General features: G+C 60.9%; 91 protein-coding genes, 1 tRNA gene and 2 rRNA genes (1 of these 94 running past the window's edge). 35 read left to right on the top strand and 59 right to left on the bottom strand.

Annotation, left to right across the window (positions count from 1 at the left end):
• Positions 1–96 precede the first annotated feature (96 nt).
• Positions 97–1,446, bottom strand: a complete 1,350-nt coding sequence (locus ACQY1P_RS05395; RefSeq protein WP_430253325.1) for an LLM class flavin-dependent oxidoreductase — start codon at positions 1,444–1,446, stop codon at positions 97–99.
• A 211-nt stretch (positions 1,447–1,657) separates the two neighbouring features.
• Positions 1,658–2,761, bottom strand: a complete 1,104-nt coding sequence (locus tag ACQY1P_RS05390; protein ID WP_430253323.1) for an aldo/keto reductase — start codon at positions 2,759–2,761, stop codon at positions 1,658–1,660.
• A gap of 98 nt (positions 2,762–2,859) precedes the next feature.
• Between ACQY1P_RS05390 and ACQY1P_RS05385 the strand changes: the two genes are divergently transcribed.
• Both ACQY1P_RS05385 and ACQY1P_RS05380 read left to right on the top strand, forming a co-directional pair.
• On the top strand, positions 2,860–3,750 hold the full coding sequence (locus ACQY1P_RS05385; RefSeq protein WP_430253321.1) for a LysR family transcriptional regulator: 891 nt from the start codon (positions 2,860–2,862) through the stop codon (positions 3,748–3,750).
• A 181-nt stretch (positions 3,751–3,931) separates the two neighbouring features.
• Positions 3,932–4,630 carry a potassium channel family protein gene (locus ACQY1P_RS05380; protein WP_430249318.1) on the top strand — a complete coding sequence of 233 codons (699 nt, stop codon included), beginning with the start codon at positions 3,932–3,934 and terminating at the stop codon, positions 4,628–4,630.
• Positions 4,631–5,450: 820 nt separating this feature from the next.
• On the opposite strand, the gene ACQY1P_RS05375 is transcribed toward ACQY1P_RS05380, so the two are convergent.
• The 6 genes from ACQY1P_RS05375 to ACQY1P_RS05350 form a co-directional block, all read right to left on the bottom strand.
• Positions 5,451–6,554, bottom strand: coding sequence for an FAD-dependent oxidoreductase (locus ACQY1P_RS05375; RefSeq protein WP_430253319.1), 1,104 nt, complete (start codon positions 6,552–6,554; stop codon positions 5,451–5,453).
• Entirely contained in the window at positions 6,547–7,221 is a 675-nt protein-coding gene (locus ACQY1P_RS05370) for an ATP-binding cassette domain-containing protein (RefSeq protein WP_430253317.1), read from the bottom strand. The genes ACQY1P_RS05375 and ACQY1P_RS05370 overlap by 8 nt, the downstream gene beginning before the upstream one ends.
• Complete coding sequence (locus ACQY1P_RS05365; RefSeq protein WP_430253933.1) at positions 7,221–8,909, bottom strand: ABC transporter permease; 1,689 nt, start codon at positions 8,907–8,909, stop codon at positions 7,221–7,223. Before ACQY1P_RS05365 ends, ACQY1P_RS05370 begins: the two co-directional genes overlap by 1 nt.
• A gap of 42 nt (positions 8,910–8,951) precedes the next feature.
• The gene (locus tag ACQY1P_RS05360; protein WP_092662806.1) at positions 8,952–10,181 is read right to left on the bottom strand and encodes an ABC transporter substrate-binding protein; all 1,230 of its coding nucleotides are present in this window, start codon (positions 10,179–10,181) and stop codon (positions 8,952–8,954) included.
• An 87-nt stretch (positions 10,182–10,268) separates the two neighbouring features.
• On the bottom strand, positions 10,269–10,514 hold the full coding sequence (locus tag ACQY1P_RS05355; RefSeq protein ID WP_430253315.1) for a zf-HC2 domain-containing protein: 246 nt from the start codon (positions 10,512–10,514) through the stop codon (positions 10,269–10,271).
• A 35-nt stretch (positions 10,515–10,549) separates the two neighbouring features.
• Positions 10,550–11,341: a TVP38/TMEM64 family protein gene (locus ACQY1P_RS05350; protein ID WP_430253313.1), complete on the bottom strand. Its 792-nt coding sequence runs from the start codon at positions 11,339–11,341 to the stop codon at positions 10,550–10,552.
• Positions 11,342–11,495: 154 nt separating this feature from the next.
• Between ACQY1P_RS05350 and ACQY1P_RS05345 the strand changes: the two genes are divergently transcribed.
• The gene (locus tag ACQY1P_RS05345; RefSeq protein WP_113110456.1) at positions 11,496–12,104 is read left to right on the top strand and encodes a sigma-70 family RNA polymerase sigma factor; all 609 of its coding nucleotides are present in this window, start codon (positions 11,496–11,498) and stop codon (positions 12,102–12,104) included.
• Positions 12,105–12,121: 17 nt separating this feature from the next.
• Here the strand turns inward: ACQY1P_RS05345 and ACQY1P_RS05340 are convergent, their stop codons facing one another.
• The 14 genes from ACQY1P_RS05340 to ACQY1P_RS05275 all read right to left on the bottom strand — a co-directional run bounded on the left by ACQY1P_RS05340 (position 12,122) and on the right by ACQY1P_RS05275 (position 31,169).
• The gene (locus ACQY1P_RS05340; RefSeq protein WP_430253311.1) at positions 12,122–12,739 is read right to left on the bottom strand and encodes a CDP-alcohol phosphatidyltransferase family protein; all 618 of its coding nucleotides are present in this window, start codon (positions 12,737–12,739) and stop codon (positions 12,122–12,124) included.
• A complete protein-coding gene (locus ACQY1P_RS05335) occupies positions 12,736–14,238 on the bottom strand; it encodes a dihydrolipoyl dehydrogenase family protein (RefSeq protein WP_430253309.1) in 1,503 nt (500 codons plus the stop codon). The genes ACQY1P_RS05340 and ACQY1P_RS05335 overlap by 4 nt, the downstream gene beginning before the upstream one ends.
• A gap of 164 nt (positions 14,239–14,402) precedes the next feature.
• Entirely contained in the window at positions 14,403–15,662 is a 1,260-nt protein-coding gene (locus ACQY1P_RS05330) for a DUF2254 domain-containing protein (RefSeq protein ID WP_062577753.1), read from the bottom strand.
• Between the two features lie 254 nt (positions 15,663–15,916).
• Complete coding sequence (locus ACQY1P_RS05325; RefSeq protein WP_430253307.1) at positions 15,917–17,905, bottom strand: BCCT family transporter; 1,989 nt, start codon at positions 17,903–17,905, stop codon at positions 15,917–15,919.
• 549 nt (positions 17,906–18,454) lie between these two features.
• Complete coding sequence (gene cysG, locus ACQY1P_RS05320; protein WP_325265774.1) at positions 18,455–19,915, bottom strand: siroheme synthase CysG; 1,461 nt, start codon at positions 19,913–19,915, stop codon at positions 18,455–18,457.
• The gene (locus tag ACQY1P_RS05315) at positions 19,887–22,544 is read right to left on the bottom strand and encodes a molybdopterin-dependent oxidoreductase (protein ID WP_325265773.1); all 2,658 of its coding nucleotides are present in this window, start codon (positions 22,542–22,544) and stop codon (positions 19,887–19,889) included. The genes cysG and ACQY1P_RS05315 overlap by 29 nt, the downstream gene beginning before the upstream one ends.
• A gap of 16 nt (positions 22,545–22,560) precedes the next feature.
• Positions 22,561–23,043 (bottom strand): cyanase, encoded by a 483-nt coding sequence (gene cynS / locus ACQY1P_RS05310; protein WP_348635233.1) that lies wholly within the window; start codon positions 23,041–23,043, stop codon positions 22,561–22,563.
• Complete coding sequence (nirD, locus tag ACQY1P_RS05305; protein ID WP_062463257.1) at positions 23,040–23,375, bottom strand: nitrite reductase small subunit NirD; 336 nt, start codon at positions 23,373–23,375, stop codon at positions 23,040–23,042. Before nirD ends, cynS begins: the two co-directional genes overlap by 4 nt.
• Before the next feature lie 4 nt (positions 23,376–23,379).
• On the bottom strand, positions 23,380–25,827 hold the full coding sequence (gene nirB / locus ACQY1P_RS05300; RefSeq protein ID WP_430253305.1) for a nitrite reductase large subunit NirB: 2,448 nt from the start codon (positions 25,825–25,827) through the stop codon (positions 23,380–23,382).
• Positions 25,828–25,832: 5 nt separating this feature from the next.
• Positions 25,833–26,630: an ABC transporter ATP-binding protein gene (locus ACQY1P_RS05295; RefSeq protein WP_325265771.1), complete on the bottom strand. Its 798-nt coding sequence runs from the start codon at positions 26,628–26,630 to the stop codon at positions 25,833–25,835.
• A gap of 10 nt (positions 26,631–26,640) precedes the next feature.
• Positions 26,641–27,546 carry a nitrate ABC transporter permease gene (gene ntrB / locus ACQY1P_RS05290; RefSeq protein WP_062463249.1) on the bottom strand — a complete coding sequence of 302 codons (906 nt, stop codon included), beginning with the start codon at positions 27,544–27,546 and terminating at the stop codon, positions 26,641–26,643.
• A gap of 74 nt (positions 27,547–27,620) precedes the next feature.
• Entirely contained in the window at positions 27,621–28,919 is a 1,299-nt protein-coding gene (locus ACQY1P_RS05285) for a CmpA/NrtA family ABC transporter substrate-binding protein (protein WP_062578323.1), read from the bottom strand.
• Between the two features lie 347 nt (positions 28,920–29,266).
• Positions 29,267–30,550, bottom strand: a complete 1,284-nt coding sequence (locus ACQY1P_RS05280) for a CmpA/NrtA family ABC transporter substrate-binding protein (RefSeq protein ID WP_430253303.1) — start codon at positions 30,548–30,550, stop codon at positions 29,267–29,269.
• Between the two features lie 19 nt (positions 30,551–30,569).
• Positions 30,570–31,169, bottom strand: coding sequence for an ANTAR domain-containing response regulator (locus ACQY1P_RS05275; protein WP_062463239.1), 600 nt, complete (start codon positions 31,167–31,169; stop codon positions 30,570–30,572).
• Positions 31,170–31,972: 803 nt separating this feature from the next.
• Here ACQY1P_RS05275 and ACQY1P_RS05270 point away from each other — a divergent pair.
• Positions 31,973–32,320, top strand: a complete 348-nt coding sequence (locus ACQY1P_RS05270; protein ID WP_325265770.1) for a hypothetical protein — start codon at positions 31,973–31,975, stop codon at positions 32,318–32,320.
• A gap of 78 nt (positions 32,321–32,398) precedes the next feature.
• Here ACQY1P_RS05270 and ACQY1P_RS05265 read toward each other — a convergent pair whose 3' ends face one another.
• Both ACQY1P_RS05265 and ACQY1P_RS05260 read right to left on the bottom strand, forming a co-directional pair.
• On the bottom strand, positions 32,399–33,727 hold the full coding sequence (locus ACQY1P_RS05265) for an FAD-binding oxidoreductase (RefSeq protein WP_325265769.1): 1,329 nt from the start codon (positions 33,725–33,727) through the stop codon (positions 32,399–32,401).
• A gap of 111 nt (positions 33,728–33,838) precedes the next feature.
• The gene (locus ACQY1P_RS05260; RefSeq protein WP_430253301.1) at positions 33,839–35,215 is read right to left on the bottom strand and encodes an aspartate aminotransferase family protein; all 1,377 of its coding nucleotides are present in this window, start codon (positions 35,213–35,215) and stop codon (positions 33,839–33,841) included.
• A gap of 360 nt (positions 35,216–35,575) precedes the next feature.
• On the opposite strand from ACQY1P_RS05260, the gene ACQY1P_RS05255 reads away from it, so the two are divergent.
• From ACQY1P_RS05255 to ACQY1P_RS05245, 3 genes are read left to right on the top strand one after another with little or no spacing between them, the layout of a single operon-like run.
• Complete coding sequence (locus ACQY1P_RS05255) at positions 35,576–36,241, top strand: haloacid dehalogenase type II (protein ID WP_325265767.1); 666 nt, start codon at positions 35,576–35,578, stop codon at positions 36,239–36,241.
• 9 nt (positions 36,242–36,250) lie between these two features.
• Complete coding sequence (locus ACQY1P_RS05250; protein WP_430253299.1) at positions 36,251–37,528, top strand: NAD(P)/FAD-dependent oxidoreductase; 1,278 nt, start codon at positions 36,251–36,253, stop codon at positions 37,526–37,528.
• A gap of 16 nt (positions 37,529–37,544) precedes the next feature.
• Entirely contained in the window at positions 37,545–37,898 is a 354-nt protein-coding gene (locus ACQY1P_RS05245; protein WP_092662688.1) for a cupin domain-containing protein, read from the top strand.
• 91 nt (positions 37,899–37,989) lie between these two features.
• Here the strand turns inward: ACQY1P_RS05245 and ACQY1P_RS05240 are convergent, their stop codons facing one another.
• The 6 genes from ACQY1P_RS05240 to ACQY1P_RS05215 form a co-directional block, all read right to left on the bottom strand.
• The gene (locus ACQY1P_RS05240) at positions 37,990–38,838 is read right to left on the bottom strand and encodes a GNAT family N-acetyltransferase (RefSeq protein ID WP_325265765.1); all 849 of its coding nucleotides are present in this window, start codon (positions 38,836–38,838) and stop codon (positions 37,990–37,992) included.
• Positions 38,839–38,988: 150 nt separating this feature from the next.
• Positions 38,989–39,915, bottom strand: coding sequence for a 2-hydroxyacid dehydrogenase (locus ACQY1P_RS05235; protein ID WP_092662684.1), 927 nt, complete (start codon positions 39,913–39,915; stop codon positions 38,989–38,991).
• 67 nt (positions 39,916–39,982) lie between these two features.
• On the bottom strand, positions 39,983–41,032 hold the full coding sequence (locus ACQY1P_RS05230) for a M20/M25/M40 family metallo-hydrolase (protein WP_430253297.1): 1,050 nt from the start codon (positions 41,030–41,032) through the stop codon (positions 39,983–39,985).
• Complete coding sequence (locus tag ACQY1P_RS05225; protein ID WP_430253295.1) at positions 41,029–41,196, bottom strand: hypothetical protein; 168 nt, start codon at positions 41,194–41,196, stop codon at positions 41,029–41,031. The genes ACQY1P_RS05230 and ACQY1P_RS05225 overlap by 4 nt, the downstream gene beginning before the upstream one ends.
• A 26-nt stretch (positions 41,197–41,222) precedes the next feature.
• Entirely contained in the window at positions 41,223–42,374 is a 1,152-nt protein-coding gene (gene argE / locus ACQY1P_RS05220; RefSeq protein WP_430253293.1) for an acetylornithine deacetylase, read from the bottom strand.
• A gap of 21 nt (positions 42,375–42,395) precedes the next feature.
• On the bottom strand, positions 42,396–43,850 hold the full coding sequence (locus tag ACQY1P_RS05215; RefSeq protein ID WP_430253291.1) for an NAD-dependent succinate-semialdehyde dehydrogenase: 1,455 nt from the start codon (positions 43,848–43,850) through the stop codon (positions 42,396–42,398).
• Between the two features lie 162 nt (positions 43,851–44,012).
• On the opposite strand from ACQY1P_RS05215, the gene ACQY1P_RS05210 reads away from it, so the two are divergent.
• Positions 44,013–45,056 (top strand): tartrate dehydrogenase, encoded by a 1,044-nt coding sequence (locus tag ACQY1P_RS05210; RefSeq protein ID WP_430253289.1) that lies wholly within the window; start codon positions 44,013–44,015, stop codon positions 45,054–45,056.
• A 53-nt stretch (positions 45,057–45,109) separates the two neighbouring features.
• On the opposite strand, the gene ACQY1P_RS05205 is transcribed toward ACQY1P_RS05210, so the two are convergent.
• Both ACQY1P_RS05205 and ACQY1P_RS05200 read right to left on the bottom strand, forming a co-directional pair.
• Positions 45,110–45,589, bottom strand: a complete 480-nt coding sequence (locus ACQY1P_RS05205) for an Lrp/AsnC family transcriptional regulator (protein WP_092662674.1) — start codon at positions 45,587–45,589, stop codon at positions 45,110–45,112.
• A 118-nt stretch (positions 45,590–45,707) separates the two neighbouring features.
• Entirely contained in the window at positions 45,708–46,562 is an 855-nt protein-coding gene (locus ACQY1P_RS05200; RefSeq protein ID WP_430253287.1) for a GNAT family N-acetyltransferase, read from the bottom strand.
• A 252-nt stretch (positions 46,563–46,814) separates the two neighbouring features.
• Between ACQY1P_RS05200 and ACQY1P_RS05195 the strand changes: the two genes are divergently transcribed.
• Positions 46,815–48,278 carry an aldehyde dehydrogenase family protein gene (locus ACQY1P_RS05195; protein WP_430253285.1) on the top strand — a complete coding sequence of 488 codons (1,464 nt, stop codon included), beginning with the start codon at positions 46,815–46,817 and terminating at the stop codon, positions 48,276–48,278.
• Between the two features lie 64 nt (positions 48,279–48,342).
• Here ACQY1P_RS05195 and ACQY1P_RS05190 read toward each other — a convergent pair whose 3' ends face one another.
• From ACQY1P_RS05190 to ACQY1P_RS05170, 5 genes are all read right to left on the bottom strand, one after another.
• On the bottom strand, positions 48,343–50,022 hold the full coding sequence (locus ACQY1P_RS05190) for an ABC transporter ATP-binding protein (RefSeq protein ID WP_430253283.1): 1,680 nt from the start codon (positions 50,020–50,022) through the stop codon (positions 48,343–48,345).
• A gap of 3 nt (positions 50,023–50,025) precedes the next feature.
• Positions 50,026–50,868, bottom strand: a complete 843-nt coding sequence (locus ACQY1P_RS05185) for an ABC transporter permease (RefSeq protein ID WP_092662666.1) — start codon at positions 50,866–50,868, stop codon at positions 50,026–50,028.
• Positions 50,868–51,818, bottom strand: coding sequence for an ABC transporter permease (locus ACQY1P_RS05180; RefSeq protein ID WP_113469235.1), 951 nt, complete (start codon positions 51,816–51,818; stop codon positions 50,868–50,870). Before ACQY1P_RS05180 ends, ACQY1P_RS05185 begins: the two co-directional genes overlap by 1 nt.
• Before the next feature lie 72 nt (positions 51,819–51,890).
• Positions 51,891–53,507 carry an ABC transporter substrate-binding protein gene (locus ACQY1P_RS05175; RefSeq protein WP_325265759.1) on the bottom strand — a complete coding sequence of 539 codons (1,617 nt, stop codon included), beginning with the start codon at positions 53,505–53,507 and terminating at the stop codon, positions 51,891–51,893.
• 723 nt (positions 53,508–54,230) lie between these two features.
• Complete coding sequence (locus ACQY1P_RS05170) at positions 54,231–54,617, bottom strand: hypothetical protein (protein ID WP_062463197.1); 387 nt, start codon at positions 54,615–54,617, stop codon at positions 54,231–54,233.
• A 202-nt stretch (positions 54,618–54,819) separates the two neighbouring features.
• Between ACQY1P_RS05170 and ACQY1P_RS05165 the strand changes: the two genes are divergently transcribed.
• Positions 54,820–55,134, top strand: a complete 315-nt coding sequence (locus ACQY1P_RS05165) for a hypothetical protein (protein ID WP_244473955.1) — start codon at positions 54,820–54,822, stop codon at positions 55,132–55,134.
• Positions 55,131–55,754 (top strand): exopolysaccharide biosynthesis protein, encoded by a 624-nt coding sequence (locus ACQY1P_RS05160; RefSeq protein WP_325265758.1) that lies wholly within the window; start codon positions 55,131–55,133, stop codon positions 55,752–55,754. Before ACQY1P_RS05165 ends, ACQY1P_RS05160 begins: the two co-directional genes overlap by 4 nt.
• Positions 55,755–55,784: 30 nt before the next feature.
• Here ACQY1P_RS05160 and ACQY1P_RS05155 read toward each other — a convergent pair whose 3' ends face one another.
• The 5 genes from ACQY1P_RS05155 to ACQY1P_RS05135 all read right to left on the bottom strand — a co-directional run bounded on the left by ACQY1P_RS05155 (position 55,785) and on the right by ACQY1P_RS05135 (position 60,659).
• Positions 55,785–56,969, bottom strand: coding sequence for a M20 aminoacylase family protein (locus tag ACQY1P_RS05155; RefSeq protein WP_113110429.1), 1,185 nt, complete (start codon positions 56,967–56,969; stop codon positions 55,785–55,787).
• A gap of 74 nt (positions 56,970–57,043) precedes the next feature.
• Entirely contained in the window at positions 57,044–57,823 is a 780-nt protein-coding gene (locus ACQY1P_RS05150) for an amino acid ABC transporter ATP-binding protein (protein ID WP_430253280.1), read from the bottom strand.
• Positions 57,820–58,746, bottom strand: coding sequence for an amino acid ABC transporter permease (locus ACQY1P_RS05145; protein ID WP_325265756.1), 927 nt, complete (start codon positions 58,744–58,746; stop codon positions 57,820–57,822). Before ACQY1P_RS05145 ends, ACQY1P_RS05150 begins: the two co-directional genes overlap by 4 nt.
• A complete protein-coding gene (locus ACQY1P_RS05140; RefSeq protein ID WP_113110475.1) occupies positions 58,743–59,630 on the bottom strand; it encodes an ABC transporter substrate-binding protein in 888 nt (295 codons plus the stop codon). The genes ACQY1P_RS05145 and ACQY1P_RS05140 overlap by 4 nt, the downstream gene beginning before the upstream one ends.
• Positions 59,631–59,690: 60 nt before the next feature.
• Positions 59,691–60,659, bottom strand: a complete 969-nt coding sequence (locus ACQY1P_RS05135; protein ID WP_113110428.1) for a nitrate ABC transporter substrate-binding protein — start codon at positions 60,657–60,659, stop codon at positions 59,691–59,693.
• A 101-nt stretch (positions 60,660–60,760) separates the two neighbouring features.
• On the opposite strand from ACQY1P_RS05135, the gene ACQY1P_RS05130 reads away from it, so the two are divergent.
• A complete protein-coding gene (locus tag ACQY1P_RS05130; protein WP_430253277.1) occupies positions 60,761–62,089 on the top strand; it encodes a PLP-dependent aminotransferase family protein in 1,329 nt (442 codons plus the stop codon).
• 7 nt (positions 62,090–62,096) lie between these two features.
• Here the strand turns inward: ACQY1P_RS05130 and ACQY1P_RS05125 are convergent, their stop codons facing one another.
• From ACQY1P_RS05125 to tauA, 3 genes are read right to left on the bottom strand one after another with little or no spacing between them, the layout of a single operon-like run.
• On the bottom strand, positions 62,097–62,951 hold the full coding sequence (locus tag ACQY1P_RS05125; protein WP_430253275.1) for an ABC transporter permease subunit: 855 nt from the start codon (positions 62,949–62,951) through the stop codon (positions 62,097–62,099).
• Positions 62,948–63,745: a taurine ABC transporter ATP-binding protein gene (locus tag ACQY1P_RS05120; RefSeq protein WP_430253931.1), complete on the bottom strand. Its 798-nt coding sequence runs from the start codon at positions 63,743–63,745 to the stop codon at positions 62,948–62,950. Before ACQY1P_RS05120 ends, ACQY1P_RS05125 begins: the two co-directional genes overlap by 4 nt.
• A 59-nt stretch (positions 63,746–63,804) precedes the next feature.
• Positions 63,805–64,812, bottom strand: coding sequence for a taurine ABC transporter substrate-binding protein (tauA, locus tag ACQY1P_RS05115; RefSeq protein ID WP_062463170.1), 1,008 nt, complete (start codon positions 64,810–64,812; stop codon positions 63,805–63,807).
• A 217-nt stretch (positions 64,813–65,029) separates the two neighbouring features.
• Between tauA and ACQY1P_RS05110 the strand changes: the two genes are divergently transcribed.
• Positions 65,030–65,773 (top strand): sulfite exporter TauE/SafE family protein, encoded by a 744-nt coding sequence (locus ACQY1P_RS05110; protein ID WP_062463167.1) that lies wholly within the window; start codon positions 65,030–65,032, stop codon positions 65,771–65,773.
• Between the two features lie 27 nt (positions 65,774–65,800).
• Positions 65,801–66,562, top strand: a complete 762-nt coding sequence (locus ACQY1P_RS05105) for an SDR family NAD(P)-dependent oxidoreductase (RefSeq protein WP_430253272.1) — start codon at positions 65,801–65,803, stop codon at positions 66,560–66,562.
• Between the two features lie 69 nt (positions 66,563–66,631).
• Here ACQY1P_RS05105 and ACQY1P_RS05100 read toward each other — a convergent pair whose 3' ends face one another.
• On the bottom strand, positions 66,632–68,014 hold the full coding sequence (locus tag ACQY1P_RS05100) for an aspartate aminotransferase family protein (protein WP_430253270.1): 1,383 nt from the start codon (positions 68,012–68,014) through the stop codon (positions 66,632–66,634).
• Between the two features lie 105 nt (positions 68,015–68,119).
• Positions 68,120–69,685 (bottom strand): PLP-dependent aminotransferase family protein, encoded by a 1,566-nt coding sequence (locus tag ACQY1P_RS05095; RefSeq protein ID WP_430253268.1) that lies wholly within the window; start codon positions 69,683–69,685, stop codon positions 68,120–68,122.
• Between the two features lie 421 nt (positions 69,686–70,106).
• Between ACQY1P_RS05095 and ACQY1P_RS05090 the strand changes: the two genes are divergently transcribed.
• The 5 genes from ACQY1P_RS05090 to ACQY1P_RS05070 are packed head-to-tail and all read left to right on the top strand — an operon-like array spanning position 70,107 to position 76,319.
• Positions 70,107–71,648 carry an ABC transporter substrate-binding protein gene (locus ACQY1P_RS05090; protein WP_430253266.1) on the top strand — a complete coding sequence of 514 codons (1,542 nt, stop codon included), beginning with the start codon at positions 70,107–70,109 and terminating at the stop codon, positions 71,646–71,648.
• A gap of 10 nt (positions 71,649–71,658) precedes the next feature.
• Positions 71,659–72,612, top strand: coding sequence for an ABC transporter permease (locus ACQY1P_RS05085; protein ID WP_430253264.1), 954 nt, complete (start codon positions 71,659–71,661; stop codon positions 72,610–72,612).
• Positions 72,609–74,531: a dipeptide/oligopeptide/nickel ABC transporter permease/ATP-binding protein gene (locus ACQY1P_RS05080; RefSeq protein WP_325265746.1), complete on the top strand. Its 1,923-nt coding sequence runs from the start codon at positions 72,609–72,611 to the stop codon at positions 74,529–74,531. Before ACQY1P_RS05085 ends, ACQY1P_RS05080 begins: the two co-directional genes overlap by 4 nt.
• Positions 74,528–75,496 (top strand): ABC transporter ATP-binding protein, encoded by a 969-nt coding sequence (locus ACQY1P_RS05075; protein ID WP_062463151.1) that lies wholly within the window; start codon positions 74,528–74,530, stop codon positions 75,494–75,496. Before ACQY1P_RS05080 ends, ACQY1P_RS05075 begins: the two co-directional genes overlap by 4 nt.
• A gap of 10 nt (positions 75,497–75,506) precedes the next feature.
• A complete protein-coding gene (locus ACQY1P_RS05070) occupies positions 75,507–76,319 on the top strand; it encodes a creatininase family protein (RefSeq protein WP_430253262.1) in 813 nt (270 codons plus the stop codon).
• A gap of 92 nt (positions 76,320–76,411) precedes the next feature.
• On the opposite strand, the gene ACQY1P_RS05065 is transcribed toward ACQY1P_RS05070, so the two are convergent.
• Positions 76,412–77,329 (bottom strand): LysR family transcriptional regulator, encoded by a 918-nt coding sequence (locus tag ACQY1P_RS05065; RefSeq protein WP_062463145.1) that lies wholly within the window; start codon positions 77,327–77,329, stop codon positions 76,412–76,414.
• A gap of 129 nt (positions 77,330–77,458) precedes the next feature.
• On the opposite strand from ACQY1P_RS05065, the gene ACQY1P_RS05060 reads away from it, so the two are divergent.
• Entirely contained in the window at positions 77,459–78,391 is a 933-nt protein-coding gene (locus ACQY1P_RS05060) for a 2-hydroxyacid dehydrogenase (protein ID WP_113110416.1), read from the top strand.
• A gap of 113 nt (positions 78,392–78,504) precedes the next feature.
• On the opposite strand, the gene ACQY1P_RS05055 is transcribed toward ACQY1P_RS05060, so the two are convergent.
• Positions 78,505–78,699, bottom strand: coding sequence for a hypothetical protein (locus tag ACQY1P_RS05055; protein ID WP_162728302.1), 195 nt, complete (start codon positions 78,697–78,699; stop codon positions 78,505–78,507).
• Positions 78,700–78,753: 54 nt separating this feature from the next.
• Between ACQY1P_RS05055 and ACQY1P_RS05050 the strand changes: the two genes are divergently transcribed.
• The 7 genes from ACQY1P_RS05050 (at position 78,754) to ACQY1P_RS05020 (ending at position 85,865) form a co-directional block, all read left to right on the top strand.
• Positions 78,754–79,803, top strand: a complete 1,050-nt coding sequence (locus ACQY1P_RS05050; protein ID WP_062463139.1) for an ABC transporter substrate-binding protein — start codon at positions 78,754–78,756, stop codon at positions 79,801–79,803.
• Between the two features lie 17 nt (positions 79,804–79,820).
• Positions 79,821–80,915, top strand: coding sequence for an ABC transporter ATP-binding protein (locus ACQY1P_RS05045; protein WP_082476518.1), 1,095 nt, complete (start codon positions 79,821–79,823; stop codon positions 80,913–80,915).
• On the top strand, positions 80,912–81,781 hold the full coding sequence (locus ACQY1P_RS05040) for an ABC transporter permease (RefSeq protein ID WP_174196962.1): 870 nt from the start codon (positions 80,912–80,914) through the stop codon (positions 81,779–81,781). Before ACQY1P_RS05045 ends, ACQY1P_RS05040 begins: the two co-directional genes overlap by 4 nt.
• Positions 81,782–81,783: 2 nt before the next feature.
• Complete coding sequence (locus ACQY1P_RS05035; protein ID WP_062463133.1) at positions 81,784–82,575, top strand: ABC transporter permease; 792 nt, start codon at positions 81,784–81,786, stop codon at positions 82,573–82,575.
• Between the two features lie 27 nt (positions 82,576–82,602).
• Positions 82,603–83,271, top strand: a complete 669-nt coding sequence (locus ACQY1P_RS05030) for an RraA family protein (protein ID WP_430253259.1) — start codon at positions 82,603–82,605, stop codon at positions 83,269–83,271.
• A 75-nt stretch (positions 83,272–83,346) separates the two neighbouring features.
• Positions 83,347–85,035, top strand: a complete 1,689-nt coding sequence (ggt, locus tag ACQY1P_RS05025) for a gamma-glutamyltransferase (protein WP_430253257.1) — start codon at positions 83,347–83,349, stop codon at positions 85,033–85,035.
• Positions 85,036–85,130: 95 nt separating this feature from the next.
• Entirely contained in the window at positions 85,131–85,865 is a 735-nt protein-coding gene (locus tag ACQY1P_RS05020) for an SDR family NAD(P)-dependent oxidoreductase (protein WP_430253255.1), read from the top strand.
• A gap of 96 nt (positions 85,866–85,961) precedes the next feature.
• Here the strand turns inward: ACQY1P_RS05020 and ACQY1P_RS05015 are convergent, their stop codons facing one another.
• Genes ACQY1P_RS05015 through ACQY1P_RS05000 form a run of 4 tightly spaced genes read right to left on the bottom strand, consistent with a single transcriptional unit; the run spans position 85,962 to position 90,008 of the window.
• A complete protein-coding gene (locus ACQY1P_RS05015; RefSeq protein ID WP_430253929.1) occupies positions 85,962–86,501 on the bottom strand; it encodes an FGGY-family carbohydrate kinase in 540 nt (179 codons plus the stop codon).
• A complete protein-coding gene (locus ACQY1P_RS05010) occupies positions 86,480–87,376 on the bottom strand; it encodes an FGGY family carbohydrate kinase (protein ID WP_430253253.1) in 897 nt (298 codons plus the stop codon). Before ACQY1P_RS05010 ends, ACQY1P_RS05015 begins: the two co-directional genes overlap by 22 nt.
• Entirely contained in the window at positions 87,373–88,617 is a 1,245-nt protein-coding gene (locus tag ACQY1P_RS05005) for an FAD-dependent oxidoreductase (protein ID WP_325265739.1), read from the bottom strand. The genes ACQY1P_RS05010 and ACQY1P_RS05005 overlap by 4 nt, the downstream gene beginning before the upstream one ends.
• Positions 88,614–90,008 carry an NAD(P)/FAD-dependent oxidoreductase gene (locus ACQY1P_RS05000; RefSeq protein WP_430253252.1) on the bottom strand — a complete coding sequence of 465 codons (1,395 nt, stop codon included), beginning with the start codon at positions 90,006–90,008 and terminating at the stop codon, positions 88,614–88,616. The genes ACQY1P_RS05005 and ACQY1P_RS05000 overlap by 4 nt, the downstream gene beginning before the upstream one ends.
• A gap of 252 nt (positions 90,009–90,260) precedes the next feature.
• On the opposite strand from ACQY1P_RS05000, the gene ACQY1P_RS04995 reads away from it, so the two are divergent.
• Positions 90,261–93,122, top strand: a complete 2,862-nt coding sequence (locus ACQY1P_RS04995) for an FAD-binding and (Fe-S)-binding domain-containing protein (protein ID WP_430253250.1) — start codon at positions 90,261–90,263, stop codon at positions 93,120–93,122.
• Positions 93,123–93,125: 3 nt separating this feature from the next.
• Positions 93,126–93,911 carry a DeoR/GlpR family DNA-binding transcription regulator gene (locus ACQY1P_RS04990; RefSeq protein WP_430253248.1) on the top strand — a complete coding sequence of 262 codons (786 nt, stop codon included), beginning with the start codon at positions 93,126–93,128 and terminating at the stop codon, positions 93,909–93,911.
• Positions 93,912–94,888: 977 nt separating this feature from the next.
• On the opposite strand, the gene ACQY1P_RS04985 is transcribed toward ACQY1P_RS04990, so the two are convergent.
• A complete protein-coding gene (locus ACQY1P_RS04985; protein WP_062463101.1) occupies positions 94,889–95,686 on the bottom strand; it encodes a hypothetical protein in 798 nt (265 codons plus the stop codon).
• Between the two features lie 155 nt (positions 95,687–95,841).
• On the opposite strand from ACQY1P_RS04985, the gene ACQY1P_RS04980 reads away from it, so the two are divergent.
• Positions 95,842–97,311 (top strand): metal-dependent hydrolase family protein, encoded by a 1,470-nt coding sequence (locus ACQY1P_RS04980; RefSeq protein ID WP_209899970.1) that lies wholly within the window; start codon positions 95,842–95,844, stop codon positions 97,309–97,311.
• 59 nt (positions 97,312–97,370) lie between these two features.
• Here the strand turns inward: ACQY1P_RS04980 and ACQY1P_RS04975 are convergent, their stop codons facing one another.
• Both ACQY1P_RS04975 and ACQY1P_RS04970 read right to left on the bottom strand, forming a co-directional pair.
• A complete protein-coding gene (locus ACQY1P_RS04975; protein ID WP_430253246.1) occupies positions 97,371–99,008 on the bottom strand; it encodes an alpha/beta hydrolase in 1,638 nt (545 codons plus the stop codon).
• 563 nt (positions 99,009–99,571) lie between these two features.
• Positions 99,572–100,582, bottom strand: coding sequence for a zinc-dependent alcohol dehydrogenase family protein (locus ACQY1P_RS04970; RefSeq protein WP_430253244.1), 1,011 nt, complete (start codon positions 100,580–100,582; stop codon positions 99,572–99,574).
• A 47-nt stretch (positions 100,583–100,629) separates the two neighbouring features.
• Here ACQY1P_RS04970 and ACQY1P_RS04965 point away from each other — a divergent pair, with 47 nt between their 5' ends.
• The 5 genes from ACQY1P_RS04965 (at position 100,630) to ACQY1P_RS04945 (ending at position 103,176) form a co-directional block, all read left to right on the top strand.
• Complete coding sequence (locus ACQY1P_RS04965; protein WP_430253927.1) at positions 100,630–101,484, top strand: LysR substrate-binding domain-containing protein; 855 nt, start codon at positions 100,630–100,632, stop codon at positions 101,482–101,484.
• Between the two features lie 282 nt (positions 101,485–101,766).
• The gene (locus ACQY1P_RS04960) at positions 101,767–102,003 is read left to right on the top strand and encodes a hypothetical protein (RefSeq protein WP_430253242.1); all 237 of its coding nucleotides are present in this window, start codon (positions 101,767–101,769) and stop codon (positions 102,001–102,003) included.
• A 90-nt stretch (positions 102,004–102,093) separates the two neighbouring features.
• The gene (locus ACQY1P_RS04955; protein ID WP_430253240.1) at positions 102,094–102,237 is read left to right on the top strand and encodes a hypothetical protein; all 144 of its coding nucleotides are present in this window, start codon (positions 102,094–102,096) and stop codon (positions 102,235–102,237) included.
• Between the two features lie 141 nt (positions 102,238–102,378).
• On the top strand, positions 102,379–102,690 hold the full coding sequence (locus ACQY1P_RS04950; RefSeq protein WP_430253239.1) for a hypothetical protein: 312 nt from the start codon (positions 102,379–102,381) through the stop codon (positions 102,688–102,690).
• A 177-nt stretch (positions 102,691–102,867) separates the two neighbouring features.
• Complete coding sequence (locus ACQY1P_RS04945; RefSeq protein WP_430253237.1) at positions 102,868–103,176, top strand: hypothetical protein; 309 nt, start codon at positions 102,868–102,870, stop codon at positions 103,174–103,176.
• Positions 103,177–103,574: 398 nt separating this feature from the next.
• Here ACQY1P_RS04945 and ACQY1P_RS04940 read toward each other — a convergent pair.
• From ACQY1P_RS04940 to ACQY1P_RS04930, 3 genes are all read right to left on the bottom strand, one after another.
• Positions 103,575–103,651 (bottom strand) — tRNA-Met (locus ACQY1P_RS04940).
• A 257-nt stretch (positions 103,652–103,908) separates the two neighbouring features.
• Positions 103,909–104,023: ribosomal RNA gene (gene rrf, locus ACQY1P_RS04935) — 5S ribosomal RNA — on the bottom strand.
• A gap of 256 nt (positions 104,024–104,279) precedes the next feature.
• A 23S ribosomal RNA gene (locus tag ACQY1P_RS04930) occupies positions 104,280–105,443 on the bottom strand (it continues 1,801 nt past the right edge of the window).

The following is a 105,443-nucleotide window of genomic DNA, read 5'->3' as shown; positions in this document are numbered from 1 at the left end:
CCTAGTCGCAAAAACTTCAAGAAAAATGCAAGTCGTTGGATTAACATGATAATTCGCAGTTTTACGCGCAAGGATGCTGTCGTGACCCTTTCACGCTCATGATTCACGCGCGGCGGTGAATCGATTGACCGGCATGGAGAGACCAAGGTTCTCGCGCAGCGTCCTTCCTTCGTACTCGTCACGGAAGAGACCGCGGCGGCGCAGTTCCGGGAGCACCAGTCTGACGAAATCATCGAGGCTGGACGGCAGGGTCGGGAACATCAGGATAAAGCCGTCGGCTGCCCGGGTCTCGAACCATTCCTCCATGAAGTCGGCAATCTGGGTGGGCGTCCCGGTGATACCATTGCCGGTGTGCTTTTCCGCATAGTGACGGATCAGCTCGCCGACCGTCCGGCCGCTTTTGACGAAATCCACAAGCTCGTCGAACAGCGCCCGCGAACCGCGTGGCGTCTCGGGCAGACGGTCCATGGGGAACGGCTGGTCGAGAGGAACGCCTGCGAGATCCGCCTCAAGAAATTCCGACAGCATCAGCCGACCGACATCGGGATGCAGCTTGTCGATCATGAAATCGACCTTGGCCTGCGCTTCGGCTTCGGTCTCTCCGACGTTGATGACAATGCCCGGCATGATCTTGAGATCGTCAGGATCCCGACCGTAGGCGGGCATGCGATCCTTGACGTTCTTATAGAAGGCCTGGTTGCGATCGATGTTGGAGGCGAGACTGAAGACGATCTCCGAGGTGCGCGCGGCAAGATCCATGCCGGGCTCCGACCCGCCGGCCTGAGCAATCACCGGGCGGCCCTGGGGCGACCGGGCGATATTGAGGGGACCCCGGACCTGAAAATGCTTGCCCACATGGTTGAGCGTATGCAGCTTATCCTTGTCGTAATAGATCCCGGTCTCGCGATCGAGCTTGAGTGCGTCCGCCTCGAAACTGTCCCACAGACCGAAAACGACATCGACGAATTCCGCACCCCGCTCGTAGCGCAGGGCGTGGGGATCGAGTCCGTCGCGGTTGAAGTTATAGCCCGTCTCGTTGTGATCTGATGTCACGACATTCCAGCAGGCGCGGCCGCCGCTCAAATGATCGATCGAGGCGAAGATGCGCGCGACGTTGTAGGGTTCGTAATAACTGGTCGAAACGGTCGCGACCAGACCGAGCTTTTCGGTGGAAACCGCGAGCGCCGAGAGAAGCGAAAGCGGCTCGAAACGGTTCATCTTGGTCGGCTGTCGCGCCAGGGCTGCCGGATCGCCGACAGCGGCCGCGGGAGAGTCCGCCATGAACATGAAATCGAACTTGGCCGCCTCGGACTGTTTCGCGACGTTGAGGAGATGGGCGAAATCATTGGCGCCGTTCACATCGCTATCAGGATGCAGCCATGAAGCGGGATGAAAGCCGAAGGTATAGACGAATGTGCCAAGCTTGAGTTTGTCGCGACGCGCCATGCTGTTATTTCGAACTCCCGATTGATGCCGATCGGTGCGCGGTATCGATCCGCTCTGCGCACACTTGCCCGAAGCTTAGCAGCAGCCTCCCGGTCGGCAAGAACCGACCGGTTGTTTTCGCGCAAATACCGCACGCAATCTGGGGGCAAGGGGATCAGCCCGCTCGATATCCCGGCCGACAACGCTAAAACATCGGCAAGGGTCCTGCCCGTCAGGACGGTGCGAAGGGTTGAACCGCCTGACCGCCGAACAATGTTTCCCGTGGGATTTGGAAGATGAAATACGGATTGAGGAGCGGCAGCATCGTTGCCTGTTCCAGCCGTTGCAAACGATCATCACTCAGTGTGATTGAGAGCGACGCGACGTTCTCCGTGAGTTGGGCGACTCGGCTCGCACCGATCAGAACCGAGGACACGCCGGGTCGGTTGACAACCCAGGCAAGCGCAACTTCCGCCGGGGAACGGCCGATCTCGTCTGCGACCGTCTTCACCACATCGACCACGTCGAAGTTGCGCTCGGTAAACAACATGCCCCCAAACGGATTGTCCCCGTTTAACCGGCCGTCGCTGTCTCCCTCGCTCGTCGGTGCACCGCTATCGGGCATCGCTGTGGCGCGCCCCGCATCGGCAATCTTGTCGCGACCATACTTGCCGGACAGCAAGCCGGCAGCGAGCGGGCTCCAGGGAACGAGCCCCAAGCCGAACTCGGCACCTGCCGGGATAACATCGAGCTCGACGCCTCTGTCGATGAGCGAATAACTGTACTGCAGGCCGATCGGCTTCGGAAGGCCGTGCGCTTCCGCAAGTGTTGCGATCTTGGCGACATACCAGGCCGGCGTGTTGGAAAAGCCGTAATGCAGGATCTTTCGGGCGTGCACCGCGTCCGCCAGGGTCTGCAGCACCTCCTCGGCGGGCGTCGTACGATCCCAGACATGGATCCAGTACATGTCGATATAATCGGTTTTCATCCGCCGCAGCGAACCCTCCATCCCGAGCCGGATGTTTTTCGCGCCATTCCCACCCCAGAGCGGCGTGCCCCGCGCGCGGGAAAAACCGGACTTGGTGGCGATCACCAGACGATCCCGGTTGCCGTTGTCCTTCATGAACGTGCCGAGCATGGTTTCGCTTTCGCCGCCCGAATAGATGTCGGCGGTATCGACGAAGTTGCCGCCAGCGTCGGTATAGGTATCGAACAAATCACGCGACGTCTTTTCACCGGCGCCCCACCGACCGGCGCCGAACGTCATCGTTCCGAGCGCGAGCGGGCTGACGATCAGTCCGGATTTGCCGAGTGTGCGGTAATGCGTGAGATCCATGCGTCTTCTCCATGCTGGTGATGACGAAGAACCTAGCAACACCTGCTCCTGCCGATTAGAGGTTGCGGGCGGCATGAACTTGTGAGCAGCTTGCAGCAATGGAGCGCAACCACCTCAATGATCTCGTGGCGTTCGCGACGGTCGCACGAGAGTGCAGCTTTACCCGTGCGGCCGCGATCCTCGCCATGTCGCCATCGGCACTCAGCCATGCGATGCGCGGGTTGGAAGAGAGGCTGGGCGTTCGGCTTCTGGCGCGCACGACACGCAGCGTGTCTCCGACGGAAGCGGGCGAGCGGCTGCTTCGATCACTGAACCCGGCGCTGGCGGAGATAGAAGACGGCCTGCAGGCAATGGCTGAATGGCGCGACAACCCGTCTGGCACAGTGCGGATCACCACCTTTGCCTATGCGGCCAGGATCGTGCTTCTCCCGAAACTGCCGGGTTTCCTGCTTGCAAACCCGGATGTGCGCGTGGAGGTCAACATTGACGACGGTTTGACCGACATCGTCGCGGCTGGTTTCGATGCGGGCATCCGGCTGGGAGAAACGGTCGACAAGGACATGATCGCAGTCAAGATCGGCCCGGACCTGAGGACGGTGGTCGTCGGCACGCCCTCCTATTTCGAGAGATACCCGCCTCCCCTGACACCCTATGATCTCGACCGTCATGCCTGCATCGGTTATCGGCTGAAGACATCGGGCGGACTTCTTCCCTGGGAATTCCAGAGGGGTGACAAGGAAATCAAGATCCGCACCCGCGGGCCTCTGGTCGCCAACGACGGCGATCTTCCGGCTGCAGCCGTACGAGCGGGCGCCGGACTCGGTTACATTATGGAGCATGACGTGGCGGAGGATATTGCGTCGGGCAAGCTCATCCAGGTCCTCGCCGACTGGTGCCCAAGATTCCCAGGTTTTCATCTTTATCACCCGAGCCGGCGACAATCCCCGCCGGCGTTGCGGGCGCTGATCGCTGCCTTGAAAACCAGTTGAGCAAGGGCTCCGCAATTTGCTACTGGCGCGGTCAGCAACGTGTTTTTGTGCGTACGCTTGATGACATCTCCTTTCGATCTATCTGGACCTCATGAAAATTGTCGAAAAAAGAAGCGACCGGATCAAGTTCAGGGACTGCGTGCGGTTGCTTGAGCGGCCTACGGGTCGGAACGCCATCGCCATGCAGGCAGCATTTGCGGTCGTCGATCTGGCGATCTTGGCATTCTTCCTGCTCGGCCCGTATCTTCGGTCCAGCCCGTCCTATCTGATCGTCGATTACATCATCGCAGCCTGGATCGGCTTGGAGCTCATGGTCCGCGCCGTCGCAGCGCCGTCACTGCGACACTGGCTCGCAAGGCCGTTGACCTGGATCGATCTCGTCCTCCTGGTGACGCTGCTTTTCCCCGACGCGCTGTTCAACTTTGCCTTTCTTCGCGTCATGCGCCTTTGGGCCATCGGACAAAGCCCCTTGCTGAAGGAGGTTCTGCGGCGTGCAGGCTGCGTGTCCTATCTGGACGTCGTGCGCGCCGTGCTGAACTTCCTGGTGTTCCTGTTTCTGATGACCGGGTTCGTTTACACCACGTTCTTCTACAATCGTGACGGAAGCGAAGGTTTCATCGACGCGCTCTACTTCACGGTGGCAACGGTCACCACGACCGGTTTCGGAGATATCACGCTTCCGGGGACGGTCGGCAAGCTGACATCCGTCTTCACCATGATCATCGGCATCTCGCTGTTTGTCCGGCTGGCGCAGGCGATCGTCAGGCCGCACAAGGTCACGTTTCCCTGCCCGCGCTGCGCTCTGCAACGCCATGACGCAGACGCGGTGCATTGCAAGGCCTGTGGAGAGGTGTTGAACATTCCGGATGAGGGCAGTTGAGATAGTGCACTAAATCTTCACTATTTTTCACCCTGTGACACCGCCGAAGATCCGCTCGCGGACTCTAGAATGTTCGTAGGCGGGTTTAATAATTTTGTCCGCGCCCTTGTCGAATGCATGCCATCCGAGGACTTGTTCGGTGATTTGCCCCCTCCCCGGTGCCTATCTCGTTGTTCGACAAAGGCGCGGCAGCCCACGGTTCTAATGGGACTTGCTCGCAGTCAAACATGCGTCAATGCCGCAATTGTCCGCAATGCGCACCCTGTTGTTTGTAATCAATGCATCCTCCTTCGATCCTTCCCCAGGACAACAGTCATATATAAAGAAGATGATTGATGCCCAACTGTTAGAGAAGAACTGGATCAGGGAAACGGCGCTAGCGCAGCGACTTCCGCAGTCCGAAAAACGAGAAAGACACTCGTAATTGTGCGGGGGAAATGTGGAAATCGCCTGGAATCAAACACACCTAAGAACGCTTCACTGGCGGACTGGACAGTAAGGCCTCATGCTTTGACTGCAACGCCAACCGTCAGCTAAAGGTTACTTAATTTCGAAGAGGCGTCGATCCGTTCGCTTAACCTTTCACAGTTAGCTGCGATGTTGAGTTGCTTATCTCATAGCCGAAATTGCCTGGAAATCCGTCGTCAATCGCTGAGCACGTGAACGAGTGCGTTCAGTAGTACGCAGTCGGGCTTCCTTAACCTGAAGATCTAGTTACCACACTCCAGGTATGCTTCCACATCGAAAGGCTGCAGGAAGTAAACAGAACGGGGAAGCCTCGGGCTGGGGTGAGGAAGTCGAAAGCGGCCCGCTCGCCGCTTCACTCCCGATATTTCCGCATGAAGCGGCTGTCGATGCGATGCTTCCACTTGGCCACCCAGCGGCCGGCCACGGCTATGTTCCACTTGTCGGCAATGGCCCGCCCGTCGGCGAGAGAGATCAGTGCCAGCCACTGCCGTTGCGGTTGATAAGAAAGCGGGGCTTCTCCGCAGAGGCTGCGGAGGATGTTCTCGGCCAGGACCGGTCCTTGGCGCACGGCAAACACGCCGGCCTTTGGACGGGGGCTCGGCAGGGATGCGACGTCGCCGGCGGCGAAGACATCCGGATGCGACAGGGATCGCAACGTTTCGTCCACGCAAATGAAACCGCTTCGGTCGAGGAGAAGGCCGGTCTCGCGCAAGAAGGCTGGGGCGCCGCTCGACGTCGTCCAGATGACCTCGTTCACCGCAAGTCGCCGCCCATCGCGGGCGATGAGTTCAGCGTCGTGGAAAGCGACGACATCGAACGCGGGGTGATGGGCGATGGCCGCCCTTCGCAATTCCCGCTCCAACACATGCCGCGCCCGCCGACTGCGCTCCGGAACCAGCTCCGCTGCCCGTCCGACGAGGGTTATGCGGATGTCTCGTCCGGCAAACCGGCGTCTGAGCGCGAAGGCGACCTCGACGCCTGCCAACCCCTGCCCCACGACTGCCAGCGCTGAGAGGCGCCCCTCCACAGCCATCGCATCGAGCCGGGCAAGGCGATCGGCAAAGCTTGCGATCGGCTTTACGGAGATGCCGGCCGATATGCCTTCGGGCAGTATAGGGGTGGAGCCTATATCGATCGAGAGCAGACCGTAGCCGAGGCTTTGGCCGCTCGCAGTAAAGACGACGCGGCGTTCCGGGTCGATAGCGGTCGCCGCGGTTTCAGCAAAGGTGACGCCAGATCGCGCGCACAAGGTCGCCAGATCGATGTGGAAATCGTCGAAACCATATTTCCCCGAGATATGGCCCGGAAGCATGCCGGAATAAGGCGCATAGCGAGACGGCGAAACCAGCGTGATCTGCGCACCGAGACCCATCTGCCCAAGAAGGCGCACCACCTCGACATGGGCGTGGCCACCACCGAGAAGCACGACCGGGATTTTCCCGCTCGCGTCAGTCATGAGCCGCTCCCTTTACTCCGATACGATGAACGGCACCGCGAGCGGCCTCGGCATCTGCCTCGTCATGGGTGACGAGAATGACCGGAAGGCCGGCGGTCCTTGCGCGCTCGAACACGAGGGTTCGCATCTGGGCGCGCAACTCCATGTCGAGCTTGGAGAAGGGTTCGTCGAGCAGCAGCAATCTGGGCCGGGAGACGAGAACGCGGGCAAGCGCCACCCGGCCTTTTTGTCCGCCGGAGAGCGTGGCCGGGTCCCGGTCGGCAAAATCTGCAAGGTTCATGTCGGCGAGAATGTCTGCCGCGATCTGCCGGCGTTGGCGGCGATCTCGCACATCTGCCGGAATGGCGAAGGCGACATTGGCGCCAACAGACATATGCGGGAAGAGCAGCGGGTCCTGGAACAGGATCCCGGCGCGACGGGCTTGCGGCTCCAGCGACAGGAGATCGACACCATCGACAAAGACGGTCCCTTTGGCGTCGAATACAGGATCGAGAAACCCGCCGATGAAGGACAGCAAGGTGGATTTGCCCGATCCCGAAGGTCCCATGACGGTGACGACTGAACCGGGAGGAACGTCCGCGGTCAGCGCGATCAGGCTGACACCACCCAGACGGATCAACACATTCGAGAGGGAGAGGCCATTGGTCGGCTGTCGCTGGACGATCATCAGACCCTCATATCCCGGCGGTTGCGGTGGAGCGCTGCGGGGATCAGCGCGAAGAGCACGAAGGCGAGGAAAGGCAGGATGGTCTGCAGCAGGGCATAGACTCCGATGACACGGCGGTTGTTGCCGGAGGCTAGAGCGACGGCCTCCGTGGTGATGGTCGAGAGCCGCCCCTCCCCGATCAGGAGGGTTGGCAGATACTGCCCAACCGAGACGGCAAAGCCAAGGGCAAGTGCTGTCAGGATCGGACGGACCAGCATGGGCAGGCGGATCGACACGAGCACCGACAGCCGTGACCGGCCGAGTGCTGTCGCAATGATCTCGTAGCGACGATCGAGCGCGCGCCAGGGATCGGCGAGCGAGAGAAAGACATAAGGCAGCACAAAGACCAGGTGCACGAGCACGAGGGCTGTCAGCCTGTAATCGCCGCCACCACTACCGATGAAAAGCAGCTGCAGGCCGAAAACGAAGGTGATCTGCGGCACGATCAGCGGCAGGTAGAGCATCAACAGCGCCTTCTGGCTCACGCGGCGTCCCGTCTGAATCTCCCGCTCCAGGCAGCCGACGGTCAGCAGGATGGCCAGCAGCGTCGAGGCGAGACCTGTCACCAGTGTCGTTACGAGCGGATCGCCAATGCGCGGCAAGGCACTCATCCAGCTCCTCGGCGTAAAACTCTGCGGCAGGATATCGGGAAACTGCCACAGACCGGCGACAGACCAGATGGCCAGAATGGCGAGGCCTGCGAAGACGGCTCCGCCGATCAGGCCGACGACCAGGATCGACGCGCGGCGCAGCAACTGGTCGCGAACGAACCGCCATCCCCTGTCCCGCGATGCGCGGAGCAGGACCGCAGCGACCCGCTCCAGCATCAACCACAAGAGCAATCCTGCCAGGGTGACGCCCAGTTGCAGGACGGCACCGGCCGAGGCGAGGAAACGCACGGACAGATCCGGATCGTTCATCCACTGGACGAGCCGGGTCGCGAGCGTGCCGGGCAGGTTGGGACCAAGGATCAGCGCCACATCCACGACCGAGGACGAGTAGGCGATGACGGCATAGACGGCAAAACGGATCTGCTGGTAAAGCGACGGCCAGAGCAGGTAGACGAAGCCCGCAATACGCCCATAACCGAAGGAGGCTGCAAGCCTTCGCGCAGCGGAAAGCTCCACCTGCGGCAGGGCCGCCAACGTGACCAGAAACAGGAACGGTGTTTCCTTGATCACGAGGCCCGCGATCATCGTCAGCCCCATCGGGTCATGGGGGATAAGAATGTCCGGCGGCCGATCAATGCCAAAGAGAGGCGCGACGAGGCGAATAAGGAAACCCGATGGCGCGATCAGGAAGGCGAGCCCGAAAGCGGCCGCCGCATGGGGCACGGCCAGGAGAGGCGACAGCAGATGCTGCAGGCGTGACAGCGTCGGTGTGCCGGCGTAACTCGCAACGAAGATCAGCGTGATGCCGAGAGAAATCAGGGTGGCGGCGAGGCCGGTTGCTACACTCAAGACTGCCGCTGTTGGCAGACCCGGTGTCGCCGCAAGATCTCGAAAGGGTTGCAGGCTGAGGTCATGTCCGCCGAGTGCGGGCAGATAGCCGAAGGCCGGCAGCAACGTGCCGAGGAGCCCGAAAGTGATCGGCAGGACCAGAAGGCTAAGCGTGACGGCAACCGCACTCCTCGGAAGAAGTGCGGTCATTCCGTTCAAAAAGGAGCGATCGGTCGCCTGGGCTGTCACAGCTCAGTTTCCGCTGGCGTAGCGCCGGCGCCATTCGACCTCGATGCGCTCCATCCAGCTCGCATGCGGCTCGGCAATCACGGGGCCGAGCTTGTCCGGCGCAAGGGTGGCTGCGCCGAGGTCGAGCGCTTTGAAGGCGGCACGATCCGGCTCCGGCAGTTTTGACATGGCGAGAACGGTCGGATCACCCCAATAAGTCGGGTCCTGCTTGCGAAGCTGCGCTTCAGGCGAGATGAGGAAGTTCGCCGTCACCAGCGCCCCCTCCTTCGCATTGGCATTGTAGGGGATGGCGACGAAATGGGTGTTGCCGAGCGTGCCTTTGGAGAAGGTGAAGGAGCGCACGGTCTGGGGCAGTTCGCCGGCCTTGATCCCGGCAGAGGCTTCCGACGGATTGAAGGCGAAGATGATGTCCAGTTCGCCGTCGGCCAGCTTCTGTTTCATATCCGAATAGTTCTGCGGGAATGTCTTGCCCGAACGCCAGGCTGCCGGATGCAACTGGTCGAGATAGGCAAAGAGCGGCTCGACATCAGCGTTAAAAGTCTCTTCGCTGACCGGCTTCGCCAGTTTGGAGGGGTCGGCGATCACCTCGCTCAAAACCTGTTTCAGAAAGGACGAGCCGCTGAAGTCCGGTGGGGCCGGATAGGAAAACCGGCCTGGGTTCTTCTTCGCCCAATCGAGAAGCGCAGTCGCGTTGTCCGGCATGGCGAAGGCTTCGGTGCGCGCGCTGTCATGGAAGAAAACCATCTTCGCGCCACCCCAGGGGCTTTCAAGGCCCTCTGTCGGCTCGGTGAAATCTGTGAGGATGGTCGGCTGGTTTTCGACATCGACATAGGCCCAGTTGGGCAGCGAGCTTGCCCAGCCGGGGGTGAGGAGCAGCCCTTGCTGCTTCATCGAGACGAAGTTTTCGCCGTTGATCCAGATGAGATCGACCGAGCCGCCGTCATTCTTGCCGGCGGCTTTCTCGGCGATCACCTTGGCGACCGCGCTTGCGGTATCCTCGAGCTTCACCTGCACCACGCTCACCCCGTAGCGTGACTGCATCTCGGCGCCCACCCATTCGAGATAGGCGTTGATGTTTTCCGAGCCGCCCCAGGCGTTGAAATAGACCGTCTGGCCGGTTGCTGCCTTCTCGACGGCTGCCCAGTCGGAAAGCTCGGGGCCGGCGGCTTTCGCCGGAAAGCTACTTGTGGCTGCCATCAAAGCGGCGGCGAAAATCCCTGTCATCAATCGCATTCTGTGCCCTACTCCCTGAAAGTCGACCGCCTGACGCTGACGCGCTGCGGCTCCTGTTTGAATTACGTCTTCGAGATGCGCCGGGTTTCATGCTTTCTTGCCGGGACCCATTTTTCGTCGCGCGAGCGCGGCCGCAATCTCCTCGCTTGGTGCCGGATCATGTAGGGCGCCCGCCATTGCAGTCAGATCATGGGTGATGCGCATCTGTTCGACGAAGGCCCGGCATCCCCGGCAAATCGCCAGGTGGAGCTTGATGTTGAGCCGCGGCCAGAAGCCGAGATCGCCGTCGATCAGAAGGCTGGCGCGCTCGACCACTTCACTGCATCGAAACATGGCTCAGCCCTCCCCGGATGTGGTAAAGTGAACGCTCATTGCGAACTCCTGCGCTTGCGGATCTGCCGCACGAGCGTCGGGATCAGCGCCACCAGCGCCAGCGCGAAGAAGGCGAGCGTGATATCGCGCGTCACGAGATCCGAAATCTGCGCTTGCCTTCCGCTCGCCTGCGCGGCGACCAGCACACTGTCAACTCCCTGGCCGAGATAGGCATAGGCGAAAGTTCCTGGCAGGATGCCGAAGAACGTGGCGGCTATGAACCGCCCGAGGCTGATGTCGAACAGGGCAGCCGCGATATTGACGACGAAGAAGGGAAAGACCGGAGCGAGCCGGATGACGAAGAGATAGCCGAAGGCATTCTCCTGGAAACCGTCCGCCATCTTCTTGATGACCCCATCAACCCGGTGGCGCAGAAAATCGCCGAAGGCCGAGCGGGTGGCGAGGAACAGGATCGCCGCACCGACCGTCGCACCAACAGCCACCAGCGCTCCCCCGATCATCCAGCCGAAGAGGAAACCACCGAAGATGGTCAGCACGGACGCTGCCGGAAACGAGAAGGCGACGGCCGCGGTATAGACGAGCAGGAAGATGACCGCCGACCAGAGGACATTGGCGTCGACGTAACTCCTCAAGGCCTGCCGTTGTTCGGCAAGAAATTTGAGGCTGAGATAGTCCTGCAGGCCGAAGACATAGCCAAGTGCGAGGCCGGTGATGACGAGGACCACGGGCGTATAACGCCACCTGCTACCTTTGCCGACAGCGCCCTTCGAGGTGGCGGGCTCGTCATCCGGCGGCGCGCCGTGTTGTGGGGAACGGCTGTCAATCATGGCGGTTTCCGTGAAGCTGCGGCATGCCTTGTGGGATCGGATGTACCGGCGCGACAGATCCCCCATGGTCACTATGGCTTGATAGGATCGAATGCGGCTGGACTTTGAAGGCGATTGTTTTGCTAATGACGCCTGAGCTGAGGCTGGGGGCAGCATGGCGCAGGTGGAAGGTGATGATCGGGCTCTGGCGCTGCGTCTCGCCGACGGGGATGCGGCAGCGTTCGAAATGCTCTATCGCCGGCACAATGCCGCGATGATCCGTCTTTGCAACGGCATCGTCCGCTCGCGTGTCATCGCGGAAGACGTCGCGCAGGACACCTGGGTCACAGTGCTCGACCGCATCGATCTCTTCGAAGGGCGCGGATCGCTTGCAAGCTGGATCTACACTATCCTGATCAACAAGGCGCGCAGCCGCGCCAGACGCGAAGGCCGCACGGTGTCCTTCGACGATTTTGGTGTCGACGGCACCCTCAACGACGCGTTCGACGGGCGCGGCCACTGGCGCACCATGCCCGCACTTTGGGAAAATCTGACGCCGGAACGCCATGTCGAGGGTCGAAGCGTTCTGCAGCATGTGGAAGCCGTCATCGAAACGCTGCCGCAGGCGCAGCGCGCGGTGCTGATCCTGCGCGGCCAGCAGGAGCTCGATCCGGCGGAGGTCTGCACCCTTCTCGACATTTCCGAGGGCAATATGCGGGTACTTCTGCACCGAGCGCGGCTGACGGTGCGCAACGCGCTTGACCGGCTGAATGCGGATCTCTGAGAGGGACACGGCGTGGCTCATCGATCATCTCCGGAAAAGGCGACCCAGCCCTGGCGCCAGCGGATGACGGTCGTCACCCCGCAAAGCGCGGCAAATCCATAGGCAATCAGCGGGAAATGCCAAGGCAAGAGGCACATGGCGATGAAGACCGCGATCGTCTCGAAGCCTTCGGCGAGACCGCCAGCGTAGTAGATGCCCTTGGTGGGAAATTCCGGGGCCTCGCGGCCGAGTTTCGCCGCAACTGCCGAGAAAGCGAGGAAGGACGAGCCTGTGCCGACGAAGGACACGATCAGCACCGCTGCGGGCAGCGCATTGATCTCGGGCACCGCAACCGCGAAACCGAGCGGGATCAGCGCGTAGAAGACCATGTCGAGCGCGATGTCGAGATACGCGCCACGATCCGTCGGACCATGCAGGCGGGCAACCGCACCATCGAGCCCGTCCAGCGCCCGGTTCACAAGGATCAGCAGAAGCGCCACCCAAAAGTAGCCGAGGCAAAGCGCGGCAAAGGCGCCGAGCCCGCCCATGAAACCAACGAGGCTGATCTTATCTGCACGAACCCCGCGATGGGCTAGAAACGCAGCGATGGGCTGCAGAGCTGCCTTCTGCAGCGGCAGGATCTTGGCGTCAATCATCCGCGCCTCCAGGTCTGGAAGCGTTCAAGCAGCGAGAGCAGAAACCCGTTGATGTGATTGCGGCGCCACTGACCGGCCACCAGCTTGTTGGCCTCTGCGAGCGTCGGGTAAATGTGGATCGTGCCGAGGATCTTGCCGAGCCCATGGCCATGTTTCATGGCGAAGACGAATTCCGCCAGCAGGTCGCCGGCATGCTCGCCGACAATCGTTGCACCCAGGATCTTGTCCTTGCCCGGCACCGTCAGCACCTTGACGAAGCCACGGGCGGCCCCATCGGCGATCGCGCGATCGAGATCGTCCAAGCCAAAACGCGTGACCTCATGCGGTATCTTCGTCTCCTTTGCCTCGGTCTCGGACAAGCCCACCCGCGCCACTTCTGGATCGGTGAAGGTCGCCCACGGAATGACTGAGTAATCAGCCTTGAAGCGCTTGAGATCACCGAACAGCGCATTGACAGCGGCAAACCAGGCCTGATGTCCGGCGACATGGGTAAACTGGTAGGGCCCTGCCACATCGCCGGCGGCGAGAATGTTCGGATGAAGGGTCTGGAGGTATTCGTTGGTCTCCACCACACGATCGACCTTGATGCCGAGATCCTCGAGCCCGAACCCCTTCAGCCGCGGGGCGCGTCCGACCGCGACAATGATCTCGTCGAAGCCGATGCGGAACCTAGTCCCATCCTTCTCGACCTCGATCCATTTTTCACCGGCATCCACCCCACAGGCGACCGCCTTGTGGCTGGTCAGCACATTGACGCCGTCCGCCTTCATCGAGGCTTCGACGAGCGCGGCCGCATCCTCGTCCTCGCGCATCATCAGCCGTAGTGCCATCTGGATCTGCGTGACCTCGGAGCCAAGCCGAGCAAAACTCTGCGCTAGCTCGCAGCCAATCGGCCCTCCGCCGAGCACCACGAGCCTCTGCGGCACAGAAGGCCGATCGCGGAGCCGCTCCCACATGGTATCGGATGTGAGATAGCCAATTTCGGCGAGGCCCGGTATCGGGGGCACAAAGGCCTGGGCGCCGGTCGCAATGATGATCGCGCGCGTCGTCAGACGCTGCATGCCGCCTCCGTTCAGGGCAATCTCCACCGTCCAGGGATCGATCAGCTTTGCGTAGCCTTGCAGGACGTCGACGCCCAGCCCCGTATAGCGTTCGACGCTGTCATGCGGCTCGATTTCGGCGATCACCTTGTGGATCCGCTCCATCACCGCAGAGAAAGGCACCTTCGGCTCGACCGGCTCCAGGCCATAATGGTCCGCATGGCGCATCTGGTGCGCCACCTTTGCGCTCTTGATCAGGGCCTTCGAGGGGACGCAGCCATAGTTCAGGCAATCGCCGCCCATCTTGTTCGCCTCGACCAGCGTCACCTTCGCCTTGGCGGCGGCAGCGATATAGGCCGACACCAGCCCGGCGGATCCGGCGCCAATGATCACCAGGTTGCGATCGAAACGCTTCGGCCGCGTCCAGGTGGATCGGGAAAAGCCCTCGTTCTGGTCCATAGATTTCGTCTTTCCACCCGCAATAGACGTTGCTTCAGGAAGACGCGCAGGAATCCACATTGTTACAAGGCTTCATCAAGATTTCCTGTGATGAATGGATTTTCCCTTCAGAACAGCGCTATTACGCGATGCTGGCTTCGCTCGTCACGCTTGAACAACCGCAGCTACAATCCCCCAACCGCCTCTGCCGCGGCTTTTACGCGCTCGAAATCCGCCGGCAAAGTCAGTCCATGTTTGGCCCGCTCAAGGGCCTCCCTCGAGTGGCGTATGGCATTTTCGCGATAGCGATCATGTTCAAACGTCGCGAGAATTCGCAGCACTTTCTGCAATCTCAGCCCGACTTCGACAACGCCGGCGCCGTCCCGCGCGATCGGTGTGAAGAGATCATCAAACAGTTCGTCAAGGCTGATCGCCGGCACGTAGACATTTGGATACGGCACTTCATGCTCATCCTCCCCTGTCGTTTCGTTCCAGACAGCCAGAACCCGCACTGTCCGCGTGAGAACATCGATCGCGGTACCGGGATCGTTGGTGGCCGCCGAAAGGGCGCGAGACGCAATCTCCGACAGAACTGCAGCGCCAAATCGCGGGTCCTGATCATAGGACCTGGTATCGCCCACCGTGAAACAGCGGGAGATTGCCGTTGTCTCCTCGCCGTCATCGGCGCCCTCGATCCACGCAACCGGCGTCGACGGATCCACAAACTGACCCGGAATCATGTGAATGTATATCTGCGCTTTCGCGTCGGTTGCGATGCCGGAAAGGGCGCCGGTATCAAGATGCTGCACGTACCCTATCCGATCGACAAAGACCGGTCTCGCCGTGGCCGGAATGGTCTCTGCAGCGCTTAACCGGCTTCCGCCGAGATACGGTTGCTTACGCCGGGACCGCATCGCCTCTACGGTGACCTTTTCCACTCTCTCGGTCGTTTCTGTGACACGCCCGAGCCTGGAAAGGTGGTCGATCCAATGCAAGAGCGTGACGACAATCAGCACAATCACGGCAACTGTCACAACAAAGAGAACGACGCGACCGCGGTCGCCGTAGGCGCCGGTGCTCAAAGCGATGATCCCGACAAGACTGAAGAGGAAGGAGCCGATGAAGGTCGCGAGCACGTTTTGCGTCGTGCTGTCCTCCATGACCAGCGTGGTCGCGCGGGGCGTGACGTTGCTGGTTGCAGCCGAATAGGCCGACACCATCGTGCTGAGAGAGAATGTCGTGACTGTCAGCATACTTGAGGCAATGATGCCTAGTATATTATCGACAGCGTCAGCGCCAATCTTCGTGGGAAGATCACCCGGAATGAACGGACTGGCGACGATGGCGACAAGTGCGGTGATAATGGCAAGGATGGAAAACAGACTTGCCCGAAACCAGATTTTCCGGACCAGTTTCGACAAAAGCCAAACCCAGCGTGACGTCATCGGTATTCTCACTCTTCTGGCTCATCGCGGGCCGTCTCTTGTCGACGTCTCAGGTGTACGCCTTTGCCTGCCAAGTTGGGATTAATCAGGTCGCCCGTCAGTCTGCCGCGACAGTTGGTGTCCGCTTTGGAGCTCAACCCACGTAGCGGGACCTAGGATCAAGCGTCTGCGAACAGACCGCCTTCCGCTACGATGAGCGTCGGACCTGTTATGGTAACAGGCGCGCCTTGCAACGAGGCCGCCCCCCATAACAGCTATATTCCGGATGGATGTTCTGGAGCACTGTGGACCAGCTGAAACTCCGGCGAATGCACCAGGTGAAGATAGCGTTCGAACTGCGCCAGGACGTCGCTGATGAGTTGATCGCGCGACATCCCCATCACGTCATACCCGCGATTGCCGCTCGAGAAATAGGTCCGCGCCTCAAAGCGAAACTCAGGCTCTCCGGCCCGCACAGGCGTAAAACTCGCGACGCGCTGCTTTGTGGGTGTGACACCGTAGACAAAGTCACGAACATCTTGTGCGGGTGAGCGCAGGACGATCGCTCCGTCCGTGTCATCGACCACCTCAGCATGCCGTCCCCTGGAGGTCAGTTCCTGCGCGACCTGATCAAGGGCTGGACGCACATGCGTGTCGATGAAGCGACGGACATCGGCTTCGGTCGCGGTGGCCAGCATCAGGGCCAGTCTCCGCTGCCAGGTCTGCCCGGATGCCGGCTGGGCAGCCGGAAGTGTGGCGCCGTTGTGCGCATCGCGCTGTGCAAGGTCCTCTCGCATGCCCAGATACAGCGAAAGGACGAGACCGAGCATGATCACGGCAAACGGCAGCGCGCTGGCGACAGTAGCAGATTGCAGCGCCGTCAGGCCACCGGCGAGCAGCAGGCACCCCGCCACGAAACCTTCCATAACGCACCAGAAAACCCGCTGTCCTGTTGTCGTGTTCGTCTCGCCGCCGGCTGCAATGGAGTCCACGACCAGCGCACCCGAATCTGCCGAGGTGATGAAGAAGATCGACACCAGCAGAACCGCGAGCGTCGAGGTAATTGCCGGCAGCGGCAGATACTCGAAGAACCGGAACAGCCCCACTGATACGTCATTGGCGATAGCCGCGCCGAGAGCGCCGTTGGCGATGCCGGTATCGATAAACATCGCTGTATTGCCGAACACCGTCATCCAGAAGAAGGTGAACCCGGCGGGAATGAAGAGGACGGCGACGACGAATTCCCGCACGGTTCTGCCGCGGGAAATGCGGGCGATGAACATGCCGACGAATGGCGACCAGGAGATCCACCAGGCCCAGTAGAACAGGGTCCAGGCATCAACCCAGGGCGTCGGCTCATAGGCGTAGATGTTGAATGTGCGCAGGACCAGCGTGTCGAAATAGAGACCGAGGTTCTGCACGAAATCCCGAAACAACAGGCTGGTCGGACCAACCACGAGAACGAAGATCATCAACAGGATGGCGACGATAAGATTGGTTTCCGACAGGATGCGGACGCCCTTGTCGAGGCCGGTCACGACCGACACGGTCGCCATCGCGGTCACAACTGCGATCAACGGCAACTGCACAGCGATGCCGATCGGAACGCCGAGAAGGTGGTTGAGACCCGCATTGATCTGCGAGACGCCGACACCGAGCGACGTGGCGATCCCAAACATCGTGCCGACAATCGCAAAGATATCCACCGCGTGACCGATCGGACCATCGATACGGTTTTTGAGAAGCGGATAGAGGCCGGAACGGATCGTCAGCGGCAGGTTGTAGCGATAGCCGAAATAGGCGAGCGACAGGCCGACAACGGCGTAGATTGCCCAGGCGTGTATCCCCCAATGGAAGAAGGTCACGGTCATTGCTTCGCGCATGGCTGCGACCGAACGCGGCTCGGCCGTCGGCGGCGCCATGAAATGCGTCATCGGTTCACCGACGGCGTAGAACATCAGGCCGATCCCCATGCCGGCGGCAAACAGCATGGCGATCCACGACAGAAAGCGGAAATCGGGAACGGAATCATCCGGACCAAGCTTGAGCTGTCCGAAGCGGCCGAAACAGAGCAGCAGGACGGATGCGAGAAATATGCCGACGGAAAGCAGATAGAACCAGCCGAACGCGCCGAGGATCGATGCCTGCACGGCGCCAAAAAAAGCGCCCGCTTGCCCGGGTATGGCGATGCCGACCACCAGAAACAGACCGATGACGATGACTGAGCCGTAGAAAACCGGGGGGTTGATGACAAAACTTTTCATACCGCGGATTTGTCCTCCTGCGCTCCGACTTGCGGATCATTGGGACGGACGATCCCGCCCCAATCCGGCCGCTTTTCAGGGAAACTAGGCGGCGCTCCTGAAAAGTCCACAATGACGACGCAAGCAGATGCCTATCGCAAATGACCATCCTTCGACCATGACGACGAAGCATGATACGAGACCGAAGTTTGCAATCGTGCTCCAGCTTGGCCCTCGTTACTTGCGAACAGCGTATGTCGGCCTCCGGTGAGGCGTTGAAATGCGCGGCACGGATGAATATGCTCGGAGACGAACTCGCCGCGGGTCGCGTCTGTTGAGCGACGTACGCCGACGGCACTCGAAGAGCTCTGTAACAATGGCTCCTATCGCAAACTTCGGCGGCGGCATGCTTCGCGATTCAGACCTTCAAACATGTCGGAGACGGTCGATCCTTGGGACGAGGCTGATGTCTTGAAGGCGATGCTAATCGCATTGCAAGTGTGTGAAGTTTGCAAGGACGAGCCGATTAAGCGGCTAGGAAAGCGGTTGCCGTTTTCACGCAGACAGGCTTCAGCTGCGAATTCGAGATGGCAATCCTGCGTAATCCGATACTCCGGCAACCGCGCCGAACACATCTCCGACCCCGATCAGCACAGGCTCCTCGACGCCGATCGTGCGCATGGCATCGCCAAGGCTTGCGAGCGGGCCAGACCAGCGCTGTTCGTGCGGGCGGCTGACGGAGGAGACAACGACAACGGGCGTGTCAGCTGTCATCCCGTTGTCCATCAAGCGCTGCTCGATCTGGCCTGCCATGCGTCCGCCCATGTAGAATACCGAGGTCTGGTCGGGTTTGGCGAGCGAGGCCCAGTCGACGGTCTGGGGCAGTTCATGATCCCGCGAATGGGCCGTGACGAAGCGGACCTGCTGGGCGTGGTCGCGGTTGGTGAGCGATGTCTTCAGCGACGCAGCCATGGCCGACGCTGCGGTGATGCCCGGTACCACGTCCACGGCGATGCCCTCGCTTTGCAGCCGGGCGATTTCTTCGCCAGCCCGCCCGAAGATCATCGGGTCACCGGATTTAAGCCGGACAACGCGTTTGCCGTCCTTTGCGAACCGCACCATCATGTCGTTGATGTCATCCTGGCGACAGCTCTCCCGTCCGCCTCTCTTGCCGACGAGGAACCGCTTTGCCTCACGCCTCGCCAGTTCCAGCACCTCCGGCGAGACAAGATCATCGAACAGGATGACATCGGCGGCCTGCAGCGCCCGCATGGCCTTGAGCGTGAGCAGTTCGGCATCTCCCGGCCCCGCACCGACCAGGGTCACCGATCCCAAACTCGGAACCGAGGCGATCTGCTCGGCGGTGGCGAGCAACCGGTCCGCGGTATCTTGCGCTGGTGGCTCGTTGGTCGAGAGGCTTCGGGCAACGAAACGCTCCCAGAAAAGGCGTCTTGCCGGACCCGGCGAAAGCCGGCGGTTGACCGCCTCCCGCACCGACTGCGCAAGGCCTGCCCATTGCTTCAGCGCCGGCGGCAACAGTGTTTCGATCCGCTGGCGGATCGCCTGGGCCAGAATCGGTGCCGCCCCGTCCGTCGAGATCGACACGATCACCGGAGACCGGTTGACGATCGAGCCGAACTGGAACTGGCAATAGGCAGGCTTGTCGATCACATTGACGGGGATGCCGGCCGCGCGCGCCGCGCAGTAGAAGGCCTGCGCCTCGGCTTCGGTCTCGCAGTCGGCGAGCGCCAGCGACGCCCCGGCGAAGATACCGCAATGCCAGGGATGGTCATGATGCGTCAGCCCGGTCCGCGCGACCAACGCCTTCATCGTGTCGCCAAGCTCAGCGGTTTCGCAGTAGAGCTCCACCTCAGCGCCGCAGGCCTGCAGAAGCTCTGCCTTCCAGGCGGCGCCATCCGATCCGCCCGCCATGACCGCCCGCTTGCCCGAAAGGTTCCAGAAGACCGGCAGCTTGGCGAGTGCTGCGATGCGTTCGTTTCCGTCACTCTGCTGCAAGGGTTTGCGTCGCATCCAGGATCCTCCTGATTTCGGGGCGGCAGGAGCCGCAATTGGTTCCGGCATTCAAGACTAGGCCGACGGCTTCCACAGAACGGCAACCGCGATGGGCGGCGGCACTAATCTCATTGATACCGACCGAAAAACAAGAGCAGACGATCGCGCCCTTGTCCGGTCGCCCCGCTGCCGGACGGCCGGCTATGAGCATGGAACGGGTGCGGCTGTCCAGATGCCGCTCCTTCAGCTGCTCGACCGCCCATTGCCGCGATACGCTGACCGGTTCCGGTGCCACGAACAAGGCTGCCAGCAGATGCTCTCCGTCAAAGGCGAGCAGGCGGTGATCCCCGGCCTGCCGGTCGAGGTAACCGGAGAAGTCCTGGCGCTCGTCGAGTTGCAAGCTGCGCCGCAACCAGTCCTCCCAGCCATCGGCGGGCGGGTCGCCTGCAAATTCCAGTCGGTAACCGCTTTCGGTTCTCGCGATCGCCCAATAGGCAAACGGGAGATCGAGCGGACGCTTCGCCGTCACCAGGAAGCCATGCGCTTGCGCCTCGTGGCGGGAAACGGAAACGCGCGCCATCTTCAAGGCAGGCTGGCCGGACACCGGATCGACGCGGCGTGGAACCAGCGTATCGACGCGGGCACTCGGCGCCGTCTCGCCGGTCCAGTGCATGGGAATGAAGACCGACCCCCGCATCTGCCGTTCAGTCAACAGGGCGCGCACGATGATCGACCTGCCGTTTTCGCCTTCGACATGCACGAGGTCGGCATCGCCGATACCGACGTTCGCCGCGTCCGCCGGATGGATCTCGCAGAAGGGCTCCGCGATATGGGCGGAGAGCCGGGCACTCTTTCCCGTGCGCGTCATCGTATGCCAGTGATCGCGGATCCGGCCCGTATTGAGGGTTAAGGGAAAACAGGCATCCGTCTTTTCCAGCGCGGGCGTCGCGACCGGTACGAGACGAGCCCTTCGATCGGCAGTGAAGAAACCACCATCGGCGAAGAAACGGGCAAGCGTTGAACCGTCACAACGCGACGGCCACTGGAATGGCTGGAGCTCCTCATAAGCGCTGTGGCTGATTGCGGCATGGGCGCCGATGTCGAAATCGCGCTCGCCCTCGTTCTCGAACGCGGATAGGGCCGCGTGCTCGGCGAAGATCTCGCCCGGAGCGCCGTAATCGAAAGCCGGGCCGAACCCCATACGCTTAGCCACCTCAGCCATCTGCCACCAGTCGGCGCGGGCCTCGCCCGGCTCAGATAGGAACGGTCTCTGCCGGGAGATTCGACGCTCTGAATTCGTCACCGTGCCGGATTTTTCGCCCCAGCCGGTGGCCGGAAGCAGGACATGGGCGAGACGGGCCGTATCGGTATCCTGCTGGATGTCCGAGACCACCACGAAGGGGCATGCCTTGAGGGCCGCCTTGACCGCATCGGCCTCGGGCATGGAGACAACCGGGTTGGTCGACATGATCCAGATCGCCTTGATCCGTCCGTCCGCCACCGCCTCGAACATGTCGACGGCTTTCAGGCCGGGTCTGTCGGCGATGGTGGGTGAATTCCAGAAGCGCTGCACCCGATCCCTGTGCACCGGGTTCTCGATTGCCATATGGGCCGCCAGCATGTTGGCGAGGCCGCCGACTTCGCGTCCGCCCATGGCGTTGGGCTGGCCGGTCAGCGACAGAGGTCCCATGCCGGGCCGGCCGATCCGGCCTGTCGCCAGGTGGCAGTTGATGATGGCATTGACCTTGTCCGTGCCGACAGCCGACTGGTTGACGCCCTGGCTGTAGCAGGTGACGACCTTCTCGGTTTCTCCGAAGAGACGGTAGAACTGGCGGATGAGCATGCCGGACACGCCCGTCGCCTCCGAAAGGTCGGAGACAGAGCCGGGTGACGCTGCCATCAACGCTTCGGGGAAGCCGGATGTGTGCCTCGACACGTAGTTTTCATCCACCGCTCCGGTCTCGGACAGATAGTTGAGCAACCCGTTGAACAGGGCGATGTCGCCATCGGCGGCCACGGCCAGATGCAGATCGGCGATGTCGCTGGTCGCGGTTTTGCGCGGGTCGATCACCACCACCTTCATGGAAGGCCGGGCAGCCTTGGCCGCCGCCAGACGCTGGTAAAGGACAGGATGGCACCAGGCCATGTTCGAGCCGACCAAGACCACCAGATCCGCCAGCTCCAGGTCCTCATAGCAGGCCGGGACGGTATCGGCGCCGAAGGCGCGGCGATGACCGGCAACGGACGAAGCCATGCACAGGCGTGAGTTGGTGTCTATGTTGGCGGAGCCGATAAACCCCTTCATCAGCTTGTTGGCGACATAATAGTCTTCGGTCAGCATCTGCCCGGAAACATAGAAGGCGACGGCATCCGGCCCGTGCTCGGAAATTGTCCGCTGGAAGTTTGCGGCAACGAGATGGAGCGCTTCGTCCCAGCCGGCTCTTTCGCCATGCACTTGAGGGTAAAGTGCGCGACCGTCCATATCCAGCGTTTCGGCCAGCGCCGAGCCTTTCGAACAAAGCCTTCCGTAATTGGCGGGATGGTCAGGATCGCCCGCCACGCTGATCTTGCCCTCGTCGTCGACTGCGGCGATCACGCCGCAGCCGACACCGCAATAGGGGCAGGTCGTCTTGGTTACACCGGACATGGTGGCTTCCCGCATCTCACCAACTATTGTAACCGAGATATTTTCCGCTCATGCGAATCTCAATGCGGTCGCCCTTCGGATTGGCAACCTTCTCCACCACCATGTCAAAATCGATGGCGCTCATGATGCCGTTACCGCATTTCTCCTGGATGAGCTCTTTCAGGGTCTCGCCGTAAACTCCAACGATCTCGTAGAGCCGGTAGATGCAGGGATCGGTAGGGATATCGCGACCCCAGACCTTGGTCGGGAACTCCGCCAGGACGACAGCACATTCCTGGGGCAGACCGAGATCGCGCACCAGAAGATCGGCCTTCACGCGTGGCAGCGCATTCATTCCAAGGCAGGCCGAGGTAACAAATACCTCGCTCATGCCGATCCCTTCGGCAATCGAGGCCCAGCTCAGGCCGGCCTGCCGCTTCTTCTCGTAGATCATCTCGGTCACGTCTGATTTTGACAGCATCATTGCCTCCTTGGGAATATGCGGGATGGGGGTGTTCACTCGGCCGCTTCCAGCCGTCTCTCCAGGAGGATGGACAATTCGCCGTCCGTGTTGCGCAGCGGCAGTGTCGCGACGGAGCCTTCGTCGGCGCCGAGTGCGCGGCCGCTCTCAAGCGAGATCACCCAGTTGTGCAAGGGGCAGGTCACGGCCTTGCCATGGACGATGCCCTGGGAGAGCGGACCGCCCTTGTGCGGGCAACGGTCCTCGATTGCAAAGACCTCGTTTTCGGCCGTGCGAAACACGGCAACCTTACCCTGCGGCGTCTTTACGCAACGCGCCCCGCGCAGCGGAATGTCGTCTATTCGACCGATCGTCATCCAGTTGCTGTTCATCGCCTCACTCCGCTGCCTGGTTGTAGCTGATGGTCGCCATGGGCTTGAACTCGTGCTTGTCCTTGCCCGAGACACGCTCCGACCAGGGGTCGACCTGGGCGAATGTCTGGGAGAAGACGAAACGGTCGTAATAGGCACGGCGTTTTTCGGGATCGCCCATGATCTGGCGGCGGATCTCGTCGTGGCCAATGCGTTTGGCCCATTTGTAGATGCGCTCAAGGTAACGGCCCTGCTCGCGATACATCTGGGTGAGCGCCACGATATGCTCCAGCGCCTCATCCTCGGTTTTCACCAAACCCAAAACATCCGTGCCCTTGATATCGAGACCGGCGGCACCGGCGAAATGGATCTCGAAACCGCTGTCGACGCAGATCACTCCGATATCCTTGCAGGTGGCTTCGGCGCAGTTGCGCGGACAGCCGGAGACGGCAAGCTTCAGTTTGGCTGGTGTCCACGAGCCCCACATGAACTTCTCGACGCGGATGCCGAACCCGGTCGAATCCTGCGTGCCGAAGCGGCACCAGTCGGAACCGACGCAGGTTTTTACCGTGCGCAAGCCTTTGGCATAGGCCTGACCCGAGATGAATCCGGCCTTGCCGAGGTCGGCCCAGACGGCCGGCAGATCTTCCTTCTCGATGCCGAGCAAATCGATGCGCTGGCCGCCGGTCACCTTCACCATCGGTATTTCGAACTTGTCGACGACATCGGCGATGGCGCGCAGTTCCGCGGCGTTCGTCACACCGCCCCACATGCGCGGCACGACCGAATAGGTGCCATCCTTCTGGATGTTGGCGTGCACGCGTTCGTTGATGTAGCGCGACTGGTAGTCGTCGGCATATTCGTCCGGCCAGTCGCAGACGAGATAGTAGTTGAGCGCAGGCCGGCACTTGGCGCAGCCGCAGGAGGTCTTCCATTGCAGTTCCTGCATGACGGCGGGAATGGTCTTCAGACCCTTGGCCTTGATTAGGCGGCGGACGTCGTCGTGGCCAAGCTCGGTACAGGTGCACATCGGCGTGACGGCGGCCGGGTTGTAAGCATCGCCCAGCGTCAGCGCCATCAGCTGCTCGACGAGGCCAGTGCAGGAGCCGCAGGATGCGGATGCCTTTGTGTGGGCGCGGACGTCATCCAGCGAGGTCAGACCCTTGCCGGTGATGGTCGTGGTGATCTTGCCCTTGCAGACGCCGTTGCAGCCGCAGATTTCCGCATCATCCGGCAAGGCTGCAACGGCCGCCATAGGGTCCAGCGGAGACCCTCCCTGGTAGGACTGGCCGAATATCAGGGTGTCGCGCATTTGCGAGATATCGGTCCCGCGTTTCATCAGGTCGAAGAACCAAGAGCCATCCGCCGTTTCGCCGTAAAGCACGGCACCGACGATCTTGTTGTCCTTCAGCACTAGCCGCTTGTAGATACCGGCGGACGCATCGCGCAGCACGATTTCCTCGCGGTCGGGCGCTTCGGCAAAATCGCCTGCCGAAAACAGGTTGATGCCGGTGACCTTGAGCTTCGTGTTGACGACGGAGCCATGATATTCGCTGGTCCCGCCGATGAGGCGATCAGCGAGAACCCGGGCTGCTTCATAAAGGGGCGCAACGAGCCCGTAGCAGATCCCGCGGTGTTCGGCGCATTCGCCAAGCGCAAACACATGCGGGTCGGAGGTCATCATGCCGTCGTCGACGACGATGCCGCGGTTGACGGCGATGCCGGCCTCCTTGGCAAGGCTCGACGCCGGGCGGATGCCGACGGCCATGATCACCATGTTGCCGGTGATGACGCGGCCGTCATCCAGCTCGATACCCTCGACCTCGTCGGTGCCAAGGATCCGCTTGGTATTGGCCTTGGTGATGATGTCGATGCCGCGTTCGGTCAGCGCCTTTTCGAGCAGATAGGCGGCGGGCGGATCGAGCTGACGGTCCATGATGGTCGGGTTGAGGTGAATGACGGTCACCTCCATGCCCTGCCGCTTCAGCCCGTAAGCAGCCTCCAAGCCCAGCAGCCCGGCGCCGATGACGATGGCGCGGCCCTTGGCGCCCGCAATCTCGACCATCTTCTCGACATCGGCGAGATCGCGGTAGGCGAGAACGCCGGGCAATTGGTGACCCGGAACCGGGATGATGAACGGGAGAGAACCGGTGGCGATGACAAGCTTGTCATAGGCTGCGGTAATGCCGTTGGCCGAGGTGACCGTCTTCGCCTGGCGGTCGATCTCAGTGACCCTTGCACCCTTGTGCAGGGTCACGCCATGGGTGGCGTACCAGTGGTCATTGTGGATGACGATGTCGTCGTAGCACTTTTCGCCGGACAGAACCGGCGAGAGCATGATGCGGTCATAGTTGACGCGGGGTTCGGCGTTGAAAATGGTCACGTCGAAACGACCGGGGGCCTTTTCGAAGAGCTCTTCCAGCATGCGACCGGGCGCCATGCCGTTGCCGATGATAACGAGCTTTTCCGTCATGTCGGTTACTCCGCAGCTTCGACGAAGCGGTGACGTTCGTAGAGGAACTTCAGCACAGCTTCGCGGGACTTGAGGTAGGTTCGGTCGGCCGCGAGCGCGATGCGGTCGCGTACCCGCGGGATTGGCACGTCAAGCACTTCACCGATGCGGGCGGCCGGGCCGTTGGTCATCATGACAATGCGGTCGGAGAGCAGCACGGCCTCGTCGACGTCATGGGTGATCATGATCATCGTGTTGCCAAGGCGGGAATGGATCTCCATCACCGCATCCTGCAGATGGGCGCGGGTAAGCGCATCGAGCGCACCGAAAGGTTCGTCGAGCAGGAGGATCTTCGGTTCCATGGCGAGCGCGCGAGCAATCCCGACGCGCTGCTTCATACCGCCGGAAATTTCGGAAGGGCGCTTGTCCTTGGCATGCGCCATCTGGACGAGGTCCAGGTTGCGCATCACCCAGTCATGCTTTTCGGCCCGCGTCTTCCTGCCGGCAAAGACCTTGGAGACCGCAAGATTGACGTTTTCGTAGACGGTCAGCCACGGCAGCAGCGAATGGTTCTGGAAAACGACGGCGCGTTCCGGGCCAGGCGCATTGACCTCTACGTTTTCGAGCAGGACGGCACCGGCGGAAACCCGCGTCAAGCCAGCGATCAGGTTCAGCAGGGTCGACTTGCCACAACCGGAATGGCCTATGATGGAGACGAACTCGCTCTTGTCGATGGTGAGCGAGATGTCCTTCAGCACCTCTGTTGTTGTGCCGGCGCGTTCGAAGTTCTTGTCGACGTGATCGATTTTCAGGTAGGCGCTCATGGCCGTCTCCTCAATTCCTGGCGGTGCCGCGGGTGACGATCGAGCCGAGCAGGCCCACCAGCTTGTCGAGGACGAAGCCGGTCACGCCGATATAGGCGAGCGCCACGATGATGTCGGTGAGGCGCGAGGAATTCCACGCATCCCAGATGAAGAAGCCGATGCCGACGCCGCCGGTCAGCATTTCCGCCGCCACGATGGCAAGCCACGACAAGCCGATGCCGATGCGAAGGCCGGTGAAGATGTAAGGGGCTGCCGCCGGCACCATGATGCGGATGAAGAACTCGAGCTGATTGAGGCGCAGCACCCGGGCGATGTTGCGATAGTCATCCGGAATGTTGCGCACGCCGACCGCGGTGTTGATGATGACAGGCCAGATCGAGGTGATGAAGATGACGAAGATCGCGGACGGATTGGAATTCTGGAAGGCGGCGAGCGAGAGCGGCAGCCAGGCGAGTGGTGGAACAGTGCGCAGAATTTGGAAGATCGGGTCGAGGCCGCGCATGGCCCAGACCGATTGGCCGACAAGGGCGCCAAGGAAGACGCCGACCACTGCTGCAAGCCCGAAGCCGATCGCGACACGCTGAAGCGAGATCAGCACGCGCCAAGCAAGACCTATGTCCTGCGGCCCGAAATCGAAGAACGGATGGGCGATCAGGTCATAGCTGTCGATCCAGACCTGCGATGGCGGTGGCAAAGTAGCGCCAGCACCGGAGCAGGCGATCTGCCAGATGGCGAGGAGCGCGATCAGCACCACCAGCGGCGGCAGTACGTTGCGACAGACGGCAGTGGCGGCGCGCCGGATGTTGAGCTTGCGGGCTGAGGGCTGCACCATCATGACAACGGTCGCGCTTTTCTCCGACGCCGCCGGCGTTTCTGGCGTTGTCGCCTGGTCTGACTTGCGGGCTGTTGCAGTCATGGTGATCCCTTCAAGTGATGTTCGTTCTGGACAAAACAGGCCCCCCATGCGCTGCCGCGTGAGGGGCCGCTGCTTCAGGCACTTGCCTTGATCGTCAGGCTCTCGAGATAGGCCTTCGGGTTTTCCGGATCGAAGACCTTGCCGTCGAAGAAGGTCTCTTTTCCACGCGAGCTCGACGCCGGAATGTCGGCGGCAGCAATGCCCAGATCGGCTGCTGCCGCGCGCCAGATGTCCTCGCGGTTGACCTTGTCGACCAGCGCCTTGATGTCGGTATCGGGTGCGAACTTGCCCCAGCGGACGTTCTCGGTGAGGAACCAGGCGTCGTGGCTCTTGAACGGATAGGAGGCATGGTCCTTCCAGAACTTCATCTCCAGCCCGGTATTCTCGACAAGGCGCCCGTTGCCGTAGTTGATGGTGCCCTTGAGGCGGCCGGCGACATCCTTCGGCGGGACGTTGAACCACTGGCGCTTGCCAAGAATGGCGGCCATCTCTTCCTTGTTGTCCATGCTGTCGGCCCACATCTGGGCTTCCATGACGGCCATCATCAGCGCACGCGCGGCATTCGGGTTCTTCTCGATCCAGTCGGAGCGAAGCCCGAGCGCTTTTTCCGGATGACCTTTCCACATCTCGCCGGTGGTGCAGGCAGTGAAGCCGATACCCTGGTTGACGAGCTGCTCGTTCCAAGGCTCGCCGACGCAGAAGGCGTCCATGTTGCCGACCTTCATGTTCGCCACCATCTGCGGCGGCGGCACCACGATCGTCGACACGTCCTTGTCCGGATCGATGCCGCCGGCGGCAAGCCAGTAGCGGATCCAGAGATCATGGGTGCCGCCGGGAAATGTCATGGCGACCTTGATCTCGCTGCCGGCAGCCTTCTTGGCGGCAAACGCCTCCCGCAGCTTGGAAGCATCGAGCTGGACCCCGGTCCCGGCATATTCCTTGGCAACCGAAATGCCTTGGCTGTCGAGGTTGAGGCGGGCAACGATCGACATTGGCACCGGTACGTTGTTCTGGGTCACCTTGCCGGTGGACATGAGATAGGGCAACGGGGTGAGGATATGCGCACCGTCGATGCCGTTGGCGGCACCGCCGAGCACGAGATTGTCGCGCGTCGCGCCCCAGGATGCTTGTTTGAGCACTTCCACATCCGGCAGGCCATGCTTGGCAAACAGGCCCTTTTCCTGTGCAATGATCAGCGGCGCGGCGTCGGTCAGCGCGATGTAGCCGATCTTGAGGCCGCTGACTTCCGGACCTGCCGAGGCGGCGAAGGCGCCGGACGGAAATGCGGCGCGCACAGCACTTGCCAGGGCAACGGCAGAACTGATCTTCAGGATCTGCCGGCGGTTGATGTTCATTCCTGTAGTCTTCGTCATAGCGTTGTGCCCCTCTGGTGTGACGGAGATCCGGAAACAAAAAAACGCCGCGTGCCCGTCTGCCGGGTCCGGGCGATAAGCGCCGGACGGCAAGGGAGCATGCGACGTCGGTGTCGGATGGGTATTTGCGCCTGATCGGGCGCTCATCTGTCCTGCGATCGCCATTGACCGCGGACAGTTAGATACAAGCAAACATCGTGCCAGATCGAAATAAGGCCATCAACGGGAACGATTAGTTTGCATTTTCGGGCAGTTGCCGAATGCGTAGCCGATTGCAGGGCAAGCGGCGCTGCACGTTATGAAGCCTGACTTTCGATGCAGATGCCTCAGCTTTGCGCACCGCGCGATTACGCTTCGGTCACGTCGTCGCCTGATGACGTCGAGCGAACTGCAAAACGCTCCGCATAGGCCTGCACATCACGAGGGTCGAAAATCTCCCCGTCCATGAAGCCATCATATCCCGATGCACTTCGTTCGCCCGGCTCATCCGGGGTGGCCGCGTTTGCGCCCAGCGCCATCTCGTAGAGGTCGGGCCGGAAGGCGCTCCTGACCCGTGCCATGCCTTCTTCGCTGAAGTCGGTCTGGCCCCAGCGTATCATCTGGCTATAGATCCAGCTTGCCTGGTCCGGCCGCGGATAGTTTGCCGCCTTGCCGTGGTAGAGAAAGTAGTCGGGAACGACCCGCGTCGTGCCCTGCGCATCCAGACTGAATTCGCCGCTGAGGACACTGCGGATAATGCTCGTCGGCGCCGCGATATAATCGGGGGCGCTGAGGATCTCTGCGAGTTCGTTGTGATTCTGGGCGTCGTCGCACCACCGCGCTGCCCTGTCGAGCGCAACGATGAGGCGCGACACCGTATCGGCATTGGTCTCAGCCCATTCCGGCCGCATGCCCAACACTTTCTCCGGCGCCAGAGGCCATATGTCCTGCTTGACCGCGACGATCCTGCCAGTCCCGCGTTCAGAGGCGATCATGTTCCAGGGCGCACCGACGCAAAATCCATCGATCGCGCCTGCCGAAAGCGCATCGGATGTCAGCGGCGGCGGCACCACGACCAGCTTGACGTCGCGGTCCGGATTGATGCCGCCAGCTGCCAGCCAGTAGCGGAACTCGTAATTGTGCGAGGAAAACGGATAGGTCATGCCAAGCGTCGGCATGGCTTCGCCGCGGGCGCGCATGTCGGCGAGTAGAGCCGCGAGAGCCTTCGCATTGGCAAGCGCGCCCGCATCATCGGCAAGCCCCGTCAACGACTTCATCCGCTCGAAGATCCGCGCCGACAGCGTGATGGCATTGCCGCCGCGGCTAAGCGAAAAGGGTGTGATCGTCGGCGAAGGATTGGATCCCAGCCCCAGCATGGAGGCGACCGGCATCGGCGACAGCATATGGGCAATGTCGAACTGACGAAACGCCAGCCGGTCCCGCACATTGGCCCAGGTGACATCCCGTACCAGTTCGAGACGCAGTCCCTCCCTTTCCGCAAAGCCGAGCTCGGCTGCAACGATCAGGATCGCGGCATCCATCAAAGGGATGTATCCCGCGCGCAGAAGCCTCTGCTCCTTGCCGCGGACACGTGACGGCGCTTTGACGGCGCTGTCGCCAGATTGCGTGGAAACACGATCACTCACCAGCATTCTCCGATCGATGCCGCGCTCAAAGCAGCATTCCTGCAGCCGTGACGACGCTTTGCGCGATGTCTGCCAGCTTCTTCTTCTCGTTCATCGCCGTCTGGCGTAGCAGCGCGTATGCCTGTTCTTCGCTCATCCCCCGCATCCTCATCAAAATGCCCTTGGCCCGCTCGATGACCTTGCGCTCCTCAAGCGCACTGCGTGCCTCGGCGAGTTCGCGCTGCAGCCGGCTGAAGGCATTGAAGCGGCTCACCGCCATATCGAGGATCGGTTTGATCCGTTCTTTCTTGAGGCCATCGACCACATAGGCCGAAACCCCGGCATCAACAGCAGCCTCGATCGCCGCCGTATCGGATCTGTCCACGAACATGGCAATTGGCCGCGAAATCATCCGGGTGAGCTGGAACATATGCTCCATCATGTCACGATTTGGATTTTCAATATCAATGATGATGACATCCGGATCCATCGTCTCGATCAGCCGCGCCACGCCCTGCATTTCATGGATGACCCTGACATTCAGGTGCCCCGCCTCGTTCAAACCCTCTTCGATGATCGAACCCCGGATGGCGTTCTCGTCGATGACCAGGATCGTTAGGTCCGTGGTGATTTTTGATCTGCTCATGCCGGGGCACCAGAGCAATGGCATGCGAGATGCAAGCGACCCACGCTTGACGCAGCCCCCCGACCCCGGAGCAAAGACGCACTCGTGTTGCTCACGATGGTCAGGGTATGCCTCACGTGGACATCGGGTGCGGCAATGACCGGCGACGCAAGTCCTTTGATCCTATCATGGCTCGAAAATGCGCTGATCGCTCTCATTCCGATGCAGCTCAGCGCAATCACGATGCATTGGATGGGCGTGTGAACTGCCAATGACGTCTCCCGGCAAACTATCTCCCGGTCACACGCAATTCTTAGGCCATGTGTCTAGTTGGAGTGATGGGGAAGAAAACTGGCTGGGCGAAACCGTACTGGAGCGTCAATTCGAGTATGTTCTCCATGCCCGAATGCATTCTGTAGGCGCGCTTACCGCTAAAATGGCCCGGATCGTCTGGGGCGTTCTGACAAAGTTGGAGCTCTTTATGAACGCAGAGATCCTGTAGTCCCCTGACGCTCTAAACTCGATTGCAATGCTCGTGAATAGTGATGACCCACCATTGGATCGATATGCAGGAGACCCGCAAGATAGCGGGCTTTGTGCTCGAACCATCTATCGGGAACAGTCCGTGCGGATCCCCTCGTATCCCGTCTACAACTTTAGGTTACTTGCGAGAGAACGGATGAATCCAAGCGACTGGAACAGTCATCCGCGATGTCGCGAAGCCTTGCGCGGACATCGCCGAGCTGGAAGCAGCAAAGGTTGCCAAACCCAAGCTGCTGTTCCTCGCGTGCAACAATGGCGACAAGGACACCTAGCGCGATCTGATGCAGACAGTGCTGATCGACAAGATCCCGGGTTACCAACCGACAACCCTGCAGGTTCACGGTGATATCGCCGACAACATCATATCCTTGGAGATCTTGTATCTTATGGAGCTGCAGTTCATGGCGGCAGCCAGCAACGATCTGATGGCGCGTATCGCGTCTGGTGAGATCGACACAAAGGAGAAAAAGCTTCTCGACCGTTATGCCGAGGAGCTTAATCCAAATATTTGGAATGGTCTTATTTACAAGTCTTATTGGTTTCGGGGCGTGATTGCGCCGAGACCTGTAAAATCGGCCGCCTTGATGGAGTTCGCACGGTCGGCAATTCCGCATTCGCCAAATCACTGATGACACGCGTGAAATCGCTCGCCCTGCCACCGACCGGTCGTCAAGCCGCTACCTTGCACGTTGAGAAGGCAGATGCCGCTAGAATTCGGAAACCTTGCCCCACGATGCCTTGGCGAAACGTTCCAACCTATAATTGGCCGGGTCGACGAAGGTAGCCTGCCCGGTCAACATCTGCGCGACAAGGAGGCCGGCACCGGGACCGATGCCAAACCCGTGACCGGAAAACCCGGCCGCGATCATCAGGCCCGGAATCTTGTCCACCGGGCCAATCACCGGCACGCCATCGGGCGTGCTGTCGATGTAACCGGCCCACGTGGCCTGAACGGGATTGGCAGAAAGGCCGGGTAGAAGTTTTCTTGCTCGTGCAAGCGTATCCTGCGCAATAGCGCGGTTCGGCTTCGGGTCGAGAATACGGGCCCGCTCCATGGGCGTCGGCCGGTCGAGCTTCCAGATGCGGCGCGTCTCGTGTTTCCAGCCCCAGCCCTGCAGACTGCCCGCAGAAAGGTTGCCCCAGCGACGGGTGAACATCGGCAGGAAGGCTTTGGCGTATCGAATATTCTGCGGCGTCGGGTCGAGCTGCGCCCGGCCGGAAACCGCCAGCGTCCAGCCGCCATCGCCGCGCGCGGTGATCGACACATCTTTTGTATGAAGCGCTGGTGGAATGTCTCCGGCGGCACCCGGACCAACAGAGAGGATGGTCGAACGCGTCGATGCCTGTGGCATTCCGACGCCAAGCTGGTGGCAGAAGGACGATGCCCATGCCCCACCTGCAACGACGACCTGCGACGTAGCGATGGTTCCCTTTTCTGTCACCACGCCGCTGACGCGACCGGCGGAAAGCTCGACACCGCGCGCGGCACATTCCTGCAAGACTACCCCACCATACTTGATGACGCCGAGCGCCAGAACGGGCGCGGCACGAGATGGATCGGCAATGCCGTCATCCTGCGAAAACACGCCGCCCTTCCAGGCCTTGGCCGTCGCTCGACCACGCTCGGCGGCCTCCTGCGGCGTCAGCATGGCGGTGCGCACGCCTTGGGTGATGGCAAAGTCGCGCCACTTCGCCCAGCCGGCGATCTCGCTTTCGTCATCGGACAGATAGGTCAGACCACAACGGCGGAAACCAGCATCCTCGCCAATCTCGGCTGCGAGCGCATCCCAAAGTTCGAGGCTTTTGGTCGCCATCGGCAGTTCGCGGGCATCGCGGTTCTGCTGGCGGCACCAGCCCCAGTTCCGGCTCGATTGTTCCGCGCCGATCCGGCCCTTTTCTAAGAGCACGACACTGACGCCGGACCGCGCCAGATAATAGGCGATCGAGGTGCCGACGATGCCGCCTCCGATCACCACCACATCAGCGCGGGCCGGCAGATCGGTTCCGGTGGCAATCGTCATCAGGGGCGCGGGCATAAAACTCTCCAGGCAAAACAGCAATGGTCTCGGCGTGCGACCCTATATGGTCGCCGTGAAATGCGGATCACGCAGCGGCAACGGTCGCGGCGTGTTCCTGTTCAAAATGGTCTAGCCCAATTGCGCACGTACATCCGCGTCCTCGAGCGTCAGGTCAAGCACATGCCGGGTGCGCTCGATGATGGCGTCGATTTCGGCTTCGGTGCAGCACAGAGGCGGCGCATAACCAATGACACCCCAGGCAAAAGCGCGAATGACAAGGCCGGCATCCCAGGCGCGCTCAAAGATACGCGTCGAAGGCAGGGATGCAGCGGGCAGCGGTGTTTTCTTGGCCTTGTCGGTGGTCAGCTCGATCGCGGCCAGCATGCCGCGACCTCTCACATCGCCGACCAGCGGATGATCCTTCAGTGACTGGAGACCTGCCTGCAGGCGCTCGCCCATCAGGCGACCGTTGTCGAGCAGTCCGCCCTCATAGAGGTCGAGGACTGCGAGACCAACGGCAGCCGAGACCGGGTGCGCGGAATAGGTATAACCATGGCCAACGACTGCCTTGCCGGCACCGTCGGCAATCGTCTGGTAGACCTTTTCCGACAGGAACACGGCACCCATCGGCACATAGCCAGAAGTCAGGCCCTTCGCTGTGGTGATCATATCCGGCACGATGCCGTCTTCGCTCGAAGCAAACATCGGGCCGGTGCGGCCGAAAGCGGTGATGACTTCGTCGACGACGAAGAGAATGTCGTATTCGGTGCACAGATCGCGCATTGCCTTCATCCAGCCCTTGGGCGGCACGATGACGCCGCCGGACCCTTGGATCGGTTCGGCATAAAATGCCGCGACGCGTTCCGGCCCGCCCAATTCCTCGATCTTTGCCAGAAACTGTGCCTTCGAGTGTTCGATGATGGCGGCAGCATCATCACCCACCGGGTTGCGGTAGGGATAGGGCGACGGGATCTTGTGCTGCCAGTCATAAGGCACGCCGAAACCGGCATGGAAAGCGGGAATGGCGGTAAGGCCGGCGCCGGCGGTCGAGGAGCCGTGATAGCCGTATTCCAGCGTAACGAACTGGTCCTTCTGCGGCAGACCGCGCGCGTGCCAGTAATACCGGACGAACCGCACCGTGCTATCGACAGCGTCGGAGCCGCCGAGCGTGAAATAGACATGGTTGAGGTCACCGGGCGCATGATCGGCCAGACGTGCCGCCAGCCGGATTGCCGGTTCCGAACCGAGGCTGAAATAGCCGGTGGCATAGGGCAGTTCGCGCATCTGCTTCATGGCGGCCTCGACGACGCTTTCCTGCCCGTACCCGGCATTGACGCACCACAGGCCGGCAAAACTGTCGATCAGTTCCTTGCCCGAAGCATCGCGCACCGTGGCACCTTGTCCCGACGTCAGCACGCGCACGCCGGCCGCTTCATGACCACGCCAGCTGGCGACCGGATGGATGAGATGGCGGCGATCGAGTTCGACAAGAGAATTGGACAGCATGATCATTTCCGGTTGTTGCGCCCGACCTGCATCGTTCAGATGAGCAGTGGCGACCTTTGATATGGCCCGATTATCCGGCCCGGAACGCGCACTGTTCGGTTGATTGACCGGCTGCCACGAAAGATTGCGCTGTTCGTGATCGATGATGCCAAAGGATATGCCGGCGCAGCGCAAAGCAGATGGCAATGGCGGGACAGCGTTCGCGCGGCTCCCGCAAGATCCTATCGCCGCGGCCTCGACATACGGTGTTTTGTGCTTCTGCCGACCCGCAATGCGGCCGGTCCATCTTCAAACAGGCCATAGGATTTGTGTCAGGAGCCGCGAAGGCTCGCCAACGCTCGCAACACAGGAATTCCCGCCATGACTTTCCGACCGAAGTTCGTCACCTTCGATTGTTACGGCACGCTCACCAATTTCGACATGGCGGGCGCCGCACGACGCATTTACGGCGATGATCTGGCCGAACCTGACATGCTCGCCTTCATCAGGAGCTTTTCCGCTTATCGTCTCGACGAAGTTCTCGGCGCGTGGAAGCCTTATGCGGACGTGGTTCACAATGCCGTGGAGCGCACTTGCGAGAAACATGGCGTGCCGTTCAAGGCCGAAGATGCAAAGCGCATCTATGAGGAAGTTCCGACCTGGGGTCCGCATGCCGACGTACCGGCCGGGCTCGCAGCCGTTGCCAAAGAGATCCCGCTCGTCATCCTGTCCAATGCGATGAAGAGCCAGATCATGTCCAATGTCGAAAAGCTCGGCGCGCCTTTCTTCAAGGTGATCACCGCGGAAGAAACCGGCACCTACAAGCCGCAGATGAATGGCTTTGAATACATGCTCGACGTTCTGGGTTGCGGGCCGGAAGACATTACCCATGTCTCCTCGTCCTTCCGCTACGACCTGATGACGGCGCATGATCTCGGCATCAAGTCAAAAGTCTGGGTCAACCGCAAACACGAGCCGGCCAACCCGTTCTACGAGTATACCGAGATCAAGGGCATTGGCGGCCTGCCGGGCGTGTTTGGCCTTTGAGGATGTGACATGAAATACCTCTCCTACTGGCACGATACGGCGCCCGCCTTCGATGCGGCATCGAAAGATGCCGCTGGCGGCAGCTTTGACTATGCGGTCATCGGCGCGGGCTTTACCGGGCTGGGTGCTGCCCGCAAGCTGGCTCAGGAGGGGCATTCCGTCGTGGTGCTCGAAGCCGAAACTGTCGGCTTTGGGGCATCGGGCCGCAATGGCGGCCATCTCAACAACGGCATCGCTCACAGTTACGGCCATGCCCGTGAAACCTTCGGCCCAGACAAGGCACGTGCTATCTACAAGGCGTTCGACGATGGCATTGCCACGATCGAGCGGATCATTGCGGATGAGAAAATCGACTGCAATTTCCGGCGGTCCGGAAAGCTGAAGCTGGCCTCCAAACCGGCGCACTACGAGGGCCTCGCCCGCAATTTCGAGGCGCTGCACAAGGATGCCGACCCGGATACCGCAATGCTCAGCCGCGCCGACCTCATCAACGAGGTGCGTTCCGACGCCTTTCATGGCGGCATGTTGCAGACAAAGAGCGCGATGATGCATATGGGCCGGTTCGTCAGCGGGCTTGGAACAGCCGCAGCCCGTCACGGTGCCGTCATCCACGAGGAGACACCCGTGACTTCGCGCGAGCGTGACGGCAATGTCTGGCGGCTGAGGACGCCACGCGGCGAAATTTCGGCAGGCAAGGTTCTGCTGGCGACCGGCGCCTATACCACCGCTGCTTTCCCCTTCTTCCGCCGCCGCATTATTCCGGTCGGCAGTTTTCTGATCGCCACCCGTCCGCTGACGGATGCCGAGGTGGCGGCGACGGTTCCGGGCCAGCGCACCTACGTCAACACCATGAACGTCGGCAATTATTTTCGCCTGGCGCCGGACGACCGGCTGATATGGGGCGGGCGGGCGCGTTTCTCCGCCAGTTCGGACCAGCGTTCCGATGCCAAGGCCGGCGCAATCCTGCGCGACAGCATGGCAAAAATCTTTCCGCATCTGGCCGATATCGACATCGATTATTGCTGGGGTGGTCTGGTGGACATGACCAAGGACCGCTACCCGCGCGCCGGCGAGGCCGAGGGCCTCTATTACGCCATGGGTTACTCCGGCCACGGTGCGCAGCTTGCCACCCACATGGGCGAGATCATGGCCGACCTGATGACAGGTTGCATCAACCGCAATCCCTGGGATGGCCTCGCCTGGAACGCAGTTCCCGGCCATTTCGGCAAACCCTGGTTTCTTCCCCTGGTCGGCGCCTATTACAAGGCGCTCGACCGCTTCCAGTAATTTTCAGGAGCAAGACATGAGCCTTCTCATCAAATTCGACCAGTCGAAACTCGGCACGCCGGTGACACGCAAATGCGACCCGGAAAAGCTGGTGGAGGGTGATCCGACCTACAGCACATGGGCATTCGAGGATGCCCGCAACGGTGAAGTGATCACCGGTATCTGGGAAGCCACGCCGGGTTCAAACCATTCCATCAAAGGCGAGAAGTTCGAGTTCTGCCACCTGCTAGAAGGTGTCATCGAACTGACTGAACAGGGCCAGGAGCCGCGCATTTTCCGCAAGGGCGACAGTTTCATGATGAAGCCAGGTTATGTTGGCATCTGGAAGACCATCGAAACCGTGCGCAAAATCTACGTCATCGTCGGCTGAAGCCGACCCACGCAGCAGAATCCCCAACGACTTGACCCGGAAACATCGCTGTTTCCGGGTCTTTTTTGATCACTGCACTATCGAAGAAAAATCAACACAGCGCCTGGCTGGCCAGCGCATAGACACGCCCGCCGCCGTATGGGGTGGCTCCTTGTGCGCCGGGCCGGGTCATTGCGATACCGCTGCCGACATGGGCAAGGCCCGCGGCTTCGACCAGCGCGACATCCGCCGCCGCATCGGTAAGATCCACACGCAGGAACTTTCCGTCATGGCGTGCGATGGAGGCTGCAAGCAGCGTCCTGAAAGCTTCTTCGTCTCGCGCAACCAGCGGCCCGAGTATGTGGCCGCGTCCAAACGGGCGGCAGGAGGCAAAACCGCGCAGACCGTTTTGATCCCGCGACAGCAAAAAGGGCTTTTCCTCGATCAACAGCTTCATCAAGGCGCGGCGGTCGAGGCCCTGGGCTGCCGCATCGAATGCGATCAGTTCCGGTAAGTCGGCATACGTCACCTCAGCGACCTCGGCATCAATGGAGGCAGCGCTGACAATGCCCTGATACTGACGGATCTCGCCGGTCGCGACGAAACCGAGTTTCTCATAAAGCGGCAGACCTGACTGTGTGGCGATCAGTCGGCATTCGCGACCACCGGCACGTTCCAGCAGCTTTTCCACCAGCCGGCGCCCGACACCAAGGCCGCGCATTGCCGGATCGACAATGATCATGTTGCAGGTAGCCGCCGTATCACCGTAAGGCGTGAGCAGCGCCGTTCCCATCAGTTTGCCATCACACACCGCGCCAAAACCCTGGCTGATCTCGAGCAGAAACTGCCAATCTTCCAGACGATGCGGCCAGGCTTCCTGCTGGGACAGACGCTGCGCCTCGACTGCATCGGGAGGTCCGAGATCGACGATGTTGATGTCAGAAGCGGTAACGGTCTGCATGAAGCCTCCACTGCGATAACATCCGATCCTCGCATGAGGCGGCAGTTGCAGGTCGCCGGGGATGGATGCCGTTGCCGCATTTTCTGCCAAGTTTCGAACGTGCTGCGAACGTTGCTGCCACAAGGCATGTGCGACACCCGACCATCCGGATCAATATCCGTGCTTCGGATCGACCAGCCCCTTCGGCAGTTCGCCGTTCAGATGCCGGCGGATGTTGGTGATGGTCGCCTCGGCGGCGCTTTCCGGGCGGCTGTGGCCGGCGATATGCGGTGTCAGCACAACATGCGGATGCGACCACAGACGGTGGCCGACCGGCAGCGGCTCGGGATCGGTGACATCCACGAACGCACCGGCGAGATGGCCGCTGTCGAGTGCTTCAAGAAGTGCGTCCTGATTGAGATGGCCGCCACGGCCCGCATGCACGAGGCCGGCACCCTTCGGCAATTGTGCGAAAAGTGTCGCATCGAGGATATGGCGCGTTTCATCCGTCAGCGGCAGCAGGCAGACGAGGATATCGGTTCCGGCCAGCATGTCGCGCAGGCCATCGGCGCCGTGGTAGCAATCGACGCCGTCGATGGTTTTGGCGGTGCGGCTCCAGCCAGCCAGCTTGAAACCAAAGGGGCGCAGCGCATTGACGGTCGCCATGCCGAGTTCGCCCAAGCCGAGAATGCCGACCTGCCGCTCGTCAGGCCAGACGAAATCGCGGGTCTTCCAGATTTCCTGTCGTTGCTGCGCGAGAAAGGCCGGCAGGTCGCGGTGCAGGCCGAGAACGCCCATCACCACATAATCGCGCACCAGCGTGGTAACGCCCTCCTCGATCATCCGCACCAGTTTTGCGCCCGGCGGGATATCGACGGCGGTCATCTGGTCGATGCCGGCGCCGGTCGAGAAGATCAATTCGAGATTGGGGTAACGCCTTGCGAGATTGTCCGGAAATGTCCAGGCCATCAGATAACGCACATCGGCCGGATCAGCCTCTTCCACCGAGCCCGCAAAGCCGACCTCCGGCATATCGCGGCCAAAAATCTTGCGGAACGTTTCTACACGGCCGGGATAGGACAGGATCTGAAAGGTCATTGCTTCTCCAGTTAGGTGCACAGGGCTGCCCGCCTTGGGCGTACAGCAATAAACCATATGACCTGGCTCAATCTTCCAGATCGGTAACGCCGAGGATCACAGCCAAAAGCGCATGCAGTGAGCGCAGTTGCGGTTCACGATCCACGTCGATCCATTCCTCGAGCGAGTGGGCACGGCCGCCGACACCCGAGCCGGAACCGATGCAGACCGCCGGCACGCCGAGGCTGATCGGAATATTGGCATCGGTGGACGATGCCGTCAGGCGCGGTTCAAAACCGAAAGCCTTGATCGCATCGAGACTCGACGTGATGATTGGCGCATTGTCGGCAACGGCGCCTGCGGGGCGGTGGCCGATGCGCTTGGCCTCGACCGTTACCTTGCCGGTAGAGATGTCGGCACGGGCGTTTTCGGCAGCGACCGCCTTTTCCAGCAGGGCATGGAATTCGCCATCGATGCGGTCAAGCTCGGTTTGCGACACGGAGCGCAGATCGAGTTCGAACCACACGGTTTCGGGCGTCGCGTTGATCGAGGTGCCGCCGCCGAAGACGGAAGGGGTCGCGGTGGTTTTGGGTTCCGTCGGCAAATGCAGTTCCGAAAGCCCCGTCAGCACTTCGGCCATGGCATAGGCCGGATTGACCGTGCCGAACGCGCCATAGCTATGGCCACCAGGACCATTGAAGGTCACGCGGTAACGATAGGAGCCGACCGCCTGATTGACGATGCGCGCCGTTTCCGGGCCATCGACGGAAATGAAGCCGTCGATGCGGTCGCGATACTGGCCTTCCGTAAACAGATGGCGAATGCCGCGCAGGTCACCCTTGCCCTCTTCGCCGACATCACCGACGAACAGGATCGTCTTTTTCGGGCGTATGCCGGACTGCTTGATGGCGCGCATCAGCGTCAGGTTGGCGGCAAGGCCGCGCGTGTCGTCACCGACGCCCGGTGCGAAAAGTTTGGTCCCCTCACGGCGAACGGTAACATCGGTGCCTTCGGGAAAGACCGTGTCCAGATGTGCGGCAACGACGAGATAACCGTCATTGCCGGTGCCGCGGATCAGGCCGCAGACATTGCCGATCTCGTCGTGTGCGGCCTCTTCCAGCCCGGCTTCCTGCATCATGTCCAGATAGGCGGCAGCCTTGCGCTCTTCCCGGAAGGGGGAGCGGGGATCTCGGTCAGCGTGATCAGTTCGTCGACGAAGCGGTCATAGCCAGCATCGATATGGGTAAGTGCACTCTTGAAGCCGGCGTGGGCGAGCACTTTGCGGGTAATGTCATTGGTCATGAAATGGCTTTCTTGAGAATCTGGCGTCAGACGTCGCGACACAATTCTGCACCGAGCCTGCGCAGCATCGCCAGGCATTCCTGCAACTCGGACAGAAGAATGAATTCGTCAGGACCATGCGCCCGCCCGATATCGCCTGGCCCGCAGATGATCGATGGAATGCCGGCCTCATGATACAGCCCCGCCTCGGTGCCGTAGCTGACGGCCTGAACCGAAAGATTGCCACTGAGCCGCTCCATCAGCGCGACAAACCCGCGATCCTCGCAGGGCGGCAGCGCTGGATACTGGGAGGTTTCACGCCATGTGGCCGAAAGATTGCGTCCTGTCGCCTTCGCTTCGGCGTTGAGCGCGTCGATACGGTCGATAATCGAGATGCTCAGCGCACGCGGATCAATGCCCGGTATGGCGCGTGCTTCGAATTGGATTTCGGCGCTGTCGGGAATGATGTTGACGGCAGCGCCGCCGTGTATCACGCCGGCCTGGCAGGTAGAATGAGCCGGTGCAAACCGCTGGTCGAAAGGCCCATCCCTTTCCATTGATTGCGCCATCTCACGGATATGCACCAGCATGTCGGCTGCGGCATATATGGCATTTTCGCCGAGCGCCGGTTTGGAAGAGTGACCCGCCTTGCCGGTAAAGTGCAGCTCCAGCGACTGTTTGCCCTTGTGAGACAAGACCGGCCGCATGCCGCTCGGCTCGCCGATGATGGCGCCCACCGGTGGGGCGCAAAGCTCCGGGAGCTGGGCAATCATGTGGCCGACGCCGCGACAGCCAATCTCCTCGTCATAGGAAAACGCCAGATGCACCGGGCGGCGCAGAGGCATGGCGGCAAACTCCGGCACCATGGCCAGAATACAGGCAAGAAAACCCTTCATGTCGGTGGTGCCGCGTCCAGTCATTTTTTCTCCACTTACGGAGAGCCGAAACGGATCGGATGCCCAGACCTGATTGTCGACCGACACGACATCGCTGTGGCCGGACAGGATGTAACCCGGCTTGTCGCGCGGACCTATTGTTACGAACAGGTTGGCGCGGTCGCTTTCCGGTCCCGGCAGAACCGTCACGTCGATGCCGTCATGCGACAGGTGTGACCGTAGGCAATCGGTCACCACAGTATTTGGCGTGCCGGGAAGTGACGGGATGGCGACCAGATCGGAGAGTATTTCCTGCACAGACATCCGCGTCCCCATCTTTGTCAATTACAGTCCGCCGATATGAAAGGTCTTGGTCTCGAGATATTCCTCGATACCCAGTTGCGAACCTTCCCGCCCGAGGCCCGACTGCTTGATGCCGCCGAAGGGGGCCACCTCGGTCGAGATCAGCCCGGTGTTCAACCCCACCATGCCGGTCTCCAGCGCCTCACCGACACGGAAAGCTCGCGCCAGATCGCGGGTGTAGAAGTATGAGGCGAGACCGAAAGGCGTGTCGTTGGCAATGGCGATCGCCTCTTCTTCGGTTTCGAAACGGAAAAGCGGCGCCACAGGCCCGAAGGTTTCTTCTTGGGCGAGTATCATCTGCGTGGTGGCGCCGCTCAGAACCACGGGCGTCACGAACTGCGCGCCCTCTGCGCCGGAAACGGCCGAGGAAATGACCTTGGCACCCTTGGCGAGCGCATCTGCGACATGGCGGTTGATCTTTTCCACGGCGGCCGAGTTGATCATCGGGCCGATATCCATGCCATCCGTCAGGCCATCGCCGACCTTCATTGCGGACACACGTGCCGCCAGCTTTTGCGAGAAGGCGTCGTAAATGCCGGCCTGGACAAGAATGCGGTTGGCGCAGACGCAGGTCTGGCCGCCATTGCGGAATTTTGATTGCAACGCGCCTTCAATGGCGAGATCGAGATCGGCGTCATCGAACACGATAAACGGCGCGTTGCCGCCGAGTTCCAGCGACAGGCGCTTCACTGTGCCGGCGCATTGCTGCATCAACAGCGAACCGACGCGGGTCGAGCCTGTGAAGGACAGTTTGCGCACCACAGGGCTGGAGGTCAGCACGCCACCGATCGCCTCGGGCTTGCCTGTCAGCACATTTATGACACCGGCCGGGATTCCGGCCCGCTCGGCCAGAACGCCAAGCGCGAGCGCCGACAACGGTGTGAAGTCGGAGGGCTTGATGACGACGGTGCAGCCGGCAGCCAATGCCGGCGCGACCTTGCGGGTGATCATCGCGTTTGGGAAATTCCACGGTGTGATGATGGCGCAGACGCCGACGGCTTCCTTCATCACCATGATGCGGCGCCCGGCTGTCGGCGACGGGATAGTGCTGCCGCCGATCCGGCGGGCCTCTTCGGCAAACCATTTGATGAAGGCATTGCCATAGGCGATTTCGCCACGCGCTTCGGCAAGCGGCTTTCCCTGTTCGAGCGTCAGGATGCGTGCCAGATCTTCCGTGTGCTCGTTAAGCAGCGCTGACCAGCGTTCCAGAAGTTTCGCACGCTCTGCCGCCGGGCGGGCGCGCCATTCCGGTAGTGCCTTTTGAGCAGCGGCAATCGCCTGCGCCGTATCCTCTGCCGTACAGTCGGGCACCTCGGCGATCACCTGTCCATCGGCGGGGTTGACCACCGCGATACGTGCGCCGTCTGACGCATCACGCCATTCGCCGCCGATCAGGCAGCTCGTCTGGAAAAGAGAGGTATCTGAAAGCCCAAGCATGAAAACATCCTTTCGTCTTGATCCATATGTGCAACGTCGGGCGCGAACGATCATGCGGTTCTTTTCCAGCGCCGGGCAGAATATGCTGCGCTCGTCGAAAAGACCGGCAGCAAATCACGGAGAGGTCTGCGACCCTTGCGACAAAGACATGAGGAGACATCGATGGCTGCCCACAAGATTGCATTGATCCCCGGCGACGGGATTGGAACACCGGTCACTCAGGCCGCATGGAAGGTGATTTCACAGGCCTGCGCGCTCGACGGCGTGGAGCTCGACGGCACCTGGTTGGACTGGTCCTGCGACACTTTTCTCAAGACCGGACGGATGATGCCGGAAGACGGCAGCGAAACATTGCGCGCATTCGATGGCATTTTGCTCGGTGCCGTCGGCTGGCCGCAGAAAGTGCCGGACTCGGTATCGTTGCACGGATTGCTTTTGCCCATCCGCAAGAATTTCACCCAGTACGCCAACATTCGACCTCATCGCCTTCTGCCGGGCGTGGTCGGCCCGTTGCGGACTGACAATTTCGACATTCTCTGCATCCGGGAAAACACGGAGGGTGAATATTCCGGTGCTGGCGGCCGGGTGCATCAGGGCACGGCCGATGAAGTGGCGGTCGAAACCTCGATCTTTACCCGTAAGGGCGTCGAGCGAATTTTGCGTTTCGGTTTCGAGCAGGCCCGGAAACGGCGCGGCAAACTGGCATCGGTGACAAAGTCGAATGCCCAGAAATATTCGATGGTGTTCTGGGACGAGGTCACCGATCAGCTCGCCGCCGAATATCCGGATATCGAGGTGTCGCGTTATCACGTCGATGCGATTGCTGCCCGCTTCGTGATGGCGCCGGAAACACTGGATGTCGTTGTGGCTTCCAACCTGTTCGGTGATATCCTTACCGATCTCGGTGCTGCCATCCAGGGCGGGCTGGGTTTTGCGGCGTCCGCCAACATCAACCCGGACCGCTCTGCCCCGTCCATGTTCGAACCTGTCCATGGTTCGGCACCGGATATCGCTCATCTCGGCATTGCGAACCCGATCGCCGCCATCTGGTCGGCGGCGATGATGCTGGAACATCTGGGCGAAACCGCATCGGCCGCTCGGGTCATGGCGGCCATCGAGGCGACCACGGCAGCGGGCATCGGCACGACACCCGGACAGAATTCGACGGACGAAATTACCAGGGCGGTCAGCGACCGCATCGTCTGATCAGCAACGACAGGACGAGCGCCTGCCGGTCCGACTGGCGGGCGGATTCATCTTCAAGACTCGGGAAACAGGGTGCGCAGCGGCAGGTGGTGTTTCACGAAGGGTGATTTCATCACGATGAAGCTGAAATACTTGTCGATGCCGATCTCGGCCTCGAGCAGGCGCTCCATCAATTCCTGATAGTCGGAAATGCTGGCCGTCACGAATTTCAACAGATAGTCATAACCACCGGAAATAAGGTGGCATTCTATCGCCTCTTCAACCTTTTCTATCGCTTGCTGGAAGCGCGAAAAATCGTTCTGGCGATGGTTGCTGAGCGTAACTTCGGTAAACACCGTGACGGTGGGCCCGAGTTTTGCCAAATCGATATGGGCGGAATAACCGGTGATATAGCCGACCTGCTGCAGCTTCTTCACCCGCATCAGGCAGGGGCTGGGCGACAGGTGAACGAGGTCGGCAAGTTCAACATTCGTCAGGCGTCCGTTTTTCTGCAACTCGTGCAAAATCCGAATGTCGATGCGGTCAAGCTTCACGTCTGTACCCTTGCGTTATCCGGCCATCCGGCCATCGCGTGCATGATATCGGGGAGTTTGCGATCCAGCCAGAGCAGAAGTCACGTCTCTCCACCGGTGGAGGTTGGCGCGGCAGATCCTATCCCAATGCCTGATTGGCCAGTCCGTACACCGTCAGTTCCGGCGCCTTGCCGATCGGCTCCAGTTGCATCGTGGTGACGTGATCGAACAGGACAAGGCCCGCCTGTTCAAGCGCTGCCTGCAGCGGTCCGTTCGGATGGCGCGTATCCATGCGCAGGAAATTGCCTTCGTGAGCCGCAATGAGCGGGCGGATCAGGGCGATGGCATCCTCTTCACTGGCGGCCACGACCGGGCCGAGCACATGGCCACGGCCGAAGCGGCGACACAGGGCGTAACCATTGATCCTGCCATTTTCCGCCAGCACCGTCGCTTCCGACAGCCGCAGAAGATGTTCGACGACATGGCTGCGGTCGGAGCCGAAACCGCGACGGTCGGCGTCGATGATCGCGCCAATGTCGGCGTCGGTCATGGACCCCACCCGCGTATCTTCGCCTGGCAAGGCAATTGCCGTTCCCTGATGCTGAAGCACCAGCGCATATGGCTGAAAACCCATCGAAAGATAGAGATTGTAGGCGGCCTTGGTGGCGTTGAGCCGCCGTACCTTGCCTTTTGTCCGCTGCAACATTTCATCCATCAGCCACCGGGCGGCGCCATGGTTCTGCAGGCGCGGCGAGGTGATGACCATGCCGATATTGGCGACACCTTCGCCGAGTGGAAACAGCATGGCCGAACTGACCGGGCGGCCGATCTCGTCAAAAGCGACGACACCTTCGCCGAGCGCCAGTGCCACGGCCCAGTCCTCGGGGCGATGCGGCCAGTTCACGGCGATCGAAAGCTCGTGCAACCGAGGAATATGCTCCTCCGCCATCGGAACGAGCTGAAGCTCGAAATTGTCGATTTTTCTCGTTTCCATGCCGCTATCCGCTCACCGCCGCTTCTGACAGAATAACACTCTAGAGAGGTATCGCAGCATATTCCGCGCTTTACCCGTGGCTGCGCATCATTTTCTTCTGCCGAGTTTCTTGGGCAGGGCGCCAAATGCGCAGTATCTTCGGTCCCCTGAGGTCCATACGGCACAAATGCCCATCCATCCTCCGGTAACCTGTCGGCACCACGGTCGAGCACACATCCTCGGCCGATCGCTTGAAAAACAGATGGACCTTGCATGACGCTCTCCTTTGATCCCGCCACGCTTCGCCTGCCGAAGGGCCATTTTATCGACGGACGTTATGTCGAGGGCGCGGACGCGCTGGAAATCCGGCGCCCGAGCGACGGCAAACCGCTGGCCGCTATTCCGGTCGCCGACGCGGCGCTGGTGGATGAGGCGATCCGGATTTCGGCACGCGTTCAGCGCGAATCCGACTGGGCGACCTGCATGCCGCGGGATCGCGCGCGCATCCTGCGGCGCTTCGCCGACCTGATCGATGAGGAAGCCAGTTATCTGGCACAGCTGGAAGCCGTCTGCTCGACCCGACCGATCACCCAGGCGCGCCAGAGCGACGTGGTCAACTGCGCCGACCATATCCGCTTTTTCGCGGAATTTGCCGACAAGGAAGGTGGCCAGGTCGTTCCGACCGCCGGCGCGCAGATGGGCATGATCCTGCATGAACCCTATGGCGTGATCGGCGCGATCGCGCCCTGGAACGTGCCGCTGTCCATGGCCGCGTGGAAACTTGGCCCAGCGCTTGCCGCCGGCAATGGCATTGTCATCAAACCATCGGAAATGACGCCGTTCTCGACGCTGTATCTCGCCGAACTGGCAGTGCGCGCCGGCATCCCGGCCGGTCTCGTCAATGTCGTGCTCGGCGATGGCCCGGTGACCGGGACTGCCATCACCACGCATCCGCTGGTCGGCAAGGTCAGCTTTACCGGCTCCACCCACGCCGGTGCGCAGATCATGCAGGATATCGCCCGCACCGGCATCAAGCCGATGACGCTGGAGCTTGGCGGCAAGAGCCCGCAGGTGGTGTTTGCCGATGCCGATATCGACCTCGCCGCCGCCTGTATCGCCCGCTCAATCACCGGCAATGCCGGCCAGGTCTGCGTCGCCGGATCCCGCCTGATCGCCGAGAAATCAGTGGCGCAAGAACTCGCCACCAAGATCGCCGGCCATATGGCGGCGATGCGGCCTGGCAAGACATGGGATGCCGACACCACGTATTCCCCGATCATTTCCGAGACCCAGATCGCCCGCATCGAAGCCATCGTCGATGCCGCCAAATCTGCGGGTGCGGAAGTCGTGGCCGGCGGCTGCCGCATGCAATCGGAGGGTTATTTTTATGCGCCGACCATTCTGGCCGGTGTCGATGAAACCAACCCGGCCGTGACGGAAGAGATTTTCGGACCGGTCCTGAGCATCCAGACATTCGAAACCGAGGAAGAAGCAACAGCACTCGCCACCCACCCGACCTACGGTCTGGCATCGGGCCTGTTCACCCGCGACCTGTCGCGGGCAATCCGTATGTCGCGCAAGCTGGAAGCCGGCACCGTCTGGGTCAACCGCTATGGTCGTTCACGCGACATGATCCTGCCGACCGGTGGCTACAAGAGTTCCGGCCTCGGCAAGGATCTCGGCCGCGAAGCCTATATGGGGGCGATGCGCACCAAGTCGGTGCTGATCGATCTCTGATCGTTCGAACGAGAATGGTCCAGAGCGATCCGGGCCATTTGTCTTTGGGCTGTATTTCCAAGCGTCACGCGTGGGCGAATTTGCGCACCAGTTCCGGGTCCTGTTGCAAATTTTCGAGCCATGTCGGATCGAGCGTCGGCAGCGAAGAGGCCAGCAGTTTCGTATAGGGATGGCGCGCCTCTGCATGCAGGTGAGCGGCGGCAAAGGTTTCCAGCTTCCTGCCGCCGAACATCACCACTACCTCGTCGCAAAGCGATTGCACGGTGTGGATGTCGTGGCTGACGAACAGGTAGGAAAGATGCAGTTCGCGCTGCAACTCCTTCAACAGTTCGAGAACCTTGGCGGCTACGACAGTGTCCAGCGCTGAGGTGATTTCATCGCAGAGTAGCACATCCGGCTTGGCGGCAAGCGCGCGGGCAAGGTTGATGCGCTGGCGTTGACCGCCCGACAGTTCGCGCGGAAGCCGGTGACGGAACTGCGCCGGCATGCGCACCATGTCGAGAAGCTCGATGACCCGCTTGTCGCGCGCTTCGCCCTTCATGCCGTGGTAGAAGGTCAAAGGGCGGCCGATGATGTTGCCGACCGTCTGAGCCGGGTTAAGCGCCGTGTCAGCCAGCTGGAAAACGATCTGCATTTTGCGCAGTTCGTCCTTGCTGCGGGCGCTGACCTGCGGGCGCAGTTCCTTGCTATCGAGAATGCAGGCACCCGCTGCGGCCGGCAGCAGACCTGCGGCAACCCGCAGGAGCGTGCTCTTGCCGCAGCCGGATTCGCCGATCACGCCGAGCGAATGGCCTCGTTGCAGGGTGAGGCTAACGCCGTCGACAGCAACGATATGCGGCCGGCCGTCGCTGTTGACAGGACCGTAACCGGCAACGACATCGCGCATTTCCAGAACGACGCTGTTGCCGGGGCGCGAGCCTGCAGCTTCCGGTTCCACCGGCTCGAAAGCCGAAATCAGCGCCTGCGTATAGGGATGTGCCGGGGCGCCGACGATCTGTTCTGTCTCGCCGGCTTCCTGAACCTCACCATCCTTCAAGACGATGATGCGATCGGAAATCTGCGCCACAACCGCGAGATCATGCGAGACATACACGCCGGTCATGCCACGATCGAGGATGGCGGCCTTGAAGGCTTTCAGCACCTCGATCTGGGTGGTGACGTCGAGCGCGGTCGTTGGTTCGTCGAAAACGACCAGTTCGGGATCGCCAAGCAGGGCCATGGCGGCGGCCAAGCGCTGCAACTGGCCGCCCGAGACCTGATGCGGATAACGGTCGCCGATGGTTTCCGGTGATGGCAACGACAGGCTACGGAACAGGCCAATCGCTTTCTTACGCGCAGCCGCCTTGTCCATGATGCCGTGGATCTCGGCGACTTCGACCACCTGATCCATGATCTTTTTCGACGGATTGAACGACGCCGCCGCACTTTGGGGAACGTAGGACACCGTGTTGCCGCGCAGCTTTCGACGGGCATTCTCATCGAGCCCAACCAGGTCGACACCATCGAGCAGGACACGGCCACCGGAAAAATAGCAGCCGGAGCGAGCATAGGCGAGCAGCGACAAAGCGATCGTGGTTTTGCCAGAGCCGGATTCACCGATCAGTGCCAGCACTTCGCCGCGCCGGACATCGAAGGACACACCCTTGAGGATCTCGATTTTTCGACCGCTGTCAGTGGTCGCGGTCACTCTGAGGTCTTCGACCTTGACCAGCGTGTCGCTCACGTTTTTTGAAAGAATGGTCATGGTCTACTCCAGCTGGTCGCGAATGCGCTGTGGCAGGTTGTCGATCAGGAGGTTGATGGCGAGCGCCAGGCTGGCCAGCGCCAGCGACGGCACGACCACGGCTGGCGATCCGTAGGAAATGCCGATCATGTTTTCGCGCACCAATGCGCCCCAGTCCGCGAAAGGTGGCTGCACGCCGAGGCCGAGAAAACTGAGACCCGACAGAAGCAGGATGATGTGGACGAAACGCAGGCCGAGATCCGCCATGATCGGTCCGACGATATTGGGCAGGATCTCGTGGATCATCACATAGAAATGGCCTTCCCCGCGTGCACGCGCCGCCGAGATAAAATCGAGCGCATTGACATTGACTGCCATCGACCGGGTGAAGCGGAAACAGCCGGGGAAAAAGATGATGGTGATGGCAAAGATCAGGATCGGGATGCTGGAGCCGCCGCCGGCGACGATGACCAGCGCTAGAAGCAGGTTTGGAATGCCGACAAACGTGTCGATGGCGCGGCTGAGGACCATGTCGAACAGGCCACCAAAAGCGGCAGCCAGCAGGCCGAGCGTGATGCCGATCAGCGCCGCAAGGATCAGGCCGACAAAGGCGATGCCGATCGTATAACGGGCGCCGACGATCAGGCGGGAATAGATGTCGCGACCGATATAATCGGTGCCGAGCCAGTATTCACCGCTCATCGGACCAAAATAATCGTAACTGACCATGTCGCCGACAGGGTAGTGAACCAGCAGCGGTGCAAACATCGCGACGATCGTCCAGAACAGGACGACAGCCAAGCAGACGGCAGCGATCGGGCGAATATGCATGCGGATCTTGCGTCGTGGTGCAGCGGAAACGGTCATCAGCGCAACCTCGGATTGGACAGGATGGCGATGATATCGGCTGCAGTGATCAGCACGAGATAAAAGCCGCAGAAAATCATCGAGCAGGTCTGGATGAGCGGCATGTCGCGCGTCGAGACACCATCAACCATCAGCTTGGCAAGGCCTGGATAGTTGAACACCGTCTCTACGATGATCACACCGCCCAGAAGGCCCGACATGCTGAGCGCAACGGAATTGACGATTGGCGCGACCGAGTTCGGCAGCGCATGGCGCAGCACCATGCGGCCGCGCGAAGCGCCCTTCAGCACGGCCATTTCCACATAAGGAGTCGCCATCGCATCGGCGATGGCCGCGCGCGACAGGCGGATCATTTGCGAGCAGCTGCCGAACACCAGAACGGAAACCGGCATGATGAAGGCGAGCACGATGGTGCGAAAATCGGCCGTTGCCGGGATGAAGGACAAAGCCGGCAGCCATTGCATGTAGACGGACAGCCACATCACCAGCAGCGTGGCGATCATGAATTCCGGGAAGGAAACGAGCATAATCGCAGCTGACGAGATCGCCCGGTCGAAAATTGAACCCCTCCAGATGGCGGCGACGATACCGAGACCGAGCGCCAGCGGAATGGTGATGGCCATGGTGATGGCAGCGAGTGTGAGAGAGTTCGGTAGGCGTTCGGCAACGAGGTTGGCAACCGGCCGGTCAGAGACATGCGAATAACCGAGATCACCGGTCAGCAGCCCAAAGATCCACTCGAAATAACGCAGGATGGCCGGACGATCGAGACCGAGCGTTTCGCGAAGCTGGGCTGCGGCTTCCGTCGTCACAGCCTGGCCAAGCAGTTCCTGTGCGGTATCGCCGGGCAACAACTCCGTGATGAAGAAGACCGCCAGCGACACGAGGAACAGCGACAGAACGGCTACCGCCAATCGCCCGCCGATCATCTCAAGGATGCGTTTATTCATATAGGCTGTGCCTCTCGCTCAGTCTGGAAATCCCGCAGAAAAGGCGCGCGGTATCCCGCGCGCCATGATCGATCAGGCGTCGAGCCAGACGGTGTCGGCAATGTTATAGCCCTGCAGCATGCCGAGCGGATGTGGATTGAGGCCGCCGACCTTGGTGCTCATGGCATCGGCGCTAGCGATATAGGCCGGGATGATGGTTGCCGCATCCTTGGCCACCATAGCCTGCATCTCACCGTAGATCTGCTTACGCTTGGCTTCGTCCAGAGAACCGCGCGCTTCGAGCAGCATCTGGTCGAATTTTGGGTTGATGTAGCGGCTTTCGTTCCAGGCGGCGTCCGACTTGTAGAGCAGCGAGAACAGGATATCCGCGGTCGGGCGGGCATTGATGTTGCCGAAGTGGAACGGCGCCTTGATCCACTGGTTCGACCAGTATCCATCGGCCGGCATGCGCTGCACGTCGATCTTGACGCCGATCTTGGCGGCATCCTGCTGCAGCACCATCGCCATGTCGGGCGAAGCCTTGGCAGCGTCCGAGCAGATCAACGGAATGCCGACGCCTAAAAGGCCGGCCTTTTCGAAATGATGCTTGGCGCGCTCGGGATCGAAGGCCGGCGCGACGACATCCGCATTGAAATAGCGGCTGGCGCGCTGGATCGGCTGGTCGTTATGCGGTTCGCCGAAGCCACGCAGGACGGCGCGGTTGATGGCATCGCGGTTGATGAGCGCGCGCACGCCGTCGATGAAGTCCTTCTTGGAGCCCGGCTCCATATCCATGCGGATATTGAGGTTGGTATAGCTGCCGCCGGGAGCGACCATCAGCCGAAGATTGGGGTTGGCCTTCACGAGCGGCGCCGAGCGGGCATCCATCGAAGCACCGATATGGATATCGCCGGAGAGCAACGCGTTGACGCGGGCATTTTCATCCGGGATGCCGAACATCTCGATACTGTCGACATAAGCCGCATCTGACTTGAAATAGTTCGGGTTACGCTTGCCGACCGTGCGGATGCCGGGTTCGAAAACTTCAGTCATATAGGGACCGGTGCCGACAGCCTTGGTGAAATCCGAGGTGCCCTCCGGGATGATGACGAAATGATAGGTGCCGAGGATGGCCGGAAGGTCGGCATTCGCCTGGTCGAGTTCGATGCGCACCGTGGTCTTGTCGAGGGCCTCGATCTTGATCATTGCCTTGGCCAGCGCATTGGCGCGCGAGGTCAGTTTCGGGTCGACATGGCGGCTGAGCGAATAGACCACGTCGGCGGAATCCATCGTCTTGCCGTTGTGGAAGGTGATGCCGGTCTTCAGCTTGATCGTCCAGACCTTGGCGTCCGTGGTGTCAAAACTTTCCGCCAGCTCCATCTGTGGCGTCAGCGACTTATCGAGCACCGTCAGCTTGTTGTAGAAGGTGGACATGCGCATGTAATCGCCCTGCGCCGAGGCGCGGACCGGATCGAGCGTATCGGCGGTCGAGGTCGAGTTGAGCGCCAAGCGCAACGCGCCACCCTTCTTGGGCGTTTGGGCGACAGCATTTCGTGCTGAACCGATGAACGTGCCAGCAGTTGCGGCGACAACGCCGCCGGCAGCGAGCATGCGAAGCAGATCGCGACGGGTCGCGCCGCGACGAATGGCGTTTTCAACTGCGCTGTCGTCGTTGCGGCTCCAGCGGGACTTATCGAACTGATGTGTCATGACGATGCTGTTCCCTTTATTATCGGTTTATCAGCGTTTTCGAACCTTTTAAGGCCTCACAGAGCCTACGAAAGGCAGGAATTCTCGCTTCATCCACTATTGCCCGCTTCAGGATGGCTGTTGCGCGGTATTTGCCACTTGGACCGCATAATATTTCACGAATTGCTGGCGTACAGGCGTTGTGTGCCGTGTGTTGCACTTCGCGTTCAGCGGGCGAAGGTGGCGAGCATGAAAGTGCGCCCGGGCGACACGCCGCGGGTGGAAACCTGAAAAGTTGAGGTAATAAAACTTGCTACCGAACAGTATCTTCAACAATAGCCTGCTAATGCCGAAGAGTGGCAACCATAGATGGAATAGACCTGAATGCTGATCTGCTATGCGATGCGGCTCAGCCAAAGCGGGTCTACACTGCAACAGCTGCAGCAAACTCAAAACTGGATAAAATTTGGTGGCAAGGTCACTTCCAACGCATCGTAAATCCCGTCAAAGCACCACCGAGCACTTCCGCAAGGCGACCGACATCGGCTGTCGAAATCATCCTTCTGCGATTTTCTACGAAAGGGCAGGATGCAACCATGCTTGCAGCAAAAAAAAGCTGCTTGCTGAAAGCGCTGTGGCGCATGGCTAATTCAACGGTTGCGGCGGTGACGCTTCCAGTCCGAACGATCCCCTCAAGGAACAGTAGCAGCTCTTCTCAACTGTCTTCCGGAAGTTTCCCTTGGCTCATCCATGAGTGCGATCAAATAAAGCCATGATGACCAGCCCCGCTGTTACGCCGGCTGCAAACAGGCTCAATCCTAGAATAACACTCCTGGCTGACAGGACAGGCCGCTTGGAGACATTTGCATCGGCTTGATTGACGCCTGAGGCCTCAAGCACGATGTCTTGCTGGATCCGTTTCGGGGATGATCGAGGATCTTGCGCAGTCGGTTGCGCGGCTCCCCATGCAGGGACGTTGGCAACCGTCACCTGCCGGATCGTCTCTTCATCGTGTTTGACGGTGAATCTCACGGCGGAATCCGACTTCAACTTCGTGAGGACTTTCCGAGCGGCTTCAACTTCATCCGCACCCTCCACGAGCGACGTCTGGGTGACGAGGTAATATGGCATGCAGCATTGCTTTCTGTTCACGCGATTGCAGTGTGATCGACCAGGCCGACTTGCGCCGTCAAGGCCCCACAGCCTTGAACACTCCCACTCCTCTTCCCAAATCACGTTCCACCCGCTGGTCCGGGCCCCTCTGGTGAAAGTCTTCGGCGCTTTCACGATGTCGGACCCCATACCGACAGATGCCGTAAGACACGGGACCAGGATGATGATCGCAGACATTGCCGCATGGATTTTTACGCTATTCGTTATCGATCCGCTGCATGCCGAGATGCGGCAACATCTCGATAACGCTAACGCGCCGGTAGAGCTTGTGCAGCAGTCGCGCCAATGCCTCGCTATTGAGGTTCCACGCCTCATCGACAAGGCCGGCAATGAGCCGGGCTGGGCGACGGCTACAGCGATCGGCATCTCGATTGGGTGGATGTCACCTGAACGGGTGTTTGATGGTGCCGATCCGAGCTGCGGCGCGTTGCGCGCACTGATCAGCACGAAAAATACGCGCGAGGCGGAAGGTTGACCCTGGCAGGGCCCGACGGCGAGCACGATACCGGCACAGCGTCCAAGACCTTGTCACATCTTGTAGCAAACGCACGCACCCTGGACGGCCTGACGATTGCCGACGCTCTCGAGCTCATAGGGAGGTCCGGCTTCGGTTTCGTGATGCTTCTTCTGGCACTGCCGGCGCTGATTCCGATCCCCGGTCCTTTCGGGATGATATTCGGCTCCGCGCTCGCAATTGTTTCGCTTCAATTCGCGATCGGACTGGAATCCCTATGGCTTCCGTCGCTGCTAGCCAATCGACGCATATCGGCAAAGGCATTCGAAGCGTTGGAGCGGTATGCATCGCCGTTGGTCCGACGGATCGAACAATTTGTCCGGCCGGGTCGGATGAAGGCATTTGCCGGACCACGCATGCCCTACCTGCTTGCGCTTCCGGTCTTCTGCCTTGCAGTCGCCGTCGCTCTGCCAATCCCGTTTGGAAACCTTGCCCCCGTTGCGGCACTCTGTGCGATCGCCATCGGTCTGATCGAGCGCGACGGTCTCGTGGTTCTTCTCGGGCTTAGTATGACGGCCATCGCGCTCGGCATCACGGGAGCGCTCCTTTACATGGCGGCTGGCGCCATCCCCTTGATTTAAGCTTCGTACTTCAGGACTTGCCAGTTTCGCCTACTGGTCGAGATAACGCTCTGCGAGCCGAGCCCACATCGCGGCCCCGGTGGTGAGGCTGCCGTCGTTGAAGTCATATCCCGAGGAGTGCAGGATTGCTGAGTCTTTGCCGTTTCCGAGACGCAGGAAGCTGCCGGGGCGATGCTGAAGGAAGTAGGAAAAATCCTCGCTGCCAGGAAGTAGCGGACATGTCGCCACGTTTTCAGCGCCGACTAGTTCCTCCGCGACGGCCTGGGCAAACGCGGTTTCCTTTTCCGAATTGACCACGACAGGATAGCCGTGTTCGTAGTCGATCTCGGCGGTGGCGCCATGCCCTTCGGCAACGCTTGCCGTCAGCTTGCGGATGCGCTCTTCGAGGAAGGAGCGGATCGCAGGATCAAAAGATCGCACGCTCATTGCGATCTTTGCCGTGTTGGCAATAACGTTCGAGGCTTCGCCGGCATGAATGGTGCTGACGGTCACAACCGCGGTCTGGGTCGGATCGACATTGCGTGACACGATCGACTGGAGTGTCATGACAAGGTTGCAGGCGATCAAGACCGGGTCCACCGTCAGATGCGGGCGCGACGCGTGTCCGCCCTTGCCGATGATGGTGATCCGGACGGTATCCCCCGCCGCCATGATCGGGCCCGGGCGCGTCAGCAGTGTTCCAGCCGGCATGCCGGGATGATTGTGCAGGCCAAAGATAGCGTCGATTGGAAACCGATCGAACAGACCGTCGGCGATCATCTTCTGGGCGCCGCTGACTTTTCCGGCTTCTTCCGCCGGCTGGAAGATTAGTGTCACGGTGCCGTTGAAACGCCGGGTCTCGGCGAGGTACTCGGCCGCTCCAAGAAGAACAGTCGTGTGGCCATCGTGCCCGCAGGCGTGCATCTTGCCCGGAAAAGTGCTAGCATAGGCCACGCCGGTCTCTTCCTCGATCGGCAAGGCGTCCATGTCCGCCCGGATACCGATGCTCCTGGTGCCCGTGCCATTCTTCAGCACGGCGACGACACCATGGCCGCCGACGCTGCGGGTCACGTCGTATCCCCAGCCTTCCAACTTATCAGCGACGTAGCGCGCGGTTTCGGCTTCTTCAAAGGAGAGTTCCGGGTGGGCATGCAGGTGATGGCGGGTCGCCTTCAGGTCTGCTTCCATGGCTTCGAAATCAGAGACGCGAGCGTAGAGATTGTCTTGACTTGGCATGCGGATTCCAGATTTTTTGGAGATTGGCGGACTGTTCCCCCGGCAATCAACCGGGGGCTAAAAGGGAATTCGGTTCAGAGGAAGCGCGACAGGAAAGACTGCGTGCGCGGATGCTGCGGATTGCCGATGACATCCTCGGGCTTTCCTTGCTCAACGATGACACCGCCATCCATGAACACGACGCGATCGGCGGCTTCCCTGGCAAAGCTGATCTCGTGGGTTACGACGATCATGGTCAGGCCCTGCTTTGCCAGATCCCGCATGGTCGCGAGCACTTCGCCCACCAGTTCGGGGTCGAGAGCCGAGGTCGGCTCGTCGAACAGCATCAGCTTCGGCTTGATTGCCAATGCGCGGGCGATCGCGACACGCTGCTGCTGGCCACCGGAGAGCTGGCGGGGATAGGCATCTACCTTTTCCGCCAGGCCAACCCGTTTCAGCAACTGCTTGGCATTCTCGATGGCATCCTTGCGGCTTTCGCGGTGAACACCGACAGGCGCCTCAATGATGTTCTGCAGAACCGTCATGTGCGGGTAAAGGTTGAACTGCTGGAAGACCATCCCGATCTTGCGGCGCTGCTTTGCAATGCCGTTGGCAGACAGCTTTTCCAGCCGGTCGTTTCTCAGCCGGTAGCCGATCTGCTCTCCATCCACTTCGATGAAGCCTTTCTGGATGGCCTCCAGATGGTTGATGCAGCGCAGGAAGGTCGATTTTCCCGAGCCGGATGGGCCGAGGATCACGACCACTTCGCCCGGCATGACATCGAGATCGATGCCCGTCAGCACTTCGAGATGATCAAACGCCTTGTGGACGTTCCGGGCCTGCACCAATGGCCTTGCGGTATTGATCACGGTCAATGGCTCGCCTCCCCTGTCGCGGCTTCGACCTTGGCGACACCGGCATTGCGGCGCTCGCTGCGGCCGTAATAGGCCTCGATATAGCTCTGGCCGAGATTGAGAACCGAGGTGATGAGCAGGTACCAAAGGACCGCGACCAGCAGCATCGGTATGATTTCGAAGGTGCGGTTGTAGATCGACTGGACCGAGTAAAGCAGATCAGCCATGGCGATCACGCTGACCAGGGAGGTCGCCTTGATCATGCTGATCAGCTGGTTGCCGGTCGGCGGCACGATCGACCGCATCGCCTGCGGGATGATGATCCGCCACAGAGCACGACCCTTGGTCATGCCGAAGGCCTCTGCGGTTTCGGCTTGGCCACGATCGACCGAAATCAGGCCGCCACGGATGATTTCCGCCATGTATGCCGCTTCGTTGAGAGCGAGTCCGACGATGGCAGCCGTCATCGGGGTGATCACCGAATTGGTGTCCCAGCTGGCGAGCGTCGGGCCGAACGGAATGGAGATCGAAATCGCCGGAAACAGCGTCGACATGTTGTACCAGAAGATCAGCTGGACCAGCAGCGGCGTGCCGCGGAAGAACCAGATGAACAGGGAGGCAAAACCCCTCGCGAGCCCGTCGTTCGACATGCGCATGATGGCGATCACCAAGCCGACCACAACCCCAAGGATCATGGCGACCACAGTCAGACCGAGGCTGACGTAAAGACCGCTGATCACGGTGGGGTCGAAGAAGTACTGCGCGACGACCGGCCAGCCGAAGCCTTCGTTGTGGGCGATGATCCAGCCGAAATCTATGACGACAAAAGCGATCACCAGCCAAAGAAGCAGACGGCCGGTTCTGAAAGGCGTGTGGGCCGTCGCCACATCGCGAAAGTTCGCAGCGCCCTGAGGCGCCGCATCACTTTGTGTGCTGTTGATCATTTTGGAAGCTGCCCACCCAGGTTGAGGCCGGGCTGCTTGATCATGTTGTTCTCGAGGCCCCACTTCTTCATGATTGCGCCATAGGTGCCGTTATCCATCAGCACCTTGATGGCATCGACGAAGAGCGGGCCAAGTGGCGAGCCCTTGGGGACGACCGCACCCTGGAAGATGTCTTCGAAACCGTTCTTCTGGCCGACGCCGGCCAATTCCAGCTGGCCATTCGCCTGGGAGACGAAGTAGGTCAGAGGCGCCTGGGAGGAGAAGAAGGCGTCGGCACGCTTGGAGCGGACGGCGAGGATGGATGCCGGCTGGTCTGTATAGGACTGGACCGTGACCGCTCCCTTGCCGTCAGCCACGCATTTTTCCGACTGGACCTTGATCACCCGTTCGGCAGAGCCGCCGGCCATGACCGAGACGCGTTGGCCGCAGGCCGTATCGAGCGACGTGACGCCCTTGGGATTTCCCTTCAGCGTCGCGAAAACCACAAACTCCTGGACCCAGTCGACGAAGTCGTTGGCCGTCTCGCGTTCCTTGTAGTCGCCGACCGGACCGAATGCGAACTGGTAGCGGCCCGAGTTCACACCCGCCAGCAGCGCCGGCAGGCCACCCACTGTGGCGTGCTCGATCTTGACGCCGAGGACCTGTCCCAGAGCGTCCGTAAGATCGGCGCTGGCACCGGTCATCTCAGTGCCGGTGACGATTTCATAGGGAGGGAAAGAGCCGTTGTTGACAGAGATCATCTTGCCGGCGGTCTTGATGTTTTCCGGCAGTCTGTCGTGCAGTTCCTTGTTCACGTCCAACTTCGGGGCAGCGTCCTGCGCCTGGGCGACACAGGCCAGAGCGACGCCGGCGAAGGTAAGAGCAATCAGTTTCTTATGCGACATGGTCATTCCCCTTGTTTTACGAATGCGTGTTTCTTCGGAACTTGCAGTTTCGGCGAGAGATCAGATCTGGTTGCCGTCCGTATCGAACTGGAAAAGCTCTTCCGGCATCATCTCGCGCTTCATGATGCCCTGCGCATGGAGCTCCTTGGCGAAGTCGCCAATCATCTTGCGGTTGGCAGCAAAGCCGCTGGCGTCCCACCCTTCAGGGAGTTCACGGGAGGTCTTGAGCACCTCATCGAACATCCACGGCGTGGTTTCCGCATACTTGCGGCGCTTCTCCGTCCACATTTTCTGGCTTTCATCAACGAGGCGGCTGATCTCGGCAATCACCCATGGATTTTCCGCCACAACCTCGGCCTTGATGCCGATCAGGTGCATGCCGGGCACATAACCGACGTCAGCGAAGTAGCGCTGCTCCTCGCTGCGAAAATCAGGAAGGACCTGACGGAAGGGCGAACCGGGTTCGAAATAGCCGTTCGGCATGAACGGTGTGAAAATCGCATCCAGCGCGCCTTCGCGCAGAAGGTCCACCATCGGCCGCTCGCCGGGGCATGCCTCGATCAGGCCGGGCTGCCCAAAACCATCAAGGCGGTCGGCGATCGGATGCGCTTCCGTCAGCCGTCCGGCATACCACATGGCATCCGTGACCTCGACACCTTCGCGGCGGATGGCGGCGCGGGTCCAGGTGTTGCCACTGTCTCGCCAGCCCGTGACCCCGATGCGCTTGCCGGCCAGTTGGCCAAGCGTGGTGATGTCGCTGTCGCCCATGGTCATGATGCAGCGGTGACGAAAGCCGCGCATGATGAAGTTGGGGATTCCGACAACGCTTTCATCGCCGTCGTGGCGCAGCTGGGTGTAGCGGCTGAAGGAGACCTCGGCCGCCTCGTGGTCCGGGTCCCTGCCGATATGCGACACCAGCGTCCCGATGCGATCGACCTGAAGATCAAGCTTGTCGGAAGAGACATCGCCCAGGACAAGCGGCGTTATGTAGTCCCAGTCACGGAGTGCAATTCGAAGGCGCAGTGTCATTTGAGTTACTCACGACAGAAATGCTGATAGGCCGAAGATAAAATGTTCAATTCGAAATGATCAAACGGTATTACGTTATTGAACATTTAAATGGTGACGAAATGAGCGATGCCTATAATTCGAGCTGGTTTGCTGAAAAATTGACCGATCGCTCAATTCGCGGAATAGCGTTGGAGACCAGCGCCTTAATCCGGGCCGGAGCGCTGCCGGTCGGCGCTAAGCTGCCTCCAATCCGCGATCTGGCATTTTCGCTGGGCGTGAGCCCCGCGACCATTTCGGAGGCCTGGAGCGAGCTTCGTCGCCAAAAGATCATCACCGGGCGCGGCCGTAACGGCACCTGGGTGAGTGGCGACAGCTTTGTCGCCAAGCCGGAGCGACTGGCCAGTGTCGGCCATTACGGTGCCGGCGTGCTGGACCTGACCATGGCCGTGCCCGACAGGGCGTTGCTGCCGGCGCTCGGGAATGCACTGGTTCATGCGGTATCGACGGAGAAGCTGAACAGCTACGAGCGCAGTCGCATCCTGCCGGAGCTTGAGGCAGACGTTCGCAGGACCTGGCCCTACGAGGCGGAGGCATTTCTGGCGACGAACGGCGGATATAACGCGGTCTACACGCTGATCCATGCGCTTGTGCCGCCAGGTGCCGCCGTTGCCATTGAAGAACCGACGGGCATGCGGCTTCTCGATATCCTCGAGGATCACGGCGCCAGGATCGTGCCGGTCGTCTGCGATTCCGACGGCCCCCTGCCCGCTTCCCTAAGGCAGGCAATGCTCAGCAAGCCGGTCGCCTTCATCTTCCAGCCAAGGCTGCACTCCGTGACTGGCCAGACCATGGCAACCCGGCGGCTCGAAGAACTTGCCGAGGAACTGCGGGATACCGACGTGCTGATCATCGAGGATGACGGCCTTGCGGATATTTCCGACGCGCCACGCCAGTCGCTCGGGGGCGTGTTCCCGGAGCGGGTCATCCATATCCTGTCCTACTCGAAGACCTTCGGGCCGGATCTCCGCCTGGCGGTCCTTTCCAGCACGCGCTTGATCATCGAGCAGATCCAGTCCTACCGGAGTTTCAGCTCTGGCTGGACAAGTCGCATCCTGCAGGGGGCAGCCGCCTGGCTGCTGCGCGACGAGACGACGGCAGAAGGCTTGAAGGAGGCACGCCGGCTCTACCAGGCGCGCCGCGACAATCTTGTCAGGGCTCTGGCAGAGCGTGACGTGATCGTGCCGTCAGGCGGTGGACTCTGTGCCTGGGTTCCCGTGGCATCGGAGCCATTCGCTCTCGTCACGCTTGCAGCGCGCGGCATTGCCGTCCACCCGGGCAAGAAGTTCGCTGTTCAGCCCACCCACCATCTGCGGGTGGCGACCAGCAACCTCACCGATCGATATGAAGAGGTGGCGGATGCGATAGCGCTGGCAGCCTCGGGTGGTTGAGTGCCTCCTAGGCCATGCCACGCCACGGAACCAGCTTCTTCTCCAGCCAGCGCATGGCAAATTCGAAGACCACCGCGAAGAAACCGATCACAAAGATGCCCATCAACACGATGTCGGTGCGCAGGAAGTTCGAAGCGTTGAGGACCATCTGGCCGACGCCCGTCGAGGCAGCCACCATTTCGGCGGCAACCAGCGTCGTCCAGCCGACACCCATACCGATCCTCAAACCGACCAGAATGTCGGGAAGCGCCGCCGGCAGGATCACGAAGCTCAGCAGCTGCAGGCGGCTGGCGCCCAGTGCACGCGCAGCGTTGATCTGGTCGGACGAGGCGGCCAGCACACCGGCGCGCGCGGCCAGCGCCACCGGTGCGAAACAGGCGAGGAAGATCAGCAAAACCTTGGAGGTCTCGCCGATGCCGAACCAGATGATCACCAGCGGCAGATAGGCGAGCGGAGGCAGCGGCCGGTAAAATTCGATGAAGGGGTCGAACATGGCACGGATAGCCGGGCTGATGCCCATGCCGAGGCCGACGGGAATGCCGATCAGTGCCGCGAGCAGAAAGGCGAAAACGACCCGGAACAGGCTCATCGCCACATGTTCCGTCAGCGGCGCCCCGTCAATTCGTCCATCGATCGCATCGGAAAACGCCTTGAGCACCGTCTCCGGCTTCGGCAGGAACAGCGGCTTGACCAGGCCGAGATGGGTGACGACCAGCCAGACGGCCAGCATGAAGGCCACCATCAGCAGGCTGATCAGGCCGATCTGCAGGCCGCTGAGCGGCCTTCTGCGACGGATTTTCTTGGGCTGCCTGCGGGCCGGGATGGCTGCCGTTACCGAATGACTTTCCGAGAGATCGTTCATGCTGCGGCATCCCGTGCCATCCCATCTCCCTGGTGGATGGCGGCAAGCACTTCCTCGCGAACAGCGATGAAGTCCGGCGAGGATTTTAACGCCCGCGCATTACCGCTTTCGAGGAACCGCCTGCTGAACTCCAGCGGCATGATCCTGGCTATTCGGCCGGGTCTCGGCGTCATGATGATCAGCCTGGTGGCAAGGAAAATGGCCTCCTCGACATCATGGGTGATGAAGAAAGCCATCTTGCTGGTCTTTGCCCAGACGCCGAGGATCAACTCCTGCACCTGCTCACGGGTAAAGGCGTCGAGCGCGCCAAGCGGCTCGTCCATCAAAAGCATGCGCGGATCGGCTGCCAGCGCGCGGGCGATTCCGACGCGTTGCTGCATGCCGCCCGAAAGTTCGTAGATCTTCTTTTCGGCAGAACCGTCGAGCCTGACGAGATCGAGCATGTGGCGGGCACGCTGGAGCCGCTCCGCTTTTGGCATGCCCTGCATGCGCAAGCCAAACGCCACGTTCTCGACGACGGACAACCAAGGCATCAGTGCGTGGCGCTGGAATACCACGCCGCGATCGGGGCCGGGTCCGCTCACCGGTTTCCCGTCGATCAAGATCGTGCCGTCAGTCACCGGCCGGAAACCGGCGATGCAGGAAAGAAGCGTGGTCTTGCCGCAGCCGGAGGCACCGAGCGCCACGACGAATTCTCCTGGTCCGATATCGAGATCGATACGCGAGAGCGCGACAGTGCCGCTTTCGCCTTCTCCGTAGTGGACGCTTACATTGCGGATCTGAAGCATCGGGATCACTCCGTCAGAAGCTGTACCGGACCGAAATCCTCGGCCCGGCCTTTAAGAAACGTCGCTTACTTGGCGGCTGACTTCACATATTTGTCGGTCACGAAGGCCGCATAGTCGGGAGCGAGATCGGTGACACGGCCCTGTTCCTTGAGGAACTCGGAGGTCGATTGCAGAGCCTTGGCGGCACCGCCGCCAAGCCAGGCCGCCGACGCCTGTTCCTCAAGTGGCGGGAATTTGTAGGCGGCCATGCCGGCCGGAACGTCGGCGGCGTTCGCGCCGGTCCATTTGACGACAGCGCGAACCTCAGTGGAGTCCGGCGTCCAGGCGGCCTTGTTCTTGGCGTAGTCCGCGTCGGAGGCGGCCAGGAGCTTGACGAAGGTCGTCATGAACTCGGCATTGGCGTCGGCGAACTCGTCGGTGACGACGATCCCGTCAAAGGTCGCCTTGCCCTTGGCGGCGAAATCGCCCGCACTGGCGATGACGGTGCCGCTTTTTCTGGCGACATCGAGAACCGGTGCCCAGATAAATGTCGCATCGATGTCACCGCGTTCCCACGCGGCGGCGATTTCCGGCGGCCGCATGTTGAGCAGCTTGACGTCCTTGGACGAAAGGCCGGCTTCTGAGAGCGCATACATCAGTTGGTAATGCGAGGTCGACACGAACGGCACGGCAACCGTCTTGCCCTTGAGGTCTGCGATCGTCTTGATGTTGCTGCCGTTGCGGGCCACCAGCTGCTCGGCATTTGCGATGTCGTCGAGGATCCAGAACAGCTTGATCGGCAGGCCCTGGGAAGCTGCCGCCGCAACCGGCGAGGAACCAGCTTCGCCCATATTGACGTCACCGGACGACATGGCGCGGATGACGTCGCCACCCCCACCGAACTTCACCCATTTGATCTTGTAGCCGGTTTCGGCCTCGAGCTTGCCGGATTCCATCAGCACGCGGATGGGGGTCATCATGTCCTGATAGGCGAATGTCAGGCTTTTGTCCGCCGCCGAGGCGGTGACGGATGCGCCGAACACCATGCTGCAGGCCATGGCCACGGATGCGAATGCTTTGCTCAGGCGCTTCATGAACTTCACTCCTAAAAGAGGACCGGAAACTACCCGCATTAAGCGTGAAGCAATTGCCATGCCGAAAGAGCCAGTTGCGGCGATTTGACAGCCATCTGGCCCTGTGCATGTCGACTGGCCCCATCGTTGCTGCCGTCTGGCTCTCACCGGCATTGGCCCGTTTGCCTAGACCGGTCCGCAGAAGTGGCTCGGCAGCCGCTCTGGCTTGGGAGGGGAAATGGAGGCGCTGGCAATTGCAATCGTGACGATCGGCGCGGGCGGATTTCGCGGCGTGACCGGCTTCGGTTACGCGATGGTCGCCTCACTTGGGATCTCGGGGGCGATGATGCTGCCGGCCGTCAGCGTGCCATTCATTCTGTTCAACGATTTGCTTCTGACAGGCTTCACATTGCTCAATCGCAAGCATGGTGCGATTGACTGGGTTGCGGGCCGCATTCTTCTTCTCTCGGGTCTGTGCGGCGCCATCTGCGGCGGATTGCTGGCAGCACGGCTCGACGGAGACATCGCCCGGATGATGGTCGCGATTATCGTCGCGCTTACGGCCTGCGTGGCCATGATCCGCAATCCACCCAGTTGGCTGGCCGGCCGATCCATCGGCATGCTGATAGGTTTTACCGTCGGACTGCTGCTATCAGCCTTTGCCGTCGGCGGGCCGCTGGCGGCCGCATGGCTGCTGGCCGGCGGAACGCAGCGGCTATATGTTCGCGGCACATTGGCGGTCTTTTTCGGCGTCGTCGATCTCGCCAGCCTCGTCAGCCGTTTTTTTCTCGGCACGATCGATCTGCAGCTCATGCAACTGCTTGCCTTCTATTTCCCGCTGACGCTCGCCGGTTTCGGTGTCGGCTTTTTCCTGTCACGCCGAATGTCACCGGAGCTTTGGCATAGAGTATCGTCCGGCGGTCTGGTTCTGATCGCCACCATCGGCCTTGTCCAAGCCATCGGCGCATTCCTCGCCGTCTGATTTCTGATCCCCCGAAAGGAACCTATCATGTCGAAAACCGCCCTCATTACCGGCGCCACCGCGGGCTTCGGCGAGGCCATCGCCCGGCGTTTCGTGGCCGAAGGCTGGAACGTCATCGTCACCGGCCGGCGAAAGGATCGTCTCGATCAGCTCGTCCTTGAACTGGGAGGAGAGGCCCGCGCCATCGGTATCTGTTTTGACATCCGGGATGAGGCAGCCACGCGCGCGGCACTCGGGTCGCTGCCCTTGGAGTTCCAGGCGATCGATGCCCTGATCAACAATGCCGGTCTGGCGCTTGGCACCGGCATGGCCGATACCTGCGATCTTGCCGAATGGAAAACGATGATCGACACCAATATCACCGGTCTCGTCACCATCACCCGGCTTCTGCTAGAAACGCTGGTCGCGCGTCGCGGGCTTGTGGTCAACCTGGCGTCGATCGCGGCGAACTGGCCCTATCCCGGCGGCAACGTCTATGGTGCCAGCAAGGCCTTCGTGCGCCAGTTCTCGCTGGGCCTGCGCAGCGACCTTTCGAGCAAGGGCATACGCGTGACGTCGATCGAGCCGGGGCTGTCGGAAAGTGAGTTTACCCTGGTGCGCACCGGCGGCGATCAGGCGTCCTACGACCGACTGTATCAGGGCGCCAATCCGCTGCAGCCGGAGGACATCGCCGAAACCATCTACTGGGTCTCCAGCCTGCCGGCGCATGTCAACATCAACAGCCTCGAAGTCATGCCGGTCAGCCAGTCCTGGGCGCCGTTCCAGGTTCATCGCGAACAGACGGCCTGATCAGCCAATGAACAAGGGCCCGGTCAATCATGGCGAGCCCTTGTCTGGAACGGAAACCGTGCGCAGCTGTCAGCCGAACACTTTTGTCAGCGCCCGATCGACAGTGGATGTGATCGCGTCGATATCGGCGGCCGTCGCGATCAAGGCCGGGCTGAAGCACAGCGTGTTGTTCAAGCCTGGCAGCGACCTATTGGTCGCGCCGATAATGACGCCATCGCTCAAGCAGGCACCGATGACTGCCTGAACCTGTTTTTCCTCGACGGGTGTCTTCGACTGCCGGTCGCTGACCAGTTCCGCACCGCAGAAAAGACCCAGACCCCGGACATCGCCGATTACCGCGTGGCATTCTTGCAGCTCCCGCAGGTTGGCGCGCATGCGTTCACCCATGCGGGTGGTGTTTTCCAACAGCTCTTCCTCTTCGATGATGCGCATGTTTTCCAGCGCAGCAACCGGCCCGGCAACACAGCCGCCAAACGTCGAGATGTCGCGGAAATAGGACATCGGGTCCGATGGGTCGTCCTTGAAGAGGTCGAAAACCTTTTCATGGGTGACGGTGCAGGAAATCGCCGCATAACCGGAGGCGACGCCTTTTGCCATGGTCACGAAATCAGGTTCGACGCCGAAATGCTGGTAACCGAACCATTTCCCGGTGCGGCCGATCCCGCAGACAACCTCGTCGATATGGAGGAGAATGTCGTATTTCCGGCAGATTTCGTGGACCCGGGGCCAATAGCCGTCGGGTGGAACGATGACGCCGCCGCCGGCTGTGACGGGTTCGAGGCAGAGCGCGCCGATCGTCTGCGGCCCCTCCCGCAGGATGACCTCTTCGATGGCGTCGGCGGCACGCTCGCCGTAGTTGTCGATGTCACCATACTGGCCGCGGTATTCGAGGCAATGCGGCACCTCGACGAAACCCTCGGGCAGCGGTCCGTACTGTTCGCGCCGTTCCGGCTGGCCGCCAGCCGCCAGCGTGCCGAGCGTGGTGCCGTGGTAATCGCGTTCGCGGTAGAGGATCTTGTATTTCTGGCCGCCATGATGACGATGCGAAATCTGCCGCACCATCTTGAAGACCTTCTCATTGGCCTCCGATCCTGAATTCGAATAATAGACGCGGCTCATGCCCGGCATCTTTTCGATCAGCTTTTGCGCAAAAAGCGCGCCGGCGACGGAGCCAGCGGAATTGGCGAAATAGTTGAGCTTGACCAGCTGATCGCGGACCGCGTCGGCAATGCTTTCCCGGCCAAAGCCGACATTGACTGTCCACACGCCGCCGGAAAGCGCATCCAGATATTCACGTCCGGTCGCATCCCAGACCCGCATGCCGCGTCCCTCGACGAAAATGCGCGGATCGGCCGTCTCGAAGGTCTTGTGCTGGGTCAAATGGTGCCAGACATGGGCGCGGTCGGCTTCGATCACGGCCTGGATATCGTTGGGCAATATCGCCGAATTCATGGGGCATCTCCTTGAACGTGGAATGTCCGCATAGCACGGCCCCGCAGCCGAGTGATGGCGCAACCCGCTCTGGCACCATCGAATGTCCGTTCTGGACCCACGGCGTCAGGGAGCACTCAAGGCCGGATGGAGGGAGGCGACCGCTCGACGTGACGCCGATGGCGCGACGGTTGGTCGGGACGGCTCAACGAATGGCGCCAGGCGCGACAGACCCGCCTCGATGCGGTTTGCCGAAATCGAACCGAAGCCGAGCCGGAAGAGGCGGCGGCCGTGCGCCGGATCGCTGAAGAAAATGTCGCCCGCTTCGACCAGGATGCCCGCCTGCTGGGCTGCCTCCATCATGCGGCGGGCGTCAAAACCCTTCGGTCCCTCGATCCAGAAGCTTGTCGCTCCCTCGCCGCGCGTCACCGTGCAGGATGGCAGCAGATGCGGAAGGCATTCGGAGATGATCCGCGCCCTTTCCAGCATCACGGTTCCGGTGCGGTTGAGGTGCTGGCGGTAGTGACCGAGCGCGATGAAGTTTGCGAGCGCACGCTGGTTGTTGGTGGGCGGATGGCGCAGCATCAGGCGGCGCAGCACGCGCAGCTCGTCAATGACCGGGCGCGGCGCAACGATGTAGCCCACCCGCAATCCCGGCGCGAGCACCTTGGAAAAGCTGCCGACATAGATGACCCGACCATCGCTATCCAGGCTCTTGAGCGAGGGGATGTCACCATCGCTTTCAATCGAAAGATCGGCCTCGTAATCGTCTTCCACAATCAGGACATCATCGACACGCGCCGCCTGCAGCAACATTTTGCGGCGTTCGAGCGGCATCACCGACGTGGTCGGGCATTGGTGGCTGACGGTCAGGAAGGCGACGTTGCTGCGCGCAAAATCCGCATCCGGGATCACGCCCTGGCGGTCGAGGTTAAGGCAGACGATGTTCGATGTCGCGAGGCTCACCATGTTGCGCACATCCGGGTAACCCGGATCCTCGATGCCGGCCGCAGTGCGGCGGCTGACCAGCAGCTGCACGAGCATCGACAGGGCCTGCTGCGAGCCGATCGTCACGATGATCTCGCCAGCACCGGCAAAGATGCCGCGACGCGGAAGGACCTGGCTGCGCAATTGTTCGACCAGATCCGGGTCGTCATCATCGATCATGTCTCCCGCCCAGCCCTGGATCTCCCTGACACTGGACGCAGCGCGCACGGCTTCGCGCCAGTTGTTGGTCGGAAAGAGTGCCGGGTCATATTGCCCGAACAGGAAGGGATAGGGATAATCCAACCAGTCCCGCGGCTTGCAGATCTGCCGTTGTGCGGAAGGCCGGATAGCAAACCGTGCCTGCCACTGGCCGAACGAACCCGACGGCGGCTGGTTGACCATCGGTGCCGCTCCGCCGGCCGCCACGAAAATGCCGCTGCGCTCCTTCGAGATCAGAAAACCTTCGTCGGTCAGCAACTGGTAGGCCGTCGTGACCGTGTTGCGGGCAATGCCCAGAAGGGCCGCGAGCTGTCGCGTCGATGGCAATCGCGTATTGCGACTGAGCACACCAGTCTCGATGGCATTGACGATCATGCGGCGGATCTGCAGGTTGAGAGCCTGCCCGTCCTTGTTCAAGGCACCGAACAGGCGCCGCCATGTGACATCCGTGACCGATTGCTGGCGCTGGTTTTTCAAAGTCTTCATGGCATGTGCGAAGCAAAGAACGGGCCAGTTCTCACCCTGTCGGTTACGGCTGATTGCAATATCCCCCTCCTCCGCCAAACCGGGAATGGGAACGGCCTAAGCGCGGGTGTTTTGACCAACGCGCCGCCTTGAGACCTTCCGTATCGGTAGCCGCACCGGAGAAGTAACTGCACCGATTGGCCCATCAGAATAGGGATCGCGGAAAATAATGTTCGCATTCTTGTTTGCTAGGGCGCGCGATCTGATTACGATTTGTGCATTAGAATCAATTGGTAAATTATCAGGCAAACCCGTCTGATGGTGGCCGGCAAAGAAATCTATATTCCACCAAAATTTTTTCGATTGGACACCAGACGGCTTCGACGCTGGACTGATGGAACAACCGAAGCCGCATTTTCCCTCCAACAAACCCGAGGTATCTGTGACACCTTCCGACTGCCTGTCCCCCACCAGACGCGGTGTACTGATCAGCCTCGGCGCTGGCATTGTCGCGATGACCTTGCCGCACGGCACGCTTGCCCAGACACCGCCCTCCGTGTTGAAGTTCGGCCTCTCGACCTTCCCGCCGACCATCAAGCCCTTCGATAATACCGGGGGCGCTGCCAACACCGTCAAGCTGATGCTGTACCGCGGATTGATGGGTTACGACGCGAGCGGCAAGCTGGTGACCGAACTGGCCGAAAGCTTCTCATGGACCGACCCAACCACTGTCGTTTTCAAGCTGCGCTCGAACGCCGTCTTTCACGACGGCAGCCCGGTGACTTCGGCGGACGTTGCCTTCTCGCTGAACGAGATCACCAAGAATGGCTCCACAGCCTTTCTGAAAAGCGATCTCAAGATCATTTCTGCTGTCGAGGCGGTCGACGACAAAACGGTCAAGATCAACCTGAAAGCGCCGAGCGCCATTTTCCTTGACCTGTTGGCCAGCTATTGCTGCCCGGTAGTTTCGAAGAAAAGCACCGACAGAGAGACGATCGGCGCCGGCCCCTTTACGTTGAAGGGCAGCGAAAAGAACGTATATATCGAAGTTGCGCGCTTCAAAGACTTCTACATGGCCGACCAGCCGCGGGTCGAGGGCATCCGCTTCGTCGCCTATGCCGACGAAAACCTGCGTTATGCAGCACTGGAAGCCGGTGACGTCGACCTGATCGAATATCTTCCCTGGACGCAGTTCGACACGGTCGAGGCATCCAAGACGCTGAAGATGAAGGCCACGCTGGGACCATTCATGTTCCTGCTGTTCAACGTTACCAGCGGCCCATTTGCCAATCCCAAGGTGCGTCAGGCGGTTGGCTACGCAATCGAACGCCAGGATGTGGTCGATGCTGCCTTTGCCGGACGAGGCGAACCGCTGTTTGGTTTCCCGAACCCACGCGGCTCCAAATTTGATCTCGCCGATCCGGCCCATGAATGGAAATACGATGTCGAGAAAGCCAAGGCGCTGCTTGCCGAGGCGGGATATGCAAACGGCTTCGAATGCCGGCTACTGGCAACGGCCACCTACGGCATGCACCAGGACACCGCCTCCGTCGTCCAGGCCTATCTCGGCGCCATCGGCATCAATGCGACGCTCGATCTGCCCGACTGGGGCACCCGCGTGACGGCCGGCAAGGAAGGCAAATATGACATCGCAGTCCACGGGACGTCGGGCAATTACAACGACCCCGATGCACTCTGGTCTCTGCTCTATTCCGGCAATCCGTCCTATCTGCAATCCTTCGGTTTCAAAAGTGCGCGCATAGACGGCCTGCTGGAACAGGGCCGCAACGAGGTCGATCCGGACAAGCGCAAAGCCATCTACCAACAGCTGGTCGTCGCCTATTACGAGGAGGTACCGCAGGTTCCACTGAACTGGCGCATCCAGGCCTATGCCATGAAGCAGTCGGTCGAAGGGTTCGAGCAGTTGCCGGGCTTCCTCAGCGGTTCATCGGGTTACGCGCTCGACGAGACGAAATTCGCATAAGGAGCGCTGCATGCTGGCCTTCATTTCTCGTCGCATGGCAGCAGCTGCTGCCATGCTGCTGGTCATCGGCACGATCATCTTTTCGCTTCTCATCATCGTACCGGGTGACCCGGCCGAACTGCTGCTGTCGACCGGCGGCGGTTCCGCTTCCGCAGAAGCCATCGCCAATCTGCGGGTCAATATGGGCCTCGACAAGCCGGTCCTCACGCAATACGTGACCTTCCTTTACAATACTGCGCGGCTGGATTTCGGGACGTCGATTGTCGACAACGGCTCGATTTCCTCGGTCATCGCCCTGCGCCTTCCGCGCACGCTCGAAATCATCATCGCCGGCACGATTTTCGCGCTGTTGCTGGCCATTCCCGCGGGCACGGCGGCCGGATTGCGGGCAGGCGGAAAATTCGACATTGCCGCCTCCGCCATCAATGCGCTTCTGACCTCGATTCCGGGCTTCGTGCTCGGCACGCTATTCATCTTTTTCTTCGCACAGGTCCTGGGCTGGCTGCCGGCCGGCGGTTATGTCGCCTTCGCGGCCAATCCGATGCAGCATCTTCAGATGCTGGTTCTGCCCGCATTGACCGTCGGCCTGCACCTGGCGACGATCGTGTTTCGCATGACCCGGGCGAGCGTGCTGGAAATGCGGGGGCACGACTGGGTGCGCACCGCCGTGGCCAAGGGACTTCGCCGCAAGCGGGTGGTTCGCCGACACATCCTCTACAATGCGCTCGGACCGATCATCACCGTCGTCGGCCTGCAACTCGGCATCCTTCTCGGCTCTACCGTCCTTGTCGAGTTCATCTACAACTGGCCCGGCCTTAGTGGCCTGCTGGTTTCCGCGGTCGAACAACGCGATTACCCGACGGTCCGCGCCGTAATTCTGACCGTCGCGGCCATCTTCATCGGTATCAATCTCGTGATCGATATCCTGTCCTCGCTGCTTGATCCGAGGATCCGCCTGCAATGATGTCAGTCCGAAATTTTCCCAAGCGCATGATCCTGCCCAGCCTGTTTCTGGCAGCCTTGATCATCATTCCCTTTGCCGCCCCGCTGATCACTGCCGACGATCCAGTCAAGATCGCTGTTCGCTATCGGCTCGCCGCCCCTGACCTGGAGCATTGGCTGGGTCGGGACGAATTCGGCCGCGATCGGCTGGCCCGCGTGCTGTACGGCGGCCAGGTATCGCTGACTGTCGCTTTTGTGGCGACCACCATTGCCTGCATCATCGGTACCTTTTTTGGTCTGGTCGGCGCCTATTTCCGTGGACCCTCGGAATTCGTGACGAGCCGGTTATCCGACATCGTGCTCTGTTTCCCGCCCATCCTTCTGGCGCTGCTCGTCGTCACCCTGTTCGGACCGGGCAGCGTCACGCTGGTTGCCGTGCTCTCGGTCCTGTATTTTCCGACCTTTGCGCGCATTACCTTTTCCGAGGCACTGCGGGTTACCTCCCTTGATTTCGTCGAAGCGTCCCGCGCGCTTGGCACGCCTTCGTACCGCATCGTTCTTGGAACCGTTCTGCCGAACATCGCCGGCCCCCTGTCGGTTCAGTATTCGCTGACGGCAGCAGCCGCGATCACAATCGAAAGCGGCCTGTCCTTCCTCGGCCTCGGCGTGGTGCCGCCGGCCCCCTCCTGGGGTCAGATGATCCGCGGTGCGCGTCAGTTCATGAACCAGGATCCGCTCGGCATCATGATCCCCTGCGCCGCTCTGGTGCTGACGATTTATGCCATCAACTTCTTTTGCGACCGCCTGCGCGACACACTGGACCCGAAAGGCGCTTCCAGCAGCAGCATGGATGAGGTTTCCAAGCCGAAGTCGCGGGCAAATGCGCCGACCATCAAAGACCCGGACGTGGTTGCCGTCATCAACAACCTTCGGCTCGAGACTGCGCATTTCGGAACACCTGCCGTTATCGAGGACGTTTCGCTTACTTTGCGTGCCAACCAGTGCACGGCACTTGTCGGCGAAAGCGGATCGGGAAAATCGCTCTCGTCTCTGGCGCTGATGGGCCTCCTGCCTGGCGCTATCCGGCAGGTAGGCGGCACGCTGCAGCTGCGACGCAAGTCTGACGAGGTTGTTGACCTCGGCTTTCTCGATGCCCGCAGGCTCGAGGACATCCGCGGCAACGACATCGCCATGATATTCCAAGAGCCGATGACCTCGCTCAATCCGATCCACAAGATCAGCGACCAGCTGATCGAGGCCATCACCGCGCATCGGCCGATGTCGAAGTCCGACGCCCGCGCCCATGCAATCGCGCTCCTGAAGCGCGTGGGCATGAACGACGCCGAGCGGCGGATCGACAGCTACCCCGACCAGATGTCGGGTGGCATGCGCCAGCGCGTCATGATCGGAATGGCGCTGAGCTGCGAACCGCGCCTGCTGATCGCAGACGAGCCGACCACCGCGCTCGACGTGACGATCCAGGCGGAGATCATCGAACTGCTGCAAACCCTGCGGCAGGATCAGGGGAACGGGCTCAGCCTGCTGTTCATCAGCCACAATCTCGGTGTCGTTGGAGATATCGCCGACCGCGTGGCGGTGATGTATTCGGGCCTGATCGTGGAGGAGGGTCCCGCCGCGCAAATCCTGCGCGATCCGCACCACCCCTATACACGTGCCCTGATCGAAAGCATGCCGTCCTCGCATGAAGAGCTGAACTCGGCCCGTGGTGACCGGCTTCCAGCAATTTCAGGCACGCCACCGCTACCATCTGCCCGCCCCTCGGGCTGCACGTTCCGTGACCGCTGTCCAATCGCGTTGCCGGCCTGCGCCCACATCCGGCCGGCCCTTTATCCGAGCGCAGACGGCGAACGCGCCGTGCGCTGCCTGCGGGCGCCGGAAGCACCGGCGGGCGTGATGAACCACCAGACGGAGGCCGCATGACAGCCGCACCCCTTCTCGACGTCCGCAATCTGAAGAAGAGCTATTCGATCGGACGCAGTGGTCTTTTTTCCAAGCGATCACTCAAGGTGCTGCATGATGTCAGCTTCAGCGTCGCACCGGGCGAAGTGCTCGGCCTCGTCGGCGAAAGCGGCTCCGGGAAAAGCACGATCGGCCGCGCGATCCTGCGGCTGATCGAGTCGCAAAGCGACGTGATGCGTTTCGACGGACAGGACCTGAACAGCATTTCGCCTGTCCGGATGCGCAGCCTGCGCAAGCAGATGCAGATCATCTTCCAGGACCCTTATGCCAGCCTCGACCCTCGCAAGACCATCCGGGCGGTGCTGTCGGAGGCGCTCGACGCACACGGCTTGCACAAGGGTGCTGCCCGGGTGCCGCGCCTGATCGAACTCGTCACGCTGGTCGGCCTGGATCCGAGCTTCCTCGACCGCCGCCCGCACGAATTTTCTGGCGGGCAGCGGCAACGCATCGGCATTGCCCGCGCGCTTGCCGTCGAGCCGAGCTTCATTGTCTGCGACGAAGCCGTGTCGGCGCTGGACGTCTCCATCCAGGCGCAGGTGCTGAACCTTCTGGCCGACCTGCGTGCCAAGACCGGTGTATCGCTCATGTTCATCAGCCACGATCTTTCGGTGGTGCGCTACATTTCCGACCGGGTGATGGTGCTTTATCTCGGCCGCGTCATGGAGGTCGGTCCTGCCGATCAGGTCCATTTTTCACCCAAACATCCTTATACGGCGGCGCTTGTTTCGGCCGAACCAAGCCTGCACCGCGAGAACCGCCGCATCCGGCTGACCGGCGAGATCCCCTCGCCGCTCGTCCTGCCCTCCGGCTGCATCTTCCGCAGCCGCTGTCCCTATGCCCAGCCCGCCTGTGCCGAGACCGTCCCGCCGTTGCAAACGGTTGGCGATCAACACCAGTCGGCCTGTCTCAGAACCGACATACTGTAAGGAAATCACCATGCTGACTGAAAAGATCAAGATCGCTGAACTGACCAGCGAAGAAGCCCGCCAGTTTCTCAACGACGATGCCGTCATCCTCCTGCCAATGGGATCGCTGGAAGACCAGGGAACCCATGCGCCGATGGGCGACTATCTCGCCGCCGAAGCCGTCGCACTCGACATAGCCCGCGCCGCACGTGCCGAAGGCATCCCAACCTTCATCGCGCCTGTCATCCCGTTCGGCGGCGCCGATTATTTCGGCTCCTCACATGGGGGCATAGCGGTCAGCCAATCAACGCTTGTTGCCTTGCTGGACGACATGTTTGCCAGTCTGGCCCGTCACGGATTGACCAAGCTGTTGGTCATCAACGGTCATGGCGGCAATGTCGGAGCGATCAATGACGTCTCCCTGAAATGGCGCCAGACCAACGGCATGTTCGTGGCTTCGATGTATCTGTGGCAGATCAGCTATGAAATACTGAAAGAGATCCTCGGCCCGGTAGCGGCTGCAAAGTCCTCCGGCCATGGCGGGGATCCGCTGACATCGGTCGGCTTACATTATTACCCCGATATCCTGCGCATGGACCTGGCACAGTCGCCGCCGAAGGACCAGAAAGCGATGGGTGTGGATGTGGCGGGCTTTGCCGCGCTGAAATACGCTGGCGCTCGTCTGCAGGCACCGATCGAGGCCATGGAAACAGCGCCGCATGGCGTATGGGGCGGCGATCCGGTATTTTGTTCAGCCGAAACCGGCGCGGCGCTGACCGAGCGCTTGGTCAAAATCGGCTCCGGCTTCATACGCGATCACGTTTCCAAGCGCTATGCCGCCTGATGACTTGCTGTCTGGAGTGCGGCACCAGTTGGTGCCGCACTCCAAAAAAAATCCGTGCCATGACCGGGGTTGTGGTGCGATCTTCTGGAAACTCAGGTCTTGCGAAAGCTGACATAACGCGGATGGGCCGCGACCCATTCCTCGGCAGCCTGTCGGGCCAGCTGGAATATTTGCTCCGTCTGCGCCTTGCGCGCTCTGTTTTGATGGACGCAGCGGATATCGAGAGGGGCAAGCTGAACGGTGGTCGGGATCTCGACCAGCATTCCGGTGGCAATTTCCGGCTCTAGCGACACCAACGGCATTGCCGAGGCGCCGTAGCCGGCCCTGACCATCTCACAGATGGTGGCGAGCGAATTGCCGGTGTGGCGAGAATTGGGGCGTCGTTTCGTCTCTTCTATCAGGTCGGCGACAGGGCCGAACAGGGGCGATGTATGCGGGTAAAGGACCAGAGGCAACTCACGCAATTCATCCGGTGTCAGCGGGCGCTTGATCTCGCCGACCACGTCCGGCCTAGCCACCCAACCGACATGATACTGGACCGAGAAGCTATCCTCGATTTGCGGCAACCCGGCCTCTCCGGTAACGAACGCCATGTCCAGCGCGCCAGACTTGACCATCGGTCGCAGATCGAGATTGGCGCCCGAATAGAAATCGACCAGCGGGGGATCCGGAAGGGCAGCAATCTTGTGGCGCAGGGTAACGGCCCACGTCTGGGTGACCATGGAAACAACGCCGATCGTATAACGTCGTTTTTGCTTCGACTTCAGACGGCTCGTCAACGTCTCACTGAGATTGAGAAAGGTCTCGGCATATTCGGCGACCTCATGCCCTTGCTCAGTCAGAGTGAAATCGGATTGGGCACGATCAATAAGAGGAATGCCCAAACTATCCTCGAGCCCTGATATGCGCGCCGATACAGCCGGTTGCGTCAGACCGATATGATCGGCAACGCGTTGATAGCTCTTGAGACGCGTGAGCCAGTAGAAGGCTTCAAGCTGTTTAAAATTCATGACTTGAACCTAACGGAAACCAACCGAAAAACTCCATAAAAAAATTCTATGAGAGCGACAGGAATTTTTGCTTTGACCCGCACGCCCGTCCTGCAGTGAATGGGAGGCATAAGCCAATGAGGATGCTCCATGAACATTGTCGTTTCGCTACCAGCCGCAGACAAGACGGAATGGTGGTGCCAGATGCTGCGCGATCTGATGCCGGACTGGAATGTCTACCCGATAGACCAAGTGCCTGATCCCGATGCCGTCACCTATTCGGTGCTCTGGCGGCCGGCGACCGGCTCCATGAAACCGTTCCGAAACCTGAAGGCGATCGTCTCGCTGGGGGCCGGCATCGACCACGTCCTGGCAGATGAGCAATTGCCGATACACGTGCCGATCATTCGCACCGTCGGCACCGATCTGACGCAGCGGATGAAGGAGTATGTCGCCCTCCACGTCCTGCGCCACCACCGCGAACTGCCGGCCATCCAGGCCAACCAGGCCCGCCAGCTCTGGGAGCAGATCGTCGTGCCACCCGCCCCTCAGCGCCGCGTCGGCGTGATGGGACTGGGCAATCTTGGTGCCGCCGCGGCCGATCTTTTGAAACAGATCGGCTTCGAAGTGCGCGGCTGGTCACGATCCCCGAAGGATCTGCCCGGCATCCAGTGCTTTTCCGGCAGCGAAGGATTTGGGGCGTTTCTGGAAGGCACGGAAATCCTTGTCTGCCTGTTGCCCCTGACCGAAAGTACACGCGGCATTCTCAATGTCGACACGTTTAATCGCTTGAAGCGCGGCGCCAGCATCGTCAACGCGGCACGGGGTCCGCACCTGGTCGACAGCGACCTTGTCGACGCCCTGAATTCGGGCCAGATCAGCAGTGCGACACTCGATGTCTTCCATGTCGAGCCGCTTCCCAAAACGCATCCGTTCTGGACCAATCCGAAGATCACCGTCACGCCGCATGTCGCCTCGCTGATCGACGCTCCGACAGGTAGCAAAATTGTCGCGAAGAACATCCGGACCTTCCAGGAAACCGGGACAGTCGCCGATCTCGCGGACGCAAAACGCGGCTACTAGCCCATAGATTTTTCTTGGGGACTACTCTCATCCCTTCGGTTGCCACTGCGTGACCGAAGGGCTTTTTTGTTCAAATAATCATCACAATCCAGTCTTTTAGTGCGGCAATCGGATTAAATAACTGCCTGTTTTTCATCCAAAATTTTTCTGATGCAAGACACAAGAAATTTCGATTGGACAACGGTGGCCGCAGATCGTTGCATCAGGGGCAGTGGATCGTTCGATAAGCCCTCCAGCTTTGCCGGGATAGGACCAACCGTCGCGGAGAAGGCTCCAGCAGATTCACATTTCACCGTGCTGCCTGCCATGCTGGCAGCCGCCTCGACAAACCGGGCCGCTTCACCCGACAGGAGAATGTGCCGATGATCACCCGCCTTCTTGCCTCCGTCGTCTTCGCCGCGCTGATCAGCACCACAGCTCCGGCCCACTCAGCCGATGTCTCAGGGGAGATCACCCTCACCGCCTATTCGGGGATCTTTCAGGACAAATACAACGAAGCGGTGATCAAGCCCTTTTTGGCGAAATACCCCGATGTGAAGGTCAACTATTTTCCTGCCGGCGCCTCCTCAGCAATGCTGGGAAACCTGCGTTCGCAGGCCGGTGACCCGCAGACCGACGTGGTGATCTTCGACGTTTCCACGTCGCTGATCGGCGACAAGGAAGGCCTGCTGGCACCCTTGACCAAGACCGACGTCCCCAACCTTGCCGACCTGCTGCCGCAGGCCATCGTCAAGGAAGGTTATGGCCCGGCCGTCACCTTCGACAATCTGGTGGTCATCTACAACAAGGAAGCCTTCCCAACGGCGCCGACCTCGCTCGAGGTTCTCTGGGACAAGGCCTATGCCGGAAAGATGGCCGTCACCTCGATGCCCTCCATCCTCGGCTCCGGCCTGATGGTGATGACGTCTGCCATGCTGGGTGAAGACTATACCAAGTCAGTCAAACAGTCCGTCGCCAAGCTTGCCGAGATGGCGCCCGGCGTGCAGACCTTCGACCCCAAGCCCGACGCCTACACCCTGGTCATCAACGGAACCGATGTGCTGGGGACCGGCTGGAATGCCCGCAGCCAGTATTATGCCGACGAATCGAAGGGCAAGCTGGGCGTGATGCTGCCGAAGGAAGGCACTATCCTGCAGATCAACACCATCAATCTTGTAAAGGGCGCCAAGAACCCGGTCGCGGCAAAGGCCTTCATCGATTATGCGCTATCGCCGGAAGCACAGGCAGCCTTTACGGAAGCGATGTTCTACGCGCCGGTGAATGCCAAGGCAAAGGTCAGCCCCGAGGCCAGGGCCCGTACGGTTGCCGGCCAGCTCGACAAGACACTGCCGCTCGACTGGGCTTGGGCCGCCACAAAATCGGATGAATGGAACCAGCTCTGGAAGCGCCAGATCATCTCGGCCGGCAAGTGAAACAGCAGGACGAACCCATGTCCCTCGCCTCAACGCCCGCCCATATCCGCATCGACAAGCTGACCTTTGACTATGGCGGCGAACGCCCGGCCGTCGACACCTTGTCCTTCGATATCGCCAAGGGCGAATTCATCGGGCTTTTGGGTCCGTCCGGCTGTGGCAAGTCCACCACGCTGCGGATGGTTGCCGGGCTTCTGGCACCGACGTCCGGACAGATCATCATGGGCGGCGAGGACATCGTGTCTCGCCCCCCGTGGGAGCGCAATCTCGGCCTGGTGTTCCAGTCCTATGCGCTGTTTCCACACATGACGGTGGCGCAGAACGTCGCCTTTGGCCTGCGGCTGCGCAAGGTCGGCAAGGAGGAAAGTGCAGCCCGGGTTGCCGAGGCACTGCGTGCGGTACGGCTTGAAGGATTTGGCAATCGCCGCCCGGCCGAGTTGTCGGGAGGCCAGCAACAGCGCGTCGCGATTGCCCGCGCCATCGTCATCGAGCCGGAAATCCTGCTGCTCGACGAACCGTTGTCGAACCTCGACGCCCGCCTGCGCGACGAAATGCGCTTCGAGATCCGAGACATCCAGTCCCGCACCGGCATCACCACATTGTTCGTCACCCACGACCAGCAGGAAGCACTGACCATGTGCGACCGGATCGCGGTGATGAATGGCGGCAAGCTGGAACAGATCGGAACTCCGGTCGAGATCTACGACAAACCTGCAACGCCCTTCGTCGCCGGGTTCATCGGCCGCGCCAACAGCGTGCCGGCGACCCTAAGTCTCGGAACGGGTGGGCCGCGCCTCGATCACGAAGGACAGGCGCTGCCCGCGCCGGACCTCCAGGAATTGCCTGCAGATGCTGGTGATGGCGCCAAATTGGCCGCCATGGTCCGGCCACATGCCATTCAGCTTTCCAGGCCGGATGGCGATGGCCTGACGGCACGCGTCAACCGCAGCGTGTTCGTCGGCAGCGTGATCGAGGTTGAGCTTGAGCTCGCCGGTGGCCAGAAGCTGGTGGCCGAACTTCGGCCCGGCAGCGAGGAAGCCCAACTCGCACAACCGGGTGCAGACGTCGCACTCACCTGGCGCACCACCGACATGCGGATCTTTGCCGCATGAACCGCTTCACCGTTCCCGGAACCAGCACGAGAATGACACCCTGGCTGCTTCTCGCACCGGTGCTGCTCGTGCTGACGATTTCCTTCATTGGCCCCATCCTGTGGCTGTTCCGCATGTCGCTGAACATTTCCGACTACGGCGCCATTACCAAGGCCATCAGCCTGCAGACCTATATCGGCATCCTCCAGGACAGCTACTATCTGGATCTGCTCGGCCGGACACTGCAGCTGTCGATCACCTGCTCCGTGGTCGCACTGCTCCTGGCCTATCCGATGGCCCTTTCGCTGTCGCGGATGACGTCGCGCTGGCGCACGCCGCTGACCGTGCTGGCTGCCTCGCCGCTGCTGATCTCGGCTGTGGTGCGGTCGTTCGGCTGGCTGGTGACCTTGGGAGATGCCGGCCCCGTCAATCACCTGCTGCGGGTGATGGGACTTATCAGCGAGCCGCTGCGGATGGTCAATAATTACTCGGGTGTGATCATCGGCCTGTCGGAAAGCATCATGCCCTACATGTTTCTCACCATCGCGGCGGGACTCGGCAAACTCGACAGACGCCTCGACGATGCCGCCATGTCGCTCGGCGCACCGCCCCAGAAGGTCTTCTGGCACGTCACGCTGCCACTCAGCTTGCCGGCCATCCTTGCCGGGCTGACGATCGGCTTCGTGCTGTGCGTCTCGTCTTTCATCACACCGTCCCTGCTGGGCGGCGGCCGTGTGTTTCTGCTGGCAACCGAGGTTTATGACCTTGCCCTCGTTTCGCTCGACTGGCCGACGGCGGCGGCTTTGTCCTTCCTTATGCTGGCGTTTTTCGTCCTCGCCATGGGATTGACCGGCCTCGTGCTGCGACTGCTGACCCGGAGGACATAGACATGACGAAATTCCTCTCCTTCATCTCTCGCACCTATGTCACGCTGGTCTTCTGCATCGTCTTCATGCCGATGGCGATCATCCTCGTCATCTCCTTCAGCGCAGATAGCTACCTGTCCTTCCCGCCTTCGGGCTGGAGCCTGAAGTGGTATGGAACGGTGCTCGGCAATACTAGCTTCATGCAGGGCTTCCGCAACAGCGCCATCATCGCAGTCATCGTTGCGGCGCTCAGCCTCGCCCTTGGGCTACCGGCCGCCTATGCGCTGGTGCGTCTGGACTTTCCCGGCCGGGCCCTGATCCGCAGCCTGGTCATCGCGCCGCTCGTTTTGCCGGCGATGATGCTGGGTCTCGGCATCCTGATGGTGTTCACACCGGCCGGACTGGTGGCAACCTATCCCGGCCTGGTGCTGGCGCATCTGGTGATGACGCTGCCCTTCAGCATCCGCATCCTGCAGACGTCCCTAAGCAATCTCGGCACAGATGTCGACGAGGCGGCGATGACGCTCGGCGCCCGGCCTCTGCAGGTCTTCATGCAGATCACCCTGCCGCGGCTGACACCCGGTGTGATCGCCTCCAGCGCCATCGCGCTCATCCTGTCTTTCGACGAGATCGTGCTGTCGCTGTTCATCGTCGGGCCGCGGCTGCAGACGCTGCCGGTCGCGCTCTACCGTTATGTGGACGAGCGCACCGATCCGATGGTGGCCGTGCTAGCGGTTTTGATGATCGCCCTTTCGCTTGCCATCGTCCTCGTCGTCGAACGCAGCGTCGGTTTCGCCAAGGCCTTTGGCCGCTAACTTCCACACCCCAGATTGGATCCGAAAATGGCTTACAAAATCAACCCAATGCCGGCACAGATCGCCAAGCAGGACCTGGACCTGCTGGCGCAGGTCGAAACCGCGACGCTCGGCCACTGGCGGCATTTCGGCTTCCTGCACCGGCAGATCCAGCCGCTGATCCCGGGCCGCCGCGTTGTCGGCACCGCCGTCACCATCGCCATCCCCGGGCCGGACTCCACGCTGCTGCACCATATCCTCAGCCTCATCCGGCCGGGCGATTTCGTCATCGTCGACCGGCTGCACGATGACCGGTACGCTTGCTGGGGCGGCGGGGTGACGGTCGGTGCCAAGGCCGCGGGCGCCGTCGGGGCGGTGGTCGACGGACCCTGCACGGACCTTGAAGAAATCGTCCAGTCGGATTTCCCGATGTGGTGCCGCGGCACTTCGCCGATTACCACGCGCATCTACGATCTCGGCGGAGCGATCAATGTTCCGGTATCGGTCGGCAACACCGTCGTCATGCCGGGTTATGCCGTTTTGGCCGACGAGAGCGGCGTCATCGTGCTGCCACCGGAGGAAGTGGCCTCGGAGGCACAGAAGGCCATCGACATCCAGATTCGCGGCAAGTCGCGCGAGGCCAGTGTTCGCGAAACCGGCGTCAAGCTCGGCGATCTGTCGGGTGCCACGGCCAAAGTTCTGGCCAATCTGATCTGAACCATGCTTTCTAGCCGGAGTATCTTCACCGGCTAGTCTCCTGCGCCGGCCATACCTACCGAATTGAGAACAGACATGACCGCTCCCCGCCTGCCATTCACCTGCGAAAAATCCCCGGCCAGTGGTGCTGGCGGAATGGTGGTCACTAACCATCCCCTTGGCTCGGCGGCAGGTTTCGAGATGTTGGCGGCCGGTGGCAATGCGGTCGATGCCGCGGTCGCGTCGCTTCTGGCGCTGACCGTGGTGGAACCGATGATGGTCGGCATTGCCGGCGGCGGCCTTTCGCATATCCGCATGGCTGGCGGCCCGCATGTGGTAATCGACGCGCTGTCTTCGGCCGCCGCGACCATGCACCCCGAAATCTACGAACCGGTCTCGGACGAGCCGGCCCGCTACATGGATGCCAAGGGGCGCCGCAACATCATCGGCGCCTCCTCCGTTGCCGTTCCCGGCAACCTGGCGGGCTGGTGCGACATGCAGGCGCGCTACGGCAAGCTGCCCTTTGCCGACGTCGTAGAACCGGCGATCAGGCTGGCTTCACGCGGTTTTGCCGTTACCCACTACCTTTCCGGAGCGATTGGCGAAGCCGCCAGCGAGCTTTCGCAGGACGCGGAGATCGCCAAGATCCTCATGCCCGACGGCGCGGCACCCGCTCCGGGCGACCGCCTCCTGATGGGCGATTACGCCGAAAGCCTGCGGCTGATCCAGCGCGAAGGCGCCGCCGCCCTGCATGGTGGCGTGCTCGGCGCAGCACTCGCCGCAAGAATGAAGACGGGCGGCGATGATGCCGGCTGGGTTACCGAAGCCGACCTGCGCGCCTATCGACCGATCGAGCGCCAGCCGATCATCGGCAGCTACCGTGGCTTCGAGATTGCCGGACCGCCGCCGCCGGCCTCGTCCGGCGTCCATGTCACCCAGATGCTGAACATGCTGGAAGCCTATGACGTTGCCGGCATGGGTTTCGGCAGCGTTGCCTCCCTCCATCTTCTCGTCGAGGTGATCCGCATTGCCTTTGCGGATCGCCGCGCGCATTCCGGCGACCCGGCATTTGTCGACGTGCCGGTCGAGCGGCTGACCTCGAAGGCCTATGCCGCCGAATGCCGGTCCCAGATCCGCCAGGCGGCAAGCCTGCCGGCCGCCTATGCACCGGGCTATGAGAGCCAGGACACCACGCATATCACCGTTGCCGATCGCGACGGCAATGTCGTCAGCGCCACCCACACAATCAACGGACTGTTCGGCGCACGCCTGGCGGTGCCTGGTACCGGCATCATCCCCAACAACTATATGAGCAATTTCGATCCGCATCCGGGCAACGCCCTCTCCGTCGTGCCCGGCAAGCGCGTGCCAACATCGATGGCGCCGATGATCCTGATGCAGCATGGCACACCGGTGTTCGCACTCGGCCTGCCCGGGGGCCTCAGGATATTCCCCTCCGCCATGCAGGCGATCGTCAACCTGATCGACCACGGGATGAGGCTGCAGGAAGCGGTCGAAGCGCCACGGATCTGGACGCAAGGCCAGGAAGTGGAAATCGAGCAGGCCTATGCACCGCAGCAGGAAAAGCTTGAGGAACTCGGTCACGAGGTTCGTGTCATGCCGCATATCGGCGGTGGCATGAACGCCATTGCCTTTGGCGACACGATGACCGGTGCGGCCTGCTGGCGCGCCGATGGAACCGTGGCAGCCCTCGGTGGCGGACTGGCCCGTCCAGGCGTTCGGTTCTGGCCGGACAAGGCGCCGGCAAAGCCTGCCCAGAATTGATGCGGATTAAACCGCACGACAGAAAATCCGTTGACCCTGAGCGATCGTACCATTGCCTGGACAGGGTCGACTGCCCCATCCCAAGGAGATGATCCATGACACAACCCTCTATCCTTCTGACGGGTGCAAGCCGTGGCATCGGACATGCAACGGTCAAGCTGTTCCTGGAAAAAGGCTGGCGTGTCCTCACCGTGTCACGCCAACCTTTTTCGGAGGAGTGCCTCTGGCCCTCGGCCCGTGAAAGCCATATCCAGGCAGATCTCGCCGACCTGACGCAGATCGACAAGCTGGCGGCCGACGTTCGCGAGCGACTGGATGGCGCGGGGCTGCATGCACTGGTCAACAATGCGGGCATTTCGCCCAAAGGTGAAGGTGGCGCCCGCCTCGGCGTCATCGGTTCCGACGCCGCCACCTGGACGACGGTGCTGAATGTCAATCTCGTTTCCATCGCCCTGCTCGCGCGGGCGCTTCTGCCCGAACTGGAGGCTGCGAAAGGATCGATCGTCAACGTCACGTCGATTGCCGGCTCGCGGGTGCACCCGTTTGCTGGCGTTGCCTATGCGGCCTCGAAGGCGGGCCTTGCGGCCCTGACGCGGGAAATCGCCCATGAGTTCGGCCCGCATGGCGTTCGTGCCAATGCCATCGCACCAGGTGAAATTGACACCGCGATCCTGTCGGAGGGCACGGACCTTCTGGTGGAAGCCAGCGTGCCGATGAAAAGGCTCGGCACGCCGCGGGAAGTGGCCGAGACAATCCACTTTCTCTGCAGCGAAACATCCGCCTACATCAATGGCGCGGAAATCCACATCAATGGCGGCCAGCATGTCTGACGCGGCCACGGCGTGCGGAGCTTGCAGCGGCAGGGGATGACAGGTTTTCAGCCCGGACGAGGCAATTCCATCAACCGGGTTGCCATCTCCAGAGGGCTATCCGACGGCTGGCGTGTGCCAGTCTTTGGACCGATCCACCGCTTGCGCGAACCGCGCGAGCCGCGCTGCCCCGTCACACGGGTTGGGGGTCATGGTTTGCGAAGGCTGCGGGGTCTCCAACGTTTCGACCAGCGCGCAGGCGGCAAGCTGGGCGGTGCCGTAGGCGGTCAGTTCGTCGACACTGGGGATGACCACCGTGCACCCCGTCGTGTCGGCAAGAAACTGGCACAGATAACGGGAACGGCTGACGCCGCCATCCACCGATATCCGTGTGATCGGCGCATCTGACGCCATGGCCACGACGATTTCGCTGGCTCGCAACGCAATGCCTTCGATCAGCGCCTGCTGCATGTCCTGGCGGGTCGTTGCCCCCGTCATGCCGATGAAAAGCCCGGCGGCGCTGTCATCCCAATGCGGGCTTCCGAGTCCTGACAGCGCCGGCACGAAGGCCAGGCCGCGGTCGATGGCCGGGCCCGCTGCAAAGGCATTGAGTTCGGTCGGTTCGTTCAGAAGCCCTATTCTCTGGGCCCAGTTGATGGCCGCGCCAGCGGCATGGACGCCACCGTCTGTCGCATAACTGGTTTCGCCACGGATCGACCAGGCAACGGTCGCAGCAGGCCGTTCTGGCCAGCCGGTCGCCGGTTCGGGCCGGTGAGCGACAGTGCGAAGGCGCCCGTGCCGAAGGTAATCTTGGTGTCACCTGCGACCCGGCAGCCATGACCGTAAAGGGCCGCCTGCTGATCCACCACCGATGCCGTCAGCGGCGTGCCGTCAATGTCTCCAAATTCGCCGACGGTCGGCAGAATGGGGGGCAGGCATTCGATCGGAACGCCGAAAATTTGGCAGAGCCTGCTGTCCCACTCGCCGGTTGCGATGTTCATCAGGGACGTGCGCGAGGCGGTGGTGATGTCGGTTGCCGCGCGTCCGGTAAGCCGCTGCAGGAAAAACGCATCCGTGGTGCCGAGCATCAATCTGCCGGCACGCCGCGCATCCTTGACGTCGTCATTGTTCTCCAAGAGCCAGGCCAGTTTTGCGGCGGAAAAATAGGGGCTGAGCGGAAGGCCGGAGAGCGCCATGATCTCGGCTTGCACAGGGGAAAGGGCGGCGACCTGCGCCGCCGTCCGGCGGTCCTGCCAGACGATCACGGGCGAGAGCGGTCTTCCATCGATCGCATCCCAGGCAAGGCAGCTTTCACCCTGATTGGACAGACCAATCGCGGTGACTTCGCCCGCGGCGGAGAGCGCCGCGCGCAGATTGGCGAGCAGTTCCTCAGGCTCGTGTTCGACCCGATCCGTACCGGCGAAATGCTGCGCATGCGCCGCGGAAAAGACGATGCTGGCCGTACCGTCTGCTGCGACCTTGAGGGCGCGCGTTGATGTGGTACCCTGATCGAGTGCCAGGAAAATGCTCATGCCTTCGGCTCCAGTCGCAACCTAAGATCGCTGCTCTCGCCAGCAAGGTCCAGCCCAGCCAGGGAAAACCGGATTGGTTTCTGCGGTGCGGCGTTGATGCTTTGTGATCGCAGGATCGTGCCGCTGCCATTCGACAGGATCAAATGCCCGTTGGCAGCCCCGAGCGCGCGCGCATTCAAAACTGGTGCGGTGCCCGTGCCTTCGGTCGTCAGGCGTTGCGGGACCACGTACTTCAGCCCGGCACCGGCAATGACGCGTCGGCCCGGCGCCTCTTTCGGTTCGGATTTTGCCCGATCCGCAAGTTCTGCGGCAATCAGCCCGGCAACGCGGCGGCCCTCGGCCCAGCAATGACCTGCCGTCTCGATTGGGTGAACCATGTTGCCGGCGAAAAATATGCCGGGATCGGAGCCTCGACCATGCTGGTCGATTTCCGGGCCACCGGTTGCCGGATCGAGCCCGAGGGCGCTCGCTTCCGCCAGGGCCGACTCCGGAACGAAGCGGCCGGAAAAGATCACGCCATCGCACGCCAATAGCGTCTCCGTGCCGTCGGCCAGCCGCAACCGCACAGAGGTCACCCGCGGACGACCTTCGATGGCAAGGATTTGCGCGCCTGTCATGACGGGCACGCGAAGCAGACGGGGCAAGGCAAAGAATGCCCGCCGGGCCTGGACGTCAAGTTCACTCTCCACCATGGCGATGGGGCGGATGCCATGGCTTCGACAGGTGAGGATGGCCGACAATGACACCAGTTCGCTGCCGACGATGAGCGGACGTCGAAACGGCACACGCCCTCCCTGGTAGACGAAGGCCTGAAGCGCTGCCGTATTCATCACACCCAGCGGCCGCAGGCCGGGCACCAGCAACTGCGCCCGGGTGGCCTCGCGGGCACCGGTGGCGATCAGGATGCGGGCTGCCTGGATCGTCTCGATGCCGTTGGGGCTCGCGACTGTCAGCCGGCCGCCGGGGCCGGTATGGACGACCGTATGTTTCGGCAGGACGGTGACTCCAGCAGCCAGTGCTGCGGCCACGAGGCGGCGCGCATAGGCAGGTCCTGTCAGGATGCGTCCGAACTCGCGCATGCCGAAAAGTGGATGGCCGCAGTGTCGGGGGATGCCGCCGGCCTCGTCTCCACGCTCGAAGAGCGCGACCTTCGCCACGCCACGGGCTCTCAACTCGATGGCAGCGGAAAGCCCGGCCGGACCACCGCCGACGATCGCAACGTCGTAAGAAGCCGCGCTCATCGGTCGGCCTCCGGTGCGATCGGCACCGACAGCCGGCCTTCGGTGAGGCTGTTCAGACGGGCTAGACAGTTGAACCCCTGACAACGCCCCATGGCACAGCGCGTGCGTCGCCGCAGCCCGCCAAAATCGCCGGGCGGCAGGGGGCTGCTCAGCGCGGCCTCGATCTCCCGCCCGGTCACCATTTCGCAATGACAGACGATGCCGCCATGCCCGGGCACCTGCCAGTCACGCGGCAGGTGCTCGGCCAGATTAGGCAACGGGAAGATCGGCGGCGCCGTGATCGGTTTGCCGCCGGCAGTTCGGTCCTGCGCCCATAATCCATGGACATGGCGGGCAATCCCGAGCGCCGCAGTCAGCCCGGTGGAGCGTATGCCGCCGGCGCAGAAATAGCCCTTTTCCGGAAGGCTGTGCAGACGATAGTGTTTCTCCTCGGAGGCCGGTCGCAAGCCGGCATAAACGGCCGTCACCTGGGCCTGCGCCAATGCCGGTACCAGTTCGACGGCCTTGGCGATCAGCATATCGAGTTCCGGACAGGTGACATCGGGGCGATCGCGCTCTTCCTGTTCCTCCGCCGTCGGTCCGACCAGCAGGTTGCCGAAGATCGTTCGTGTGAGCACCACACCCTTGGTGCGGGCCGTCGGCACCGGCAGCAGGATCGTTCGGAGATGTGTGGCGGCAGCCTTGTCGAAGACGACGAACTGACCTTTTCGCGGACGAATCTCAAACTGCGAGCCGCCGATTAGCATGCGTTCGACGCTATCGCCGTGAATACCTGCAGCGTTGATGACGCTGCGGGCAGTCAGCGTGCCAATGGGCGTTTGAAGATGCCACAGATCGCCATCGAAACGGGCCGACAACAGCCCGGCATTGAAGTGAAACCCCGCGCCCAATGCCTTGGCCTGCATCGCATAGGCGAGTGGCGCCGACCATGGATCGATGATGACCTCGCGCGGGACGAGAAGTGCCGCCCGCACATGTGCCCCCAAAGCCGGTTCGCGGGCGACTACCTCGGCGCGGCTGAGAAGCCGGGCGTCGGCAACTCCGTTGAGGAGCGCCTGCTCCAGCAGTTCGGGAAGCCGGGCCTCCTCGCTGTCACTCCAGGCAGCAACCATCGCACCGGTGTCGAGGATCGGAAGGTTGAAATCCTCGCGGATCTGCATGTATTCAGCGTAACCCGCCTGCATGCATTGCAGCTCGACGCTGCCGGGCGGCGCATCGAAACCGGTGTGCAGGATGGCGCTGTTGGCTTTCGATGCGCCAGATAGGATATCGGGCGCCCGCTCGAGAACGACGACACTGGCACCTTCCAGGCAAAAACGGCGCGCCATGGCACAGCCGACGACACCGGCACCGATGATGGCTGTGTCCACAGGATTGCCGAAAGCAACCAAAAGCGGTCTCCTTGTCAGCGCACACCGTCGGGTGGCGGTCACCCGAGAACGTCGCCCATGCTTACCGTTGTCATCGCTGTTTGACGAGAATAAATTGTACGTTCGGTCATTTTATTGACTGAATGTGTTGTTTTGTGTGTCGATTAATCGTGCTAGTGACGGAGAACGGTGGTCCAATGCACCAACTTGCAGATGCTCATGAAAGATCGCATGCGGCGCTGTGATCGCATTTCTTGTGCCGAGGTAACGTAAGTGACGTCTCCCGCCCTCCTGCAATCCGCGGATTACAACGCCTTCGTAGACACCCTGAAATCGAAGGGTTTCCGTGGCGACGCGACCGTCGCTGCATCGGATCGTGTGGTTTTGGCGACGGACAATTCGATCTACCAGCTTCTGCCGGATGCCGTGGCCTGGCCGATGGACGAGAACGATCTCGTGCTGATCGCACGTCTGCTCGACGAGCCGCGTTTCCACGGCATCGTTTTGCGCCCACGCGGCGGAGGCACGGGCACCAACGGCCAGTCGCTTGGCAATGGCCTGGTGGTCGATTGTTCACGCCACATGACCGGGATCCTCGAAATCAACGCCGAACAAGGCTGGGTACGGGTTGAGCCCGGGGTCATCAAGGACCAGCTGAACGCAGCGCTGAAACCGCTCGGCCTGTTCTTTGCTCCGGAACTGTCGACCTCGTCACGCGCGACACTTGGCGGCATGATCTCCACCGATGCCTGCGGACAGGGGTCCTGCGTCTACGGCAAGACCTCCAACCATGTCATCAACCTGCGTGCTGTGCTGGTTGGCGGCGAGATCCTGGAAACCCGCCGGGCGCCGCTCGACCCGACGATCAGCGGCCGTGCAGGCGAGATACTCGCTTGTCTTGACGATATCTCGGCCAGCCAGGCGGAGCTGATCGAGGCGCGGTTTCCGAAACTCAACCGGTCGCTGACGGGATACGACCTTGCCCACATCCGTGAGGGCGACACGATCGATCCGGCAGCGGTCCTCTGCGGTTCGGAAGGCACGCTGGCACTGATTGCCGAGGCGAGGCTGAATGTCCTGCCCATTCCGACGGCAGCCTCGCTGATCCTGATCTTCTACCCCGATTTCCAGTCGGCTCTTCGGGATGCGCGTGAAATGGCCGTGCTCGGCGCGACGTCGGTCGAAACCATCGACAGCCGCGTGCTCGGCCTGGCGCGCGAGGAGCCGACCTTTTCCGCCGTCGCACATCTTTTTCCGCAGGCCGGTGCGCAAGGGGTCAACATCGTCGAATTCACCGACGACGATCCGGCAACGCTTGCCGAGCGGATTGCAGCGCTGGTGACACAACTTGCAGGCCTGCCCGCGCGGCTGGCAATGACGGTTGCCAACGGCCGCGAGGTCGAGCTGGTATGGGGACTGCGCAAGGCCGCCGTTGGCCTGCTCGGACGCGCCATCGGCGACAAGCGACCAATCCCCTTTGTCGAAGACTGCGCCGTTCCGCCCGAAAACCTCGAGCCCTTCATTGGCGGTTTCCGGGCAATCCTCGATCGCGAGGGACTGGCCTACGGCATGTTCGGCCATGTCGATGCCGGCGTCCTGCATGTGCGCCCGGCGATCGACCTCACCGATCCCGCCCAGGAACCGCTGATCCGGCGCGTGACCGAGGCCGTCGTGGCGCTGGCGCGCAGCCACGGCGGCCTTCTCTGGGGCGAGCATGGTAAAGGCGTCCGTTCCGAATTCGTGCCCGAGGTTTTTGGCCCGCTCTACCCGTCGCTGCAGCGGATCAAGGCGGCCTTTGATCCGCGCAACCAGATGAACCCCGGCAAGATCGCGACGCCCGACAACGGGCCTTTGTGGAGGATCGACGAGGTCGCACTGCGCGGCCAGAACGACCGCACCGTGCCGGCCGATCTGCGCATCGAATATGCCTCCGCCTTCGGCTGCAACGGCAATGGTGCCTGTTTCAACCGCACCCTCGATGACGTTATGTGCCCCTCCTACAAGGCCACCGGCGACCGACGACATTCGCCAAAGGGACGGGTCGGGCTGGTGCGCGAATGGTTGCGGCAAGGCGGCCCGGAGGGTCGCGCCGATCCGCAGTTCGAAATCGAGGTCAAGCAGGCGATCGACGGCTGTCTCAGCTGCGGGGCCTGTACCAGCCAATGTCCGGTGCGTGTCGACGTACCCTCCATCAAATCGCTGTTTCTCAACAGTTTTTATCGGCGCCATCGCCGCTCCCTGCGTGACACCGCGCTCGCCCATCTGGAAGGCCTGCTGCCGCTTGCCGCAAAATTCCGCTGGGGTTTCAATCTGATGACCGAGGGCCCTGGCGCGGCGTTGATGTCCGCCATCGGCCTGACGGCGCTGCCAAGCATGCCGAAGCAGGTTCGAGGGCTTCGCTGGCTGAAACAAGCCGATATCGCTGGGCTCGACCCGAAGATCGACGTGGTTTTGGTGCCTGACGCTTTTACGCAATTTTTCGAGCCGAAGGTCGTCGCGGATCTCGACTTGGTCATGACCCATCTACAGAAAAGACTGTGGCTGGCCCCTTATCGGCCATCGGGCAAGGCCCGGAAGGTCCTCGGCCGGCTGGCCGGATTTTCGCGCCAGGCGGAAAGGCAGAAGGACAGCCTCAAGGCTATCGCCGCAAGCGGCGTGCCGCTGATGGGGCTCGAGCCGCCGGTGACACTCTCCTATCGCACCGATTACCCCGATGACACGCCGGCCGTGGCGCTGCCGCAGCAACTGCTCGCGCCGCTGATCGCCGCGCTGCCGGCCCGGACGTCGCAAATGGCAGTGCGGCTTCTGCCCCATTGCAGCGAACGGGTTCTCGGTACCGGCGTCACCGCCGAGTGGCACGCTATTTTCGATCGTTTCGGCATCTCGCTTCACATGCCTCCTACCGGGTGCTGCGGCATGGCGGGAATGTGGGGGCATGAAACTGTCAATCGTGCCAAGTCGGACGAGATTTTTCATCATAGCTGGAAAGCCGCGACGGTGCCGGGCGTAGATGCCATCCTGGCTACGGGTTTTTCCTGCCGGTGTCAGACCAGGCATGTCACCGGCATCGAGCTGCAGCACCCGGTCTCCTTGCTACGGCAGTTGCTGCAAGCGCCAGCGACCGTGAAAGGATAGACGATGAGACCGGCAGCCAGACGTGAGGCCATTCTTCGGGTTCTCGAGGAAATCGGCGAAGTCACCGTCGAGAACCTGGCCGAACGCTTTGGCGCCTCGCGCGAGACGGTCAGGCGGGATCTCTCCGATCTCGACATCGGCGGTCACATCCGCAAATTTCATGGCGGCGCGCGTGCCCTGAAACTCAAGGAGGCTTCCCTCTACGAGAACGAGTTCGACGCGCGCTTGAACGAACGGAAGGCGGAAAAAGCCGCCATCGCCCGTCAGGCTGCATCCCTATTCGCCGAGGGCTCGGTGCTGTTTATCGACACCGGTTCGACCACGATCGCCTTTGCCGAGGCTCTGGCAAGGCGGCGCAACATGACGGTGATCACCAATTCTCCGCAGATCGCCCGGATTCTGGCAAAGGCGGAGATGCGCCACCGAGTCTATTTACTCGGCGGCGAAGTGGCCGCGGAAGGCCGTGAGACATTGGGGGCGATGGCAATCGCGCAGACCGCCTTTTTCAAAGCCGAACACGTCGTTCTGACCGTCGGTGCAATCACCACCACCGCCATTATGGACTACGACCTGCGGGAAACCGAGATGGCACGCGCCATGATTGCGCAGGCGCAGAGCGTAACCGTTCTGGCCGATCATGACAAACTGGGTCGTCCGGCCGTCTTCGAGGTGGCGGGCCTGACAGAGGTGACGCGGCTGGTCACTGACAGCCCTCCCACCCTGGAAATGGCTACGGCATTGGCTGCGGCTTGCGTCGATGTGATCCTCGCTGGTTCAACCGCCTCCTAGCGGGACAAGACTACGGCGCGAAGGGTAGCCTATGTCCGCAGATCCCATCTCCGGCGAGACGCCTCGTGACGCCGCTTTTTTCGTTGGCCGAGATCCTGCAGGACTATGGAGGTGATGCCATCGCAGCGGTGTAGACGCTGCTCGCCGACTGCCGTCATCTGCGCGATGGAAAGCTGACGCTGGATCATTGAAGAAGCCGAGATCCACAACAGTTCGCGATGATAATGGCTATGGGGAAAACAGGCCGCATGAGGCCAGATTAAGAACTCAAGACTCTTCAGAAATGGAGGGCGTTGGGTCTCAGGTCAAACCTGAAAAAGGTAACGCGGCCTTGGAATATCTTTTGAACGCTGAAACCTGCACCCGTCCAGCGACGTCTGCGGCCGTGGCAGAGGGCTACCAACACAAGCGTCGCTCGAGGAGTTGTCAGGATTGACTGAGGGGAAGGCCAGCAAATCGGAGCCCACCCGTCGCCTTCCGTCTCTGGCAGACGCGACGTATCGGCTGTCGATGCGGTTTGGGTCGGCCACGAACGCAAAACACCCGCAGCTTATCGCTACGGGTGTTTTGAGATGGTTTGGTTGCGGGGCCCGAGTGCACCGTGACTTGTAAAATCGACCACCTTGAACGGAATCGGACCGGCTACCCCGGAGTTCACTAACTTTGAGGCATTGTTGTTCTTTAGTTGGGCAACGACTGAGCTCCGGAACGGACGGAATGGGCCGTGAGAAGACTATCAGCTATAGGGACTTCTCTCGCAGAAAGCAGCCACCAGCGAAGCCTAACTCCCGAGGACCACGGCCGAGGTTGAAGTCGGAACAGCGCTCCACGAGAACATCGCTGGACCGTCAGCGCCAGAAGCGGATGCCCGCGCTGGCGCTATCCACGTCCATTTCGGGATCGCACGCTGTCTGTTGGACATCCAGACGTCCTCGCTGACTTGATCTCAGACGCAGATCACTGGGATCGAGACACCGTCAGAAACGCATGGAAAAGCCCAATACCGGGCCATGCTGGGTAACGTCCCAGCGAAATTTGTTTCCGGTGAAATCGTCCGTTTCGTAGTCTTGCGAAAGCACACGATACCCAACGCGCAAAATCGTTGGATGATTGAACATGTAGGTCCGGTATCCGAGATAGGCCTGGGCATTTACTGCGAGCTTCGAACCAATATCGAACCCGCCAATGTCGGCTTCGCCGGCCAGGTTCCACCGGTCGGAAAGGTCTGTGCTCAGACGCATGCCCACGAACGGGTCAAGCCAGTCCGCAGACTTGTTTGCCGAGGTGAAGCCTGCATCAGCATGCGCTTCGAGTTTTGTCCAACGGATGCCGACCGTAGGCTCGACGGTGAAATGCCTCGGTTCACCAAACACCGTGTCGCCCCCAAGTGCGAGGTCGTAGACGCGGTAGTAAGCGCCGGCTGCCAGAATAGTCGTCTTGATCTTCAAGCCGACCTCGAAGTCGGCGAGATCCTCGTCCTGGCTCGTCTGAACGTACTGTCCATCAAAGTAGAAGCCGAAAAGTCCGTTCGTCACTTCGACATTGCCCATGGCCGCAAGATCGAGGTGTTTGAAAATATCCGAAAACGGAATATCGACATTGCTATCCAAACCTGCCAGCGACGCATCGCCATCCAGGGACGCAGCCCAGACATAGGGACTGACGATGATGCTCCATTCACGGTCAGCAAGTAGATCAGTCGCCTGATCTTCGGCGGATGCCGGAAGCGACAATGCGAGCGTAAGTCCGGCCGCGAGAACGATGTTGTAAAACATAGGTTTCTCCCATCGGAACCTGTGCGTACTTCCACGATATCACTATAGTTTTTGCTTGCAAGCAGTGGTTATTCACGCGTAACCTATTTCGACTTTTCGTGGAAAACTGAATGCGGGCGTATGCTTGTGTCGTGATGCTCGCGGAGGGGGGAAGCATGAGATTTCGGTTTGGCACCAAGTACGATCATCTCACCAGCGACCTGCCGTGCAAATGTTGCGATCCCGTATTGCAGACGCTCACGCACCGAATGAATGCCGATCTCCGGCGCCGCGGATTTTTCGTCGGCGCCGCTGCGATGCTGGCGGGGTTCGGGCTGGCGGGTCTGCCGAGCGCCGTGCAGGCTCAAGCAACGCCGACAAAAGCCGTGTTGTTCGAAAATGTGCGCATATTCGACGGTATGTCGGAAACATTGTCCAATCCATCCAATGTGCTGGTGATCGGAAACCGGATAACGTCGATTTCACCGTCACCGATCCAGATTCCAGCCGACCTTTCCGTCACGCGAATAGCGGGCGGCGGGCGAACGCTGATGCCGGGCATGATCGACGCGCATACCCACATCATGTTTGCGACGGTTCCCCAATTGGCCGTCCTGACGTCTGATATCGGCTTCATCAATGTCGCGGCAGTGAAGGCGGCCAACGACACCTTGATGAGGGGGTTCACCACAATTCGCGATATGGGCGGCCCCTGCTTCGGGTTGAAGCGCGGCATCGATGCCGGGCTCGTTCCCGGGCCCAGGATCTGGCCATCGGGTGCGTTCATTTCGCAAACGGGTGGCCACGGCGACTTCAGGCTTCCGATCGACCTCCCCGCGCGGCCGGACGATTTCACCTACAGTGAGCGTGTGGGCGGCTCGGCCATTGCCGACGATCCCGGCACGGTCCGAAAGCGCGCCCGCGAACAACTGGCACTCGGCGCGTCGCAGATCAAGATCATGGCGGGTGGAGGCGTGTCATCCGCGTTCGACCCGCTCGATGTGACGCAGTTCACGCTTGAGGAAATGGAAGCGGGCGTCGGCGCTTCGGAGAACTGGGGGACCTACGCGACGGTTCATGCCTATACGCCAAAAGCAGTCGCCCAGGCGGTCGCCGCTGGCGTTCGGTGCATAGAGCATGGCAACCTGCTCGACGACGAGACGGTGGCCCTGCTCGCGGAAAAAGGTATCTGGTGGTGCCTACAGCCCTTTCTGGACGATCAGGACGCAACGCCCTTTGCCGAGGGGTCGCCAAACAGACGCAAGCAACTGCAGATGTTTTCCGGCACCGACGCCGCCTACGCGCTTGCCAAGAAGCACAAGGTCAAGACGGCCTGGGGTACCGACACGCTGTTCGATGATAAGGCAGCCGCGCGGCAGGGTGCACAACTCACAAAACTCACCCGCTGGTACAAGCCTGCCGAAATCCTGAAGATGGCGACGGGGGACAATGGCCAGCTACTCGCGCTCTCCGGCCTTCGGAGCCCTTACGAAGGGAAGCTGGGCGTGGTTCAGGAAGGCGCACTCGCCGACTTACTGCTGGTCGACGGCGACCCGATTGCGGACATCGCCCTAATCGAGGACCCGGCGAAAAACTTCCTTGTGATCATGAAGGATGGGCAGTTGAACAAGAACATTGCTGCGTAGGTCAGTTCGTCCTCTGGCCGTCCCCTCCCACGGAGATTATTGGATCACGCCGAAATCGGTCACTTGGCAAACCGCGCCTTGAGTTGCTCGACCACCGAGTGATCCATATTGGGCGGATCGGTCAATGCGATCCAACTGTCGATGTAGTCCTCCGGTGCATAGACGTGGCCAAACCCCATTGGCGATGTTGTGCCGATCGCCATGTCAAATGTCAGTTGCAGCATGGTCACCACGGGAAACCACCTGAGCCGCGGCGAGACATCCGGGCCTCTTTCCCCCTTCATCCAATCCGGCTCCTTGAACAACGAAGCAGTTTCAAAAAAGACGATCGGGTCACTGGCATATTGCAAGTAGACAAACCGTATCGGTCCCCAGGACGCATCAAACTGGACAGGAGGGGATGCTTGGTTCGCAAAGCGCACCAAGGAACCATCGCGAAACCTGGGAAGCCACGCAGGCGAAAGGTCTTGCCGCTGATCTGTGATTGTGCGCCATCTTTGACTGCGGAATGGGGGACCGGTCCAAAGTGCTCCCTGGAACGGATCGGCCACAACATCATAGATGTCCGTCGATAGCTGCGAATTGAGCGCACCGAGGCTCAAGCCATACAGATAGAGCTTCGGCCGCCGTTCACGCGGAAGCATTTTCCAGTGGCTGTAGACTTCGGTGAACAATGCCCTCGCCGCAGCCTGACCATTGTCCGGCTCCACCATCAAAGACAACCAGCTCGCAAGATAGGAATATTGGAGCGCGACGCTGGCCACATCGCCGCGGTGAAGAAACTCGAGCGTGTCCATGGCGGCTGGATCAACCCATCCGGTTCCTGTCGGGACGATAATGACGAGGATCGACCGATCGAAACCTCCCTGTCGCTGAAGCTCTCTCAGGGCGAGCGCGGCTCTTGCTTCCACCGTATGGCCGTTGTTGAGCCCGACATAGGCGCGGATCGGCTCCTCGGCTGTCTGCTGCCAGAACGCGCCGACGTCGGGCGCAGTGGGGCCAGAGCTGACAAAACGGCGCCCCTGCAGTCCAAGGCCCTCCCACGACACCAGTGAAGATGCGCTCCCGGTTTTCGCCTGGTCGGTCGGTTCAGGAGTGTCGTCGTCAATCAGCGCGTCCACTTTCTGGAACGAGGCATCCGTTGCGTCCAGCGCCCATCGCAGCAGCAGCCCCTGCCCGGCAGTCCAGAACAACAGGGCGGCCAGTGTTACGCCAAGGGCGTTCGCCACCCGTCGAGGAACGTACCTGTTGATCCACCCCGAAAGACCGCGAGCCGCAAGCTGAAAGACACGTCCTGTAAAGAGCAGCACGGCGAAGGCGAGGATGGCAACGGCAGCCAGTTTCAAAGGTTCAGCGCTATCGAGCGCATCCATGCCCCAAAGCAAGCGAATGGAATTTTGCCATTCGACCGCGTGCCAGAGAAAAACACCCAGGATGGCAATGGCAGCGATGAGGAATGCGACCTTCAGAGGTCGTTCCCTGCTCGAGGCGCGAGGAAGTTCCAGGTAGCGCCAAAGCCAAGCCACTGCCACGCCCGCCATATAGCCCACGGCGGCGCAGACGCCCGAAAGCGCTCCTTGCACCAGGTAAGACCGAGGCAAGAGACTTGGAGTGAGAGAGGCAGCAAAGAAAACAAGCGCGATGAACGTGCCTGTGTGGGACAAAGAACCAAGAAAACGTCGGACCATTTGGTACATCAAACCGCTCCTAACCGGAGTTTCGCTACCCATAGCATCACATCGCGGGAAATCGTCGCCGGCATCATTGCCCTATGCTCAAAGCTGATTTTGCGGTGCGTGCTCGAAGGCGTCGACACCCAATAGGAGATGGCTGTTCTTGCTGCCCTCAAGCCGCGTCTGATCAAGGGATACCTGTTCGGACTGCCCATGAGCGATAGGGATGCCAGCCAACTCATCGAAAGTCAGCAGCAATCAAATGCAAATCAAACAGCATTACAAATCCAGTCGGCTCGAGGGATCAAGATTTGAACCCTTCACTGGATCCGACAGCGTAGTCTCCCCGTTTCAGAAGCTGAGACGAGTGTTTCACAAAGCTATTGGCGGCTTGTCATCGAATGCGCAGCGAACGACTGGTTACGGGATTTAGGTCCAAGGTCGCGAATGACCGATTGGCGGGGCGCGGTGCGGAAATTATTCCCGCATGCGGCCCGAAGCGTCTACCGGCGATCGTAGCGGCGTGCCGCTACGATCGGTTTTTGAGGCATTGATACAGGTGATCCGACTGCTGACTGCGGCATCTTCTATTCGGCTACGTCGATGACGATTTTCCCAAATGCTCCTCGATCCAAATGGTCGAAGGCCGCTGGAAGATCGGCCAGAGAATAGCAGGAGTTCACAACAGGGACGATACGCGTCTGATCGATCGCTCTAACGAACCTTTCTAGCGCCGTCCTGCTCCCAGTTCCAATACCATGAACTGTTATGTCCTTGAGCATCAGCGGCATAGCTGCGGAACTGATGTCCCAACCGTCGAGCGCGCCGATCTGACAGACATGACCGCCCACCGTCGTGACCTGGATGGATTTGCCGAAATGCTTGCCGCCAATAACCTCCAGGGCGACGTCCACGCCCCGATCCGTCGTCAACTGGTAAACCGTTTCCATCCAGTCGGTGCTTGCGTCGATGAAATGGTCCGCGCCCTGGGCCTTCACGTAGTCTTCGTGTTCAGGTCGACCACAAACGATCACCCTTGCACCGTGAGCTTTTGCGATCTGCAGTCCGAACAGAGCAACGCCGCCGGTGCTGGGGATGAGCACCGTATCGCCAGCTCGAACGCCCGCCCGCTCGACGAGCGCAAACCAGGCCGTAAGACCAGCGACTGGGAGTGTACAAGCCTGCCGGGCGGTGAGTGTCTCAGGTGCCACGACAAACCAGTCTTCTGGCATCGCGACGTATTCAGCCAGCACACCCGGATAAAAGCCACCTAAGGTCTGATAGGCGGGCGTTCGGGCAGTGCCGTCGCGCAGACCGTCGATCCAGTCCGGCGTTGCCGTCGAGATGACGTTCGAGCCCAACCTCAATCGGGAAGCGCCCTGTCCGAGACCGACGACTTCTCCGGCGAGGTCCGAGCCCGGCGTGAAAGGGAAGGTGAGAGGAAGTCCTCGTCCTGTCTCGACAACCATCTTGTCGCGGTAATTCAGCGCGACCGCGTTCACTTTTATCAAGACCTCTTTCGGACCAGGTTTCGGCACTTCGACATCGTTCAGTTTCAGGTGCTGCCTGCCAACCGCGTCAATTTCCCAGCGCTTCATCGTCGCATCTCCGCTCGTTTCGGAAGACGACTGCGACCCGATAGTTCATCGGTCCGTGCACCCTGTTCGGCCGTGCTGCAAAACGGCTGGCGATATCGCCTTCTGCTTTGAGCCGCATCGTCCGCGCGTTAGAGAGCCGTCTCGGGATACGCCTCCTCAATCGAACCACCCGCAGTGTCGGGCTGACGGAAGCGGGAAGCGTGCTCTACGATCGCATCAAGCCGATGATGATAGGGATGGATGACGCCGTCTCGGCCGTCGGAGCCTACCAGAGTGAGCCGAAGGGCGTGGTTCGTGTCAATCTGCCGAGCATTGCCGCGCAGATTGCGGTTCTGCCAAGACTGCGCCAGTTCCGTCTTGCCTATCCTGAGGTCCGCCTTGATCTGGTGATAGACAACGATATCACGGATGTCGTTGCGGAAGGTTTTGACGCGGGCGTTCGGATTGGCGGGCAGATCAGCCGGGATATGATCGCTGTGCGGATCACGCCCGATCTGCGTATGGCGGTTGTGGGCGCACCCTCTTATTTTGCTAATCGGCCGCCGCCTCAGGCGCCAGCCGACCTCAAGGACCACCTCTGCCTCACTTACAAGTGGAAAAGCACGGGAGCCCTGTACCCATGGCGGTTCGAAGGTGCAGATGGCGTCCTCGATGTTAATGTCGAGAACGTCGTTACTGTCAACGATACGGAGCTACTCCTTTCAGCAGCTCGCGAGGGACTTGGACTGGCTTACCTCATCGAGGACCTGGTGGAACCCTATTTGAAAACCAACGAACTCAAGCGAGTGCTCGAACCGGCTTGCAAGCTTTTCCCCGGATTCTATCTCTACTACTCCGAACGCTCTCACATGGCCGCATCTGTTCGAGCATTCATCGATTTCATGAAAGCCAGGAGCTCTTAGACGATCGGCCGATGCGAGAGATTGCTTCCCAGCTTTTCAGAAGGAGGCAACCGGTAATTCGCCGTTTTGACCCGACCGTATCGCGCGACATTGAGGAAGATGGTGTTAACCGACGGAGGGAAAGGCAGGATGGCGGAAAATGAGTTTGCGATAGACCAATGTCATACACACGCCTCCTGCGATCAATCTCTCGCTTTGAGCACGAAAGGACACGCTCGACGGTTTAGGCGCTATGAAGGTGATCCGGTTGCTGGTAGCACGTTGCATCACATAGGAATGATCATGACCCTGGACGAAACAAACCAAATCATCCTCAACGCTTTCAAGAATAACAAGTTTGGCGTATCACCGACTTCGACACGCGGTGCTGTGCAAAACTTTTCGAAGAAGCACGGCCTCGAAGGTGCCGAATTCACAGAGGCCCTCGCTTCAGCGATCGCAAGCGGCCTTATCGCACCCATGGCGGACTCAGCGCTCACAATTAGAAATGCCGGCCGAGCCATGCTGCCTGCGCGCTAATCCTGTCTGCTTATCTGCTGGTGCGGGCGAGGCTGCGACTTGCGATAGGTGGGAGTGGTCTGATGATTACCCGTTTGCTGGAAGTCGCATGTGAACGACCATTTCGCGGTGATCACGCCGTCGGGCAGTAAGCGGGTGATCGACTTCAAGCAGGTGCAACCACGATCGAAGGTCGTCGAGGGCGCGGCAGTGTGGCTCGACCGCCCCAAGGACCTCGTGGATGGTTCTTCCTGAGCGAGACTTGTGTTCTCAATTTCCACCGTCTGATCCCGCTTTCTGGTTCCCGAAATTCTCTTGAGAAGCCCGCAGCACCGACGAAAGGAACTAAAATCGCGCAACATCCGTTCTTCAAGTGAATAGAAGATCGGTTCTCAGATGCGCAACGTCGCCAAGCTCGCCTCCATCGTCTCCTTCAGCGGTCTCATGTTTGCCGCTTTCGTGGCCCCTGCCAATGCGTTTCAGTTCCCCGAGCCCCAGGCGAACGCAGAAGCTTTCGGTGGGAACTCGGCCTCGGCATATGCCGAGAATGGACAAGGTTTGGCGACCGCGAATTCCTCCAAGCTGTCGCCGAGCGAAGTCCGACATATTACATGGTGCGCCGCCCGGTATCGGCTGAGCTACGATGCAGTCAACGATGTCCACATCGGCGAAGGCGGCGTCCAGTCGAAGTGTATATCTCCCAGATAACGTATTAGCGGCACCTTGACGGCTGACTTCCCGACTGATGGGTTTTATCCAAACCGTGTTCTTTGCTGCCAACAAGGCATGACGGACGCGTTATCCCACGTCGCGACATCTACAGTCGACGCATGATGGCAGCACGAATTAGTCGCGGCCGTCCTCGCGGAACTGGCCGCCCATCTGATGTCTGGCATCATTGCGAACAGTACCGTCGAGATCGATCTGGGCATTCTCCGGATTAGCGTAGCCGCCTATCTCGATCTGAAGCAGGCCGTGCAGAACCCGGAGTTTCGGGTGGACTTCTTCTTCCGTCTGGCGGTGCTCCCAATCGAGTCGGTGCCTCTGCGGGACCTGAGGGAAGACATTCCCCTCATCGCCCAGCGTTTTATGGGACGGCAGAGCGTCGCCCACCGGCGCGAGTTGGCGCTGTCGAACGCTAACCTCCAGACCCTGCAGCGATATGCCTGGCCAGGCAATGTCCGCGAGTTTTAGAACGTGCTCGAACGGGCCTCCATTTTGTCACAGCAGAGCCGCATTGATTTTGCCTTCGCGGACGCTCCCGCACCCCGAGCGCAGCCTCGACCGTCCGGGCGGCTGGAGCGGTCCTCACGGAAGCCGAGATGCGCCGGCAAGACTGGGACAACATCGGCAATGCCCTGCAGCGTTGCGGCCGCAAGGTTTTTGGGAAAGGGGGGCCCCGAACTCCTGGACATGAAGCCAACAACGCCTGCCTCGTAGGTGAAGGCACTCGGCATTGTCTGACGGCTCGGTGCACAGGATCACAAGTGCGGGTTACGGCTGGAGACTTCGCTCCAGCCTCGCAAGTAAAGTAATCCCCGACGCAAAACACCCGCAGCTTTCGCTACGGGTGTTTTTCAATAATGATGATTTGGTTGCGGGGGCAGGATTTGAACCTGCGGCCTTCAGGTTATGAGCCTGACGAGCTACCGGGCTGCTCCACCCCGCGCCAAGCGAATTTGGCGTTGCCAAATTTCGCGTCTACGTCACGGCCATGCCGTGATGCGTAGTTCCGGAGCAAATCCTTTGAGATTTGTCTCCTGTCAGGGACGCACCGGCGATAGCCCGAACATCCCGTAATTGTTTTCAACCCCAGCAACGACAAAAGGCCGCTTTGGGAGCGGCCCTTGGTCTGGCCAGGGGCCGGTTTGTTATGTGTGAGAAGATTGTTTGGTCCATCCTCATGGATGGCATTGCCTTTAATAGACCTGGCAGCGACCTACTCTCCCGCGTCTTAAGACGGAGTACCATTGGCGCAGGGGTGTTTCACGGCCGTGTTCGGAAAGGGAACGGGTGCAGCCACCCCGCAATGACCACCAGGTCGATTAAGGGCAATGTATGCGTGGCAATGGGCGACCATTGCAACGCTTTATCGAGAAGCTGGCGGGGGCGAACCCCCGTTTTGTCTTAATTGAACACGTCTTTGTTTGCCGTCTGGTTTGTCGGAGCGTAGCTCCGCAAGGCCAGAGGCCGTCGCCGAACGTTCGGCGGCCCGTCCGGAGCGTTTTTCACGCGTCAGGACAAAACAGATGTCATCATCGAGGTGCGCAGCACCTTGATGAGCATAGTCAATGAGAACGATGAAGCCAATCGGGCTATTAGTAAGGCTAAGCTTCATGCATTACTGCACGTCCACACGCCTCCTATCAACGTGGTCGTCTTCCACGGCCCTGATAGGGAATACTCGTTTTCAGGTGGGTTTCCCGCTTAGATGCCTTCAGCGGTTATCCCTTCCATATATAGCTACCCTGCTATGCCGTTGGCACGACAACAGGTCCACCAGAGATATGTCCATCCCGGTCCTCTCGTACTAGGGACAGATCCTGTCAATATTCCTACACCCACGGCAGATAGGGACCGAACTGTCTCACGACGTTCTGAACCCAGCTCACGTACCGCTTTAATTGGCGAACAGCCAAACCCTTGGGACCTGCTCCAGCCCCAGGATGCGATGAGCCGACATCGAGGTGCCAAACAACCCCGTCGATATGGACTCTTGGGGGTCATCAGCCTGTTATCCCCGGCGTACCTTTTATCCGTTGAGCGATGGCCCTTCCACGCGGGACCACCGGATCACTATGACCGACTTTCGTCTCTGCTCGACTTGTCAGTCTCGCAGTCAGGCGGGCTTATGCCATTGCACTCGACGACCGATTTCCGACCGGTCTGAGCCCACCATCGCGCGCCTCCGTTACTCTTTCGGAGGCGACCGCCCCAGTCAAACTACCCACCATACACTGTCCCGGATCCGGATAACGGACCGCGGTTAGACATCCATGACGATAAGGGTGGTATTTCAAGGATGGCTCCACGAGAACTGGCGTCCCCGCTTCAAAGCCTACCACCTATCCTACACATGCCGACACGAATGCCAGTGTAAAGCTATAGTAAAGGTGCACGGGGTCTTTCCGTCTAACCGCAGGAACCCCGCATCTTCACGGGGAATTCAATTTCACTGAGTCTATGTTGGAGACAGCGGGGAAGTCGTTACGCCATTCGTGCAGGTCGGAACTTACCCGACAAGGAATTTCGCTACCTTAGGACCGTTATAGTTACGGCCGCCGTTTACTGGGGCTTCAGTTCAAAGCTTGCACCTCTCCCTTTAACCTTCCAGCACCGGGCAGGCGTCAGGCCCTATACGTCGTCTTTCGACTTCGCAGAGCCCTGTGTTTTTGATAAACAGTCGCTACCCCCTGGTCTGTGCCACCCCTTTCCACTTGCGTAAAAAGGGGTCACGCTTC

The sequence above is a fragment of the Neorhizobium sp. DAR64872/K0K18 genome, from assembly GCF_050500175.1.
Classification (GTDB): Bacteria; Pseudomonadota; Alphaproteobacteria; order Rhizobiales; family Rhizobiaceae; genus Neorhizobium; species Neorhizobium soli.
Note: the sequence above shows the minus strand (reverse complement) of the source record. Positions and strands in the feature narration are given on the sequence as shown.

What these genes read in the sequence shown, in the direction of transcription:
- ACQY1P_RS05395 (WP_430253325.1), bottom strand. Translation starts at nt 1,446, where the DNA reads ATGGCGCGTCGCGACAAACTCAAGCTTGGCACATTCGTCTATACCTTC.
- ACQY1P_RS05390 (WP_430253323.1), bottom strand. Translation starts at nt 2,761, where the DNA reads ATGGATCTCACGCATTACCGCACACTCGGCAAATCCGGACTGATCGTC.
- ACQY1P_RS05385 (WP_430253321.1), top strand. Translation starts at nt 2,860, where the DNA reads ATGGAGCGCAACCACCTCAATGATCTCGTGGCGTTCGCGACGGTCGCA.
- ACQY1P_RS05380 (WP_430249318.1), top strand. Translation starts at nt 3,932, where the DNA reads ATGCAGGCAGCATTTGCGGTCGTCGATCTGGCGATCTTGGCATTCTTC.
- ACQY1P_RS05375 (WP_430253319.1), bottom strand. Translation starts at nt 6,554, where the DNA reads ATGACTGACGCGAGCGGGAAAATCCCGGTCGTGCTTCTCGGTGGTGGC.
- ACQY1P_RS05370 (WP_430253317.1), bottom strand. Translation starts at nt 7,221, where the DNA reads ATGATCGTCCAGCGACAGCCGACCAATGGCCTCTCCCTCTCGAATGTG.
- ACQY1P_RS05365 (WP_430253933.1), bottom strand. Translation starts at nt 8,909, where the DNA reads ATGACCGCACTTCTTCCGAGGAGTGCGGTTGCCGTCACGCTTAGCCTT.
- ACQY1P_RS05360 (WP_092662806.1), bottom strand. Translation starts at nt 10,181, where the DNA reads ATGCGATTGATGACAGGGATTTTCGCCGCCGCTTTGATGGCAGCCACA.
- ACQY1P_RS05355 (WP_430253315.1), bottom strand. Translation starts at nt 10,514, where the DNA reads ATGTTTCGATGCAGTGAAGTGGTCGAGCGCGCCAGCCTTCTGATCGAC.
- ACQY1P_RS05350 (WP_430253313.1), bottom strand. Translation starts at nt 11,341, where the DNA reads ATGATTGACAGCCGTTCCCCACAACACGGCGCGCCGCCGGATGACGAG.
- ACQY1P_RS05345 (WP_113110456.1), top strand. Translation starts at nt 11,496, where the DNA reads ATGGCGCAGGTGGAAGGTGATGATCGGGCTCTGGCGCTGCGTCTCGCC.
- ACQY1P_RS05340 (WP_430253311.1), bottom strand. Translation starts at nt 12,739, where the DNA reads ATGATTGACGCCAAGATCCTGCCGCTGCAGAAGGCAGCTCTGCAGCCC.
- ACQY1P_RS05335 (WP_430253309.1), bottom strand. Translation starts at nt 14,238, where the DNA reads ATGGACCAGAACGAGGGCTTTTCCCGATCCACCTGGACGCGGCCGAAG.
- ACQY1P_RS05330 (WP_062577753.1), bottom strand. Translation starts at nt 15,662, where the DNA reads ATGACGTCACGCTGGGTTTGGCTTTTGTCGAAACTGGTCCGGAAAATC.
- ACQY1P_RS05325 (WP_430253307.1), bottom strand. Translation starts at nt 17,905, where the DNA reads ATGAAAAGTTTTGTCATCAACCCCCCGGTTTTCTACGGCTCAGTCATC.
- cysG (WP_325265774.1), bottom strand. Translation starts at nt 19,915, where the DNA reads ATGCGACGCAAACCCTTGCAGCAGAGTGACGGAAACGAACGCATCGCA.
- ACQY1P_RS05315 (WP_325265773.1), bottom strand. Translation starts at nt 22,544, where the DNA reads ATGTCCGGTGTAACCAAGACGACCTGCCCCTATTGCGGTGTCGGCTGC.
- nirD (WP_062463257.1), bottom strand. Translation starts at nt 23,375, where the DNA reads ATGAACAGCAACTGGATGACGATCGGTCGAATAGACGACATTCCGCTG.
- nirB (WP_430253305.1), bottom strand. Translation starts at nt 25,827, where the DNA reads ATGACGGAAAAGCTCGTTATCATCGGCAACGGCATGGCGCCCGGTCGC.
- ACQY1P_RS05295 (WP_325265771.1), bottom strand. Translation starts at nt 26,630, where the DNA reads ATGAGCGCCTACCTGAAAATCGATCACGTCGACAAGAACTTCGAACGC.
- ntrB (WP_062463249.1), bottom strand. Translation starts at nt 27,546, where the DNA reads ATGACTGCAACAGCCCGCAAGTCAGACCAGGCGACAACGCCAGAAACG.
- ACQY1P_RS05285 (WP_062578323.1), bottom strand. Translation starts at nt 28,919, where the DNA reads ATGACGAAGACTACAGGAATGAACATCAACCGCCGGCAGATCCTGAAG.
- ACQY1P_RS05280 (WP_430253303.1), bottom strand. Translation starts at nt 30,550, where the DNA reads ATGCTGGTGAGTGATCGTGTTTCCACGCAATCTGGCGACAGCGCCGTC.
- ACQY1P_RS05275 (WP_062463239.1), bottom strand. Translation starts at nt 31,169, where the DNA reads ATGAGCAGATCAAAAATCACCACGGACCTAACGATCCTGGTCATCGAC.
- ACQY1P_RS05270 (WP_325265770.1), top strand. Translation starts at nt 31,973, where the DNA reads ATGCAGACAGTGCTGATCGACAAGATCCCGGGTTACCAACCGACAACC.
- ACQY1P_RS05265 (WP_325265769.1), bottom strand. Translation starts at nt 33,727, where the DNA reads ATGCCCGCGCCCCTGATGACGATTGCCACCGGAACCGATCTGCCGGCC.
- ACQY1P_RS05260 (WP_430253301.1), bottom strand. Translation starts at nt 35,215, where the DNA reads ATGCTGTCCAATTCTCTTGTCGAACTCGATCGCCGCCATCTCATCCAT.
- ACQY1P_RS05255 (WP_325265767.1), top strand. Translation starts at nt 35,576, where the DNA reads ATGACTTTCCGACCGAAGTTCGTCACCTTCGATTGTTACGGCACGCTC.
- ACQY1P_RS05250 (WP_430253299.1), top strand. Translation starts at nt 36,251, where the DNA reads ATGAAATACCTCTCCTACTGGCACGATACGGCGCCCGCCTTCGATGCG.
- ACQY1P_RS05245 (WP_092662688.1), top strand. Translation starts at nt 37,545, where the DNA reads ATGAGCCTTCTCATCAAATTCGACCAGTCGAAACTCGGCACGCCGGTG.
- ACQY1P_RS05240 (WP_325265765.1), bottom strand. Translation starts at nt 38,838, where the DNA reads ATGCAGACCGTTACCGCTTCTGACATCAACATCGTCGATCTCGGACCT.
- ACQY1P_RS05235 (WP_092662684.1), bottom strand. Translation starts at nt 39,915, where the DNA reads ATGACCTTTCAGATCCTGTCCTATCCCGGCCGTGTAGAAACGTTCCGC.
- ACQY1P_RS05230 (WP_430253297.1), bottom strand. Translation starts at nt 41,032, where the DNA reads ATGATGCAGGAAGCCGGGCTGGAAGAGGCCGCACACGACGAGATCGGC.
- ACQY1P_RS05225 (WP_430253295.1), bottom strand. Translation starts at nt 41,196, where the DNA reads ATGACCAATGACATTACCCGCAAAGTGCTCGCCCACGCCGGCTTCAAG.
- argE (WP_430253293.1), bottom strand. Translation starts at nt 42,374, where the DNA reads ATGTCTGTGCAGGAAATACTCTCCGATCTGGTCGCCATCCCGTCACTT.
- ACQY1P_RS05215 (WP_430253291.1), bottom strand. Translation starts at nt 43,850, where the DNA reads ATGCTTGGGCTTTCAGATACCTCTCTTTTCCAGACGAGCTGCCTGATC.
- ACQY1P_RS05210 (WP_430253289.1), top strand. Translation starts at nt 44,013, where the DNA reads ATGGCTGCCCACAAGATTGCATTGATCCCCGGCGACGGGATTGGAACA.
- ACQY1P_RS05200 (WP_430253287.1), bottom strand. Translation starts at nt 46,562, where the DNA reads ATGGAAACGAGAAAAATCGACAATTTCGAGCTTCAGCTCGTTCCGATG.
- ACQY1P_RS05195 (WP_430253285.1), top strand. Translation starts at nt 46,815, where the DNA reads ATGACGCTCTCCTTTGATCCCGCCACGCTTCGCCTGCCGAAGGGCCAT.
- ACQY1P_RS05190 (WP_430253283.1), bottom strand. Translation starts at nt 50,022, where the DNA reads ATGACCATTCTTTCAAAAAACGTGAGCGACACGCTGGTCAAGGTCGAA.
- ACQY1P_RS05185 (WP_092662666.1), bottom strand. Translation starts at nt 50,868, where the DNA reads ATGACCGTTTCCGCTGCACCACGACGCAAGATCCGCATGCATATTCGC.
- ACQY1P_RS05180 (WP_113469235.1), bottom strand. Translation starts at nt 51,818, where the DNA reads ATGAATAAACGCATCCTTGAGATGATCGGCGGGCGATTGGCGGTAGCC.
- ACQY1P_RS05175 (WP_325265759.1), bottom strand. Translation starts at nt 53,507, where the DNA reads ATGACACATCAGTTCGATAAGTCCCGCTGGAGCCGCAACGACGACAGC.
- ACQY1P_RS05170 (WP_062463197.1), bottom strand. Translation starts at nt 54,617, where the DNA reads ATGCCATATTACCTCGTCACCCAGACGTCGCTCGTGGAGGGTGCGGAT.
- ACQY1P_RS05165 (WP_244473955.1), top strand. Translation starts at nt 54,820, where the DNA reads ATGATGATCGCAGACATTGCCGCATGGATTTTTACGCTATTCGTTATC.
- ACQY1P_RS05155 (WP_113110429.1), bottom strand. Translation starts at nt 56,969, where the DNA reads ATGCCAAGTCAAGACAATCTCTACGCTCGCGTCTCTGATTTCGAAGCC.
- ACQY1P_RS05145 (WP_325265756.1), bottom strand. Translation starts at nt 58,746, where the DNA reads ATGATCAACAGCACACAAAGTGATGCGGCGCCTCAGGGCGCTGCGAAC.
- ACQY1P_RS05140 (WP_113110475.1), bottom strand. Translation starts at nt 59,630, where the DNA reads ATGTCGCATAAGAAACTGATTGCTCTTACCTTCGCCGGCGTCGCTCTG.
- ACQY1P_RS05135 (WP_113110428.1), bottom strand. Translation starts at nt 60,659, where the DNA reads ATGACACTGCGCCTTCGAATTGCACTCCGTGACTGGGACTACATAACG.
- ACQY1P_RS05130 (WP_430253277.1), top strand. Translation starts at nt 60,761, where the DNA reads ATGAGCGATGCCTATAATTCGAGCTGGTTTGCTGAAAAATTGACCGAT.
- ACQY1P_RS05125 (WP_430253275.1), bottom strand. Translation starts at nt 62,951, where the DNA reads ATGAACGATCTCTCGGAAAGTCATTCGGTAACGGCAGCCATCCCGGCC.
- tauA (WP_062463170.1), bottom strand. Translation starts at nt 64,812, where the DNA reads ATGAAGCGCCTGAGCAAAGCATTCGCATCCGTGGCCATGGCCTGCAGC.
- ACQY1P_RS05110 (WP_062463167.1), top strand. Translation starts at nt 65,030, where the DNA reads ATGGAGGCGCTGGCAATTGCAATCGTGACGATCGGCGCGGGCGGATTT.
- ACQY1P_RS05105 (WP_430253272.1), top strand. Translation starts at nt 65,801, where the DNA reads ATGTCGAAAACCGCCCTCATTACCGGCGCCACCGCGGGCTTCGGCGAG.
- ACQY1P_RS05100 (WP_430253270.1), bottom strand. Translation starts at nt 68,014, where the DNA reads ATGAATTCGGCGATATTGCCCAACGATATCCAGGCCGTGATCGAAGCC.
- ACQY1P_RS05095 (WP_430253268.1), bottom strand. Translation starts at nt 69,685, where the DNA reads ATGAAGACTTTGAAAAACCAGCGCCAGCAATCGGTCACGGATGTCACA.
- ACQY1P_RS05085 (WP_430253264.1), top strand. Translation starts at nt 71,659, where the DNA reads ATGCTGGCCTTCATTTCTCGTCGCATGGCAGCAGCTGCTGCCATGCTG.
- ACQY1P_RS05080 (WP_325265746.1), top strand. Translation starts at nt 72,609, where the DNA reads ATGATGTCAGTCCGAAATTTTCCCAAGCGCATGATCCTGCCCAGCCTG.
- ACQY1P_RS05075 (WP_062463151.1), top strand. Translation starts at nt 74,528, where the DNA reads ATGACAGCCGCACCCCTTCTCGACGTCCGCAATCTGAAGAAGAGCTAT.
- ACQY1P_RS05070 (WP_430253262.1), top strand. Translation starts at nt 75,507, where the DNA reads ATGCTGACTGAAAAGATCAAGATCGCTGAACTGACCAGCGAAGAAGCC.
- ACQY1P_RS05065 (WP_062463145.1), bottom strand. Translation starts at nt 77,329, where the DNA reads ATGAATTTTAAACAGCTTGAAGCCTTCTACTGGCTCACGCGTCTCAAG.
- ACQY1P_RS05060 (WP_113110416.1), top strand. Translation starts at nt 77,459, where the DNA reads ATGAACATTGTCGTTTCGCTACCAGCCGCAGACAAGACGGAATGGTGG.
- ACQY1P_RS05055 (WP_162728302.1), bottom strand. Translation starts at nt 78,699, where the DNA reads ATGGCAGGCAGCACGGTGAAATGTGAATCTGCTGGAGCCTTCTCCGCG.
- ACQY1P_RS05050 (WP_062463139.1), top strand. Translation starts at nt 78,754, where the DNA reads ATGATCACCCGCCTTCTTGCCTCCGTCGTCTTCGCCGCGCTGATCAGC.
- ACQY1P_RS05045 (WP_082476518.1), top strand. Translation starts at nt 79,821, where the DNA reads ATGTCCCTCGCCTCAACGCCCGCCCATATCCGCATCGACAAGCTGACC.
- ACQY1P_RS05040 (WP_174196962.1), top strand. Translation starts at nt 80,912, where the DNA reads ATGAACCGCTTCACCGTTCCCGGAACCAGCACGAGAATGACACCCTGG.
- ACQY1P_RS05035 (WP_062463133.1), top strand. Translation starts at nt 81,784, where the DNA reads ATGACGAAATTCCTCTCCTTCATCTCTCGCACCTATGTCACGCTGGTC.
- ACQY1P_RS05030 (WP_430253259.1), top strand. Translation starts at nt 82,603, where the DNA reads ATGGCTTACAAAATCAACCCAATGCCGGCACAGATCGCCAAGCAGGAC.
- ggt (WP_430253257.1), top strand. Translation starts at nt 83,347, where the DNA reads ATGACCGCTCCCCGCCTGCCATTCACCTGCGAAAAATCCCCGGCCAGT.
- ACQY1P_RS05020 (WP_430253255.1), top strand. Translation starts at nt 85,131, where the DNA reads ATGACACAACCCTCTATCCTTCTGACGGGTGCAAGCCGTGGCATCGGA.
- ACQY1P_RS05010 (WP_430253253.1), bottom strand. Translation starts at nt 87,376, where the DNA reads ATGAGCATTTTCCTGGCACTCGATCAGGGTACCACATCAACGCGCGCC.
- ACQY1P_RS05005 (WP_325265739.1), bottom strand. Translation starts at nt 88,617, where the DNA reads ATGAGCGCGGCTTCTTACGACGTTGCGATCGTCGGCGGTGGTCCGGCC.
- ACQY1P_RS04990 (WP_430253248.1), top strand. Translation starts at nt 93,126, where the DNA reads ATGAGACCGGCAGCCAGACGTGAGGCCATTCTTCGGGTTCTCGAGGAA.
- ACQY1P_RS04985 (WP_062463101.1), bottom strand. Translation starts at nt 95,686, where the DNA reads ATGTTTTACAACATCGTTCTCGCGGCCGGACTTACGCTCGCATTGTCG.
- ACQY1P_RS04980 (WP_209899970.1), top strand. Translation starts at nt 95,842, where the DNA reads ATGAGATTTCGGTTTGGCACCAAGTACGATCATCTCACCAGCGACCTG.
- ACQY1P_RS04975 (WP_430253246.1), bottom strand. Translation starts at nt 99,008, where the DNA reads ATGTACCAAATGGTCCGACGTTTTCTTGGTTCTTTGTCCCACACAGGC.
- ACQY1P_RS04970 (WP_430253244.1), bottom strand. Translation starts at nt 100,582, where the DNA reads ATGAAGCGCTGGGAAATTGACGCGGTTGGCAGGCAGCACCTGAAACTG.
- ACQY1P_RS04960 (WP_430253242.1), top strand. Translation starts at nt 101,767, where the DNA reads ATGACCCTGGACGAAACAAACCAAATCATCCTCAACGCTTTCAAGAAT.
- ACQY1P_RS04950 (WP_430253239.1), top strand. Translation starts at nt 102,379, where the DNA reads ATGCGCAACGTCGCCAAGCTCGCCTCCATCGTCTCCTTCAGCGGTCTC.
- ACQY1P_RS04945 (WP_430253237.1), top strand. Translation starts at nt 102,868, where the DNA reads ATGTCTGGCATCATTGCGAACAGTACCGTCGAGATCGATCTGGGCATT.